Here is a 93,849-nt window from a genome sequence, read left to right on the forward strand (position 1 = left end):
AGAGGATGACCCGACGATCAAAGCTGATTATGACAAACGATTACAAGACGGTCTTGCGACCGTCGAAAAAAATCTAACGGCTTATGAAAAAACGATTTATGGCGAATCAGACCGCCGACTGTTTGATGATCTTCAGAAAAAATGGACGACCTTTGAACAGACGACGGATCGGCTAGTTGAACTCAGCACACCGGAGACGAAACAAGAAGCTGTCACCTATTATGAAGGTGCGAGCCGGGATTCCTACTTTGCCGTATCCGACAGCTTAAAAAAAATCGTTTCTTATAATAACAAACAGGCACAAGAGGCCGGAAACAGTATTACCGATGCGACGAACCGCGCACATATCCTGTTGTTTTCCATCATTGGTCTGATCAGTGTGCTCGGAGTTGTCTTTACATTTTTCATTTTGCGCTCGATTTTCATCCCCTTGCAACAGTTACAGGATAAGACACATGAACTGGCGACACAGGGCGGCGATTTAACGGCACAGCTTCAAGTGACGCGTCATGATGAAATCGGACACATCGCAGACTCGATGAATCAGTTTATCCGAAATCTGCGGCAAATCATCCAGCAAGTGAATGGAACAGCGACCCATGTCGTTTCTACCTCTCAGCATGTCGCAGCACGTATCGGGGAGTTGGATCAAGATATGCATTCGACCTCACATACGATTGAAAATCTGTCTGCCGGAATGGAGGAAACGGCCGCTTCAGCAGAAGAAATGAACTCATCCGCGGTCGACATGGAGTCAACCATCCACGGAATCGTCGCAAGTGCCGGTGAAAACGGGCGGCTGGCAAAAGACGTCGACCGACGCGCACAGTCACTTCAGGTCGTCGCGACAGAAGCCAAATCTAACGCGACGCTCATCTTGTCCGAGACAAAAACGAAACTGGAGGATGCGATGGTCCGGGCAAAAGCCGTCAAAGAAATCTCCGTCCTCTCCGACGCGATCCTCTCGATTGCCGCACAAACGAACTTATTATCACTGAACGCTTCGATTGAAGCGGCACGCGCCGGGGAAGTCGGACGGGGATTTGCGGTCGTCGCGGAAGAAATCCGGAAGCTCGCCGAAAGCAGTCGTGCCACCGTCGAACAGATTCAAGACGTGTCGTTATCCGTCATCGAATCTGTCGAGCACCTCAATACAGCATCCGGCGAAATGCTCCATTTCATCGATACGAAAGTTGTTCATGACTATGACTTATTTGAACAAGCATCCGAACAATACCGGACCGATGCGCATGTGTTCGGGAACGCGGCAGATCATTTTGCCGAACAAGCCGGACAGTTACAGGAGCTGACGACGAACATGCTCGGTGTCATTCATGATGTCGCAGTCACCGTCAACGATGGGGCCCAAGGCACGCAGTCGATGTCCGAACAGATGAATCATTCGGTTCAAGCCTTCCGGGATGTCCGGGAACAGACGACGGCAAGTCAACAGCAGGCCGAATCTCTCCAGACTGTGTTACGTCAATTTAAAATTTAACAGACACTAAACAAGCAAACCGGTTCCCGGACCAATCACCGGAAATCGGTTTGCTTTTATGATGTTTCAGCTGCATCTTATTGAGTGGCGCTTGGTAATTCTTGCGCGTCTTTCGCTTCTTCCGGCAGCTCGATTGACTTGATCTCATTGAATTTCGAGAAGGTTGATGCATTTTCCATCGTGAATTCTGTTCCTTCCTCGATCTCAAATGCCATTTCCATATCGAGTGTCTGCGGATAATAGGTCTTGGCGTCATAGGTCATCGAGTACTCCATCTTTTTATAATCGACCTGGTCCATGACATCTTTCATCTGGGCAAGTTGTCCGGTTTGTTCAAGCGAATCTTTCATGAATGCTTTCAGTTGGTCTCCCTCAAGGTCGACATCGATGCGGTACACATCGCCCTCTTTTTTCATCGTCCAGTTGTCTTTATATTTTTTTAATAACGTTAAACTTTGTTCTGTCGATGCAGAGGATTCCATTGTTTTCATTAAATCCCCTAGTTCGGATGCATCTTGTACTAACCATTGTCCTGCTTGTGACATATACATTTTGTCATTTACGAGATAAAGTTCTGTCTCCATATCCGTACCATCTTCTGCATTTTTCATCGTCATTTTTTGATACATCGACATCGGGTTTTGAATGATGTCTGCCGAAATCTTTTGACTGATCGGCATACCGCCAATTTCTGACATCATATCACTGTCCATATGAAACGATTTGATATTCTCCTGTGCAGCGGTTGCTTTTTTTAACAGTTCTGCATTGGAAAGCTGACCTGAATCCGTGGAACTTCCACCGTTCTCACCTGTTTGGCTACATCCTGCCAATCCGATTGCCACCGTCATGAATCCGACTGTCATAAACCTCGTTTTCTTCATTCCCGTTCCTCCTTTAAAACATATTATCTGTATTTACGTGTCCTTAATGGAAAATGTTTCAATTGCCTATAGTATGCTATTACCTTTCTCTCCAGTTCTTACACCTTTCCCGTCAGGTCTTGTCTTTCACCTTGTAGGATTACTGCCATTCTTTATGAAAATTTACACTAGCAAAATGTTCGTTTTACATTCGAGCGCTACAGTTAGATCTGTAGGTTTTACCCAGCAGCGACTGACATTCATTTTCCTTGAGGAGGAACATCCATGAAGTTGAAACGAATCATCCCGATTATGGCATTATCGACATTATCCCTTAGCACGATGATCTCGACCGACAACGCCGAGGCCAAGACAAAATCATCTAAATCTCCGGAAATCCGTAACGTCATCTTTTTGATTGGTGACGGAATGGGTGTTTCTTATACGTCTGCCCACCGTTATCTGAAAAACGATCCTTCTACACCTGTCGCTGAGAAAACAGCATTCGATCAATATCTTGTCGGTCAACAGATGACCTATCCGGAAGATCCGGAACAAAACGTCACCGACTCTGCTTCTGCCGCAACGGCGATGTCATCCGGTGTCAAAACATATAACGCGGCAATCGCTGTCGACAACGATAAGTCGGAAGTCAAGACCGTCCTTGAAGCGGCAAAGCAACGCGGCAAATCGACGGGACTTGTCGCGACGTCCGAAATCACACACGCGACGCCGGCCTCATTCGGGGCGCATGATGAGAACCGCAAGAATATGAACGCCATCGCCGACGACTATTTCAAAGAACGTGTCAACGGAAAACACAAGATTGACGTCATGCTCGGCGGCGGGAAATCGAACTTCGTCCGTCCGGATGTCGATTTGACAAAATCATTTAAGAAAGACGGTTACAGCTACGTCACGGATCTTGATCAAATGCAGGCAGATAAGAACAAGCAGGTTCTTGGTCTGTTTGCGGACGGCGGACTGCCAAAACGAATCGACCGCGAGAATACCGTCCCGTCTCTCGAGCAGATGACAAACTCGGCCATCAAACGTCTTGATTCGAACAAAAAAGGATTCTTCCTGATGGTCGAAGGAAGCCAAATCGACTGGGCGGGTCACGATAACGACATCGTCGGAGCAATGAGCGAGATGGAAGACTTCGAACGTGCCTTCAAAGCAGCGATCGCTTTCGCCAAAAAAGATAAACACACGCTCGTCGTCGCAACAGCCGACCATTCGACCGGTGGTTACTCGATCGGAGCAGACGGCATCTACAACTGGTTCGCCGAGCCGATTAAAGCAGCGAAAAAGACGCCGGACTTCATGGCGGCAAAAATCATTGAAGGCGCAGATGTCCGGAAGACCTTGACGACGTACATCGATCAAAACCGACTTGCCTTGACGGAGGAAGAAATCCAGTCTGTTTCACGTGCCGCAGAGTCGAAAAAAGTGCTCGACGTTGATAATGCGATCGAAGACATCTTCAACAAACGTTCGCATACAGGCTGGACGACAGGTGGACACACCGGGGAAGATGTTCCGGTCTATGCCTTTGGTCCTGCAAAGGAACGATTCGCCGGACAAGTCGATAATACGGATCATGCCAAAATCATCTTCGATCTGTTGAAATCGAAGAAATAAGGAGACTTTCCATGAAACAGATACTTGCTGCCTTGATGCTCGGGACAATTCTTTCGGGTTGCGGCACTACGCCAGACACCGTCCAAGAGAAGTCGTCAGAAAAATCGGTCCCGAAACAGGAGACACCGGTATCGATCGAGAAGTCTGCCGCGTATGTCCCGAACCCGCAATTACCGGATGACCGCAAGCTGACGACCGTCAACCAATCGGTCTCCGACGATAAAGGTGAACTGACATTAAAACAAATTGTCCGTCCCGATGTGACACGCACCATCGGACCAATCACGATGAAGATTGAAGAGATGAAGGTGTTCCATTCCCGTCCCAGTTACGGGATGATCGACTTTTTCCATGGCTTCACCCATGACGAATCCTTCGACCTCGTCAAGACGCGTGTGACGATCACAAATACAAGTGACGAACCGGTCACCTTTAACCCTGTTGCCCATTTTAAACTCGACGCTAAGACTGAGAAGACGATCGAGGACGATGTCTACCTCGAGTCACTCGCGACGACATACGCACCGTCCGAGACACGGACCGGTAACTTCGGCTTCATCATCGAACAACCGCTCGAGTCCGTTGAATTATTGACGAGTGACGTCCTGAACAAGAAACGTGACGTCATCGAAAAAGGCATTTCGGTCTCAACAACACTCAAGTGAGAACAAAAAAACAGGCAATCCTTTCCGCATGATACGGAAGGGATTGCCTATTTTTGATACAACGCCGGAATCTGTTCGTGCGGCATCGGACGACCGAAGTAATACCCCTGCATCCGTGAACACTCCAAACGATTGAGGACATTGACCTGTTCCAGCGTCTCGACTCCTTCGGCGATGACTTCGAGCTCCAGCGATTTCGCCAAGTGGATGATCGAAGAAATCATCGAGTAGCCGGTTGTTGCCGGTTGGATTTTTTCGACGAACTCGCGTGGAATCTTCAAAGTATCAATCGGAAAATCGGCCAGTCGGGATAAGGACGAGTAGCCGGTGCCGAAGTCGTCAATTGAAATCGTAAACCCGAGTTCCTTCAGGCGATTCATCGTCTCGACCGTCTCCTCAATATCTTCCACGGCCGAGACTTCCGTGATTTCAAGATCAATTCGTGCCGGATTGACTTGTGTCTCTTCGACAAGTCGAACAAGTGTCAGGACAAACGTCGGATGGTGGAACTGTTGCATCGAGACGTTCAGCCCGACCTTCAAGGTCAAGCCGTCATCTTCCCACTGCTTCGCCTGTAAAAATCCTTCGCGTAACACCCATTCGCCGAGACGAATGATCATCCCCGCCTCTTCTGCCATCGGAATAAAGTCGTTCGGAGCAATCATGCCGAGTTCCGGATGATTCCAGCGAATCAATCCTTCGACACCGACCATCCGGTACGTCACCGTGTCGACTTGCGGTTGATAATACAAAATCAATTGATTGGTGTCGATCGCAACCGGTAATTCGGACTCAAGCCGCAATCGGTACGACGCTTTCTCCGCAATGTCTTCAAAGAAGATAATCGATTTCCCGCCGCTTGATTTGGCCTGGTACATCGCTAAATCAGCTTGTTTCAACAACGTCACGATCGGCTTGTCGGTTGTCCGCTGATAACCGACGGCTCCGATACTTGGATTCGAAATCAGTTCAATCTCATCAATCGTATAGGTCATGCGTAACCGTTCGAGCAGTCGGGCCGTCCGAATCCGTCCGTCCGTTTCCGATGCGACATGACGCAAGATGACCGTAAATTCATCCCCGCCTTGACGCGCAACAAGATCGTCCGGCTCCGTCACCTCCTGTAAGCGGCTTGCGACTTGAATCAACAACTGATCTCCGACGTGGTGGCCAAACGAGTCATTAACGAGTTTGAAGTCATCCAAATCGATGAAGCACAAGATGATCGTTTCATCGTCCTGTTCCACTTCCACCAAATGATGAAGCACTTCTTCAAAGTACGTTCGGTTGATCGCTCCGGTCAAATGATCGTAATAAGCAAGACGGCGGATTTTCAATTCATTTTCCCGCACCCGTGTGATATCCTGACCGATTCCATAGATACCGACAAACCGGTCCCGGACACGAATCGGAATGTTTGTCACGTTCAGTAACACATCCGTCCCGCCCGATTTGCGAAATGTCGTTTCAAATTGATGCGCCGTCATCTCCTCATCAGCCGCTGCTTGTTGTTCCATCAGCTGTTGATAGGATTTGCCGACCAGTTGGTCCGCACTTTGCTCCGTCAGTTTTTCAAAGGACGGATTGGCACTTTTGATGCGCCCTTTCAGATCCAGCGAGTAGACGGCATCCGGATGATACGTAAACAATGACTTATACCGCTCTTCACTCTCTTCAAGTTCGTCTGCCTTATGATGAATTTCTTCTATTAATTCGTGATTACTCAAAATCATCAAGATCTGTCGGATTAAAATCAACAGAATCGTAATCGCGCAGCCAATCATCAACCCGTTTAAGGCCTCGTCGCGCCGTGCATACAGGGCCATCGTTGAAAACAGGACGATAACGAGCAGATACGGCAAAAACAGTTTCCCCAGTTGCACCGTACTCCGTTGCTGGCTGTCATTCAGCTCGTTCGCATTAACCGACTTGTTGACATGCCCCGCTACACCAACCATCAATAATCCGAGGATGAATAACGGATCAATCAAACGAACCGCTTCATTCCCGCTGACAGTCGTCATATAGACAAACATCGTGTCGGCAACAACCTGCAGTAAAAGTCCTAAAAACAAGAATTGGAACAAACGAATCCGTTCGCGCCACTCTTTTTTCTCAAACAGGTAATAAATGCTGATCATACAAAACAGAAGCACGATGTCACACATCGGATAGGCAAACGCCAAAATCACCTCGCCACGTGACGCAAACGGTGTATCGAACAAGGGACGAATCAAGAAAAACCAGCTGTAGGTGACGGCGACCGTCATGACGATGGCAATATCGAAGATAAAACTGATCAGCCGGTTTTTCGTGACGTGCCGGCGAATCAAATGTAAAAAAGCGACTAAAAAGCAAACCGATTGCAGGATGTAAAAAACATCCGACGCACCTGGAAAGGGGACATCCACACGCAGGATATTTTCATAAGACATCCAAATCAATTCGGCAATCAGATAACTCCCTGTCCCGAACGCCAAATATAGAAAAAACCGTCCTTCTTGTTGACGGAATGTCCGGTGCGCCTGGAGCAGGAGAACTGTTGCCGCTAGGCAACCGATGATGGAGAATAGATTGTTTCCCCAAGCCGAAAGCGCCGGCCGGTCCTCCAACAGAATAATCCACAGGTAGTACATCGCAATGAAAAGTAAGATCCCCGGCAGATAATACGATTTTTTAAGACTGATCATGTACCTTTCCTCCTTCATGAAAAAGTCCTTCTCCTTCCATTAGGGATAGAGCATTCAAAGTCCTGCGCGGGCGACAAAAAAAGAGACCTGCTTCCATCAGAAACAGGTCTCTAGCCTTACGTTCCGATCCTTAGATCGTCCGCAACAGATTTGCCATTTCGATTGCCGAAACAGCTGCTTCGTATCCTTTATTGCCCGCTTTCGTCCCCGCACGTTCGACGGCTTGTTCAATCGAATCGGTCGTCAGGACACCAAAAATGATGGGAACGCCTGTCTCACGTGACGCACTCGCAACCCCTTTTGCCACTTCATTGCAGACATAATCGTAATGCGACGTCGCCCCGCGGATGACGGCTCCAAGCGTGATGACCGCATCGTAGTTGCCGCTTTTCGCGAGCTTTTCTGCGACGAGCGGAATTTCAAACGCTCCCGGTACCCACGCCGTATCGACGGCGTCCGCTGCCACACCGTGTCGACGGAATGCGTCGTTTGCGCCTCCGACTAATTTTGATGTGATCAATTCATTAAAACGTGCCGCGACGATTGCGACGCGCAGTCCCTCACCTGTTAAAAAGCCTTCGAATACCATGTTATTGTCCTCCTTGGATGTCGAGCAGATGCCCGAGTTTCGTTTGTTTGGTGTGCAGATAATTTTTATTTTCCGGAACCGGTACGATTTCAAGCGGCACCCGTTCGAGCACCGTTATACCCTGTTCTTCCAGTGCCTGTTGCTTTTCCGGATTATTGGTCATCAGACGAATTTTCGTTACGCCGAGATCACGCAACATCGCGGCAGCTACCGTGTAATCACGTAAGTCCGTCGCATAACCGAGTGCGTGATTCGCTTCGACCGTATCGAGTCCCTGCTCCTGCAACTCATAGGCTTTCAACTTCGCCATCAAGCCGATTCCCCGTCCCTCTTGGCGCAGGTAGAGAACAGCTCCGCCTTCCTGTCCGATTCGTTCCAGTGCGGCATCAAGTTGCGGACCACAATCACAGCGTTTCGAGCCAAAGACGTCTCCCGTCAGACATTCGGAATGAAGCCGGACGAGCATGCCGTCTTCCGGTTCTCCCGATAAGACGGTGACGTGTTCCTTCGCATCCGGCGTCGTGTAACCAAGCATCCGAAATGCTCCGTGATCCGCCGGCAGCAAGACGTCGGCTTCGCGTCGAACGGGACGTTCCAGATAAGAAACGAGCGCATCGATCGTGATCATCTTCAGTCCATGGACTTCTTTATACGTCAACAAGTCGTCAACCCGCGCCATCGTCCCGTCTTCTAAGATGATTTCACAAATGACGGCCGCTTCTGCGCTTCCCGCGAGTCGTGCCAAGTCAACACCGGCTTCTGTATGACCCCGCCGTTCCCGGACACCGCCTTCTTTCGCGATCAAGGGGAAGATATGTCCCGGACGTTTGAATTGACCGGCTCGGTCCGTCAACATCCGTTGAATCGTCAAGGCCCGTTCGCCTGCGCTGATACCGGTCTTCGCCTCTTCGTGGTCGATACTGATGGTAAAGGCTGTTCCGTGCGGATCGGTGTTGACGTCCGTCATCGGATTCAATTCCAATCGGTTTGCCAGTTGCGGACTGACCGGCACACAGACAAGTCCTTTGCCGTGAGTGATCATGAAATTGATTTGTTCCGGTGTCGCATGTTCCGCAAGCAGGATCAAATCGCCTTCGTTTTCCCGATTTTCGTCGTCACAGACGATGATCGGACGCCCTTGTTTTAACTCTTCAATCGCTTCTTCTATGAGATCAAATCCGTTCATCCTGCTCCGCCTCCTAAAAATGCCGACCAATCGGTTTTCTGCTCCTGTTGCGTAAAGTGATACAAGTGTTTTGCCATCAGATCACACTCAATATTGACGAGCGCTCCACTCTGTAAACGGTCGAACGTCGTCACTTGGCGTGAATGCGGAATCAGCGAAATCGTCAGACTGTCCGCTTGGACATGTTGAATCGTCAAGCTGGTTCCGTTGATCGCAATCGAACCTTTCGGAATACAGTATTTGCGCCAGTCAGCGGTCTCAAACCGGTATTCCATCGCTTCACCGTCCGGTCGACGGCTTAACAGCCGGGCTGTCCCGTCAATGTGGCCACTGACGAAGTGACCGCCGAATCGTCCGTTCGCCGGCATCGCCCGTTCCAGTTGAACCGGTGTGCCGACACGCAATGTCTGCAGTGCTGTCGCCCGAATCGTTTCATGGACCGCATCCGCCGTAAATCCGGTTGCTGTCATCGCCGTGACGGTCAAACAGATGCCGTCGACCGCGATACTGTCACCGATTTTTGTTCCTTCGAGCACGTGCCGGGCTTCGATTTCCAGCGCCAGACCGTTCGGCCGCGGGACTTTTCGTTTGATCGTTCCGACTTCTTCAATCAATCCTGTGAACATGTCCATTCTCCTTTCCGCTCATACCGCAGATGGATATCCTGACCGATCGGCTCGGCGTCTGTCAGTGCAAATCGGTCTTCGACCTCTACGGTACCCGTCAAACCACTGGTTCCCTTCAAGACGGAAGGCGCCTGATAGACATCGATTCGATCCACAAGGTCGGCTGCCAAAAATGCCGACTGGATGGTCGGCCCGCCTTCAATCAAGAGGCTCCGGATGCCTTGTTCGTATAAGGTCTCGAGAATCTGGTCCGGTGTCGAGTACGTGCCGACAAGGACGGTAACATTCGGCTTGGAACTGATTCGCGGCTGTTCCGTCAGCCAGTACGTCGGATTCAAGCCGTCATGCAAAACCTGAAACGTCTCCGACAACCGCCCCCGTCGATCAACGAGGACCCGAATCGGTTCGATTCCCTCTTCACTGCGTAACGTCAGGGCCGGATCATCAATTAAAACCGTCTCACTTCCGACCAAGATGGCGTCATGTGTTGCCCGCAACCGGCGTCCCGCCGTTCGCGCGGCTTCTGACGTAATCCAGCGTTTTTCACCTGTCGTGATGATTCCGTTTAGCGTCTGAGCAATCTTCACCGTGACAGCCGGCCGTTTTCGCTCGATACTTTGCCAAAACGGTGTATAAAAACGAACCGCTTCGTCTTGCAGCAATCCGACTTCGACCGTCAGTCCGGCGTCGCGCAGACGTGCAATGCCCTGCCCCGCGACGATCGAATGACGATCTTCCGTCGCGACGAACACGCGCTTGATTCCGGCGGCAATGATTGCTTCCGTGCAAGGAGGTGTTTTGCCGTGATGGTTACACGGTTCCAGCGTGACATACAGATCGGCGCCGCGTGCCGCCTCTCCCGCCATCCGTAACGCTTCGACTTCGGCATGGGGACCGCCGGCAAACCGGTGCGCTCCAAAACCGATGATCCGTCCGTGCTTCGTGATCACACAGCCGACACTTGGATTTGGACTTGTTTGTCCGTCTAACATCTCTGCCAATTGCATCGCATGATGCATTCTATTTTTCATGATTTCGCTCCTTTCAAAAGAAAAAGACGCCGCTGCATTTGCAGGGCGTCATGATTGAAGGGTCACGAAAGAAACGTCTTGTTTTTCTGTTTAAAAGCATACAGAAATAGACCTTTCTCTGAATGTATTTTTTCAGAAAATGGTTTCAAGCACATTTTTTCGTTCTTCTCCCATCCGGACTTTACCGTCGGCCTTGGAATCACACCAAGTCAGCCATAGTGCGTACACTATGGGTCGCGGGCTCGTCGATTCAAAAATCGCATCACCGCCGGTTGGGATTTTCACCCTACCCCGAAGAACTGGTTATTCAGTTGTACAGCTCAAGACTAGCACAGGTTATTTTAAAATACAAAAAAGAATTTGTTTTTACTTCCATTTCCGACAAAAAGTATGCGCTATCTGACGGACTTTAAAAGACATCATCCGTCGGACAGAAACATACTTTTCGTTTTATCTATTAAGCCAAGTAGCCGTTTTTTCGGTCATGGAACTCCTGTTTGACCGTCCCGAGCAACTGTCCGTCCGTCAACAGGCGTAACGCCGTCCGAGCCAGGATTTTTGCGCCGGCGATTAGGGCTTCATCGCCTTGTTCCGAACGCGCTGCTTCCCGGAAACTTTCCGTGTGGGCGACCAAATCATCCGCTCCGATCTTGATGTACGGATGGATCGTCGGCAGGACCTGGCTGATGTTACCGGCGTCAGTCGAACCAAGACCCGGGCGTTCATCCGTCTTGACGTCTTCCCCGAGCGCAGTCGCCTCTTCTCGGAAAATCTCGTCAAACGTCCGGTTGAACAGGAGATTGTCGACCTCATTTTGGAATGCGATGACCTCAAGCGTCGCCCCGGTCGCAAGCGCCGCCCCTTCGGCAACGGCTTTGACCTTCTTCGTCACGTCATTCAACCGTTCGCGCGTCGTCGCCCGGATGAAGAAGCGGGCTTTGGCGTATTCCGGAATGATATTCGGCGCGTCGCCGCCATCCGTGATGATGCCGTGAATCCGGACATCGCTCGGTAATTGCTGGCGCAAGGCATTGATGGCGTTAAAGAGTTGGATGACGGCGTCGAGTGCATTGATGCCCTCTTCCGGTGACGCTGCCGCGTGAGCCGGCTTGCCGGTAAAGGCAAAATCGAGTGGATCGACGGCAAGCGAGGAACCGGTAATCCGCGTTTGTCCGGACGGATGAATCATCAGTGCCGCATCGATCCCTGTCAGGAGGTCATGTTTGACGAAGCTGCCTTTCGCACTGCCGTTTGGTCCACCTTCCTCTGCCGGTGTTCCGAGCACGACGACACTGCCCCCGACCTCATCGATGATTTTACTGAGTGCGATCGCCGCTGCGACACTCGTCGTGCCGATGATATTGTGACCGCAGGCGTGACCAATCCCCGGCAACGCATCGTATTCGGCAAGGAAGGCAACCGTCGCCCCCGGTTTATCCGAAGTCTTCCGGGCCAAAAACGCCGTGTCGTGTCCCGCGACCCCGAGCTCAACTGTGAACCCTTCTGCCGTCAGGCGTTCCGCATGATGGCGCGAGGCAAAATATTCCTCGTTCCCAATCTCGGGTGTCGCATGAATCCGGTGACTCGTCTCGAGATACGACTCGCGTTTTTGTTCGATATCCTGCTCAATCGTTTGAATCAAGTTTTCCCGTTTTGTCTGAACCGTCATTTGGGTCACGCTCCTTTGGATTTTTAGTTATTCGCCGATGTCACTGAGTGGGACGAACGTCGGAATCGTGCTTCCTTTGTACTCTTTTTTGATGAATTCCGCGACATCATCCTGTTGGTACAGTGAAGCGATTTTCTTCAACGTCTTTTTGTCTTTGTCTTCCGTCCGTGTCGCGATGATGTTGATGTAGGGTTTCGCTGTTTCATTTTCATGGAGAATCGAGTCCTTGATCGGATTAAAGCCGGCATCCACGGCGATTCCATTATTGATGATTGATGCCGATACATCCGGCAGGACACGCGGCGTCTGTCCGGCGACGACCGGGACGATCTTCAGCTTTTTCGGATTCTCGACGATTTTGTCGACGGCTCCGTTCCCGTCAAAGTCGTCCGGCAACTTGATTAAGCCGGCTTCCTGCAACAACAGGAGAGCTCGTCCCATGTTCGTCGCCTCGTTCGGGACGGCAATCTCTCCACCGACCGGGATATCTTTGACATCCTTGACTTTATCCGAATAGATCCCCATCGGTGCGATGACGGTCGTCGCAATCGGCGACAGCTTTAAGTCATGTTCTTTTTTAAAGGCATTGAAGTACGAAATCGTCTGGAACGAGTTTGCATCGATTTCGCCTTCCGCGAGTGCCAGGTTCGGTTGCACATAATCGGAGAACTTGACGAGTTCAATCGTGATCCCCTCTTTTTTCGCTTTCTTCGCGACGTATTCCCAAACTTGCGTATCCGAGCCGCTGACGCCAAGCTTGACTGTATTTTGATCCTCTTCCCCGGACGCTGCACACCCTGCAAATAATACCGTCGTCAATGCTGCACCAATCGCTAATCCTTTTTTCATCGTTCATCTCTCCCTTATCTTCTCTATGTTTTGTTAGTGTCTCCGAATTTTTCGTGCCAACAGGTTACCTGTTGTCTGTAAGCCTTGTACCAGGATGACGAGGATCCCGACCGTGATGATCATGACGGTCGTATCAAATCGTTGGTAGCCGTAGGTGATGGCCAAATCCCCGAGGCCGCCGCCGCCGATCGCCCCGGCCATTGCCGATGCCCCGATCAAGCCAATCGTCGCGATCGTCAAGTTCAGGACAAGCGAGCTGAGTGCTTCCGGCAACAGGAAACGGAAAATCGTCTGTAACGGTGTCGCACCCATCGCTTCCGCCGCTTCCAAGACGCCCGTACTGACTTCGAGCAGTGAACTTTCAATCAATCGGGCAATGTACGGTGCCGCATAAAAGACCAGCGGGACGATTGCTGCCTTCGTGCCGATCGACGACCCGACGAGCAGCCGTGTCAGCGGAATGATCGCGACGAGCAGGATGATGAACGGAACCGACCGGAACACATTAACGACGCTGCTTAAGACGTTGAAGAGCGGTACTTGTTCGAGCAACGCCCCCTTACGCGTGACGACCAACAGAATTCCGAGCGGCAGCCCAATCAGCGTCGAAAAGAGCAGCGACAATCCGACCATCGTCAAGGTTTGCAGAAAAGCGGTCCAAATATCCGTGTAGTTAACTAGCATCTGCCAGCACCTCCTCGACGTTGACATCCGACTGATCAATGTATTGCAGGGCTCGCGCGATTTCCGCCGTCTCGCCGATCAATTCAACGAGCAAACTGCCGAACGGGATATTTTGCAGTTCCGTGATGCTGCCGTGCAGGATGTTGACATCGACATCAAACCGTTTGGCGACTTGCGACAAGAGCGGTTGCCCGGTGTGTGCCCCAAGGAAATTGATTTTGTAGACGTGATGTCCGGCATCCCGTTGTTCGATCAACCGTTGCACCGACGCCGGAATTTCATCTTGCATGACGGAACGGACAAAGTTTTTCGCCGTCGCCGTCTGCGGATTCGAGAAGACGTCGAACACGGTACCCGATTCAATCAACTTGCCGGCCTCGATGACCGCGACCCGGTCACAAATCTCACGGATGACGCCCATCTCGTGTGTAATCAGTAAAATCGTGATGCCATATTCCGCGTTGATCTGTTTCAGTAACCGCAGGATGTGTTGTGTCGTCTGCGGATCAAGCGCCGATGTCGCTTCGTCACACAACAGAACCGACGGCTGGGTTGCCAGTGCCCGCGCTATTCCGACACGTTGTTTCTGCCCTCCCGATAACTGATCCGGATAATGATCGGCTTTGTCCGCTAAGTCGACGAACGCCAGCAGCTCGGTGACACGCCGGTGGACTTCCTCCTTTTTAATTCCTTTTAGGACGAGTGGTTTTGCGACATTCGCGAAGACCGTATTCGAATCAAGCAAGTTGAAATGTTGGAAGATCATCCCGATGTTTTGTTTCGCTTCCCGCAGTTGTTTTGCCGAAAGTGTCGTCAGTTCTTGCCCGTCGACCGTCACGCTGCCGGATGTCGGACGTTCAAGAAGATTGACACACCGTAATAAAGAACTTTTTCCAGCCCCGCTGAACCCGATCACGCCAAAGATTTCACCTTTTCGGATTTCGAGATCGACACCGTCCAATGCAGCAATCGATTGTTCGTTGGTCTGGTAGATTTTTTTTACATTTTTGAATGTAATCACCACTTTTTCCCCCTTTTAAAAAAAACAAAAAGGTCTCTTCTTTAGAAACAAGAAGAGACCTGGATCCGCACAGAGGCAGAATCCACTCGACTCATCTCTCAGACAATCGTCTGATGGAATTGGCACAGTGCTCATAATGAGTCTGTTGCCGAGGTTTCGTAGGGCCAGTCCCTCCACCTCTCTGGATAAGTGTTGCGGTATGAAATTCATATGTGTGTTGTTGCTGTTCGAACTTATGTCGTAAAACTAATTTTTACATTACAGAAAGATCTTTTAAAGGTCAACCATATTTTCAAAAATAAACCATATGACCCATATCGATTGATTTCCCAGGTTGGGCTTCATCATAGAAGAGTTCCGGTCGCCGGTCAAGGAGCATTTGACAATCCTTTTCTGTCAGTGCTATCATCTTCTCAATGATTAATCCGACAATTCCTATATGTTATATCAAGAGTGGACGAGAGACCTGGCTCTAGGACTCCACGGCAACCTGCGATTGGCAAGGTGCTCCGACCAGCAAAGCAACCGCTTTGGATGATACACACGAGAAACTCGTTTGCCGTCCAAAGCCAAACGGGTTTTTATTTTGAAATGGAGGATGAGATGATGAGTATGAGTTATCCTGTTTTACCGGGCGCCGAAGCCTTTTTCTTGGAACGTGGATCAGTCGGTATTTTGCTGTGTCACGGCTTTAATGCGACGCCACAAAGTGTTCGGGCTGTAGGAGAACGCTTCGCAGAACACGGTTTTTCCGTCTACGCCCCCCGTCTGCATGGTCACGGGACAGATGTACGTGACTTCGAAACGGCGACGGCCGAAGATTGGAAACAGAGTGTCCGCGAGGGCTTTACTCAACTGTCCCGCCAGTGTGAATCGATCTTCATCGTCGGTCAATCGATGGGTGCGACGCTTGCGCTGGCACTCGCTGCCGAAGGTCTGCCGGTCGCAGGGATCATCACAATCAATGCTGCTTTATCCGTCCCCGCTTACGAAGCGTTATCGTTTACGGATTGTCCGGTTTATCTGCCGGAAAGCCCACCCGATATCAAGCAAACCGCTTTTGAAATCATCTATGATGTCGTGCCAGCGGTCGCTGCGTCCGAACTTTTACGCTTGATTCGCGACACCATCCCAACCCTTCCCGCCATTCAAATTCCGACGCTTATTTTATATTCTGCCGAGGATCATGTCGTTCCGCCAACCTGTTCGGATTACCTGCACCGGATGATTGGTTCGACGGATAAACGCAGTTATTGTCTGCTCGATTCCTATCATGTCGCGACACTCGATCATGACCAAGAGACGATTGTCCGCGAAACGGCTTATTTCGTCAAGCAGTACAGTCAGTTGACACGGACCGGTTGATAAAAAAAGCGAACGATTTCAAGCCTTGAGGCCGGAGAATCGTTCGCTTTTTCATATTGTACTCTTAATTCTGCTGTTGTTTTTTCCATTCCTGCAACGGTTGCGGTTTGCCCGGTACTTGATGGCAGTGACGGCAACGTGGTTCATAAGATTCAGAAGCCCCCACCAAAATGATCGGATCATTGTAGTTGGCCGGTTGGCCGTTAATCAAGCGTTGTGTCCGGGAAGCCGGATCGCCACACGATAAACAAATCGCCTGTAATTTCGTCACGAACTCGGCACGTGCCAATAATTCAGGCATCTTTCCAAATGGTTCTGCCCGGAAATCCTGATCGAGCCCCGCACAAATCACGCGTTTGCCATCTTGCGCCAGTGCCTCGATGACCGCGACGATTTCATCGTCAAAAAATTGAACTTCATCAATTGCCACGACCTGTGTCTCTTCTGCTACTGCCGCATAGACGTCCCGGCTCGTTGCCATCGGAATCGCAATGACGGAATTTCCGACGTGCGACACGACATGTTCTTCATGGTAACGGTCGTCAATCGCCGGCTTGAACACTTGCACCGGTAATTTTCCGTACTGTGCCCGTCGAACACGACGGATCAGCTCTTCGGATTTGCCGGAAAACATGCTTCCGCAAATCACTTCGATCCAACCATACTGATTGATCACATGCATCATTGTAAAACACCGTCCTCTAAAATTAGTCACTTTAACGAGTATAGCCCGAATCTAAATTGAGAAAAAGAGTTGACTTCTCAAAATCGAAAACTCCTCAGTATTCCCCTAAATCTTCATCTCCTCATTTCAACTGGTATCTATTTCCTGTACACTAAGGAAGAAGTTTCTTTGAAGGAAGGTGACTCCGATTCATCACATACTACATGAAGTTCTCCATCAATATGGAGCATTCGGTCTCGCCATTCTGTTAGCCGGCGGAATCGTCGGTTTACCGATTCCTGACGAAACGTTACTCGTCATGTCAGGATTTTGGATGCATCACGGTGATTTACCACTGATCGGAACGATTCTGGCGGCGTATGCCGGCAGTTGCATCGGGATGACGATCAGCTATGTGCTGGGTCTGAAACTCGGGATGCCCCTGCTGCATCGAGTGGCTCCGAAGTTACGGATTTCCGAAAAACATATCTTTCAAGCGGAGGCCGGATTTTTACGTTACGGGAAAACGGTTTTGATCATCGGTTACTACATACCCGGACTCCGTCAGCTCTCTGCGTTTTTTGCCGGTGTCTCGAAGATGCCGTTTCGGATCTTCGTCACGTATGCCTATACCGGTGCCTTGATCTGGATCAGTATCTTTTTAGGAGCGGGTTATTTTCTCGGACGTCATTTTTCCTTCAGTCTGCTGTTTCAACACTTTGCGGACAATCCGGATATGCTGCCGTACCTCGTCGGAGCGGCTGGAGCGATCGGTCTGTCGTTTGTGCTTAAAACCTATCTCACCTATCGTGCCCAGTTCAGTTTATACAAAAACAGCCTGCTCCAGTGATGGAGACAGGCTGTTTTTTAATACAGAAGTCGCAATTACTTGCGGCCGTATTTTTTGTTGAAGCGATCGACACGACCGTCTGCAGCGTTGAACTTTTGACGACCAGTGTAGAATGGGTGCGAGTCCGAAGACACATCCACGCGGATGAGTGGGTACTCGTTTCCATCTTCCCAAGTGATTGTCTCGTTCGAAGAACGTGTAGAACCAGTCAAGAATTTGTACTCAGTAGTTGAATCCATAAATACAACTTTGTTGTAGTTTGGGTGAATTCCTTGTTTCATGGTTGTTTTCTCTCCTTCCGCCCTGGTTCATTTGCTGAGCCAGAGTAAGTTACCTTCCTATACTAAACGATTTTTTGATGACCCGCAATACCTATTTTCAAGTCGTTGTGTCTGTTTTCGTCACGCGGGGTTTGACAGGTGCGCGTCGGACGGGCTTCTTCTTTTCTTTGTTCAGTTCCACAAAAAATTCTTCATTGTTTTTTGTGTCACGAATCTTGCGTAAGAAGCTGTCGACAAACTCATTGGACTCGTTCATCGTCCGGCGGATCGTCCACAAGGCATCCAGCTGATCTTGCGGTAACAACAACTCTTCTTTCCGTGTTCCGGATTTCCGGATGTCGATGGCCGGGAAGATCCGGCGTTCGGATAACTTCCGGTCGAGATGGAGCTCCATGTTGCCGGTCCCTTTAAACTCTTCATAGATGACGTCGTCCATCCGTGAGCCGGTCTCGACGAGGGCAGTCGCAAGAATCGTCAGGCTGCCACCGTGTTCGATGTTCCGGGCAGCACCGAAAAAGCGTTTGGGTTTATGGAAGGCGGCCGGATCAATCCCCCCGGACAACGTCCGTCCGCTTTGCGGAACCGTTAAGTTGTAAGCACGTGTCAGACGTGTAATCGAATCCATCAAGATGACCACATCTTTTTTATGCTCGACGAGACGCATCGCCCGTTCCAAAACGAGTTCTGAAATCCGTACGTGGTTATCCGGTGTTTCGTCAAACGTTGAACTGACGACATCGGCTCCCGGGACAGACCGTTCGATATCCGTCACCTCTTCCGGGCGCTCATCGATCAATAGAACGATCAATTCGACATCCGGGTGATTCACTTGAATCGAATTCGCGATTTCTTTTAATAGAGATGTCTTACCCGCTTTAGGCGGTGCGACGATCAGTCCCCGTTGTCCGAAGCCAACCGGTGCAATCATATCCATCACACGAACCGACAGATGGCGTGGTTCTGTTTCGAGTCGCATCAAACGATCCGGATAAATCGGCGTCAATGCCGGGAAAAACAGACGATTCCGGGCCGTATCCGGCGCTTCCCCGTTGACTGCTTCCACACTTAATAAACCTTGGAACCGTTCATTCTCTTTTGGCGGTCGGACCTTTCCGGTCACGACGTCTCCATTACGAAGGTTGAATCGGCGGATTTGCGAAGCAGCGATGTAGATATCTTCAGAGGATTGCGAATAGTTGATAGGACGAAGGAAGCCGAAGCCACCATCATTTTGCATCTGTGGGTTGCCGGGGATAACTTCTAATACCCCCTCGAGGAAATATAGACCGGTTGACTCAGCCTGCGCTTTTAAAATCTTGAACATCAGTTCACGCTTGCGGGCCTCTCGGTATTGCGGGACGTTTTTTGATTTGGCGATCTCATATAAGTCTTTTAATGTCAGGTTGCTCAGTTGAGCCAGTGTATAGGAACGTTCTGGTTTGTCAGTTTTCTCAGTTGGCATATGCATTCACCTATTCTTCGTATAAATTCAGTAGCAAAGGACGCGATGTTCGTTTTAACAGTTTTGCTTAATATTTTGTTGTGCATTAAAGGTATCACATTTCCACCTCTTTCGTCGTGATTTAACGAATGGGAATTTCTTCTTTGTAATATTCGAGTATATTATTGCAGTTATGTTACAAAAACGTCATGTTTTGTAGCGGAACTGAAAAAACGTTTTCATGTATCGGCGTGCTAAGATAATCGTGCAGAGAAAAACTTACACAGTTGTAAGACACACTGCCTAAACAAACACTTAATGAGATTGATCATATAACCCGGTTTTCAAACTACTTTAAAATGACATGGAGGATTTCACATATGAAACGTTTTCTAGCATCGGTCGCGACAGCAGCATTAGTGGTTTCAGGATTTGCATCAGTGGGAACAGATAAGGTTGAAGCAGCAGCTACAGTCACGAAAGTTAAGATCACAGATAACGGATTACGTGTTCGTACGGCTCCTTCTACAAAAGCAGGCATCGTCGGTAAAGTAAACGCAGGCCAAACATTTACATACAAAGGTAAATCAGGCAGCTGGACTAAAATTTCGTACGGCGGAAAAACACGTTATGTCTTCTCGCAGTATACGAAAACATACAAGTCTTCTACTTCAACGGCTAAAAAATCAACAACTTCATCTTCAACACGTACACGTCTTCTAAGCGAAGCCGCTAAACACAAAGGAACTCCTTACGTATGGGGCGGAACGACAACTCGTGGATTTGACTGCTCTGGTTTCACAAGCTATGTTTACAAAAAGGCAGCAGGCAAAACATTGCCACGTACGTCTTCTTCACAATACGCATCTTCTAAAAAAGTCAGCGTATCTAGCGTTCAACCGGGAGATCTTGTTTTCTTCTCACACGGTAGCGGCATTCAACACGTCGGTATGGCGACAAGCAAAACAAGCATGGTCAACTCGGAAACGGGTGGCGTTAAGTACTCAAGCTTTAAATCAGGATACTGGGGTTCACGCCTTGTCGGCGCGGGTTCATATCTATAATTCAAATGACCAAGCGGTTGAGCATCGGCTCGATCGCTTTTTTTCTATCCTAGTATAAAAGGAGGACCTATCATGAACGTATTGATTACAGGTGCTTCCGCCGGAATCGGGCGGGAACTTGCTTATCTGCACGGCGAACAAGGACATCATCTGTTACTGGTCGGACGAAACGTCGAACAGCTTTTCGAAACGAAACACTTCGTCGAACAACGTGGCGGCTCCGCCGTTGTTCTCCCGTATGATATCGGTCAAACGGTTCAAATCAAAGCCTTATTACGTGCGACAGAACACACTCCCGTTGATGTTTTGATCAACAACGCCGGTTTTGGTCTGTATGGTGAATTTATCGAAACGGATTTATCACGCGAATTGAACATGATTGACGTCAACATTCGGGCGCTGACACATTTGACGAAAGCCTTCGCCCGTCGGATGCAACTACAAGGTGGCGGACGGATCGTTCAGATTGCATCGACCTCCTCTTTTCATGGCGGTCCTTTCATGAGCGTGTATTATGCGACAAAAGCTTACGTCCTCAGTTTTTCGGAAGCACTGGCGGACGAGCTCGCCCCGTACAATATTCAAGTGACGGCCGTTTGTCCGGGAGCTACCCACACTGATTTCGCTAAAACAGCGGATCTTGCAACCTCCGGTTTATTTAAACGTCCGGGAATCATGGATGCCAAAACAACTGCTCAACTTTCTTTCACCGGATACATGAAGGGAAAAACGCTTGTCATTCCCGGTCGCAGCAATGCCGTGTACGTTTTCATGACCCGTTTCCTCTCACGCCGAAAACTCGTTCGGATGACACACCAGTTGCAAGCTCCGACACATGACGCTCTCGAATAAATCTTGTTCCTGTACTTGCTTTCCTCAGGCGAAACACGAGCCGCGGATTCTTTGTCCTAAAACGGACAAGTATCCGGGTCTCGTTTGTTTCTGACGCGCGGTGAACCTGCGCTTTTCTTGTAGGAGTCGCGTACAGTCTACAAGATTTCATCCTACAATAAAGATGAATCCGGTGTGAACCGAATTTATTGTGCCATCTTCTATCTCGTGCTCTTCAATATTCCTCTTCTTTGGGAATGAAGGGCTTTTTTTCATGAAGAATTCAATCGTAATCGACTTCTAAATCCAGTTCTTCTTTTTATTAATGCGTAATTCATCGGACGAACTTCTTACCAAGCGTCGAGAAGTACGATTTTTTTTATGTAGGCCCTGCTATGAGAAGAAGTGTTTTGTTCGCTCGAAATCGCTTCCTAGGGAAAAACAAGCAGGAGCGACCCTGCAGTGAAACGAAGCGGCGCGATGCTTGTCCCAGGAAAACGATTCGAAGTGAACAAAAAAAGCGATCTTTCTCACTTAAGAGAAAAACCGCATTTTGTCTTACATCTGAGACTGATCCGATTTGAGTCGGATTCGTCTTTATTTGCATTATGAAAATAAACTTATTTAATAACGAGCTTTGGTTTTTTCTTGAACGAGTGAATTCCTTCGACAAAACGAACCGTTCCCGATTTCGCCCGCATGACGACAGAGTGCGTTTGACCGCCTTGCGCCGTAAACTGAACACCCTTCATCAACTCGCTGTCCGTGACACCTGTCGCGGCAAAGATGCAGTCGTCTCCCGTGACAAGATCATCCATCATGAGGATTTTCGACGGATCTTCAATCCCCATCTTTTTGCAACGCGCGACTTCCGCGTCATCTGCCGGCAAGAGTCGTCCTTGGAGTTCTCCGCCGAGACATTTTAAAGCAACCGCCGCCAGAACACCTTCCGGCGCACCACCTGAACCAAGCAACATGTCGATTCCGGTATGCGGGAAAGCGGTATTGATCGCTGCTGCGACATCACCGTCTCCAATCAGACGAATCCGTGCCCCTGTTGCGCGAATCCGTTGAATGATTTCTTCATGACGTTCCCGGTCGAGAATCGAGACGACGACGTCTTCGATCTCTTTGTTTTTCGCTTTGGCAACGGCCGCGATGTTTTCTTCAATCGTCGCATCCAAACTGACGTGTCCCGCTGCTTCCGGTCCGACGGCAATCTTATCCATGTACATATCCGGTGCATGTAACAAATCTCCGGCATCGGCTACAGCGAGAACGGCGAGTGCTCCCCATGTTCCTTTAGCAACGATGTTTGTTCCTTCGAGCGGATCAACGGCGACGTCAAGACGTGGTCCGTATCCGTTCCCCAGTTTTTCACCGATGTAGAGCATCGGAGCTTCATCCATCTCGCCTTCGCCGATGACGACAGTTCCTTTCATCGGGATCGTATCAAATACATCACGCATGGCGCTTGTTGCCGCGTCATCTGCCTCGTTTTTCAAGCCCTTCCCCATCCAACGTGCCGAAGCAAGTGCTGCCGCTTCCGTCACCCGTACGAGTTCCATTGATAAACTTCTTTCCATGTGTATAATCCCCTCTCCCTAGCTGAAAATCTTAGACTGTTTCACGCCACACGAGGGCGCCAAGCCCTTTTAACTTCTCAACGAACTGTTCATAACTCTGATCGAGCACTTCCGCGTGATGCAACAGCGTTTCCCCCGAAGCGAGCATACCGCTTAAGACAAGAGCTGCCGCGCCGCGCGGATCGTGTGCTTCGATTTCGGTTCCACGCAAGTCTTCCCCGCCGCGAATGATGATCGAGGCATCTTCGTGTGTAATCCGTGCGTTCAGTCGCCGCATTTCCTGGACATGCCGGAAACGTTGCGGATACAATTTGTCGACGACGACACTCGCGCCTTTCGGTTTGAGCAAAACAGCAGAGATGATCGGTTGAAGATCACTCGGAAAACCGCCGTAATGGAACACACGAATATCAATCGGTTTTGCCATGTCGACAGAGGCTGTGACCGCATCATCTGCGATTTCGATGTTCGCCCCGAATCGTTCGAGCTTTTGAATGATGCTCTCCAGATGAAGGGGAATGACATTATCAACCGTCACCCGACCGAGGACGGCTCCCATGGCGAGGAACGTCCCCGCTTCCATCCGGTCGGGAATCAACGTATGCCGGCAACCTTGCAGCGTCTTGATCCCTTTGATGCGAATCTCATCGGTCCCTGCACCTTTGACACTCGCCCCCATGTTCGTCAACATCGTGCTGACGTCAATGACTTCCGGATCACATGCTGCGTTTTCAATGACAGTTGTCCCTTCCGCCATGACGGCGACGAGCAATGCACTGATGGTTGCACCGAAGGAAGGAAGGTCCAAATAAATTCGGTTCCCTTTCAACTCTTCGACATGCATATAGTAAACCCCTTGTTCATTTCGCATCGAAACACCGAGTCGCTCCAGTGCCTTGATGTGTAAATCAATCGGTCGAGGACCGATGGCATAACCACCGGGCAGACCGACGACTCCCTGTTTGAATCGTGCCGCGAGGACACTCATCAGATAAATCGATCCACGTAATTTCCGTGTATCCGTACCTGTGAGCGGCATCGGCTCAACATGACTTGGGTCAATCGTCACCATATCGCCTTGACGTGTCACGACAGCTCCAAGCATCTCAATGATTTGGATCATCGTCGCGACATCGCCAATGTCCGGTACCCCCTCTAAGATGACCTGTTGGTCGGTCAGCAGTGCTGCCGCGAGACACGGAATCGCACTCTGCTTCGATCCACTGATCATGACGGTCCCTTCAAGACGTTGTTGTCCTACGATATGCAAAATGTCCACATTCCATCAACCTTTCTGTACAATCTGTTATTGCTGCGCTTTTTCCCAGTCAGCCAGGAACCGCTCGATTCCTTGTGTCGTGAGTGGGTGTTGCGTCAGTGACTCAATGACATTCAGCGGAATCGTCGCGATATCGGCTCCCGCAAGTGCTGCGTTCGTGACATGAACCGGATTCCGGACAGATGCCGCAATGATTTGTGTCGGAATGTCATGAATGACGAAGATTTGAGCGATCGTCTCAACAAGCCCCATGCCGTCTTGACCGATATCATCTAATCGACCAAGGAAAGGTGAGACATATGTCGCACCCGCACGTGCTGCGAGCAAGGCTTGGTTCGGATTGAAGATCAATGTGACGTTCGTCGTGATCTTTTCTTTCGAAAGTGCTGCGACGGCCTCAAGACCGGCCGGTGTCATCGGAACCTTTACCGTAATGTTCGGTGCAATCTGGGCAAGTTCCTTCCCTTCCCGAATCATTCCCTCCGCGTCGAGTGCAATGACTTCTGCACTGACTGAGACGTCTCCGACGATCTCACAAATTTCACGCAAGCGTGTATGGAAATCGACGCCCTCTTTTGCGACGAGTGACGGGTTGGTCGTAACCCCATCTAAAATCCCCATTTTATGTGCTTTTTTAATATCCTCTACGTTTGCTGTGTCGATAAAAAATCTCATCTCTCTCTTTCCCCTTTCATCCCTTAAAATATCCCTTGAAATCGCTTACTCTTCTATTATAAATTTTTTCCCCGAGAAGTCCTAACGTTTTCCAAAACAATCTGCTGAAACAGATGAAAAAAAAACACGATAGACGAATGTCTACCGTGTTTTGGGCACGAAAAATTAAGCTTTGTTGCTTGAACCAAACTCACGCATCTTACCGATGACTGTTTGTTTGATTGCTTCGCGACCTGGTGCGATGAATACGCGTGGGTCATATGCTTCTGGTTTCTCAGCCAAGACTTCACGAACCACTTTCGCGAACGAAATTTGGTTTTCCGTGTTGACGTTGATTTTCGAAGTACCAAGCGAAATTGCTTTTTCGATATCGTGTGTCGGGATTCCTGTTCCACCGTGAAGAACGAGTGGGAGGTCCGTTGCGTTACGGATTTCTTCCATTTCAGTGAAACCAAGGTTTGGTTCACCTTTGTATGGTCCGTGAACAGAACCGAGTGCAGGAGCAAGCGTATCGATACCAGTTTCTTTAACGATACGAACGCAGTCGTCAAGTTTCGCGTACATGACATCGCCGATGACGTCGTCTTCTTGTCCGCCAACTGTTCCGACTTCTGCTTCGACTGAAACACCTTTCGAGTGTGCATACTCAACAACAGCTTTTGTTGTTTCGATGTTTGTGTCGATCGGGCTATGTGAATCGTCGATCATTACAGATGTAAATCCAGCGTCGATCGCTTCTTTACATTTTTCAATGCTCGAACCGTGGTCGAGGTGGATTGCAACAGGAACTGTTACTTTCATGTCGTGAACGAGACCTTCTACCATTTTAACAACTGTGTAGAATCCGCCCATGTGACGTGCTGCACCTTCAGATACTCCAAGAATGACTGGTGACTGCTCTTCTTGAGCCGCACCGAGTACTGCTTGAGTCCACTCGAGGTTGTTGATGTTGAATTGACCTACTGCGTACTTACCTTCGAGAGCTTTGTTTAACATGTCTGTCATAGATACTAATGGCATAATGACATCCTCCTCTGTTTTGATCGCTACTTACACGTAAACGTGCATTTTCAGACTGATTATAACACACTGATTCGCTTGAACGTACAGCATTTCGCTCCGAATTTAGGATTGTGACGACGACGTGAAGGATTAACCGCTTACATCGCTCGAAATTTGCACAGTCACTTCTTTTTTTAATTCAAAGATGTCAAACGGCTTTCCGAAGAAGGCGACGACACCCAGTCGCTTCGCTTCTTCCATTGCTTCTTTTTCCCCAAGTGCCGTCATCAAAATCGTCCGAACCCGTCGTCCGACCTCGTCTTGATGACGCAATACTTCAAGACCGGTCCGTCCCGGCATGTTGACATCCATCAACAATAAATCATAATCCGCCTCTTTCAGGCGTTCAATCGTCTCCAAGCCGTCCACAGCGACGTCCGTCGTGTAGCCCTGTGCCCGAAACAATTGGGCCAATAAATTCCGAATCCCCGGTTCATCTTCCGCGATCAGCAATCTCCCTTTCATGTCCCACACTCCTCCTCTAGTTATTTCCATTCTACATGAAAGCAAAACTTGCTATATACTATCCTTGACAGAAAGTTAGAGAGGATGTTCAAAATGATGAAAATTTTAGCGACTCAGTTCAACGGAAAATTACAAACGCTTACAAAACAAGAAGATGAATTATTCGATGTCGTCCGTCTGCTGGCCCAGGCACTCGTCGGTCAAGGGAAAGTCTATCTCGATGCGTACGGTGAATTCGAAGGTCTCTATCCGATGCTGTCCGACGGTCCGGATCAGATGAAGCGGGTCACGAAAATCAAAGATCATAAAACATTGCATGCTGTCGACCGCATTCTGATTTTCACACCGGATACGGAACGTTCCGACCTCCTGGCATCTCTCGCCCGTTATGATGCGTGGCATACACCGTACGCAATCATCACGCTCGGCGACGTGACCGAGACACTCGAACGGTCGATCGCACCGCTCGCCCTGAAATTCAACAAAGGCCTGCTTCCGGCTGAAGACGGTTCCCGTCACGGCTTGCCGAGTCTTGCACTGGGTGCGTTCCTGTTGACGCATATCCTGACACAGTTACAAGAGATGACGGAAGAGTGGGAATGACGCTTTTCTTCTATAGTATTAGAACGTGATGCTGAACTGTTTTATCTGTAACGACAAACCGAGTGGGTTTCCTCTAGCTTTAGAGAAAACCCACTCGGTTTTATTGCGTCTGAATTGATGTATGCTCTCAAGCCGAAGCTTGATCTTCCTGCGCTTTTACTTCTTCGCCGTATGACAGCTGATCCTGCATCCGAACGAACGGCAGATAAATCGCGACTGACATGGCGATCGTTGCGATTTGCAACAAGGCAGCACGCCATCCGCCGATCAAGAAACCGGAGATGATCGGTGGTGTCGTCCATGGTACCTGCAAGGCATTAAACGGTTCGACCCAGCCCCACAGAATCGTGAAGTAGACCATGAATGATGCGATGGCAGGGACGATGACGAACGGGATGAACATGATCGGGTTAAAGACGATCGGCATCCCAAAAATGACGGGTTCGTTGATGTTGAACAAACTCGGAGCAAGTGACAACTTACCAAGTTGCTTCAAGTGCGCCGACCGGGCAACCATCAACGTTGCGATGATGAAACCGATTGTGATTCCGGTTCCGCCGAGCTTCGTAAAGACATCCAGGAATTGAATCGTAACGATGTTCGCGTTTCCGCCAACAACCAGTTCTTTCCCCGAATCGAGGATCGCTTGGTTTTGGAGCGCGTTGGCTGTCAACAGCGGTCCCATGATTCCCATGATGATGGCGGCACCATGAATTCCGCACCACCACATGACGGACATGAGGACCATGATGAGAACGGCTCCAGCCAGCGTATCCGTCAAGTTTTGAATCGGCGCTTGGAGAACGTCATAGATGACTTCCGTGAACGTCCGGTCTGCAAATGCCTGGAACACGGCAAACGTGACGACAGACAACGTAATGACGGCTAATCCCGGTACGAGTGCCGAGAACGAGTTCGCAACACCCGGTGGAACACCCGCCGGCATCTTGATGCTGATGCCGCGTTTGATGAACTGCGAATAGATGAAACCGACGACCAATCCAACGACGATTGCCGCCATGACGCCTTGTCCACCTGTCCAGACTTTCGGGACGACGCCTTTGACGACTTCGCCTGATTCCGACAGGACGGATGCTTGGGTGATGATCAAAAACGAGATGATTGCGAGGATCCCGGCCGGCACCCCTTCGATTTTTTCGTTTTTGACGTAGGAATAGGCAATCCCGAATACACCAATCAAGGCCAGGATATCAAACGTCGCTCCGACGACTTGCGTCAACGGCAACGTCCAATCGGCTCCAAAGAGACCGGACATGAACTTTTCCCAACCCGGAATCGGGAGGGCTAAGATTAACAGGAACAGCGACCCGATGATTGTCATCGGCATCGTCAGGATGAATCCATCCTTGATGGCGAGAACGGGTTTGGCATTCGCGAAACGGGCAAACGCCGGCGTCACTTTTTCGAATACGGTTTCTAGACGACTCATTCGGAAACCTCCTTACAGGTCTTCAGCGCGCGTGGCGATGATCTCTTTGTACCAATGGAACGACTGTTTCTTTTTGCGGGCCAGACCATTTTCATGGTCGACATAGATGAAACCGTATTGCTTTTTATAACCGTTCAGCCAGCTGAGAAGATCGATGACCGACCACGCATAATATCCGGAGACATTGATCCCTTCCTGAACCGCGTGTTTGACGGCGCGGAGGTGGCTCTCGATGTACTCGATTCGTGGTGTATCCATGATTTCTTCGCCGACGATCGGATCGACATCACCGAGACCGTTCTCTGTAATGTAGATTTTGACATCGCCATAACGGGCTTGTAACATCCGAAGTCCATCGAGGAAGGCATCCGGTGCAATTTCCCAGCCCCACTTCGTATAGACTTTATCGTCCATCAAGACCGTCTTATAGACGCCGTCAAACGACGGATTACCCGGACGACCGGTCGAATTTTCACGACCACCGGCCATGACGAGTGCTGTATCGTTTTTCATGACACGTTGCGGACAATAGTAGTTGAGACCGATGAAATCGTTCATCGGAGCCGTCCGTTTGAGGACGTCGAGTTCGTCTTGTGTCCAGTCCGGCAGGAGACCTTGTTGCTCCAGTTGCTTGACGACGTATTCCGGATACGTTCCTTTTAAGATCGGATCGTAGAACCAATGTGTCGCAAATTCGTTCGCATGCATCTCGGCGAATTTATTGTCCGCCTCGTTGTCGATGCTGAAGGCCGGGTTAAAGACGTGCGTGATGCCGATTTCCCCTTCGTATCCGGCTTGCTTAAAGCGTTCGACGGAACGGGCGTGAGCGACGAAAACATTGTGCGTCGTCTGGAAATAGGCTTTCGCATCACCTTCGATGCCTGGCGGGTGCGCGCCTGACAAGTAGCCGAGCGAACAGAAGATGACGGTCTCATTAAATGTAATCCAGTTGCGGACACGGTCACCAAACGCTTCGAAACAAGTATCCGCGAAGCGGACGAAGGCATCGACCGTCGCTTGATTCCGCCAGCCGCCCTGTTCTTCAAGGACTTGCGGCAAATCCCAATGATAGAGCGTCACGAACGGGACGATGTTGTGTTTTAAACACTCATCGATGACGTTGTTGTAAAACTCGAGGCCCTTTTCGTTTACTTCGCCTGTGCCGTTTGGGAAGATCCGTGGCCATGAAATCGAGAACCGGTATGATTCCAGCCCCATCTCTGCCATCAGTCCGATATCTTCTTTATAGCGGTGATAATGGTCAATCGCGACATCACCGTTTGTATTTTCAAAAGTCTTTCCAGGAATTTTCGAGAAGACGTCCCAGTTCGAGACGCCTTTCCCGTCCTCGTTCCATGCACCTTCGACTTGATAAGAAGCCGATGCTGCACCAAACAGGAAATGTTTAGGCATTTTCAAAGTCGTCACCCCGTTTTATTTATTTGCGAGCTTCAATGCGTGGTCGAGTACTTTTGTTCCGTTCATCATGCCGTAATCAATCGTGTTGATGACATCAATCGGCACACCTTTTGGTTCACAGATCTGTTTGCCTTTTGCGAGCAAGTATTTAACTTGCGGACCGAGCAGCGCAACATCCAAGTTGTCGACATACGTTTCCATTTCTGATTCCGGGTAGGCTGCGATTTCTGTTTCGAGTCCACGCTCAGCGGCAACCGCTTTCATTTTTTCCACTAACATACTTGTCGACATACCTGCCGCACAGAATAATCCGATTTTCATCATTTTTGATCCATTCCCTTCAGTTGGTTGATTTCGTTTTGCATATGCATCATGTATCCGAGCATTTCTTTAACAAGAATCGTATTCATCAAGTGATCTTGCGCATGTACCATCAGGACACCGACCGTAGCTGTTTTCCCTTGTGCTTCAAGTGTGACGAACTTCGTTTGAATGCTGTGCGCTTCTTTTAAAGTCGCATCTCCCGTTTTGACCGCTTCATTCGCTTCGTCTACTTTTCCTTCTTGCATCAAAAGCATCGCGTGGTGATAACTTGCTTTTGCGTCTCCCGAGAGGGCAATCAGACCGAAGATATCTTCCGGTGTAATTTCAATCGTTTCAGAAACCATGGTATCTCTCCTTTTGTATGGATAACTAAAATTCATAGGTACAAATTCTACAAATTGATAATAGCACGTGTAAAAATTTATGTAAACCCTTTCTTCTTGAATAAAATGTGAACAAAAAAAAACGCAGGTGAGAGACTCCTCCGCCTGCGTTCAAGATTTAATATTCGAGACTTTCAACATTTTGACGTGCCGGAAATGATGGGTCGCCCGCGAGACGTCAAAGATTTGACCGTTCGTTAAGTAGACCGTATTATCGACGAGCAGCGCCGGATCGTTTTCTTTTAACTCAAGCAACACGGCGTCTTCCGCATTCAAAAAGTCCGCGTAGATGACTCGGTCGGCAAAGCCGATCGCAAGCTTTTGGTCATTGCGTAAATAGTTGTAAATCGACTTTTGAATGATGTTTTCATCCAAATAGACGACAAGATTTTTACGGAAGTACGAATCCTCGACCGAAAACGGATGATCGTCGACCAACCGCAGACGCTTGACGTAGTAGACCGGCGTGCCGACGGGACACTTCATCCGTTCCGCCACCTCTTCGTTCGCCGTCGTCTGTTCAAACGCCAAGGCACGTGTCTCGACTTTGCGCCCGCTGAAGTCACTCGTCAATCCCTGGAGTTTCTCGAGGTTGACGTAATCACTGTTGTAATGATCGCGGACGAACACGCCGCTGCCCTGCACTTGGTAGACGTATCCTTTATTGACGAGAATCTCGATCGCCTTTCGGACGGTGTTGCGGCTGATGCCGTACTTCGTCGCATATTCATCTTCCGTCAATAACTTATTCGTATGTTGATAGACGTGATTTACGATATCCGTCTCGATTTGTTCTGCTACTTGTTTGTACTTTGGAGCCATCAATATCTACACCTTCCACGTAAATTTGTAGGAATGAATTCGCTATCATTATAGCAGATAAGTTTTACACGCGTCTTTGAATCCTCAAATTCCAACAAAACATAAAAAACCTGCCTCCACACGGGAGACAGGTTTTCGATTCCAATCCTTGACGCTTATTCACCAAGTGATGCTTGAATGAAGTCATGGAAAAGAGCTTGCGGACGTTCCGGACGTGAAATCAATTCCGGATGGAACTGACACGCAACGAACCATTTGTGTTCTGGAATCTCGATGATTTCGACCAGACGTCCATCCGGGCTTGTACCGGAGAAGATCATACCGTTCGCTTCGAACTGCTCGCGGAATTCGTTGCCGAACTCATAACGGTGACGGTGACGTTCATACACGAGTTCACTTGAGTATGCGGCACGTGCTTTCGAACCTTCCTCGAGCTTACATGGATAAAGACCAAGACGAAGCGTTCCGCCTAAATCTTCGATGTCTTTTTGCTCCGGAAGCAAATCGATGATCGGGTATGGTGTCGCCGGATCGATTTCCGCCGAGTGCGCACCTTGTAAGTTCAGGACGTTACGGGCGAATTCAACTGTCGCCAGTTGCATCCCGAGGCAGATACCGAAGAACGGAACGTTATTTTCGCGCGCGAAACGGGTTGCTTCGATTTTTCCTTCGATGCCGCGTTCGCCGAATCCGCCGGGAACGAGAATTCCGTTTGCTGATCCAAGGAGTTCTTGGACGTTCTCACGCGTGACGTCTTCCGCATTGATCCAGTCGATTTCGATGTCGCTGTTGAACGCAAAACCGGCATGCTTCAAAGCTTCTGCGACCGAGATGTACGCATCACGCAATTCGACGTATTTCCCGACGAGTGCGATTTTCGTTTTCTTCTCGAGGTGTGTCACGGTATGGACAAGTTGTTTCCAAGCTGTCATGTCAGCAGACGGTGTATCGAACTTGAAGTAGTCACAGACGAGTTGATCCATGCCTTGACGTTGCAAGTTAAGCGGCACCTCATAAAGCGTCGACGCATCCTTTGCTTCGATGACGGCTTCCGGACGTGTGTCACAGAAGAGGGCAATTTTATCTTTCATTTCTTGTGGTACATCATGCTCCGCACGAAGAACGATGATGTCCGGCTGGATTCCGTAGCTCCGGAGTTCCTTGACACTGTGTTGCGTCGGTTTCGTCTTCAGCTCACCTGCAGCTGCCAGATACGGAACGAGTGTACAGTGAACATACATGACGTTTTCCTTACCGATGTCATTTTTCACCTGGCGAATGGCTTCGATGAACGGAAGCGATTCGATATCCCCTACTGTTCCACCAATCTCTGTGATGACGACGTCAGCCCCGGTCTCTTTTCCGGCACGGAAAACACGGTCTTTGATCTCGTTCGTGATGTGCGGAATGACCTGAACCGTTCCACCGTTGTAGTCGCCACGGCGTTCTTTTTTGAGGACCGTCGAGTAGATGCGGCCTGACGTGACGTTCGCATTCTGGCTGAGGTTGATGTCGATGAAACGTTCGTAGTGACCGAGGTCAAGGTCAGTTTCAGCGCCGTCATCCGTTACGAATACCTCACCGTGTTGGTACGGGCTCATCGTACCCGGGTCGATGTTGATGTACGGATCGAATTTTTGGATCGTGACGTTGAGGCCACGGTTTTTCAAGAGACGTGCGAGCGATGCTGCCGTGATCCCTTTACCGAGTGAAGATACTACCCCACCGGTTACGAAAATATACTTTGTCATGATTAAATTGCTCCCTTCTCAAGTCCAGAAATCTGTCAGAGGTCGTAAAAAAATAAAAAAGCAAAAGTGCCCCCATTCACAGGAGACACTTTTGCTGAAATTAAGCACGTTGCTTAAAGAAGCCCATGACTAACTTACGTCATTCCGAAAACTTCGTCAAGCAGATTTTTTAAAGTCAAAAATCAAGCGTGCTGTCGTCAGCCGTCAACGAAAAAACTGCTATTTTCATGTTCAAAAATAGCAGGTTGCGGTTGTTAAACTTCTTCTTCATCTTCCTCGAAATCTTCGAGGTCTTCTTCATCCAAATCGTCGTCGAGATCATCAATGACCGCGACTTTTTTGAATGTATCATCTTCGCTGTCGTCAGCTGCATCGTAATCGGCTGTTTTCGCGAACGTATCGAGATCATCTTCGATCGTCTCGAATTCATCTTCTTCTGCATCGTAGTTGAACTCTTCTTCGAACTCATCCAGTTCTCCACGTTGACGTGCTTCGATGACCAAATCTTCATCCGATTTGTCAAACGGATACCACGCACGAAGGGACCAACGGTTGGCTCCGACGTTAACGAAGTTCCCATCGATGTTCATGTCTGTATAGAGTTGGGCAAGTTTCTCGAACTTGTCCTCTTCATTTGTAAACGTATGATATTTTTCGATTTCTTTTGTGATGTCATCGAAAGTGATAGGCTGTTCGCCCGCTTCTTGCAGCATTTCATTGACGAAGTTAATCAGTGAAAGATCAGTAATTTCTTCTTTACTTAAACGGCTGAGGCTCATTGTGACGGCCACTTCCTTTCATTTGCGTTCAATCCATTACTTCTCATTATACGCAAAATGGCTTTTAAAAATCCAGTCTCTCGTAAAAAAAAGATTGTTTGTGAAACAAATCGTGTTTTTGACACGCTCAAAAAAGGAATAATGCAGGGAGAAGAAGGAGGAATGACCGATGGAAATGACAATCGAACGGGTGAATGATTTTGACGGCTACAACTGGCTTCCGTTGCTCGCCAAAAGCTCCCAGGAAGGATTTCAACTCGTCGAGCGGATGTTACGAAACCGGCGGCAGGAAACCTTTCAAGAAAACGGGGAAGCGATGTTCGTCGCCCTGTCGACGACCAATCAGGTCCTCGCTTGCGGTGGATATATGAAACAATCCGGTCAGACCAAAACAGGTCGGATCCGCCATGTCTATGTGTTGCCGGAAGCACGGTCGCACGGCATCGGAACAGCACTGCTTGAGAAAATCGTGTCCGAAGCTTTTTTGACGTATGATCGTTTGGTCCTCTACAGCGAGCAGGCGGATCCGTTTTACCAAGGACTCGGTTTTCAGCCGGCAACGGGTGACAAGATTACACATGCACTCGACAAATCTGCTTTTGCCAACTCAAACCAATGAATTGACATATCGGAAACTATCGATTAGATTGATGGCATGACACATCAAGTTGATCTTTTTAAAGCTCTGTCGAACGAAGTACGGCTCGATATCTTACGCTGGCTCAAAGATCCTCAAACTCATTTCGGTAAACCGACTGCTCACTTGTCAACGAATTCCGCTGAAAAAGGAGGCGTTTGTGTCGGTGATATCCAGGAGAAGGCAAACTTGTCCCAATCCACGGTATCCCAGTACTTGGCGATGTTACAAAAAGTCGGACTGCTCGAATCAGAGCGTCACGGCAAGTGGACCTATTATCGGCGAAATGAACAAAAGATCAGCGAATTGGCGGAGTACCTCAAGGGAGAACTCTAACGGGTTTTCCTTTGCTCATATATCGACATTTCTCGATATATAGATTTGTTAAAGAAAGAAGTGACGGATTGTGAAATTCATTTATTACCTGTTCGCCTTGCTTGCCGGCATCTCGCTCAGCATCGAAGGCGCGATTTATGGAGAACTCGGCAACAGTATCGGCAAACTCGAAAGCAGTTTCTATAATTTCTTTGCCGGGACGATCATCATCGGCATCATCATGCTCTTTTTCGGAAAAGGCTCGCTCGGCTACACGTTTAAGGCACCAAAGTGGACGTTGCTCGGCGGACTGCTCGGAAGTATTTACTTAACGATTCTCATCATCAGCATTCCGCTCGTCGGTGTCGGACTGGCGATGATCAGCGTCATCATCGGTCAGATGATCGCCAGCATGATCATCGAACACAAAGGCTGGCTCGGGAGTCCGCGGGTCGCCATCAACAAAGATAAGTTGATCGCATCCGGTCTGATGGTCATCGCCCTATTTTTGATTTTTTAAGGAGGAATCTTAATGAATATCGCATTACTTGGTATGACGCTGCTTGGAGGTGTACTCCTCAGCGCCCAGTCTTCAATCAACGGCGCGTTTGGTCAAAAAGCCGGCGCCCTGGAAAGTACGTTTTTGACGTTCTTCACCGGCATGTTGTTGCTCGCACTCGCCGTCCTTTTCTTTGGACAAGGGGATGTCCTGATGTTGCTTGACGCCCCACGCTGGCAACTCAGTGCCGTCTGGTTCGGCGTCAGTTATCTGTTCCTCACCATTCTCGCCGTTCCCAAGATTGGTGTGACGGCAGCCAGCATCGCAACCGTCATCGGACAATTGTCTGCCGGAATGGTGCTCGATCACTTCGGGACATTTGGTGGCGTCGAAGTGGCGTTTGATCTCAAACGGTTTGCTGGACTCTTGTTTATGCTCGCTGCTTTGTTCTTCATTTATCGCGGCAACAAACGGCGCGCTGCTGCTCCTGCTTCCGACTCGATCGCTTCTTGATTATGATATCCAAAACATGACTGACCTAAAAGGAATCACTCGTTTCACGCGACTCCTACAGGAAAAAGCGCAAGTCAACTTGCGCTGTCAGAGACGAACAAGACCCACTTCCCTGCCTCATTGAGGCAGGGAAGTTGGCTTGTGTCTCGCCTGAGGAAAGCGCGTGAAAGAAAGGGTGATTCCTTTTGAACATGACTAGGGGGTGACAGACTTGAAATCTGTTACCCCCTGATCTGTATAAAAACCAACTTTTTAGTCAGTCCTGCTTTAGTTGTCTTGCCCGTTCAAATACGTCAAGGCATCCACCGCCAGCTGATGATCCGCTTCTTGCGATAAACCGGACACGGTGATCGTCCCGATGACACCGACTCCCGTGACGCGGATCGGAAAGGAACCGCCGGCATCGGCATAGTCGGCCGGATCGACGGCGTACATCGTATGGTAGGACCGTTGCTTGCTCTCATTGTAGAGACGCATGTAGAGCGAACTGTGACCGTGCCGGAGCACGACGTTCGATTTCCGGCGGATCCACTCTTCCTGATCCGGTGCCGTTCCATCGAGTGCTGCGTAAAACAAGCGTTGTCCGTTTCGCTTCAGTTCGACGGCGACAGACAACTGTTCCTGCAATGCCCGCTCGATGACATATTGTCCGGTCCGCAGTGCCTCCTTATTCGTAAAACTCTGTAACGTCAAGGTGTGCTCTTGTGCCAACAACTCCGTCAGTTTCATCGCTCCCACTCCTTCCGCAGGATTTTCCGTCCGGTCTCACTGCTCAACCGGACCGTTTCAATCAGTTGCATCGTCTTCAAAGCATCGGTCAGGTCGACTGGTAAATCTCCGGTCGCAAGCCCTTTCGCCAACGCTTCATAAAACCCGAGATAGTTTCCCGGAAGTGTCGCCAACCGTTCCGGCGGCTGATCGGCAATCTGCAGATAACCGTAGTTCGTTTCCTCGTCCCGTCCGAATGCGTGATCGATCGGTTGACCGGACGCCAGTCGGGCTTCTTGCGGATCCATTCCGTATTTGACGTAACTGCCGCGTGTCGCATGTAACTCAAACCGCGGGGTTGGTCCTTGGATAAAGGAGTTTGACCGTAAGACGACACGGCGCTTTCCGTAAAACAACGTCATCTGGAAGCCGTCATCCGTCTCTGCTCCGTCACGCTGGAACAAGACATCACCGACAACCGCATCCGGTTCGCCGAATAAAGCGAGCGCTTGATCAATCAAATGGGAACCAAGGTCGAATAAAATCCCGGAGCCCGGTCCCTTCTGTTCGCGCCACCGGTCCCGCACGACCGGACGATAACGGTCAAACCGTGATTCAAGCCATTGCCAGTCGCCGATCTCATTCATTTCAATCAACTGCTCGATCGTCAAGAAATCGCCGTCATACCGGCGATTTTGATAAACTGCGACCCGCACACCATGCTGATCCGCAAGGCGCATCAGCTCTTCCGCTTCTTCAATCGTCACGACCGCCGGTTTTTCAAGCAAGACGTGTTTTTTCGCCTCGATTGCCTGTTTTGCCATGTCAAAATGTAAGGCGGTTGGCGTCGTAATGATGACCAGTTCCGTCTGCTCATCTTGAAGTGCTTCCTCTAACGTCGCGATGACTGTCGCATCCGGAAAGACGGTCGCGACTTTCTCCGCTTGGCTCGATACGACTTGCCGGACCGTAAACTCCGGTAACGCTTGAATCAATGGGGCATGAAATGTCACGGCTGAAAATCCGAATCCGACAAGCGTCGTTTGAATCGTCGTCATGCTTGTTCCTCCTCTGCTATTTCGAGCAAGACTGTTGCTTCACGTAACCAGTCCTGCCATCTGTCTGTTGGTTGTTCATCGGTGATCAAGACGTCAATCTGGTCCAGGTCACAGACCTTATGCAGAAAACGTTTCTCGAACTTTGTCCGGTCCGCAAGCACGATGACCTCACCGGCACTGCGGATCATCGCTTTTTTGACGATCGCCTCTTCGAGATTTTCGGCAAACACCCCTTGTTCCGTCAGACCACACGCTCCGAGAAACACACGATCGACCTGATAGTTTAAAATATCATCGGCCGTCTTGATGCCGACCAAGCTGCGCGCATGCCGATCAAACTTTCCGCCGGTCACATACAAATCGATTTCCGGACGTGCCTCGACCTGCTCGACGATCGCGAGCGAGTTCGTGACGATGTGGAGGGGTTGCACCGGGAGATGGACCGTCATCCGGGCGACCGTCGTCGCGGCATCCAAGATGATGGTTTGATTCCGTTCGACATAGCGGACCGCCCGTTTGGCAATGCGGTTTTTTTCCGGTTGCTCCGTTCGTCGATCGTATTGTACGGTCGTGTTTGTCCCGACACGAATCAAGCCATTTTTGACCCGGATGATCTGGCCTTCCTGCTCAAGTGCAATCAAATCACGACGCGCCGTATCCCGTGAAATCCGGTATTCTTCCATCACCTGATCGAGTGAAATCTCAGGGGTCGTCTTGATCCATTCGCGCATTTGTTGAAGTCGTTCCTGTTGCGCCATTTAGATTTCCTCCCAGTTCTTTTCTTTATTTTAAGTTTTTAAATTAAAATGTGCAATTTTTACGCAAAATATATTCGTTGAATTCGGGTAAAGAAAACTAGGACTCGGATTTTAAAAGGAGGAATCACGTATGCGTACGATTTTCATTACCGGTGCCTCGTCCGGCATAGGTCTTGCGACCGCCACACGTTTCGCTGAGGAGGGATGGACGGTCTACGCCGGCATCCGCGAATGGACGCCGGCACTCGAGCAACAAGCTGTGCCAAATCTGCATTTTCTTGAAGTCGACGTCACCGATCTTACGAGCCTGAAACAAGCCGTCGCCGTCATCGAGCAGGAAGTCGGGCATCTGAATGCCTTATTTTGTAATGCCGGGCAAGGATTGTTGCGGGCGCTCGGACAAGCAACGAGTTATGAAATCAATCAACTGTTTGATATCAACGTCTTTGGCGTCATGCGGACGGTTGAATGTTGTCTGCCGCTGCTCAAAGCCGCTCCGCACGGCAGTCATCTGCTCGCGACTTCAAGCATCAGCGGCCTTGTCGGTCAGCCGATGAATGAAATTTATTGCGCCAGTAAATTTGCTCTCGAAGGATTGTTCGAGAGTCTCGCCACCTATTACAAACCGTTTTTCTCGATTGATGTCACATTGATTGAACCCGCTGCCGTCGAGACGAACTTTACCGCAAGCGTCCTCGACCGTCTCGAGCAGACGGGCGGACTTCACGAGGATGACTTCAAGCCGATTGTCGAGAGCTATTTACGCACCTATCGCATCCGTCATCAAGACCGGCAGTCAGCGGATGACATCGCCGAGCTAGTATTTGACCTCGTCCACGCAGACGAAAAGCCGTTACGTGTCCGAACCGCACCGGAAGATGAAGCATTCGTCGCTCATAAAACGGCGAACGATCCATCCGGTCTGATCGGAACCGTCAAAACCCGGCAACTGACGTTAAATTTAGACTGATTTCCCTTTTGTTGAAAAGAAAATCGCTGCACCCTTTTCTTCCTCCTATAATGAAACTATCCAATTCATTTTATTCAAAAGGACGGTTTTTTCATGACGAATTTGTTTTTGTACGCAGCCGTCTATTTGATTCCGACGTTTATCATGTTTTATATGGCGGTCGATATCTTTTTGCGGAATCCGAAGCGCTCGCAACACCGGTTGTTGAGCTTGTTTACCTTTGCCTACGGGATGTTATTCCTCGGTGAGTTTTTCCGAAATACCGCACCGGTCGCAATGAGTCCGGCTTTTGTGACGTATTGGTTCGGGAATGCCGGCTTACTCGTCTTCAGTACATCGCTTCATTTCATCTTCCGGGTGTCGAACTTGTGGAAAAAGATGCCGCGCCTCCTGTATCCGGGCATCTTTTACCTGCCGATGGTCATCGTCCTGTTTACCTATGTCTTTCAGACGAACGTCATCAACAGCCAACAGTTCGATCGGATCGGACTGTTCATCTATCCGGAGTTCAATCCGTCCTATTTGATCACGATGACGGTCGGGAACGTCTTCCACGTCCTCGTGATCGGTCTCCTCATCTACGCCCGGACGCAATTGCGTGACGCACGACGCGGGATCATCAACGTCTTGCTGGGTGTCGCGCTGATCGTCCTTGTCTGGGATGTCGTCTTCGGTTACAACTCGTTTTACGGCGTTATGCCCCCATACGCCTATATGTACGGCGGACTGTTTTGGGCAGCTGCCTTGACGATTGCGATGCGTCGGTTTGATTATCTTGCGTCCTACCAAAAACGGTTTGCGACGCTCTATAACTTGAATCCTTCCGCGATTCTGTTGGTCGACCGGCACGGCCGGATCGAGAGTGCGAATCCTGCCGCCTATACGTTACTGAAAGAGCAGGACTTGTTGGGTCATCCGTTCGCCGATTATCTGCCGGAGAAAAAACAGCAGGACTGGACGGTCCATTACGAGGTCCATTTCCAGTCGCAGCGCAAATTCAATGAGTACGAAACGAAAGTCGTCACCCGGGAACAGCAGGAACGGTATGTCGTGATGGATGCCGATTTCGTCTTCATCGAACAGGAACTCCACGGAATGTTGTTGATTCGGGATATCCAGTCCTTCAAAGAGGCCGAGCAAACGATTCGCTTTTTTGCGTATCACGATCCGCTGACGAAGATTGCCAACCGGCGCAGTTTTTATGAAACAGCCGGACAAGAACTGTTGAAACGGATGAGCATTACGATTGTCGTCGTCGATCTGGATGGATTCAAAGGCATCAACGATACGTACGGGCATCAGATTGGGGATGCCTTCTTGATCCACATGGCCCGCTTGCTCGAACAAGAAGTCGCATCCCTCGGCTTTGCGGCGCGTGTCGGGGGCGATGAATTCTTTTTACTGTTGTATGATCAGACACCGGATCAGCTCCATCAGTTCATGTCTTCACTCTTAAAGACATTCCAAGACAATCCGTTTATTTTGGCGGAAGAGTTGATTGAGATTCGGACGAGCATCGGTCTCAGTTATTCCCCTGACCACGGCATCAGTCTCGATACGTTGATTCATCATGCCGATCAAGCGATGTATCATATCAAACATAACGGAAAAAACGGATACCGGATTCATGATACGCTGGATCCGATACAACGACCGTATGAAGGAGGAGCCAGATGATTTCCGCGTTCGCTATTTTTTCACGCCTGTTCAAAGGAATACGTCGCGCGTTCCACTTGTCGTACTTCCAAGGGTTATTGGTTCTCTGTCTGTTGACATTGATTTCCGGAACGATTTTTTACAGCACCCAAGAAAATTTATCGGTCGTCGATGCGCTCTACTTTTGCATCACGACACTGAGTACGGTCGGGCATCCGACATTTGCCCCCGTCACGACGCTTGGGAAAATCTTTACGATGGCGTACATCACGATCGGATGCGGATTGTTTTTGACACTGATTGCGACGCTGTCCTATGTCTTGATCAAACAGCCGGAAGAGTGAGAGGAGAAGTTATCGATGCGACAAGCTGCCATTCAAAACAATTTCGACTGGTGTCGTTTAATCTGTGAGTTGCATGGATGTACCGTGACGGAAACAGCGGATAGCTGGGTCGCCAAAGGGGATGTTCCGCTTCTCTATCCGGAAATGATGGTCCGTGCTCACCAACAACAACTTGATTTGTCCGGTGTCAGGAGCATCAAGGATTGTACGGCCGGTTACGATTTTTCACGTGCCGGTTTGACGCATCTCTTTACAGCGGAATGGATCACCCGCCGTCCGATCCTCGATCGTCGGGCTTTACCTGCCGATTGGACCGTCGTGCGTGACGTGCAGGAAGCAGCACGTTTTTTCGCCATCCTCGAAACGGAGGATGTCCCGCAGAGATTGTTTGAACGTTCCGATGTCCGGCTGTTTTTTTCCGAGCAGCAACAAGCAGGATTCATCGCCTATTCGAACGGACAGACGACCGGTCTTTCCCACCTGAACTCAAACTATCTCGACGAACGGCTGTGGGATGATGTGATCCGGCTCAGTTCCGCCCATTTTCCCGGACAGCCGCTCGTCGGCTATGAGTATGGGGATCAGCTCATCACGGCCCTCGAGGCCGGTTTTGATGACATCGGACCGCTTGCGGTCTGGATTCGGTGAACGGATGAACGTTCCCCTCTCCTTTTCAGACGAAGTAAGGTAGAGTGGAACAAGACAGTGGATAAGAAGAGAGGAGGTGCAGGTTGTCTTCACCTGAACAGGTGAAACAGCCAACACCATGAAGCGAACAACTTTTTTCACCTTAAATACGTTAGGCACGAAACGCGGTGGTCTCGTCAAAGCCGTCATCAAGCGGGCGAACACGATCGCAGCCGCTGAGCCGGATCGTCACGTCCATCTGTTGACCCTCGGGTTGCAGACACAAATCAACAGTATCCGGGAAGAGATGGTCCACCTCCATCTGTTGGATCAGCGTGTGCAGGTTACGAACCTGATCCATACGTTAGGTAAGCAAAAACCGAATGATAAACAGACGAAAGCCCGTTTGCTGAAACGATTGCAACGGCAATTCGTCATCTTCGAGGATGCGAGCCGGTCGGAAAATGATTCCTATCGTCTGTTCGAGAACGGTGTCTACTGCCAGTACATACGGTTTGACGCCGATGACCGGCTCGTCTTCATCGATTACTTTTCAGAGTCGCGTCACCGCTTAAAACGGGAAGAATACCTTGAGCACGGCCAATTGTTCCAAGTCATTCATTTTTCGGCGACGACGAACAAACCGGTCTCCCGTCAATTTCTCCACGGTGACGGCACGTGTTACTTAACACTGTGGCATAAGATCAATTCGGTGGATTGGAGTCATCTGTTTTACTTCGGAAAAAACGAACAGTTCCAATTCAACGATCCGGCCGCCTTCTACACGTTTGCGCTGAATCAGTTGCTGGCCCAATATCCGGCAGTCCTGCTGTCCTCGGAATTCCGGGATCGTCTGCCAAACTTACCGAAACGGAATCTAGATGCCGTCGTATTGGATGTCACCCATCCAAACATTCGGAAAATCGCCTTCGGCCACAGTAATCATTTTGTCGCGCCGTTTGACGAGACCGCGACGATAAGCGGTGTGTGGAATGCGCTGTTTAAGCGGATCGGCGAATGGAGTGCCGTCGTCACGGCAACATCCCGTCAAGCCACACACATGAAACAGCAGTTTGGACACGATTCGCTTTTCAAATCGATTCCGCATGCCTTTACGAATAAAGCGGCAGGCAGCCTTGTTGCTGACGCCGTCAATCCGAACCGGTTCGTCGTCGTGTCACGAATTCAAATCAAAAAAGATGTCGCGGAGAGTGTTCGCGCGATGCGACTGATCGTCGATCATAATCCAAACGCCTTCCTTGATTTTTATGGATTCGGGTACAACGATCAACTCGAAAAGGATCTCTTGGCGTTGATCAAGGAACTCGCCTTAACGGATCATATTCATTTCAAAGGGTTCGTCACCGATATGCGGGAAGCCTATGCCGGTGCCGTCGCAACACTCTTCACCTCCCAATCGGAAGGATTCGGAATGGCGATCCTCGAGAGCATGAGCTACGGGATCCCGGTCATCGCTTACGATATTTGTTATGGTCCGGCGGAAATCATCGAAGACCGCGTGACGGGACGTCTCATTCCAAAAGGCGATACGGCTCAGTTTGCCGAGGCCGCAATCGAATTGATGACACAGCCCGAAGCACGGCAGGCGATGGGCTTACGTGCTGCCGGAGCGCTCGAACCGTTTTCTGATCAGCAATATGAAACGAGTTGGGTGAACCTGTTACACGAACTGGACGTTTCGACACATTGAGTGTTATCCGTGAGAACAAGAAAAAGTATCGTTTCGCCGCATCTCAACAGATCCGGCAGAACGATACTTTTTTGGTGTTACATCAAACGGCTGATGAATGCGGTCGCGATCCCAAAATAGACGAGCAACGACAGGATGTCGTTTAACGTCGTGATGAGCGGACCGGATGCGATGGCCGGATCGATGTTCAGGCGATGCAAAATCAACGGAATGATCGTTCCCGCCAGTGTGCCGAAAATCAAGGTGATGATCAACGAACTGCCGACGACGAGACCCAAAATCGGATCCCCCTGCCAGACATAGGCGATGATCGCAATCAAAATACCGCACGTCACGCCGATGATCAATCCCACCCGCAACTCTCGAAGAATCAGCCGGGTGACGACTTTTTTATCGACTTCGCGTGTGATCAATCCGCGGACGACGACAGCGAGGGACTGGGTTCCGGTGTTTCCGGTCATGCCGGCAATCATGGGCATGAAGAAGGCTAAGGCGACGACCTTCGACAACGTCTCCTCGAACTGACTGATGATCGATCCCGAGACGAGTCCGATGAAGAGTAACAGAATCAGCCACGGCAACCGGCGTGACGCCGCCACCCAAGGTTTTGTATCAAAATCAATCGATTTACCGGAAGCGGATAGTTTCTCAATGTCTTCATTGGCTTCTTCCCGTAAGACGTCGAGCGCATCATCGACGGTAATCAGTCCGACGAGGACCTCCCCTTCGACGACCGGCAACGATACCAGATCGTATCGTTCGAACATCTTCGCGACATCCTCCTGATCGGTCTCCGACGAGACACTGATGACTTTTCGATCCATCACGTCCGCAATCTGTTCGTCGTTATTCGCCAAAATCAAATCGCGGTACGAGATGACGCCGACGAGTTGACTCAGCTGATTGACGACATAGACGTAGTTGATCGTTTCCGAGTATTCGATATAATCCCGCATCTTCTCGACCGTCTCGCCGATTGTCGACTCCTCCGTCACCCAGATGAAACGGTTTGTCATCAAACGTCCGGCCGTCTCTGCCGGATACGTCAGCAAATTCCGGACGACCAGTGCTTCGTCCTGTCGCATCCCCGACAGTAAGCGGTCCACTTCCTCGTCCGGCAGTTCTTCCAGGATTTCTGCCAAATCATCGTTTTCCATTAAATCCATGACGTGTCCGGCATGTTCGACGTCGAGACGCCGCAGCACATCCAACTGTTGCTCCAGTTCCAGTTCCTCGATGACATCCGCCAAACGTTCATGATCGAGATAGCGTAACAGACGTTCCTGCTCGGTTGGTGCCAACTCGACATACCACTTCGCCAAATCGTACGGATAGACTTCCTCAATCACCTGCTGTGCTTCTTCACGTCGTTCCTTCATCAACGCATCCAGCAACAGCAACTTCCATTGTTGTTCCTTTGACTGACTCATACTACCACCCCCACGTTTTCTCCTTCTCCATCTTAGCACGATGCTTTCAAAAAGAACGCCCGTCAAAGCAGTTGACTTTTCTTTCGTCACGCCTTAAAATTTGCCTAAAGGAAACATTATTAGTTCGGAGAACAATCCATGCGATAAGGCAATCTCTTTTTTTAGACTTTTTCTTGCCCTAAGGAAACATTTGTTTCCACACTAAAATCCAAGCAGTTGAAAGGAGTGTCTTCATATGTACGCAATCGAAGTAGAACAATTAAACGTATCGTATTTCGAAACGACCGCCTTGGAAAAATTATCCGTTCGCTTCACGGCAGGACAGCTTGTCGGCATCATCGGTCCAAACGGTGCCGGCAAATCGACCTTCATCAAAGCCATCATGGGATTGATTCCGGCCGGTGCGAAAACGATCACCTTGTTGGGTCAATCGACAAAAGAAGCACGGACGCGGGTCGCTTACGTCCCACAACGCAGTGCCATCGATTGGGATTTTCCGATTCGGGTGCTCGACGCGGTTTTGATCGGCTGTTATCCAAAACTCGGTCTGTTCAAGCGTCCGACGAAACAACACCGGGCCTTGGCGATTGCTTGTCTCGAACGGGTCGGCATGCAGGACTATGCCAACCGACAGATCGGTGAACTGTCGGGCGGTCAACAACAACGGGTCTTTTTAGCCCGCGCCCTGGCACAAGAAGCAGAACTGCTGTTACTGGACGAACCGTTCGTCGGAGTCGATGCCGGCAGTGAACGGGTCATCATCGACTTATTGCGGACACTACGCAATGAAGGGAAAACGATTGTCGTCGTCCACCATGATTTAAGTAAAGCCGCCGATTACTTCGATACTCTCATGTTGTTGAACCGGCAATTGATTGCCGTCGGTCCGCCGAAAGATGTTTTACATGCCAAAACGATTGAAGGCGCATACGGCAATCCGCTCGCCTTCTTACAGAAAGTCGAGGTCACCTCATGAACTTTTTAACTTTCATCGAAGCGACGTTTCAGTATGATTTCCTGCAAAAAGCGCTCATCACCTCCGTCATGGTCGGGATCATCTGTGGTGTCATCGGCTGTTTCATCATCCTGCGCGGCATGTCCTTGATGGGGGATGCGATTTCCCACGCTGTCTTACCGGGCGTTGCGATTTCTTATCTGCTCGGTATCAATTTCTTCATCGGTGCGGTCGTGACCGGTCTGCTGACAGCGCTCGGAATCGGGTTTGTCAGCCAAAACAGCCGGATCAAAAACGATACCGCGATCGGGATTTTGTTCACTTCTGCCTTTGCGCTCGGCATCATCCTGATTTCCTTCTTACGCAGCAGCAGTGACCTGTACCACATCCTGTTCGGAAACGTCCTCGCCGTCCGCCCGAGTGATATGTGGATGACACTGATCATCGGCATCATCGTTCTCGGGGCGATCTACCTGTTCTACAAGGAATTATTGGTCACATCCTTTGATCCGACGATGGCTGCAGCTTACGGATTGTCGACACGATTGGTCCATTACCTGCTGATGACGATGTTGACACTCGTCACGGTCGCCTCACTGCAGACAGTCGGCATCATCCTCGTCGTCGCGATGTTGATCACACCGGCAGCGACCGCTTATCTGTTGACGAACCGGTTGTCGCGGATGATCTTCCTGTCTGCCGGGTTCGGCACAATCTCTTCCATCGTTGGTCTGTATTTTAGTTTTACCTATAACCTTTCTTCCGGAGCGTCAATCGTGCTGGTCGCGACTGCCCTGTTTGCACTGGTCTTCGTGTTCTCACCACGTCACGGTCTGCTCCGGAAATGGAAATCATCTAAAAAGGAGCTCACGACATGACATTCAAACGATTCATCCCCTTGGCTGGTCTCGCCGTCTTGCTGGCAGGCTGTTCAACGGATTCCGCGGACGAAGGAAAACTGCAGGTCGTCACGACCTATTCGATTTTAGAAGATATGGCACGTGTCGTCGGCGGCGAACACGTCGAAGTGCACAGCATGGTCAAGATTGGTGCCAATCCCCATGAGTATGATCCGTTGCCGACGGACGTCCAGAAGATGGCCGATGCCGATGTCGTTTTTTATAACGGGTTAAACCTTGAGGCCGGCGGTTCCTGGTTCAACAAACTCCGTTCGAGTACAAACAAAGACGGCAAAGATGCACCGGTCTATCAACTGAGTAAAGGCGTCGAACCGAAGTACTTGACGGCAGCCGGAAAAGAACAGGAAACCGATCCTCATGCCTGGCTTGATCTGAGCAACGGGATCCAGTACGTCGAAAACGTCAAGGATGGCTTGATTAAGGAAGATCCGGACAATCAGGCGGATTACGAAAAAAATGCTTCTGCGTATATCAAGGAACTCAAGACGCTCGATACAAAAGCCAAAGAACGGTTTGCGGCGATTCCTGAGGAACAACGGCATCTGATCACGAGTGAAGGCGCCTTTAAGTACTTCAGTTCCGCCTATGACTTCAAAGCCGACTACATCTGGGAGATCAATTCCGATAATCAGGGAACACCCGATCAAGTCCGCCGCATCGTCGATTTAATCAAGCAGCAGGACATTCCCGTCTTGTTCGTCGAGACAAGCGTCGACCGCCGGAGCATGGAGACGGTCTCCCGTGAGACCGGTGTCCCGATTGGCGGAACCCTCTATACCGATTCGCTGGGTGCCAAAGGAAAAGACGGCTCGACGTACTTGTCGATGATGGAAGCGAACTTCGATACGATCGAACAGCAACTGACCCGCTAAGAACTGTCATCGGATTGCCACCCGCTTTTTCTGCACGGCTGTCTGATCCAACGTATACTAAGGACGGAAACGATATACGATGGAGGGATATGGATGGTACGAAAAAACGGATGGATGATCGCGACATTATCAGCGACCCTTGTGCTCGGTGCCTGTGATCAGGCGGAACAAAAGACCGCCCCGCATGAAAAACAGGAAGCGCATGCTGAACATGAAGGACATGCTTCACATACAGGTGCTGATCAGTTGGAGCGGACGACTTCTCCGACGGTTGCTCCGTCATTTTTAAAAGAGACCGATTCGTCGATTCAGACGATTTACCTGTCTGTCGCGAAACATCAGGACTTGCTCGAAAAAATGCCGTGTTACTGTGGTTGCGGGGAATCTGCCGGTCATACGAGTAACTATGACTGCTTCATTGCGGATCAGACACAGAGCGGTGAAACGACGTGGACGACACACGGCATTACGTGTGGGACGTGTCTCGACATTGCGGCTCAATCGATCGTCGCCTATCAACAAGGCACACCCATCAAACAAATCCGCGATGATATTGATGCGATCTATTCCAAAATGGACGTGGCACCGACACCAACTCCTGCCCTCTAAATCAAAAAGCTGTTTCGACCTCAAGCGTCGAAACAGCTTTTTTTGTGTAGGACTTAGTGTCGCGAACGAGCAGTCGCATGGAGGACAAACGGTCTGCCGGAAAGCAGTTCTTCGAGTTGATAATACGTATGGGCGCGAAGTGGTTGACTCGTGCGAGGGAGATGCCGCAATTCGTACGCCACTTCCAGCAGGTAGAATTTATAGGTTGCCGACTCATCGAAACCAAAACTGGTGCGTCGTGCTTCCATGTAACCGAGTAAACGCCGTTGTTGCTCCATCGATAACCGTTGTACTTGTGGGGCAATCGCTTCAGCCGGACGAAGGATCAGTTCCCGTTCCGTTCGATACAGACGGTTCATGACGCCTTGTTCCCGTCGTAAAGCGATCAATTTTGCAGGCTGGTAAGAGCGCGGGTGCGGGTGGGCATGGACTAAATACTGTTCAATGAGGGCTTGCGTCGGGGCTGCTGGAAAGGAAATGACATCATGCATACGATTCGACTCCTTTTTCAGTAGTAGATACGCCATCCATTTTACTACAAATTTCCAAATGAAATGGACCGTTTCGCAAGAAGGAAATCAGTTTTTTAGTTTTAGAGGGGGTTTCATTTCTTCAGGCAAGTGGAACAGTTCCAAAGATAGTTACTTACGAAAGGATGATCGATATGACTCAAATGAAAGCCATTGGATTCCATCAGCATTTACCGATTACTGAAGCCAACAGTTTGATTGATCTTGAAATCGAGCGCCCTGTCGCGCAAGGACACGATCTGTTAGTTGAAATTAAGGCAGTCTCCGTCAATCCGGTCGATACGAAAGTCCGGGCCCACGGTGCGGACGAGACTGAACCAAAAGTCATCGGTTACGATGCGGCAGGTATCGTCGTTGAAGTCGGCGACCATGCTTCCCTCTTCTCGGTTGGTGACGAAGTCTATTATGCCGGTGCCATCAACCGGCCCGGTTCCAACAGCGACTTCCAACTCGTTGATGAACGGATTGTCGCCAAAAAACCGCAACGGCTGACGTTCAGCGAAGCGGCCGCCCTGCCACTGACGACGTTGACGGCTTACGAAGCATTGACCGACCGTCTCCAGTTGACGTTTGATGCCAAATCAAACCTCGATAAGACGATGTTAATCATCGGTGCAGCCGGCGGTGTCGGCTCGATTGCGACGCAACTCGCGAACAAGGCCGGACTGACCGTCATTGGAACGGCTTCACGACCGGAGACGATTGAATGGGCCAAAACACATGGCGCCCATCATACGATCAATCACCATGAAGACTTCCGAGCTCAACTCGAGCAACTGGGGTATCACTACGTCGACTATATCTTCTGCTTGAATGCAACCGATCAGCATTTTGACGCGATGGTCGACGTCATCGCTCCGCAAGGAAAGATTTGCAGCATCGTCGAGACGGATCAAAACCTTAACCTCAGTGCGTTGCAACAGAAAAGTGCGACGTTCGTCTGGGAGTTCATGTTCACCCGTTCGCTGTTCGAGACAGCAGACATGATCCGCCAACACGAAATCTTGACGCAAGTCGCCACGTGGTTCGAAGAAGAGACGCTTGAGACGACTGTCACACAGACACTGATCGGTCTAAATGCCGCCAACTTGAAAGAAGCCCATCGCCTCGTCGAAAGTGGCAAAACGATTGGGAAAGTCGTCGTCGAACAACAATAATACAGCAACAGGACGTCCTTCTGATTTAAAGAAGGACGTCCTGTTTTTTGTATCATCTGCTCTTTTGCCGCTTCACGGAAAAGACGATCGCCGCAAACAACGACAACAGCCCTCCTGCCCAACCGATGATCGGTGCGTATGAAAACGTATCGCGCAACAGCATCCCGCCAACGATTAAAATCGCCGCATCGGCCGCGAACAACACAGCTAAAAAGCGATAGTTCATCTGAAGCCCCCCTTTCTTCTCAGAGACATCCACCGTATTTTCATCTTTCCCTTCTTTTAAAGCACGCATGCATCGGCTCGATTGTGAATGTCCCAAAACGTCTCGAGCACTTTTTGGTATGAATTTCTTGTATTTAAGATAAATTTCTAATAACACTATATTTTTGAGTCTAAAAAATGTACGATTACGGTAAGAAATAGGTATAGTAGTTACATCTATTATTGAATCGGAAAGCTGACGCAAAGGGGCATCCATATACTTTATGAAAAAATGGTTCAATCAAAAAATCAGCCGACAAATCATGTCCGCTTTTTACCTCATACTAATTACGCTTTCTGTTTCTTCGATTGCTGCTTACTTTTATACGAACCATCAAGTCATGAGTGCGAAAACCAGTCTCGATGCCATCAGCGAGCGTCAGGAACGGGCGACATCCTTATGGGACGACTGGCAGTCACTCCAGTATGAGATGCGGGGATATATCGTGTTTGGAGACGACGCTGTATTAGAGACCGTCGACGAAAAAACACAGTCGCTGGAGGAACAAACCCAGTGGTTCGAGAAAAACGGAACTTATGAGGCTGATCAAATCTATGCCTCCGATGTCCGTTCGCTTTACACGTCCTACACGACGTTCGTGATGCCGAGCTTGATCAAGTACGTTCAAGCCAAACAAGACGGGACTGTCGATGAAAGTTTCCTGCAGATGCCGAGTCTGAAATCGATGATGCCGGAAGTCAAACGGGATCCGAACCGAAAGTTCAAGATGAATGCGTCCGACAGTGAAACGATGCGTAAAAGTGTCAACACGATGGAGAGTGTTTTCACCAATTACCGGACAAGTCTGCAGGCCAAAGAGACGATGGCAAAGGACAAACTGATTACACAAACAAAATACGCCGAATGGATTTGGCTTGTGAATCTGCTTGTGCTGTTCCTGGTCATCTTACTGATTATCCGTCCCTTCATCGAACGGACGACACGTCAGATTCAACTGCTCAGTAAAGAAAGCAAGCTGCTTGCGCAAGGACTTCACACGGCACCGTTGATTCCGATGAATCGGACCGATGAGATCGGTGAGCTTAGCAAGTCGTTTCATCAAATGGCGACAGCACTGACCGACAACAAACATCGGTTGATGTCGTCCAACGATAATCTGGAACAAGCACTGCAATTGACGTTGCGCAATGAAGCCCATCTCAAAATCCGGAACCAGTTGACCGAAACGCTTGCCGACCGCGATACCGTGACGGCCTATCCAGCTGTCATCGAAAAGATGGTCGAGATTACCGACTCAACGAATGGTTCGTTGATCTTCAAAGAAGGGACGACGGTGACGAATATCGTGTCTCACGCCATGTCGGAACACGAGCAGGATCAGTTGATTGCGACGATTGAACCGGTCATTCGAAAAGCACGGACAGACAAAGTCCCGCATACGGCTCAATTCGAAGAACGCGCTTTTGCGGTGACACCGGTCCTTGACGCCAGTACCGATGAAATCATCGCCTACATCTATCTGATGCGCCTGTATCGCCCGTTTGACCGGCAAGAGCAGGAAGAACTGGCGTCATTCGCCCGTCAACTCGCGTTGTCGCTCCTCCGGATGCGCTCTTTCGACGAGATTGATCGAGAACGGGAAAAAACAGCCCGCTTGTTGAACTCGATCCGCGAATCGATCGTCTATATCGAACCGGACGGACCGATTCAATTAATCAACCGACCGTTGCTCGATTTATTTGATCATCCATCTGCAACCGATTCAAAAGCAGAATGGTTGATTGAAATTGACGACTCGATCACCCACTTGAAATATCAGGTCGATCAACTGCCTGAATTCGAACGATACTTGCGTCAAACTTTCGTCAACCGAGAAACGGGAGAAGGCATCACGTTTTCGATCAACCACGAACAACGGTTCATCAAGACGTACTCGGAAGAAATCCATTACGGCGGGAAGTTCCGAGGCATCCTGCTTGTTCTCCGTGATGTGACGAACGAAGTCGAAATTGATCGGATTAAAAATGAACTCGTCTCGACGATTTCCCATGAGTTACGGACACCGCTCTCCTCGATTTACGGTTTTACCGAGCTGATGATTCAACGGGATCTTCCGTCACATCGTCAAAAAAAATATTTGCTCGCCGTCCATTCGGAAACCGAGCGATTGTCCTTGTTAATCAATGACTTCCTTGATTTACAACGGATGGAGGCCAATAAACAAGAGTATACGTTCGAACCGTTTGATTTACTCGCGATGATGAAGGACTTAAAACAACTGCACAGTCTGTCTTCGTCCAGTCATCAAATTCGTGTCTCATCTGACGTGTCGCCCCTCTTGATTGAGGCCGATGCGAAGAAAATCCGGCAGTTGTTCGGAAACTTGATCAACAATGCCATCAAGTATTCACCAGCCGGCGGTGCCATCGACATCCGTGTGACCGAGCATAATGAACGGCTGCAGGTGGCGATTACCGATCATGGTATCGGCATACCCGCTTCCGCCATGAGCGAACTGTTCCAGAAGTTTTACCGGGTCGATAATTCGGATACCCGAAAAATCGGTGGAACGGGACTTGGCTTATCCATCTGTCGCGAGATTGCTCGTGCCCATGATGGTGAAATCCACGTCGAATCGATCGAAGGACAAGGCTCGACGTTCACCGTCGACTTGCCATTGACGCAACCCGATGCATAAGCAAACCGCGCTGTTCCGAAAAGGAACTGGCGCGGTTTTTTTTTGATTAGACTTTTTAATCAACCTTTAATGCGGCTTGCAATGTCCACCGTACGCTTCGCTTGGTGACGGACAGCCGGTTCAACGGACTCAACCATGTTGCCGTCCTGATCGACGGTCACCGTCGTCCCGTATGGATTACCGCCTGCTGCGAACAGAACCGGATCCGAGTAGCCTGGTGCTGCGACGATCGCACCCCAGTGGAACATCGATGTATAGACAGCAAGGACCGTCGCTTCTTGTCCGCCGTGCGGATTTTGCGCCGACGACATGGCACTGACGACTTTATTGACAAGTTTCCCCTGACCCCAGAGACCACCTGTCGTATCGAGGAACTGTTGGAATTGTCCCGGGACATGTCCGTAACGGGTCGGGACACTGAAGATGATCGCGTCCGCCCAGTCGAGCAGGTCGGGTGTCGCTTCTTCGATGTCACGTGTGGCATCGGTATGTTTTTGCCAGAGTGGGTTGGAGGCAATCGCTTCTGCCGGTGCCGTCTCCTTGATTTTCGCAAGACGCACTTCGGCTCCAGCCGCTTCCCCTGCTTCTTTCGCCCACGTGGCGAGTTGATGATTTGTTCCGGTCGAACTGTAATAGATGACAGCCAGTTTCACATTAGACATGACTTCGCTCCTTTTTTCAAAAACAGTGACGGACGATGGATGTACACGTCCTCTTTTCCCGTTTTTTGGATAAAGTAACGTCTTTACTTTGAATTCAAGGGATTTTAATTTACGCGTTTCTGAACTTTTTTAAGGCGCGTACATTGATCGTATACAAGACGAGGATATATACAAGTAACCCTGAGAGATATCCCCAAATGGCATCGAAGCCGTTTCCGTAGACCATGATTTCCTTGATCGCACTCGCCCCGTAAAAAATCGGCATGATGTAACTCAGATTCCCCAGATGGTAAGGAATCAAATCCAGTGAAATCAAACCGGAAAAGAAGACTTGTGGAATGATCGTGAACGGAATCAATTGTACGACTTGGAGCGCAGAGCTGGCAAAAACAGAAATCGTCGCCCCAAACAAGACAGCGGTCGTCGCAAGAAGCAACAAGACGAGTAATAACAAGAAGATGTTACCGTTTGAACTCATCTGTAAGATATATACCGTATAAAGCACAATCAAAATCGCTTGGGTAATCGCAAAAACACTATAGCCCATCGTATATCCAAGAATGACCTCACTCCGCTTGATTGGTGTCATCAATAATCGCTCCAGCGTTCCCTCGCTGCGTTCTTTGACAAAAGCCATCGCTGAGATGACGAAGACCATAAAAAATGAGAATAACGACAGGAAAACATAACCAAGTGAATCAAACGTCGACTGATCCGTCGAACCATGGACATAGCTGGTCTCCATCTTTGACGCAGGATTAATTGACGATAAGGCTGCTTGAATTTCTTTGGCGGCTGTTGAGGATTTTGTGGAAGGTTCGCGCAGTGTCATGTCAAATCCATTGTCTGAATAAAGAAATACCGCATCGATGTGTTCGTTATCCGTCAGATATGTTTTAGGGGATGTGATCGTTTGTTTTTCCTGAATCAATTCGATGTCCTGCTTATTCAAGGCAGTCACAAGATTTTGTGGTGTCGCTTCTTCGATCGCAATGACCGGCACATAGTCTGTATCCCCCAACAACAGATAGATTAACGTCAAGAGCAGTAAGGGAGCAATCAAGATCATCATGACACTTCGTTTATCATTCAGTGTTTGACGGATGACACGTTTAGCTAAGTGGTTCACGAGTTGTCCCCTCCTTCAGTTGATCTGAAGCTAAAATGAACAATTCTTCGACGCGTCCTGTTTGTGTCTTCGCGAGCAAGTTGTCGACCGTATCATATTCAATCAACGTTCCTTCATAAATAAGGGCTGCACGATCGCATTCGATGACTTCATCCATGACATGAGTCGAGACGACAATCGTCGTACCTGCTTGTTTGATGCGATGAAACTGGCGCCAGATCTCACGTCGTAAAACAGGATCAATCCCGACGGTCGGTTCATCTAAAAACAAGACTTTCGGTTGGTGCAATATCGCGATTGCGAGCGACAGTCGTTTTTTCATGCCTCCTGAAAAAACATGCACTCGTTTTTGACGGTGCGCCGTTAAGTCGACGATCTTAAGAACTTCCTCGATTCGTTGTTTTAATACGGACTTCTCCAGCTTATAAACAGATCCAAAAAACGAGAGGTTATCTTCTGCCGTCAAATCCTCATATAACGCATTATTTTGCGGCATGAACCCAATCTCATTCAAGAGCGTCATGTTCGGCATCAAGGTGTCCCCGATGTGAATCGTCCCTGTACTTGGGGCAATCGCTCCAATCATCAATCGAATCAACGTCGTTTTTCCTGAACCGGAAGGACCTAACAAACAGCAGATTTCTCCGGACATGACAGTGAAATCAATATGTCGAATGACTTCTGTCTGACCAAAGGACTTTGTCGTTCCTGCTACACGAATCTTCATTAGATGATCTCCTTTCTTGAATTAAAAACAAAGATAATCAACACCATGTTGTTTATAATGTAAGTATAGATAGACAAAATACCGCTTACAATAATCAACTTGAGCGAGTCTGTCGCTTTACCGACACATCTCATCCAAGTGTTGAAAAGGAGACGCTTTTATGACGAAACAAGACAACGATTTACGTGTCATTCGGACGAAACAGCTGATTAAAGAAGCTTTAATTGGGCTCATTGAGGAAAAGGGATTCGAAAACATCACCGTGAAAGATATCGCCAAACAAGCCGGAATCAATCGTGGAACATTTTACAGCCATTATGAAGACAAATACGATTTGATGAATCTCTACATCGAAGAAATTTTCACTGGAGCCGAAGAAAAGCTCATTAAAAACCTACAGGTCCTCTTTAAAAAAGAATCCCAGTTTCCACCGGCTGACGCTTCTTTACTATTGGTCCCATTTCTTGAGTTTCTTTATCAGAATCGTGTGCTGATGAAAACCTTGCTTGGTCCAAACGGAGATCTTCAATTTCAAGATCGTTTGAAAAAATTCATGCATGACGCTTTATTCCACCGTTCTTCCGAATCCTTGTTTGATAAAAACAAACTTCTTGTTCCTAGTGAATATCTGGTTTCATATATCTCATCCGCACACATCGGTGTTGTCCAAGAATGGTTGCTGCACGAGAAAGGCGAAACACCAGAGGAGATCGCAAAAATCATCTTTACCATTACGACGCGTGGTCCACTCCATGCAGGCGGCTTGCTCTAATACTTTATGCGCTGTCTAGAGACGTACAATAAGACCCGTTCTCTTGCTTAATCGATGCAAGGAATCGGGTCTTATTGATCTTTCACAGCTTCTGTAAACTACTATCTCCACCAGGACTCACGTAAAGAAGTGACTTCTTTGGATAGATTAAGAAGACGTCGTTACTGAATCTTCGACCAACCACTTGAACCAGCGACCATGACCGTCTGTCTCGGCAATCGTCTGTTCCGTCAAGACTCCATCGATGTACGCATCGAGATGCAAGTACCGGTCCTGGACGTTGTTGTACAGGTGGTAGAGGTTCCGCGTCTGTCCGATTTCCTCGACGACTTGGAGCAATTCCTTTTTCACAGCCAGCGGCATCTGGTTTGCGACATGTGTGTGGAAAATACAGAGGATACTGTCGTCCGGTGTCTGCGTTGCGTATTGCTTCAATAATTGAATTCCGTCCCCTTCGACGAGTTCCAGTGCGGACTCGTCGACGTAACGCGCTGCCGCCTCGAACATCTCAAGCCGTTCCCGGTGCTCCGTCCAAATCAGTGCTTTCAGCCATAACTGTTCATCGGCATCGGTCAGATCGACGATATTTAAATCGAGTCCGGTCCGCATCGTGACGGGTGGTGGTGTTTTGGGAAGCGTCGGCGTTCCCGTTCCCTCGATGACGGAGGTTAGATGCAGACGGGATGCCGGATTACCGACCGTCTCCCCTGTCCCGTAATCATAGGCGTATTGATCAAACAACAATTGTAATCCGGCACTCGTTCCGATTTCGAGCAGAGCAAGCGGTCGGTTCGTCTGTTGATGAATCTGACCAAACACCGGATACAGATACGTACAGCGTCGGACCTCGTTCGTTTGGACAAGACGTTGCGCCAGCAGCGGAATCAGATCCGCTTCGTAAGTCTGACAAAAGGATTCAAAGTCGGCGAAGGATTCCGCAAAGGGTTTCGGCTGTTCCGTCACGCTCGGATAGTACGCGGCGAGCGGATGATCAATCCCTTTCAGCAACAGATAGTGGACGGCACCAAACAGGAGATTCGGAATCGGTTGCCCGTCGCGCGCGTGTCGGCACAGTTCAAGAATTGCCGGATTTTGTGCGATTTTCTGCGATAGATATTCATAAAACGGACTCGAGTCCCGGCACTCCCGTTCCGCGAAAGTCTGGAAGCGTTGTGCGATTTCTGCTTGTGTCATGAATCGTTCCCCCTTTTTTCGGTACCCGTCTTATATTCCCTAAATTATTCCAAAACCCTGTTTCCGACATCAAAAAACTCTTCCGCCTGGAACAGGGGAAGAGTTCGTCTGACGATTAATCAGCTTGTTTTTTCTTAAGAATATCCGTCACGACTTCATTCAGTTTCTGTTTGAAGACCGGTCCGAAACTTTCCGCGTACGTATTCGTCATATGACTGACGTCGCGGTAGATGACGACATTTCCGATGACCGGACGGAACTCTCCGTCGACACGGAAGTAATCCGTCAAATCGAGTTTGTAGAGCGACTTGTTCGTCTGCTCGAAGTTTTTCCAATACGCTTCATCGCGCTGGTTGACTTCCGCATTCATTTTCTTCGTCGTCTCTTCGATGCTCGTCGTCTCGAGCGACTCAAGAACGTTAAAGCTGTAACGCGGATTATCCCGCAGTGCCAGACCGTCGATGCCGTACTCGTCCTTGACGTACTGCATCTGATCGACCATCTGTTGATGAATCTTATCCTTCGTCGCATTTGCTGCCGTGACGTGCGAAATGATGAGATCGACGTCGGCATCCTTCAAGTAATCGAGGACATTTTGGTTCCAGATACCTTTTAAGACGTTATCGTCATAGCCGGTCGAGAAGCGTGTCCCGGAACGGGTGATGTTCAATACCCGGTACTTTTCACCTTTTGCGGCTTCGTGAATCGCTCCGAACCATTGCTCCGAGTGCGAGCTGCCGACGAGTGCAATCGTTGCGATGTAGTCTTTCGTTTCGCCATACTCGCCGACTTTGACGTCACTTTTGCTCAATACTTGGTTACTGCCGTCGGTGTGAACGAGCGGCAGGTCATCAAAGACGTTGGCGTACGACGGGAATGGCTCACGGTCCGGTGTCTGGTCCGGATTCTTGACTGCCATCGCCCCCGGATAATCGCCGGTGCTGACGCCGTCCGTCAATTCTTTTTCTTCAAAATACTTCAGACCGAGCAACGAACCAATCAACAAGACGTTGATGCTCGCCATGATGCCGAGCTTCTTGAAGGACGAGCGGTCGACTTTTGAGCTACGGATCGGTTTTTCGATGTATTCCGTCATCAGGTAAGACAACAGAATTGACGACAGGATGATCAACGTCCCCATCCAGAAACCTGGTGTTTGCTGGACGTTGTAGCGGTAAAACTCAAGCAGGACCCAGTGCCAGAGATAAATCCCGAACGCGATTCCACCGAGTTTGACCATCGGTTTTGAACCTAAGAAACGTTTGATCCCGAACGTCGTCTCACGTGTTCCCGACAAGACGATGAACAAGGCACACGTCATCGGCCATAAGGCGATGTAGCCCGGGAACATTTCCGAGACGTTGAAGATGATCCCGGTTAGGATCAACCCGATCAATCCGAGCCAACCGATCACGGTTGCAATCCATTTCGGAACACGGATCGACGACAGGTTGATACACAGCAGACTTCCTAAGGCGAATTCCCAGACGCGTGTCATCGTGATGAAGTACGCCCACGGCTGATTGACTGACGTCAGATAAATCGAATAGGCGAGAGAAGACACGAACAAGACACCTAAAATCGTATTGATCATCGGTTTGACGTTCTTGATCGCATACTTTTTGACCATCCAGAGGATGAAGGCAAACAAGACAAACCAAATCATGTAGAACTGCCCTTGAATCGACAAGGCCCAGAAATGTTCAACCGGCGACTTCATTTGGCTCGCATCCAAGTAATCGGTACTCGAAATCGCCAGTTGCCAGTTTTGATAGAAGAACATCGAGGCGACGACTTCACGAATCGTCTTCTCTAAAATCGATTGCGGTAATAAAAATGAACTTAAAACAAGCACGACGGCCAAAATGAACAAGACCGACGGCAACAACCGTTTGATCAACTTCGTGACATACGGTAAGAAACGAAACTCACCAGTCCGGTTGATCGTCGAGATGATCGATGTCGTAATCAGGAAACCGGAGATGACGAAGAATACATCGACGCCGCCTGAGACACGATTGAACCAGATATGATAAACCGCGACGAGTAACGCCGCAACGACACGTAACCCTTCGATTTCCGGTCGAAACTGACTTTTGGTATTGATGAGTTTTTGAGGCTGGACTTCTTTGTGATTCAGTTGATTCATTTTACGTTAGCTCCTATACTATTTTTCTCACGACGAGACGAATGGAATTGAAAAAAATTCCTTCAACATTAAACACGCACCAATTCATCCTAAAGTAAAATACTAATAAAATCCATAACAATAGTAATTCGTTTTACGTTTCTTTGATTGTTTCCGCTGATTTCCCCCATCTTTGTGATTCTCACTAGTTAGTCAAAGAAATCCTTTCGTTACAGTCAACCCAATGTACATCCCAACCGATTCAAACGTTCGTTCTCATTTAGTTTAGGGTATAGACTACTTCACAACAATGACGAACGTTAGGAGAATATTATGATCGTATTTGGTTACGCCTTCTACTTATTGTTAGGCACGTTAAAATTCGTGCTGTTCAGCTTTTATACCAACACCGCTTTTCCGGTTGACCTCTTTTTAATGAACCTCGGCGGGATGTTCGTGCTGTCGAGTTGGACGCTGTTGATCCAGTGGAACAAACGCCGCTGGATTTGGCTCGGTCTTTTAATTGCCCACAGCTTCCTCTTGATTTCCGATCTGTGGTACTACCGTTACTTCGAAGATTTCCTGTCAGTCTCGTTGATGTCGCAGATGTTGCAAATGGGTGATGTCAGCAGCGGTTTCGCCGCCTTGATTCTGCCGTCTGACTTCCTATTGTTTGCGGACAGCCTGATTTTCTTAGCGATTCTCTTCTTTACGCGTAAAAAGACGTTTGCTGTCACGAAAAGCAAACGCCAAAAGGCAGCAGGTCTCGTTTTCCTCGCAGGTGTGATCCTGTTTGCTGCGCCAGTCACCTACAGCGTCGTCAAAGAAGACCAACGGCTCAGCCAGTCGGTCTCCGACATGCGGGACTATTATCAGCTCGGTTTCTGGGGCTACCATGGACTCGATTTGTTCCGCGGCATCCAAGGAGCAATCGGCTCAGAAGAAAGCTTGACCGCGTCTGAGCGCCAACGAATCGAGGACAACTCGACTTCAGCCGCAGACGGCGCCACAAAAAAACCGAACATCATTCTCGTCCAATTGGAATCGTTCCAAGAATCAGTCATCGACCAAAAAGTAAACGGTCAAACGTTGACACCGAACCTGAATAAGTTGAAACAAGAATCGCTGTACTTCCCGTCGTTTTATCATCAGACGCATGAAGGACGGACCTCGGACGCGGAATTCATCACGAACACGTCGCTCTATCCGTTGAAGTCGGGTTCGGTCTACACCCGGTTCCCGGACAATGAATTTGGAGCATTGCCTGAATTATTGCGTAACAACGGTTACGATACCGCTGCCATGCATGCCTATGAAAAAGGGTTTTGGAATCGGGATCAAGTGTATCAAAACCTGGGCTTCGATCACTTCTTCAGCCAAAAGGATTATCCCGATCAACAAGAAATCGGGATGGCGTTAAACGATAAACAGTTTTTAACGACATCGATTGAGCACATGGAAACACTCAAGGAACCGTACTTCTCATTCCTCGTCGCCCTGACGAGTCATACCCCGTATGAGATTCCAAAAGACAAACGGGAGCTCGATCTGTCCGGTTACGAGGATCCCATGTTGAAACGTTATTACCAGACCGTCCATTATGTCGACGAAGCCGTCGGGCAGATGGTCAAGGAGTTGAAGGCAAAAGACATGTGGGACGAGACACTCGTCATCTTTTACGGCGATCATGACAGCGGCTTGACGAACGAAGGCAGTGAGATGCAACAAAAAGCGCAGATCGACAATGCGGTCGACGCCTTCGCCCTCGACCGCCAAGTGCCGTTGTTCATCAAAAAACCACATCAAGATACGGGACAAGTTATCCAAGAGAATGGTGGACAAATCGACATCGCTCCGACAATTGTTGATTTACTCAATCTCGAGTCCCCGTATATGATGGGCAACTCCCTGCTTGATGACGAACCGAATCTGACCGCTTTCCGCGACGGTTCGTTCCGTTACAAGGACTACTATTACGAAGCGAACCTGACGGAAAAAGCCGGCAACGGAATCTGTTATGACGTCTCGACGAAAAAACAGATCGACCGTGACATGTGCCAACCGCAAACCAAACAAGTGCGAAAAGATTTGCGTCTGTCGGATGCGATTATTGAGAAGAACGGATTGGAGCAAGACTAGAATACAAAAAAAGCGATCCTGACTTCTGTCGGATCGCTTTTTTGCCTCACTTTTTTACTACATGAAGTTTGATTGGCAATAGTTCGAAAAGGTTAAAAGATTTTGTACCAATACAACGTAAAATCAATATTCGGATTAGCCGACTGTTTGAGCGTATCCACTCCACCAAGTACAAAGCCTTCTTTGGCATAAAAACGGCAGGCAATCAAATTATCATTTTGCGCTTCAAGCGACAGACCAATCAACGATTGTTCCTTCGCCCAGTTTTCGGCTGCTTCAAGCAACAAGTGACCGACGCCGCTTTTTCGAAAACTCTTTTTGACGGCGATGTTCTCAATATAGGCAAAACGATTCCAGTCTTTGACAAGACGGATCTGACCGATGCACGCGTCTTCGTGGAAGGCTAACAAGACGATTTTTTGATTGCTGTCGATATAAGGAGACCAGTCTAATTTATCGTCCGGGAAGCGAATTTCAGATGGAGTATCGTATAACTGTTCTTCATAGGACCAGGTGCCGTTCGAAAAAATCGGGAGAATCTTTCCGATGATTGGAAAAGGTTCGTTTGCGTTGTTCACTACATTAATCAGCTGTTCTTTTAAAGGTCTAATGACGATTTCTTCCGCAAATTTCATAAAGTCTCACCTTCTCTGCGCACTTTAAATTTTCGTCTGCAATGAGATCAATCGATTCGATATGTTTATACTTTATGATTCATCATAACCTTACCGGATTCCTTTCGAACGTAACAGTTAAATTTTTTAGAATTGGTACTAGCTACTTTTCCCTTCAAATTGTTGACTGGATAAACTCGGTGACACTTTGATTCGAAAACATAAAAAAATCCATAACCACCCTATACACTGCAAAGGATTCGTTATGGATCTTTCATACAGCGTATTGAACACACGTACCTATGCCGTAAATCTGAAACAAATCAAATTACTGTTTAGGCTTTGCTTTTTCTGCATGTCTCGCTGCCTTTACATCTTCAGGAGTACGTCTGTTTTCTTCGGCTTCCTTTTTAGTCGCTTCATCACCACAAATCACGTGATCCAATTTATTCATTAGTGCTTCATACCCTTGTTGAGCAACTACTGTTTTATCATTTTTATTTTTTTCATCCCCAAAATAAGTGGAGTCCATACCGGCATTATGATGGAAATCCGTATTCGTCGCACCAGGCAGCATTGCCGTCACGTTTACTCCGGTCTCCTTCAACTCTTCTCTTAAAGCTTCAGCAAACATAAATGCAAACGATTTAGAAGGACCGTATACTGTTTCATAAGGTGTCGGCAGTGTCGCCGATACGGAAGATACGATAAGAATGTTTCCGTCTTTATTCGGTACCATATCTTGAACGACGCGTTTTGCCATATGAACGGTCCCCTTGATATTAATATCTATCAATTTCAGTTCTTCTTCCAAATCATTCTCCAAAAAAGCACCGCCGATGCTGATCCCAACGTTTAAGACGGCTGCATCCAACTTTCGCTTTTTCTTTTTGACAAAGTCCCAAAACTGTTCAACACCATCATATGTTGATGCATCTGCCTGAAAAGGATAGGCTTCCACTCCTAATTTTTCGATTTCTTTAGCTGAAGCATAAATCTTTTCGCTAGAACCAGACATCGCAACATCATAGCCGTCATTCGCAAATAATTTGGCTAATTCAAAACCGAGACCTGACGTTGAACCTGTGATCATTACTAATTTTTTATTTGTCATTGTGTTCACTCCTAAAGGTTTGAGTTTTATCTGAGATGCTAAACAAAGTATGATCAGGACCTCTAATTGATAAAAAATTATTCCCAAATACTTTAATCGATAAACATTGCTTCTCATCCTAAAAATCATCTGATTTTATCCATTGAGCGAGTACTTTTTTCTGTCCATCAAAAAAATGGCTCCGGATAAATACCGGAGCCATTCCCTGTTGTTTAAGCAGTCTATTTCTTTAAAGCAAACCGCAATTTAGGACTATCTTACATCATTCCGCCCATTCCACCCATGCCGCCCATATCAGGCATTGCAGGAGCAGATCCGGCTGGTTCCGGTTTATCGGCGATGACGGCTTCTGTCGTTAAGAACATCGCTGAAACAGACGCTGCGTTTTGAAGTGCTGAACGCGTTACTTTCGCCGGATCGACGATTCCTGTTTCGATCATGTCGACATACTCGTCTGTCGCGGCGTTGTACCCCATGCCTTGTGCTTCATGCTTGAGACGCTCGACGATGACCGAACCTTCTTGACCGGCGTTTTCCGCGATTTGGCGGAGCGGTGCTTCGAGTGCACGAAGAACGATGTTAACACCTGTTGCTTCGTCGCCTGTTGTGACAGCCAAAATCGATTCAACGGCTTTCGTGACGTGGATGAAGGCTGTTCCTCCACCAGCAACGATTCCTTCTTCGACGGCTGCGCGTGTCGCGTTGAGCGCATCTTCGATCCGGAGCTTACGTTCTTTCAGTTCCGTTTCCGTTGCTGCGCCGACTTTGACGACGGCTACGCCGCCTGCGAGTTTCGCGAGACGCTCTTGGAGTTTTTCACGATCGAAGTCGCTTGTCGTTTCTTCGATTTGCGAACGGATCGTACCGACACGGGCTGTGATTGAATCACTGTGTCCGTTTCCTTCGACGATTGTCGTGTTGTCTTTTGAGACGACGACTTTCGACGCACGACCAAGTTGCGTGATTTGTGTTTCTTTCAGATCAAGACCGAGCTCTTCTGTGATCAGTTCTGCGCCAGTGACGATTGAGATGTCTTCGAGCATCGCTTTACGACGATCTCCGAAACCAGGTGCTTTAACGGCAACCGCATTAAACGTTCCACGGAGTTTGTTGACGACGAGTGTCGCGAGTGCTTCGCCTTCGACGTCTTCCGCGATGATCAAGAGTGGTTTGTTTTGTTGAACGACTTGCTCAAGGACCGGCAGGATTTCCTGAATGTTCGAAATCTTTTTGTCCGTGATCAAGATGTATGGGTTCTCAAGGACCGCTTCCATCTTATCGGAATCCGTGATCATGTATGGTGATGCATAGCCACGATCAAATTGCATGCCTTCGACGACATCAAGTTCCGTCGTGAAGCCGCGTGATTCTTCGATTGTGATGACACCATCTTGACCCACACGTTCCATTGCTTCGGCAATCAATTGACCAACTTCTTCGTCAGCAGCTGAAATGGCCGCAACTTGTGCGATCGCTTCTTTGCCTTCGATTGGTTTCGCAATCGCGTGCAGTTCTTCGACGGCACGACGGACTGCTTTTTCGATCCCTTTACGGATGACCATCGGGTTTGCACCTGCAGTGACGTTTTTGAGTCCTTCACGGATCATCGCTTGTGCGAGGACTGTCGCTGTTGTCGTACCATCCCCTGCGATTTCATTCGTTTTCGATGCAACTTCTGCCACAAGCTTCGCGCCCATGTTTTCGAAGTGGTCTTCGAGTTCGATTTCTTTTGCGATCGTCACACCATCATTCGTGATGAGTGGTGAACCGAATTTACGTTCGAGAACGACGTTCCGTCCTTTTGGTCCGATCGTCACCTTGACTGCGTCCGCTAATGCGTCTACTCCACGAAGCATCGCCCGGCGTGCTTCTTCACTGAATAAGATATCTTTTGCCATGACTGAAATCCCCCTTTGATTAGTTTGCTACTGCTAAAATATCGCTTTCGCGTAAGATTAAGTATTCGTTGCCATCGACTTTCACTTCCGACCCTGCGTATTGCGCATAGATGACGTGGTCCCCGACATTCACTTCAAGTGGTACACGGACACCCTGCTCCGTCACACGGCCTGTACCGACAGCGACGACTTTACCCTCTTGCGGCTTTTCTTTCGCTGACCCAGGAAGAACGATTCCTCCGAGTGTTGTTTCTTCTTTTTTAACGACTTCGATCACGATGCGATCACCAAGTGGTTTTAACATGCGAAACATCCTCCTTGAACATGACTGTTTTTTTAGCACTCACTTAATTGGAGTGCTAACATATTTTTATCTTAAACGGTTTCCAGTTGGAATTCAAGCCCGAACCCTTATCCGTTTTCCCGAAATCGACATCTTTGAACCATCACCATTCGTGCGCCCGGTCGGTTTGTTTGTTACAATCGGGACAGTACCTTCATTACAAAGGAGTTGTGTCCCGACCGATGAAAAATTCCGTCAATCTGCCGTTCAACATGGCAGAGAAGTGGCAAATCCGTCACATCATTCCGATTGTGATTTATTTAATCGTTCAACTTGTCCCAGCAACCTTTCCGAGTTTCCTGTCAAAAAGCCAAATTCCGAGCGTTCTCGGCTGGTGGCTCGCGATTGGTTTTACCGTAGCCGTCATCGTTTCCTTCTATTGTCTACGTCCTGACTGGCAGAAGTGGAAAGCAGAGGGCAATCAAACCGATACGATGGATACGTTAAAGTGGATCGGAATCGGGATTGTCTTACTGTATGTCTCTTTAATCAGCGTCAACTTGATTGATGCCTGGTTGTCCGGTGGGATTGAAAACATCGCGAAATCACAAAATACGGATGACATCATGAAAGCGATCCAAGTCATTCCGATTCTCCAACTGATGGTCGTCCTGCTTGGTCCGATCATGGAAGAGTTTTTGTTCCGCCACATCATGTTCGGAAACTTGTCGACGAAACTGAACTTCATCTTCAGCTTCGTTCTTAGTGGAATCATCTTCGGTCTGATCCACGGCGACAACAAATTCTTGATTTACGTCGCGATGAGTTTCGTCTTCTCGCTCGTCTTCGTCAAGACACGCCGCATCATCGCTCCAATCGCGATCCATGTCTTTAACAACGGCATCGTCGTACTCGCACTTTACGCAACGACTTAATTAACGAAAGGTAGTGTTTTCATGCGACAAGGTTCAAACTTCATGGCATTTTTCTATGCCATCTTCGGTATTCTGTTCATGTACCTCGCGTACAGCAACTCAATCGAGGCAGGAACCGTCTTCAACTTCTGGACGATTCTCTTGACGCTGTTCGCAGCCGTCGACTTTTACCGCCTGTACCTCATCTTCCGCTTCCGGATGGCAGCCAAGAAGATGATCAAAAAAGAACAGGAAAAAAAGGACGACAAGAAATAATGCAAAATGAGATCGCCGAGGAATCGGGGATCTCATTTTTGTTTTCCTTCACTTTGTCTGATCTTTTCGGTAGGAGTCGATGATCACTTTTGCGATATCAAGATTCAACCGTTCGTCGAGGACGAGATTCTTGATCATGTTGATGAATTCGACGTCCTCTTGTTGCACGGACTCGATTCGTTCAATCAATTGGTTCAACTTCGTCCGGACGGTCGGATACGATACTTGATAAGAAGTTGCCATGTCTTTTAGCGAACCGGAGTTTAAGACGAACTTCCGGACGAATTCGAGATGTTCTTGTTCTAAAGCCAGTACCCAAGCAGGTACATCTTGTCGTTCCATCGTTTTCCCTCACTTCTCTCTTACAAATCTTGAATATCGAGGCGGTCCTTTTCGCGTTGCAGTTTTTTCTTGCGCGAGTTGTTTCCCTCCACTGATATACTGACTAAGGTTGACGTCAGCATGAGCGTGCCAACCCGAATCAACGATTCACGGTCATCGGAATGCTCTCCTGTATAAAAGTATATGTATGCTCCTGCCACTAAGGCAAGTACAGGCAGAATCACTCCGAGCCAATTACTTTTTCTTGCGAGATAAAACTGTCCTCCAAACAATCCAATCGTGATCATTACCGAAATAAATATATCCACTTGTTTTCCTCCTTTTGTTGTCTATCCACCGTTCTATATTAATAATATTAATTTTTATTTAAACATTATTCAACTTATTTTAAATAATCGTGATAAATTCATTACTTTATTCATAAACGATATGATTTGATATATTTTGACAATCTGATATTCAACCCATTCAACAGAGGTAGCGTGTGTTTCGCCCGACTTCTACGGGAAAAGGAAGCCCCGCTTCCGTCAGGAACAGGCGAGACCCGGTCGTCTCTGACGACCGCGGCTTGCGTTCCGCCCGAGAAAAGCGGGCGTGACAAACACGATACCGCATCCAGCACTAATAGATCATGTCCTCCCATTTCCGAAACAACAAAAAAGACCAGATGACGATTCATCTGGTCTGCTTTCCTCTATTATGCACTCTTGATTTGATCCTTCTTACCTTCCGTCGACATGAACGTATCGAGTTGATCGGAGTCGAGGACCCCTTCCCATTTCGCAATGACGAGTGACGCGAGCGTATTGCCTGTTACGTTGACGACAGAACGCATCATATCCATAATCCGGTCGATTCCGGCGATGAAGGCCAAACCTTCAGGCGGGATACCGACTGTCCCGAGCGTTGCCAGTAAGACGACGAACGAAACCCCAGGGACAGCTGCCATCCCTTTTGACGTCAGCATCAAGACGAAGACGAGCGTCAACTGTGTGCCGATCGATAAATTGATATCGTACATCTGCGCGATGAACAAAGCAGCCATGGCTTGATAAAGTGCAGAACCGTCGAGGTTAAACGAATAACCCGTCGGAACGACGAAACTGACGATCGATTTTGGAACTCCCATCTTTTCCAGCTTCTCCATGACGCGTGGTAAGACCGTTTCCGACGATGCCGTCGAATACGTCAGGAGCAATTCATCTTTGAAGACACGGACGAAATCCGACACGCGGATGCCGACCCATTTCATGATGGAACCAAAGACGATGACCATGAACAGCAGTGCCGTCACGTACAACGTTCCGATCAATTTGAACAATGAACCGAGTGATTCGATCCCGAACGTCGAGACCGTGACACCAATCAGGGCGAAAACACCGATTGGCGCAAACTTCATGACGATGTTGACCAAATTGAACATCGCGGCTGCGACCCCTTCGAAGAAGCGGACGACCGGTAAACCTTTTTCACCGGCAAATCCGACACCGAGTCCAAACAGAACGGAGAAGAAGATAATCGCGAGCATATCCCCGCGTACCATCGCGTCCAAGATGTTTGTCGGGACGATGTTGACGACTTTTTCAACGAGCCCTTGATCTTGCGTCGTCTCTTCCGTCTCCACGTACGTCGAGATGTCTGTCTTGTCGAGTGTCGCCATGTTGATGCCGGCACCCGGCTCGACGAGATTCGCTGCAAACAATCCGGTAAAGATCGCAATCATCGTCACGATCGTAAAGTAACCAAGCGTCTTGACGCCGAGGCGTCCGAGACTTTTGGGACTGCCGACCGATGAAACACCGAGGACGATCGTCGTAAAGACGATCGGGACAACGATCATTTTCATCATTCGGATAAAGATGTCACCGATTGGCTTCAGCCACTCCGCAACGTGTGGATTCCCGTAAAAGACACCGCCGACAGTGATCCCGAGAATCAATCCGATTAAAATCTGCCAAGCCAAACCAATGGGCTTGCGTTTTGTTGTTGCCATAATTATTCCTCCTACTCTCTTGCAAAAAAAAACACAATAAGAGCATTTTGTCCTAAAGACAGAGCGTTGTCAAACCCAACTGTTATAGCACAATACAAAAAAAGAGATGGCTTCCGTCCGAAGAACAGAAGCCATCCATACAATTTTCACATAGTTTAGCGGTTTTGATTGACCATTTCCTGAATCAGTTCACGGTTCCGTTTTTTAAAGACTTCATTATGAGAAGAAACCATCGCGACTTTCGCTGCGTCCGGTTCGATGAATTTTTTCGCCCGGTTGACGGCATTCGCCGCATCCTGGAACGCCCCGGAGATGAGGTGAACTTTCCCGTCGTGCGACAAGATGTCACCTGCGGCATACAAGCCGGGCACACTCGATTCACTCGACGCTGTTCCGGCGATATAAAAATCGTCAACCTGCTGCAAATCGAGATCGCAGTTCGAAAGTAACTCGGCATCCTGTTCGTAGCCGTGGTTGATGATGACCTCGTCAATTTCCAAAGCCACCGTCTCGCTTGTCGCACAATCAATCAGTTCGACCGAGGCAATCCGGTGATGGTCGTCACTGGCGATTAATTTATGGATCGTCGTGTTCAAGAGACAAACGGCAGAGCTGTTCACGAGTTGCTCCACTTGTGCTTCATGTCCCGTGAAACAGTCTTTTCGGTATGTGACGTAGACTTTTTTCGCGACCGGTTCCAGTTCATTCGCCCAGTCGATCGCCGAGTTGCCGCCGCCGGAAATGATGACGGTCTTGTCTTTAAACCGTTCAATCGATTTGACGGTGTAGTTCAAGTTCGAGACCTCGTACCGTTCCGCGCCCTCGATCTTCAATTTCTGCGGATTGAGGATTCCGCCGCCAACCGCAACGATCACCGTTTTCGAATAATGAATCGTCCCCGATTCTGCTTCCAGGACGAAGTTACCGAACACGTCCTTCGTGATGGAGATGATTTTTTCGTTTAAATGAACGCTCGGATTAAACGTCAAGCCTTGTTCGACCAGCTGTTCCATCAGCTTTGCACCGGTAATAGGTGGCTGACCCCCGACGTCCCAAATCATCTTTTCCGGATAGACGTGAATCTTTCCACCCAGTTCTGCCTGATATTCGATCAATTTCGTCTTCATTCCGCGTAGTCCACTATAGAAAGTAGAGTATAACCCGGCCGGGCCTCCACCAATTACCGTTACATCGAACAATTCCTGCTGCTCCATCTTACTCACTCCTCGCTCTCCAACACGACTGATTATCATTCTCATTCCCAATGATAACGTGAACATCTCTTGAAGACAAGAAAAAATGTTGACAGCGTTTTTATGAAACTGTTATGGTTAGGTGGACGATAGTGATAATCATTATCAATGATAACAGCTTTAAACGAGAAGGAGCCTCTGTCTATGGTACGTCTAGCAACAGAAGAAATCAGTATTGGTTACGGAGATCGTACCATCGTCAAGGAATTGACGGTTCAGATTCCTGATCGAAAAATCACGACGATCATCGGTGCGAACGGATGCGGCAAATCGACTTTACTGAAGGCGATGACCCGAATCATTCCCCATCAATCGGGACGCGCGTTACTTGATGGTCTCGATATTGCCAAGGAAAGTACAAAACTGCTTGCCCGGAAAATGGCTATCCTGCCCCAGACACCGGAAAGCGCAAGTGGTCTGACGGTCGCAGAGCTTGTCTCATACGGTCGCTTTCCTTATCAAAAAGGATTTGGTCGTTTAACGAAACACGATTACGAGATCATCGATTGGGCACTGGAAGCGACGGACACGATGGCGTTTAAGCATCGTCCGGTCGACGCTTTATCAGGTGGTCAACGGCAACGGGTCTGGATTGCGATGGCCCTCGCGCAGGAAACGGACATCATCTTCCTCGATGAGCCGACGACCTATCTCGACCTCGCCCACCAACTCGAAGTCCTGGAGTTACTCGAACAACTCAACCGGACAGAAGGTCGGACAATCGTGATGGTGTTACACGATTTAAATCAAGCGGCACGTTTCGCCGATTACATCATCGCCATGAAACACGGCGAAGTCGTCAAGGCCGGAACGTGTGAGGAAGTCATCTCAAAAGACGTCCTCAAAGATGTATTCCATATCGATGCCGAAATCGGTCGTGATCCGCGCACGAATAAACCGATGTGTGTCACCTACAACTTAATTAAGGGAGACTGAATCATGAAAAAGCTTTTATTACCGGTTCTTTTATTGTTAACGCTTGTGATTGCCGCTTGTGGCAACACGGAGAAAAAAGAAGAGACCTCGTCTGCTGATACAAAAAAAGAAACGATTACCTATAAATCCGAAAAAGGTGACGTCGAAGTCCCGGCTGATCCAAAACGTGTCGTCGTCCTGGCTGGTTTCGCCGGCAACGTCATGGCACTCGACGTACCGCTCGTCGGTGTCGACTCGTGGTCAAAATCAAATCCGAAATTTGACCTGAAAGACGTCCAAGAAATCTCAGAAGAAAACGTCGAAAAAGTCATCGAACTCGAGCCGGATCTCATCATCGGATACGATACGACAAAAAACATCGATAAGTTCAAAGAAATCGCACCAACTGTCACGTACACATACGGCAAAGTCGACTACTTGACGCAACACATCGAAATCGGTAAATTGCTCAACAAAGAACAAGAAGCACGCGACTGGGTCAAAGACTTCAAAACACGTGCAGCAGACGCTGGAACAGAAATCAAAGCTAAAATCGGTGAAGATGCGACAGTTTCTGTCATCGAAAGCTTCGACAAACAACTCTACGTCTTCGGCGACAACTGGGGCCGCGGCACAGAAATCCTCTACCAAGAGATGAAATTGAAAATGCCGAAAAAAGTCACAGAGATGGCGTTAAAAGATGGCTACTACGCGTTATCACCGGAAGTCTTACCTGAATATGCAGGCGATTACCTGATCTTCAGCAAGACAGCAGAAGCGGATAACTCGTTCACAGAAACGGACACATACAAAAATATCCCTGCCGTTAAGAACAAGCAAGTCTACGAAGTGGATTCAAAAGAATTTTACTTCAACGATCCACTCACATTGGAACGTCAACTGGAGTTCTTCAAGAAAAGTTTCCTTGGCGCGTAACGTATACTAAAGGAGGGAGCCTCAATGCTCCCTCCTTTTTTGGATTCATACAAACTGGAGGCGATACCTGTGTCATCCGCTCGACTACCCTTTGGATTAAAAATTTCATTCGGACTGGTCCTCTTCGTCGTCATGTTTTGGATTTCGATGACGTTTGGTGCTGCTGATACGTCAATCCGTGAAGTCTGGAACGCCTTGACGTTTGGTCCGCTCAACGATAAAGCCAAAATCATTCAAGAAATTCGTCTCCCCCGGGAACTCGCCACGATTCTCGTCGGTGCGGCACTCGGCGTCTCGGGTGCCATCATGCAGGCGATGACACGTAATCCTCTGGCGGATCCCGGTCTGCTCGGTCTAACAGCCGGTGCCAATGCGGCCCTTGCCTTAGCAATCGTCTTCATTCCCGGCATCAACTATTACGGCATCATGCTCGCATGCTTCATCGGTGCTGCCCTCGGTGCCGCTCTCGTCTTCGGAATCGGTGCTTCCCGCCAAGGCGGCTTCTCCCCGCTCCGGATCGTCCTCGCCGGATCGGCGATTTCCGCCTTCTTGTACGCGATTGCGGAAGGAATCGGCATCTACTTCAAGATTGCCCAGGACGTCTCTCAGTGGACGTCAGGCGGACTCGTCGGCACGACGTGGGGACAACTGCAGGCGATCACGCCGGTCATCGTCATCGGGACGGTGATTGCGATGATTTTCTCGCGTCAGTTGACGATTCTCAGTCTGTCGGAAGAAGTCGCACTTGGTCTTGGTCAAAACATCACCCGGATCAAAGCTGTCTTGTACGTCGTCGTCATCCTGCTTGCCGGTGCTGCCGTCGCCTTAGTCGGCAACATGGCATTCATCGGATTGATGATTCCCCATATCGTCCGGGCAATCGTCGGGACCGATTACCGTTACATTCTGCCGATGACGGCTGTATTCGGAGCGACGTTCATGCTGCTTGCCGATACGATCGGTCGGACGCTGTTTGCGCCGTACGAGACACCTGTCGTCGCAATCGTCTCGATGCTCGGTTTACCGTTCTTCTTATTGATTGTCCGTAAAGGAGGTCACGCATTCTCATGATGGAAACTCGTTTACGCCGCCGTCAACGCTTGATCTTTTTCATTTTAAGTGTGCTACTGCTCGGCACGATCGTCATCAGTATCGGGCTTGGTCCGGCATCAGTCTCGTACGACCGTCTGTTGCCGACGTTGTTCGGTCAAGGGACGTTCAAAGAAGATTTTGTTCTGTTCTCGCTCCGTCTGCCACGAATTATCATTACCTTACTTGCGGGAATGGCGCTCGCCTTGTCCGGTTCGATTTTGCAAGGCATCACCCGGAATGAGCTGGCCGATCCCGGCATTATCGGGATTAACACAGGAGCCGGTGTTGCGGTGGCGATTTTCTTCCTCTATTTTCCGGTTGATGTCGGCTCATTTATCTACGGATTACCGGTTGCTGCCTTCTTAGGTGCTTTAGTGACGGCCGTAGCCATTTACGCGCTTTCTTACGACCGGAATCGCGGCTTGCAACCAATCCGGCTCATTTTGACCGGCGTCGGCTTCTCGATGGCCTTGTCCGGTATCATGGTCATCTTGATCTCATCGACGAAACGTGAAAAAGTCGACTTCATCGCCAAATGGCTCGCCGGTAACATCTGGGGCACGGACTGGACATTCGTCTATGCCTTGCTGCCCTGGTTGATCGTCTTGATTCCGTTTACGCTGTATAAAGCCAATAAACTCAATCTGCTCGCTTTAAACGAACCGGTTGCGATCGGTGTCGGGGTCTCGATTGAGAAGGAACGGATTCAACTGTTGCTGACAGCAGTCGCACTCGCGGCGTCCGCCGTCTCCGTCACCGGTGGGATTTCCTTCATCGGCTTGATGGCACCGCATATCGCCCGTGCCCTCGTCGGTCCACGCCATCAATGGTTCTTGCCGATCGCACTGTTGATCGGCGGTTGGTTGCTCGTCTTGGCGGATACGATCGGACGAAACATCGCTGATCCGGAAGGCGTTCCGGCCGGTATCGTCGTCGCACTGATCGGCGCACCGTACTTTATTTATCTGCTTCTGAAAAAGTAAGAAAACTGATCAACCAACAAGAAATGATTTCTTGTTTCACTCGCTTTCCTCAGGCGAGACACAAGCCAGTTTTCCTGTCCATTTGGACAGGAAAGCGGGTCTTGTTTGTCTCTGACAGCGCAAGTTGCCTTGCGCTTCTTCCTGCAGGAGTCTCGTAAATCAAATCATTTCTAAAAAAACAACAGCGGCGAGAGGAATTTTAACTTCCTCTCGCCGCTGTTGTTTTTTACGTATCGGTTCATTATTATTTAATATTTAACGCGCCGTGCTTCCCGTTCTGCTTCAATCAGCTCGCGTTCTGACAGATGCGTCGGATCCAGTCTTTTGATCCGCGAATCGACGAGACGATCGAGTGACAAGACCGACAGCAAAAAGACAAGAACTGGTCCGATCAATGTTGGTCGCGGCACGTACGGAATCAAAAACTGCGCGCCCACGACGATTAACAGCTCGGTGATCGTGATCAGGACGTACGGTAACCCCAAATGGTCCCAAGACTTCCATCCGGTCAAACCGTTTCGTGAAGTAACGATACTTCAAAAAACGGACAACCCATTGGTAAGCAAGCACCGGGAGCAATAAAAAGTAGTGCATCGACGGTTCAGAGAAATTCAAACCATCTGCCAGAAAAAGAAAGACGACCAAAATGAGCAGAAAAAATACCGTCTGGACATGCCGGGCACGTTTCGTCAGTCGCAGATAATCTTGTTTTCGTTGGCGTTTAATTTCATCCATTCCCTGAACTCCCCCTACCGCCGTTTCACTCCATCATGTCTGTCTAATTCCATCTCAATTCCGTCTCCGGTCCGATACCGATATTCGTTCCCATACGTTTTCAGCCGTATCGGTTCAAGCTTTTGAACAGTGCGGTCGGTCCATCTTTGAAATTGTAGGATGGATGCAATCCACAACATCAATGGAAAAAGGTATCCCATCTGTCCAAGGTATGGTGCAACGAACGCAGAAGCGACAACATAACCCGCTTCTATCAACGTTAAACCGCCAAACATGAAGCTCATCTTTCGGCTTTCCATATGTCGTTGTAAAAAGAGGATTTGAAGCGTTCGCTGAAATCCGTTGTAGACAAACAGAGGGACGAGAATCAAAAATCCGGATGCCATCTCTGTCAGTTGCAGACTTCTTGAGTACAAAATAATAGTTAAAAATAAGCTGGCGATTACGTAAGTACGAATACGTCGACTGATCGTTGTCCACCTCTGATAGGTACTTAACTCTTCTCTCATCTGTTTACCCCTTTTCTTATTTACTTCCGGTACTGTTCAATCTCCCGCATTGTCACGAAGGCGGGATCCAGTTGTTTCGCCGTCGCATTTAGTTTGGAAACAAACAACGTAATCACCAGCACCCAGATCAAAATCATTGCAAACGCGACACCTGAATACTGCGGGAAGAGATCGCCCGCGTAGAACAACAATACAGGCACAAAATAGCCGATCATTGAAGCCCGGCTGACCTTCAAGACCGTCTCTTGATACAATTCAGCCGGCAGACGTCGTTTTAAAATCCGCAAACGCATGATTTCACGGACGACACCGCCTAAACAAAGTACAGTAATCGCAAAAGACGTAAACAGTCCTGTTTCCCAAAAACCCGGAATGAACCAGCAGATTAACGCAAGCATCAATACAGCAACTGGAATCAGATGTTGAAGTTTTTTGAGCGGCGGTCCGAGCAGATTTAATCGTGCATTTTTTTCAAGCAATGTATTCATTTAATTTTCGCTCCTACTTTATACATTTTTGTACACTTCCTGATCACTGACAAAATCTGGATCATCGCGCCGAATCTGAGTTTTTAACCACCATTCAGAAACGAAGTAAATCGGAACTAAGATAATAAGAATCAAACTCCACATCTGCCAAAACGACATATTCATCGTCTGTATTAAAAGGATTGTAAAAGTAACACTTAAGACAACGTTTTGGACAAGCCAAAACCGCCAGTATCTCGTTGCCAGCTCTTTACCAATATACGATTCAAGAATTTTTCGTTTTTTTACTTGATAACGAAGATTGGATCCAAGAAAAGCTGCCGGAAACAAAAGTGTTAGTAGAACCGAATCAAAGACGGTCATTAAAATTCCGATACTCATCAGTAATAAGAACGTCCATAACCATTTCGTTCCTAAGATGTCCTTCTCCATATAGGCAAGCGTCAATTCGTGTAACCGTTCGTCCCGTGCCGTGCGCATGATGTTCTCTCCTTTAAGCCTGTCATTCTTCCAGATACTTCACGTGCTTATACACTTCCTGATCACTGACGAAATCGGGATCGTCTGAACGTGCCATTTTCTTAAACAGCCAGTCGGTCGCAAAATAAAGCGGCGCAAGAATCAGGATGATCCAAAAAGTCATCTTCCATAAGGACAGATCGCTCGTTTCGAGCACGATCATGAGCAACGAGCCGTATAATACAATCTGAATTCCGAGCCACAGCATCGATTGTGTCATGACCTGATCTTTAGAGAGATACCTTTCTAAAATCCTCCGTTTTTCCAGCTGAAACGGAAGATCAAAAATCAGATAAACAAGCGGCAACAAACCGAAGTAAAGTGCGGAATCCATCGTTTCCGAAAAGATGCCGAGCGTCGCCGCCACTGCCGCCATCAGCCAGCCGTTTTTTTGCAGTTGACTCTTGTTGATATAGGCAAGCGTCAGCTCGTGTAACCGTTCGTCTCGTGCCGTTTGCATTCGGCTCTCTCCCTTCACCCTTGCTGAATATCTGTTTCGCTGATATAGGTTGGATCAATCTGTTTTGAGCGATAGGTCAAAACGCGTCGGCAGAGCCAGTAGAACGGTATGACGACGAGGCACAGTCCCAGCAAAAAAGTCGTTGCCGAACGATCAGCCGTAAGAAAAATCAACATAGCCAACGCGCCATATTGAAACAGACCGACGCCGACATGAAGACGGAACAGACGACTTGCCGATCTTTCCGTCGTATAACGGGCAACCACTTGAAAACGCCGGTGTTGCACTGTGGCATCATAGACGAAGTACACAAATGGAATGATCAAAGCCAGCAACGGTTGCTCGATCATGCTGCTGACGAATAAAAAGAGTGCCAGGACACCCCATACTTTAGCAGTCGTTCGTTGATGCATCTCTTGATAAAGCGTTCTTAATTCGGTTTGTTGAACCGGTACAGTTTCCATACGGGCACGTTCCTTTCGTTTGCTCTTTACTGTCATATACTTACAGTTTACCAGTTATGTTTCAAAAAAAAAGAAACTTCTATAAAAGAAGTTTCTAGGCCGATACTTGGATGATCAGGTAAATGACGCTATAGGCAACGATTGCTAACGGAATCATCGCGACACCGATCAACCAACCGTTCTTATCACGAATTCCGAGATACAGAACAAGACAGCCGACGATGAAGGCGATTAACGTTGTGAATGGATTCATAGTAGTTCCCCCTCAAAAATAACCTATTAAGAAATTTCCCATTCCCGGAACTTGATAAACACACAAAGCGTCGTCTCAGCAGTTCAGACGGAAACGTTTTGTGTCCAAACGCAAAAAAAGTGCCGGACAGGACGGAATTCCATCCTGCCAAGCACTGTTTCGTAAAAGGATTACTTCTTCGTAATGACAACTTTCTTCTCGACGACATGGCCGCCTAAGTCAGTCAATTTCAGGTTGTAGACGTTTTGACCTTTTTTCAAGGTGACGGTTTTGTTGATTGTCTTCTTGAATGCACGCATCTCGTATGGTTCTTTGAACGAACGGCGGTATTCGGCATTGCCGTTCAGATCAAAACGTAACTCATCGTAGTTGTCGCGCAGGACGATTGTCATCTTCGCTGTTTTGGTTTTGCTTGAAACCGTTGTTGGTGCCGTCACGCGGATCGTCGGACGTTCCGAATCGATGATGACTTGACGGCTGAAAGCAACACGGTTGCCTTTTCCATCATACGCTTCGACTTTAAACGATTTCACGCCGTCTGTCGTATACGTTATGTTCTGGCTGAACGCATAGTGCTGTTGCGCGGCATCCCAGCGTAATTTCACGGATTTGCCGTTGATTTTAAATGACTTCACGCCTGACTCATCCGCAACGTTACCTGTTACAGTCACTTGTTGTGACGTCGTTAAGGCAAGTGCTTCCGGTGTGTCGATCTGGACACTCGGCACCGCTTTGTCGACGCCTGATGTGTTGACGTTTTTCTTGACGATGTTGCCCGCGTAATCAGAGACGACGAACGTGACTTTCGCGCGGCTCGGAAGATCCGTCAGCGTGTAATTTTTAGCAGATGGAGCAAGCGGCTGTTTCAAGACACTTTTGCCGTCAACGAGGATATCAAATGAAGCGATACCTGTTCCTTGATCACCGGCTGTCCATGAGACGGCTTTCTTGTCAGCATCCCATTTGACTGTCGCAGCCGGTACTTTCGTATCGACATAGATCGGGAATGTCGCGGTCTGCCATTTCGCATTCGGGTAATCGACGACTGATTTCACTTGGTAGTAGTACAGCCCGTCTTTGACTTTTGAACCGTTAATCGTTCCATCCCACGCAGCGTTCGTCACCGGCGTAAAGCCTGGTTCCGCTCCACCATCGTAGTAGTTCTTGACGACATCCGACTGTGTTTCGAGTTTACGGAGTGGTGACTGGTTGCGGTCGAGAATTGAATACTCGACTTTCTTCGCATTCCGCAAGAACGACAGAACCGGGAACGCCTCATCCGCGCTGCCGTCTCCGTTCGGAGAGAACGAAACTTTTTCTTTGACGACTTTACCGAGCGCATTCGTGCCGAGGAAGTTGAAGTCATCCTTCACTTCTGTCGCAAGACCCGTGATGCCGTAGAATGTGTTGCCGTCATAGAGCGGCGCATCCACGATCGGCGCTTTGTCCCATGCCCCTTTAAAGCCGACATACGGAACCGTCAACTCCGGGTTTTTGCTGTTGGCATCGACGAGACGGACGAATCCTTCGACGAAGTAGCCGTTTTCGAAGATCGTGTCGAGTGGTGCACCGTTCGCCCAATCCACCGTGTCTTTTAAATCGACCGTGACGTTCACTTTTGTTGTGCTCTTCGCATTGATTGCGACCGAGCTTGCTTTCTTCGAACCGACCGTGAACGAGATCGGGAACGTGCCTTTGTTGGCATCGACTGCATCAACGGTTCCTTTTTTGAAGATACCGTTTGCCTCGAGGAGGTTCTGACCTTCGACTGCGAGATCCGATTGAACGGTACCGGCCAGTTTATACGTTAACTTCTCATTGCTGTAGTTCTTCAGGTCTAACGTGAAGGTGAACTTGTCACCGACTTGTTTTAAGGCTGCTTTTCCTTCGCCCGATTTCGTTTCCGTCACGACGACCGGTGTTTTCATCGCCGCACGCAAGTCCATCAGACCCGCTCCTTCACGACGCGGCGAGTAATAGTTGCCGGTTTTCGCTTCCGCATTGTACTTCCCTTTATCGAGTTGCGGACGTGACGTGTTCATCAGGATCGTCTTCGCAAGTTTGACGCGTGTCGCACCGCTGACCTTAAAGTCCTTGTCGATTCGTTGCATGACGAGCGCTGTTCCACCGGCGACGTGTGGTGCTGCCATTGATGTACCGCTCATGACGCCGTATTCGTTATCGTTGAGCGTCGAATAGATTTTTCCGCCTGGTGCCGTGATTTCCGGCTTGAAGTCCAGGTTCGGTGTAACGCCCCATGACGTGAAGTCGGACATTTCGCCGGCAACCGGATTCGGACTGGAGACCGCTTTTCCGTCGAACGTCACCGTCAACGCCTTACCGTCTTTAGCTTTTGCTTCGAGTTCGTTTCCGTCGGCAATGCTTAACGAGACGAGCGGAATCGTTGGTTTATTAAGCGCCATGCTGACGTAATCGCCGTGCTCGACCCGACCGCGGACGATGACACCGGCTGCGCCTTGTTTTTCGGCTTCCGCTTGAATCATCGCATAGTTAAAACTGCCGTTCCGGACGACGAAGACGACTTTATCTTTGACGTCTTTATCGGCATAGTTGGCTTCACTGCCATCGCCGACATAGACGACATCCATCTTCTCTTTATCGAAGACCGCAATCGGATTTGGTGAATCTTGTTTTTGATACGCGAGGTAACCGGCGTCCTGCCCGTCAACCGTCAACGCCATTCCTTCGAGTGTCAATTGTGTGTTCTCAACCGACGCAACTTGCAGTGACTCGCTGATCAAGCCCGGTGAACCGACGACACCGACGTCTGGATTCGACGCGTACGGGTTTCCGGCGCCGCTTCCGGCAAATGCCGAGTTTCCGGCTGAAATCGCACACAAAATGCCGTTGTTCATCGCATTGACGATTGCTTTTTGTTCCGGATCATCTTTTTGGACGAAGGATGCCGTTGAACCGAGACTCATGTTGATGACGTCTGCGCCAAGTGCAATCGCATCATCGATCGCTTTGATGTAGATGTCACTGAATGTCGACTGCATTCCCGGATCGTTTCCGAATACTTTCATCGCAAGAAGTTGTGTCTCAGGTGCAACCCCTTTGATTCCACCGTTCGCTTCATCGCCGTTGGCACCGACTGTACCGGCAACGTGCATCCCGTGCATCGAAGCACCCGGACCGAGATCGCGGATTTCGCTGTCATGATCCGCATAGTTATAGCCATACGGGACTTTTTCCGTGAAGTAGTTTCCTTTTAGTCCTTTTGACGATTTAAAGCCTTCGACTTTTGATGACGTCAAATCGACTTTTGTTTCCGGGCTGAGGACCATGTCCTTGTGCGTCGGATCGATTCCCGTATCGATGACGGCAACGATCGTGCCTTCCCCTTTATACCCGTAGTCCTGCCACGTCTGCTTCGCATTGACCATGTCTTTACTATGTAACATGTTTGGCGTTGCGCCCTTTTCGACTTCCGGACGCGCATATTCGTGTGCGATATGTACGTTCTTGACCCCGCTTAATTTCTTCAGTTCCTTGATTTCACCATATTTGACTTCCCCGCTGAACCCGTTCAATACAGTCGTGAAGCTTTCCTTATAGGCAACCGCGATGTCTTTTTGTGCAATCGCAGCTTTGACTTCCTTCTGTTTGTTGACGATTTGATTCTTGAGAATCGTTTTCTCCGTGTTGCTTAACGCGCTGTAACGTTTATTCTGAGCTTGCGCGTGCTCGATTGCGGCTTTTTGATCCAGTTCGACGACAATCCGGACCTTCTCATTTTGACTGTGTGACTTTTCCTGCCCCGTTTTCTTGAGTGAGAGTGCTTGTGGCTTTTGTACGTCTGCTTTCCCTTGAGATGACAGACTTCCCTCAGCATGAACCAGGCTGGAAGATGTCATGATGGCGGCTGCCACCAATGCAATCTTCTTCTTCATTCGTTTTTCCCCTTTTCCGAAAGATGTAATGTGACTCTAAAAAACATATTAAACGAAAATTCTGTATTTTTAGTTTAATTAAGTTTCTCTTAATATACAATTTAAATTTGGTTCTTTTTAAAAATATTTGTTGGTTTATGTCATCAAAAGCATCAATCTCCCTATATTCCCCTTATTTCAATAAGAAGACTTCTGATAGGAAAACACAAAAAAACCCTTGGTTTCCCAAGGGTTTTTGAACAAACGGAATGGAGACTATCGGGCTCGAACCGACGACCTTTTGGCTGCCAGCCAAACGCTCTCCCAGCTGAGCTAAGCCCCCGTGTGTTTCTATTAAGAGTATAACCATTGCTGTTCATTTTTTCAATATAAAATTAGACCGCTTACAAAAAAACTCTCCTTGCCGCCTCGACAAGGAGAGTTTCGGTCGTTATTTATTTAAGTCACGCATCAAATCTGCCTGTCGCTCCAGTTCTGCTTGTTGCTCCAAGATCAGTACTTTTTTATACGTCCGCGCTGAAATCAGGATGCTGATTTCATATAAGACGAACAACGGGACAGAGATCATTAAATGCGAGGTGACGTCCGGCGGTGAGATCAACGCCGCGACGACGAATAACGCAAAGTAGGCATACTTCCGATTCTTCCGCATGAAGAACGGCGTCACGAGTCCAAGCCGTGTCAAAAACATCGTCACGACCGGCAGTTGGAACAGTATTCCAAACGGGATCGTCAAGCGGATCAAAAAGCTGAAATAGTTCTCGACGCCGATGACTTGTTCGATGCCGAGCTCTTGTCCGAGCTCTGTCGATACTTCAAGTAAAAACGGTAACAACCAAAAGTAAGAAAATGAAATACCAGCTAAAAATAAGAAGAACGTTACTGGAATATACGTCAACGTCGCTTTTTGTTCTTGGTCATGCAGACCGGGACGGATGAACGCCCAAAGCTGGTACATCCAAAACGGTGACGCCAAGACGATTGCGATGATGAACGCAAGATTCAGATATAACATCAGTGGATCAGCCACGTTAAAAGCGTTCAGACCAATTCCGAGCTCCTTTAAGTCAGCCTGCAGAAAACGCACAAGCGGACGGACAAGCGGAAAAGCTGCAGCGAACATGACCACCACGATGATGAGCGACCAGATGATCCGTTTCCGGAGTTCATCTAAGTGCGTCGTCATACTCTGCTCTTGATCGATCGCCATGATTCACTCACTTCTCTTTCGTTTCGTCCTTTTTGTCTTTATCATCTTCCATGATGCCGTTTGTCGCACTCTTGAATTCTTTTAACGTTTGACCGGCGGCGCGGCCGAGTTCCGGTAATTTTTTTGGTCCGAAGATGATTAAGGCGACGACACCAATCAAGGCGATGCTCCCCGGGCCGATACCAAGTGTCAACGGGATTAAGTTTTCCATTATGATTTCACTCCTTCAGCTGATTGCGAATAATGCTTCATGAAATAAACAAGCGACTGCAACTCAATCGACAGATCGATGTGATGGACCCGAACATGGGCCGGTACGTTTAATCGTGCCGGTGTAAAGTTCAGAATGCCGGTCACACCATACTCAACTAACTCGTCCGCTACTGACTGTGCGAACTGGGACGGTACCGTCAAGATGGCGACGTCGACATGGTTCGCTTTGATTTGTTCTTTCATATCTGACACGTGGTAAATCGGAACGTCTTGTGTCGTCGTTCCGACCTTCTCCTCATCCGCGTCAAACGCGATGACGATACGAGTACTATTATTCTTTAAAAAGTTATAATTTGCAAACGCTGTCCCGAGGTGTCCGACCCCGATTAAGGCGACATTCGTGACCTCGTCTTGGTTGAGTGTCTTTCGGAAAAATGTTAACAAATGTTGAACATTGTAACCGTACCCCTTTTTCCCTAACGCCCCAAAGTAGGAAAAATCACGACGGATCGTCGCCGAGTCGACTTTGACCGCTTCACTGAGCTCTGCTGACGAGACGCGCAGCTTGCCGGAGTTGTAAAGACTCTGGATGAAACGATAATATAACGGCAGTCGTTTCGCCGTTGCTTGTGGTATTTTTGTGTCTGGCCCATTCATACTGCAGTTCCCCCTTCGGCCACGTTCTGACGTGGCACCCAAATCAATGCAAAGAATTCTACTCTCCTTGATTGTAAACCACTTCACATAGAGTAACAAATATTATATTCGGCAGGATTTTTCGTGATAGACTAAAGGGTGGAAGGATGGATGGATATGATTCTCTTACAAGTAAACCAACTCTCAAAATCATTCGGTGTTGAGCCGATTTTAGACAATATTAAACTCGAAGTACAGGAACGGGACCGGATTGCCCTGGTCGGTCGAAATGGTGCCGGAAAATCGACACTTTTAAAAATCATCGCCGGCGAGCTTTCACATGATTCCGGGGAAATCATGAAGAGCAAGGAAGTCCGGATCGGTTACCTCGCGCAGGACAGCGGACTGGAGTCCAACGAATCGATTTGGAACGAGATGCTGACCGTCTTCGAACACCTGCAGGATCAAGAACGGGCGTTACGCCGGATGGAAATCGAGATGGGCATGGAGCACATCTTGAATGATCCGGTCGCCTATGATCGGTTGCTCAAAACCTACGATCAGGCGCAACACGACTTCTCGGAAGCCGGCGGCTATCAGTTCGAAGCCAACATCCGCTCCGTCTTACACGGGATGCGCTTTTATCCGGACGATTATTCCCGTCGGATTCAAACACTTTCCGGTGGTCAACGGACCCGTCTCGCTCTGGCGAAGATGTTGCTGCAGGCACCGGAACTGTTGATTCTCGATGAGCCGACCAATCACCTCGACATCGATACCCTGTCTTGGCTTGAAAGTTACTTATCCGGTTACCGCGGCGCCGTCTTGATCGTCTCCCATGACCGGTATTTCCTTGATCAAGTCGTCAATGTCGTTTATGAATTGTCCCGCAACGTCTCCCGGAAGTTTACCGGCAACTATACGAAGTATCTCGAACAAAAAGCGGCGCTGTACGAACAGGAAATGAAGCAGTTTGAACAGCAGCAGGAAGACATCGCGAAGATGCAGGACTTCATCCAGCGTAACATCGCCCGCGCGACGACGACGAAACGGGCGCAAAGCGTCCGCAAACGTCTTGAAAAGGTCGACCGGATCGACCGGCCGGACGGCGACGAACGCAGTACGGTCCTGTCGTTCCCGATTGAAAAGCAAAGCGGCAATGACGTGTTGCAGGTAAACCAACTCGCCGTCGGTTATGAAGAAGCCGTCTCGAAAAACATCACGTTCCGGCTGCAACGTGCGGAGTCACTTGCGCTTGTCGGTCCAAACGGAATCGGCAAATCGACGTTACTGAAAGTGCTCGTCGGTCGTCTGAAACCGCTGTTCGGTGACTATCGTTTCGGCACCGGCGTTTCGATCGGTTACTACGATCAGGAGCAGGCGGAACTGAACGACCGCAACCGGGTCATCGACGAGATTTGGAACGAATGGCCGTTGATGCGGGAACAGGAAGTCCGGTCTGTTCTCGGACAATTCCTCTTCAGCGGAGACGACGTCTTCAAGCTCGTCCATGAATTATCCGGCGGCGAACGCGGACGATTGGCACTGGCGAAGCTGAAATTACGGAAAACGAATCTCCTTGTCCTCGATGAGCCGACGAACCACTTGGATCTCGACTCCAAAATGGTGCTCGAGAATGCACTCGTCGATTACGAAGGTACGTTACTGTTCGTCTCACACGACCGTTACTTCATCGATCGGGTCGCGACCCGCGTCATCGAGATGAGTGTGGATGGTGTGACCGATTATCTCGGCGACTACTCATACTACATGGAGAAAAAAGCCGAGAAGGAAGAAATCGCCCGCCTCGAAGCGGAAGAAGCGAAAGCAATCAAAGTCGCGTCGACGAAGACGATTGATAAGGAAGCCCAAAAAGAAGCACGCAAAAAGAAACAGCAACTCGAACAGCTGGAACAAGAGATTGAACGGTTGGAGAACCGGTCGGTCGAAATCGAACAGCTGTTGTGCGAACCGGAAGTCTTTAATGACATTCCGAAAGCGACTGCCCTGTCGGCGGAGCGCGACCAGATTGATGTCGACTTACTCGAGCTCATGGAACAGTGGGAGTCGTTCCACTGATGCGTTCGAAAAGTTACTTGATCAATCTCATTCAAGGTCTATTGTCCGGTGTACTCTATTTTGTCCCGATGTATGCGGATTATGTCTCGGTTTTCATCCGTCCGGATGGATTGAATGCCGTGTATCCGTTGTTTATCTTAATCTCCTGTATGATCGGTCTTGTCATTCAGACATGGAGCGGTCTGTTCATCAGTCTGTTGTCCGGCTTATTCTGTACGCTCCTGACGACGCAATTATTCGTTGAACTCAATGATCCGATGATCATCCTGTATTATGGAGCAGTGTCACCGCTCGTTGCGTTTCTGATCAGTTGTGTCGGGATCTGGGCCCTTGCCGTGTTGTTTTATCTGCTGGACGGTTTCCAGTACAGCAAACGTCATAAAGTGGAATAGGCAACAAAAATAGACGAGGAAAGCGGATATCGAATCTGCTTTTCTCGTCTATTTGTATCGCGTTGTCTTATTTCGTAGGACGCGCAATCGTGAAGATGTCACCAATCTTCGCATAATCATTTCCGGCGAGACGGGCAATTGCGCCTAAACCGTCGGCATCAATTCGGAACGAGTCCACGAGTTCATCTGCGACGTGATACCGTACGACTTCGCCGATCAATAAATCAGCTGCCTCCAGCTCGACGTGTTGTGTCAGTTTCAGTTCAAAGCGAATCTTCGCTTCGGCAACTGCCGGGACGTCAATCAGATCACTGTCAATCAACGTCAGGTTCGTCCGCTCCAGTTCACTTTCACCGTAAGCGAGCGGGGCTGCCGTTTCGTTGACCGCTTCGACAATCTCTTCACTGACGATATGAATGACATACTCCTGATTGAGTAAGATATTTTTGGCTGTATCTTTTTCCCCTTGATCCGTCTTTTGGACTGCGATCAATAATTGCGGCGGATGGCTTGAGGCGACCGTGAAAAACGAAAACGGCGCAGCATTAATCGTTCCGTCCGCACCTTTCGTCGTTACAAAGGCAATCGGTCGCGGGATGATGCTCCCGATCAATAACTTGTAGTTGTCTTTTGGACTGAGTGACTGTGCATCAAACTTCATCTTTCATTACCTGCTTTCTCTGATCACCCGAGCATGGCTGCGAGCGAATAGTCTCCAGCACCAATCAATGCGACGCCGAGGGCGATGACGATCAGGGCCATGTTGTATTCGTACCCGTTCTGTGTCACCCAGTAACCATTTTGACCGTGGACCTTGATGATTGCGATGAGCATCGATCCGATGATCAGGGCGGCAGCAAACCATAAGAACAAACCACCGGCAAACAACAAACCACCGACGAGTTCCGCCAGTCCTGCCGTAATTGCGAGTGTTTTACCCGGCTTCATACCGATCGACTCGAACCAGCCCCCCGTCCCTGCAATGCCATGCCCTCCGAACCAGCCAAACAGTTTTTGTGTCCCGTGTGCGGCAAATGTTAATCCAATCACCAATCGAATAAGAAATAATCCTAAATCCATCATCTTGATTAAAACTCCTTTTACTTAATGTTTTTTAATTACTTTTCGTAACCTAAATATGACTATAAATCATCACTTACTAAAAGTAAACAGATTTGTTTTTGTTCTTTTTGTTACATTAAGTAAAATGATTCGATTTTTTTAGTGGAAGCGGGTATACTACAAATATAGAAAGGATGAGTGCTGATGGAAGAGACATTGATTCCGACTGCCCTTTGTCCGAAAGTCGAACATGCCTTTGAAATTTTGGGCAAGAAGTGGACGGGCTTGATTTTACGTCATCTCATGACGAAGACCTGTCGTTTCAACGAAATTCAAGATGCGATTCCGGAGTTATCTGGTCGTATGTTAACGGAGCGCATGAAGGAACTTGAGGCGGAAGGTATTGTCATCCGGACCGTCATTCCGGAACGTCCGATTAAAATTCAATACAGTTTGACTGACAAAGGTCGTCAGCTTGAACCTGTCATTCGTTCAATCGAAGAATGGGCCGAGCTCCAAGACTGACACAAAAAAAAGACTCTCCCAATCGTGTGGAGAGCCTTTTTTTTATTTCTTCTTTTGCATTGAGAACGATTATCAATTAAACTAAAGAGGTTCACGTCTTGAAGAAAGGATGATTCAGATGAACATCATGATTGGTTTTGTCAGCATGTCCGGCAACACGGAAGACATCGTGCAGATCTTGCAGTCGGAACTCGAGCGCAAGGGCTGTACGGTTCACATACAAGAGCTCGATCAGTTATATCCGTCCGACTTTTCCAAGTATGATGCCGTTTTACTCGGCTCCTACACATGGGGGGACGGTGATTTGCCGTATGAAGCAGAAGACTTCGTCGACGAGTTGGGGGAAAGTACATTAAACGGCTTACCTGCTGCCGCCTTCGGCTCCGGCGACTTGGATTACCCCAAATACTGTGCAGCCGTCGATACGTTGGAACAGACGCTTGCGTCCGCCGGCGCGACGATTGTCGTTCCCGGGCTGAAGATTGAGTTTGATCCGGATACACCCGAGAAACAAGCCGCCTGTCGCACGTTTGCGAATGAATTTTTCGTCCGGGCACAACGGCTTCACGCTTAACCGGAAAGAACCTCGGCTTCAGCCGAGGTTCTTTTTTGCTTTCCAGCGTTTTTGGAGATACCAAGGAACAATCGTCAAGACAAGAAAGACGACAATCGCACCGATGATGATTTGCGGATCCTTCGAGACGATGCTGCTGCCTAAAAAATTATAGGCAAATGTCCCGGGGATGATTCCGATCAACGTCGCTAGGAAAAAGGACAGCAAACGGACTTTCGACAGTCCGGCTGCATAGCTGATCAAATCGAAGTTGAAAATCGGAAGCAGACGGAAGATCAATACATAGATGAATCCATTTTTTTCGAGTTGCTGCTGAATCTGCTCCACTTTTCCGGCATTCGCCTTTTCTTTGATCAGTCCGCTCCCAAGCTTTCGTGCGACTAAAAAGGCAACGACCGCACCGAGCGTCGCTCCGATCACTGTATAGATTGTTCCCATCCAGGCACCAAAGGCCAGTCCGCCGGTAATCGACAGGACGGATGCCGGAAAGAAAATCAACGGACGGATCGTATAGAGGAGAATATAGAGAATCGGCGCCCACATTCCGAACGATAAAATCCACTCCTTGATATCTGTCGGGTTAATATCGAGGTAGGCACGGCTGAACCAAATCAGTCCGCTGATGATCAGGATAAGCAGAAGAATTCGCATAATTTTTTGTTGGCGTGTCATAACATGTCTCATTTCCTTTCCAGTAGACCCTGGTCTTATCTATCAGTTCCCGAATCCGGCTCGCGTCACGCCTCCGGTTACACTTGAAATGAGTGTTTCAGCTGTAACGCTTTATGGGAACTGTCTAAAGAGAACAAACTGGAAAGCAGAAAGGTGATCAGAATGACACAACCGATTAAAGCCTTAGTCTTTGACGTGTACGGGACCTTATTTGATGTCCATTCCGTCAAAGTGAAAGCAGAAGAATTGTACCCGGAACATGGAGAAGCGATCAGCCAAGCCTGGCGCCAAAAGCAGCTCGAATACTCGTTTTTACGCCAGTTGAACGGTCAATACGTTCCGTTCAGTCAAGTAACGCGTGATGCACTCCGGTATGCCTTGCTGCAACTCAAATTGCATGTCACGGAAGAACATATTGCTGACTTGATGGAGGTCTATTTGCAACTCGAGCATTATCCGGAAGTCGATGCCGTCCTCCAACAGATGGGGGATAAACAACTGGCAGTCTTCTCAAACGGATCACACGATATGCTCGATCCGTTGATGGAACAGTCCGGACTGGCCGAACGATTCGACCATATCATCAGCGTTGATGACATCAAACAATACAAACCGACTCCGGCATCCTACATGCATGCCCTCAACACACTGGGGCTGAAACGGGAAGAAGTCCTGTTCATGTCGTCGAACGGCTGGGACATCACCGGGGCCAAAAGTTTTGGTTTTCGGACAGCATGGATCAATCGGGCAGGTCTGCCGGTCGAAGAGTTGAATCTCGATCCGGACAGCATTTACGATGATTTGAACGGTCTCCTGGAATGGAAATAAAAACAAGCGATGTTCCCCCACGAATGTTGGAAGAGCATCGCTTATTTTAATAGTTCGCCAGACGCGAGAATCCTCTTTTAAAGAGATCAAGCTTCAAGCCACCGTCTTTCTCGATGAAAAACAGGTATTCTTTTTGATCCGTATCTTTATAAAAGACTTTATACAGCGTCAGCGTCCGTTTTTTGTTGTTTTCACTGGCCACGACCTGGTGCTTCGAGATGACCTCCGCTTGGATTTGTTCCGCATCCAGTCGGTCGATCATCGGTTGGAAGGATTTCTTTTCCTGATCCGTCGCCGGCTTACCTGGCGCGATCGTAAAGAAGTCATCACTCGCTTTATTCGTTAAACCGTATTTGCGGTCGACCAATACCACGTTCTTTAGTTCACCGTTAACGGTCTGATCAAACGCATACAGCTTCTCGATCCGTGTCTGTTCACCTTCCGCACGACCGATTTCGTACAGGGGCTGCTGTTTCGTGTTCGCTTCAACTGCTTTTTTATCTGGTACGAGCTCTTCTTTATAGGCGATTTGATACGCATCGACGATTTCCCGAATCTGTAAACCGATTGCGACAATGACGAGTACACCTAATAACGCGATGATGACTTTTTTCATTCCCTTATTTCCCCCATGTCTCTCGAATTCCTTACTTTAAATCTAGCCCAGGTTCGGCATTCATGGCAAGTGTCGATTGGCGGCCGGCCCGATATGGATGAATGGCTGCTGCTCCGATCATCGCGGCATTGTCACCGCATAAGTGCATCGGCGGGATGACGAGCTCAATCCCTTCACGTTGACAGGCTTCGGTCAACCCTTTCCGTAGTCCTTGGTTCGCGGCAACACCACCGGCAACGAGCAGCTGTGTCCCGCCCTTTTCCTTGACGGCCCGAATCGCTTTTGTGACGAGGACTTCGACGACGCTCGCTTGAAAACTGGCTGCCAAGTCTTCCGGGATGATGACTTCCCCCCGTTGTTCCGCATTGTGGACGGCATTGATGACAGAGGATTTTAAGCCGCTGAAACTAAAGTCATACGACTCTTTCTCGAGCCAAATCCGTGGGAAATGGAACGTATCCTGTCCCGTTTGAGCCAGTTGATCGATCCGGGGGCCACCTGGATAAGGGAGCTTCAAGGTCCGCGCCACTTTGTCATACGCTTCTCCGGCTGCATCATCACGGGTTTCCCCGATTACTTCGTAGACGCCGTCTTCCGGCATATAAATCAATTCCGTATGTCCTCCTGAAGCAATCAAACAGACGAGCGGGAACTGAAGTTCTTGCACAAAACGATTGGCATAAATATGACCCGCAATGTGGTGAACACCAATCAATGGTTTACTGTGAGCAAAGGCCAATGCTTTGGCCGCGCTGACACCGACAAGGAGGGCACCAACAAGACCCGGTCCTTCCGTGACGGCAATCGCATCGATTTCATCGATCGTGACGCCCGCTTCCGTCAAAGCATCATCAATGACATATGTGATCCGTTCCACGTGATGACGGGAAGCGACTTCCGGCACGACCCCGCCAAAACGTTTATGACTCTCGATTTGAGACGAGACGACATTCGAAAGTACATCTGTCCCCCCGCGCACGACAGCAGCGGCTGTCTCATCACAACTGGATTCAATTGCTAATATCAACGGTTGTGTCATAGCTTGTCTCCTTCTAGTTCCAACCAATAGATGGCTGCATCTTCATTATTGTCCTGATAATAACGTTTCCGTGTCCCGGCGTATAAAAAACCAAGTTTTTCGTACAAGGTACGCGCCGGTGTATTCGAGACACGCACTTCGAGTGTCATCGCCCGTAACCCAAGCAGTTTGGCTTCCGCGATCAACGCAACGAGCAGAGCTTCTCCGACTCCCATGCCACGCGTTGCCCGTTTGACGGCAACGTTCGTGATATGGCCCTCATCCGCAATGTGCCACAGTCCGGCAAATCCGATGATTTCTTCTGCTTCTGCGACCAAATAATAGGCATTCGGATTTTGCGTCATCTCTGCTACAAATGCTTCCAGTGTCCACGGCGTCGCAAAGGACTCCCGTTCCACGGCATGAACACCGGGTGCGTCCACGACCGTCATTTTTCGAATCAAGACGTCACTCATGACGTTGTGCCTCAATCCATTTGGCTTCCGCTTCTGCGAGACGCAGGTAACGCGGCTCAAAAGCATGGGTCTCGACAGGCTGGCGTGTTGCACCAAGCAATGCCAGAACACCGGCACGTGGAGCGCGGAATGCCGGATCAACAACGACGAACGGTTCCAATTCCGATACGAACTTGTCCGTATCCCCCGTCACTTTCGTATCCGTCGGCAAGTTCTTGACGAAATCTGCGACCAATGTATGTTGCTCTTCTCCGATCAATTGACCGTTTTCGTACAGACCAACGAATCCTGTACCACGGCGGGCGTCTTGAATCGCTACGATGCGACCGGTTGAGCCGGCGGATGCTGCCATCAGTTCAAGCGTCGACACAGGAACCAGTTCGATTCCGAGTGTATAGGCTAACGTCTTCGCCGTTGTTGCTCCAATCCGAAGACCGGTATACGAACCGGGTCCATCCGCAATGACGACACGTGTCAAATCGCGCGGCGACCAGCGGACTTCCTGCATCATGCGCTCAAGCAAAGGCATTAATTTTGTTGCATGGTTCAACGAGGTCACATAAGAGGCTTCTGCCAAGATCTGTTTCCCGTCCGATAACGCAACAGACAGTTGTTTCGTCGATGTATCAATCGCTACGATTTTCATGGATATAACCCCTCACATATCTTGATGTACTGTTCACCGATTGGTTCAAGCAAAAAACGACGTGAGTCATCGCCCGTCCGTTCAATCGTGATCGCAAGGCGTTCCGGTGGAAGGACATCAGCAATCAATTCCGACCATTCGACGACAGCGACACCATCTCCATTCAAATATTCTTCAAGACCGATGTCATCTCCGCCTTCGAGACGGTAGACATCCATATGGTAAAGCGGCAATCGTCCAGTATAGACCTTCATGATCGTAAACGTAGGACTGTTGACGTTTCGGGTCACACCCAGCCCCTTGGCGAATCCTTGGGTGAAGGTTGTCTTTCCTGCCCCTAAGTCCCCGTCGAGCGTCACGACCATCCCTTTGAAGGCACGGTGTCCCAGTTCAACGGCAAGCGCCGTCGTCTGTTCGAGGTTCGTCATTTCAAGTTTCATCATCTGTGTCCCTCCTCCTTTTCTCTTACTCCATTGTACCGAACAAAAAAGGCAAAAAAAAATACGAAACGCTGAACGTTTCGTAGTAAAGTTGAAGTTAAGTTTAAAATTGGTTGCGGGGGCCGGATTTGAACCGACGACCTTTGGGTTATGAGCCCAACGAGCTACCAGACTGCTCCACCCCGCGACGATAAACGTTTCGGATTTGAATTATAAAAATTGGTTGCGGGGGCCGGATTTGAACCGACGACCTTTGGGTTATGAGCCCAACGAGCTACCAGACTGCTCCACCCCGCGATGATATAACGTTTCGACAGATATTAATATAACATGTACTTTTTAAAAATACAAGCCTTATTTCACTTTCTTATCTTTTTTCTTAAAAGATCCTATCGTGAAATCGTTTTTTAACGACTTGATCCATCAAAAAACCGACCTGCAAATGCAGATCGGA

The 93,849-nt window shown here is 48.9% G+C and carries 99 protein-coding genes, 3 tRNA genes and 3 riboswitches (1 of these 105 cut by a window edge); of the genes, 36 read left to right on the plus strand and 66 right to left on the minus strand.

Annotated elements, in window-relative coordinates; all coding sequences use genetic code 11:
- Positions 1-1,498 carry the 3' portion of a methyl-accepting chemotaxis protein gene (locus tag D3D03_RS14565; protein WP_158583706.1) on the plus strand. The gene continues 206 nt to the left of window position 1, outside the view, so only the last 1,498 of its 1,704 coding nucleotides appear in the window; its start codon lies off the left edge, out of view; the stop codon is at positions 1,496-1,498.
- 77 nt (positions 1,499-1,575) lie between these two features.
- Here D3D03_RS14565 and D3D03_RS14570 read toward each other — a convergent pair whose 3' ends face one another.
- Positions 1,576-2,382 carry a DUF6612 family protein gene (locus tag D3D03_RS14570; protein WP_026831901.1) on the minus strand — a complete coding sequence of 269 codons (807 nt, stop codon included), beginning with the start codon at positions 2,380-2,382 and terminating at the stop codon, positions 1,576-1,578.
- 264 nt (positions 2,383-2,646) lie between these two features.
- Here D3D03_RS14570 and D3D03_RS14575 point away from each other — a divergent pair, with 264 nt between their 5' ends.
- Both D3D03_RS14575 and D3D03_RS14580 read left to right on the plus strand, forming a co-directional pair.
- Entirely contained in the window at positions 2,647-4,005 is a 1,359-nt protein-coding gene (locus tag D3D03_RS14575) for an alkaline phosphatase (protein WP_026831900.1), read from the plus strand.
- A gap of 11 nt (positions 4,006-4,016) precedes the next feature.
- Positions 4,017-4,670 carry a DUF4352 domain-containing protein gene (locus D3D03_RS14580; RefSeq protein WP_119923989.1) on the plus strand — a complete coding sequence of 218 codons (654 nt, stop codon included), beginning with the start codon at positions 4,017-4,019 and terminating at the stop codon, positions 4,668-4,670.
- A 47-nt stretch (positions 4,671-4,717) separates the two neighbouring features.
- On the opposite strand, the gene D3D03_RS14585 is transcribed toward D3D03_RS14580, so the two are convergent.
- The 9 genes from D3D03_RS14585 to D3D03_RS14625 all read right to left on the minus strand — a co-directional run bounded on the left by D3D03_RS14585 (position 4,718) and on the right by D3D03_RS14625 (position 15,015).
- Positions 4,718-7,360 carry a putative bifunctional diguanylate cyclase/phosphodiesterase gene (locus tag D3D03_RS14585; RefSeq protein ID WP_119923990.1) on the minus strand — a complete coding sequence of 881 codons (2,643 nt, stop codon included), beginning with the start codon at positions 7,358-7,360 and terminating at the stop codon, positions 4,718-4,720.
- 130 nt (positions 7,361-7,490) lie between these two features.
- Complete coding sequence (gene ribH, locus D3D03_RS14590; RefSeq protein WP_026831897.1) at positions 7,491-7,949, minus strand: 6,7-dimethyl-8-ribityllumazine synthase; 459 nt, start codon at positions 7,947-7,949, stop codon at positions 7,491-7,493.
- A 1-nt stretch (position 7,950) separates the two neighbouring features.
- Positions 7,951-9,135: a 3,4-dihydroxy-2-butanone-4-phosphate synthase gene (gene ribB / locus D3D03_RS14595; protein WP_119923991.1), complete on the minus strand. Its 1,185-nt coding sequence runs from the start codon at positions 9,133-9,135 to the stop codon at positions 7,951-7,953.
- Positions 9,132-9,761 carry a riboflavin synthase gene (ribE, locus tag D3D03_RS14600; protein ID WP_028105555.1) on the minus strand — a complete coding sequence of 210 codons (630 nt, stop codon included), beginning with the start codon at positions 9,759-9,761 and terminating at the stop codon, positions 9,132-9,134. Before ribE ends, ribB begins: the two co-directional genes overlap by 4 nt.
- Positions 9,746-10,792 (minus strand): bifunctional diaminohydroxyphosphoribosylaminopyrimidine deaminase/5-amino-6-(5-phosphoribosylamino)uracil reductase RibD, encoded by a 1,047-nt coding sequence (gene ribD, locus D3D03_RS14605; protein WP_119923992.1) that lies wholly within the window; start codon positions 10,790-10,792, stop codon positions 9,746-9,748. The genes ribE and ribD overlap by 16 nt, the downstream gene beginning before the upstream one ends.
- Positions 10,793-10,950: 158 nt before the next feature.
- Positions 10,951-11,095, minus strand: a riboswitch (FMN riboswitch).
- Between the two features lie 154 nt (positions 11,096-11,249).
- Positions 11,250-12,461, minus strand: a complete 1,212-nt coding sequence (locus D3D03_RS14610) for a M20 family metallopeptidase (protein ID WP_119923993.1) — start codon at positions 12,459-12,461, stop codon at positions 11,250-11,252.
- 27 nt (positions 12,462-12,488) lie between these two features.
- Positions 12,489-13,310, minus strand: coding sequence for a MetQ/NlpA family ABC transporter substrate-binding protein (locus tag D3D03_RS14615; protein ID WP_119923994.1), 822 nt, complete (start codon positions 13,308-13,310; stop codon positions 12,489-12,491).
- Between the two features lie 33 nt (positions 13,311-13,343).
- Positions 13,344-13,994, minus strand: coding sequence for a methionine ABC transporter permease (locus tag D3D03_RS14620; protein WP_026831891.1), 651 nt, complete (start codon positions 13,992-13,994; stop codon positions 13,344-13,346).
- Positions 13,984-15,015 carry a methionine ABC transporter ATP-binding protein gene (locus D3D03_RS14625; protein WP_026831890.1) on the minus strand — a complete coding sequence of 344 codons (1,032 nt, stop codon included), beginning with the start codon at positions 15,013-15,015 and terminating at the stop codon, positions 13,984-13,986. The genes D3D03_RS14620 and D3D03_RS14625 overlap by 11 nt, the downstream gene beginning before the upstream one ends.
- Before the next feature lie 88 nt (positions 15,016-15,103).
- Positions 15,104-15,207: riboswitch (SAM riboswitch) on the minus strand.
- A gap of 249 nt (positions 15,208-15,456) precedes the next feature.
- Positions 15,457-15,559: riboswitch (SAM riboswitch) on the plus strand.
- Positions 15,560-15,621: 62 nt separating this feature from the next.
- Between D3D03_RS14625 and D3D03_RS14630 the strand changes: the two genes are divergently transcribed.
- Positions 15,622-16,380, plus strand: coding sequence for an alpha/beta hydrolase (locus D3D03_RS14630; protein WP_233550719.1), 759 nt, complete (start codon positions 15,622-15,624; stop codon positions 16,378-16,380).
- 64 nt (positions 16,381-16,444) lie between these two features.
- Here the strand turns inward: D3D03_RS14630 and D3D03_RS14635 are convergent, their stop codons facing one another.
- Positions 16,445-17,065 (minus strand): thymidine kinase, encoded by a 621-nt coding sequence (locus D3D03_RS14635; RefSeq protein ID WP_026831888.1) that lies wholly within the window; start codon positions 17,063-17,065, stop codon positions 16,445-16,447.
- 178 nt (positions 17,066-17,243) lie between these two features.
- Here D3D03_RS14635 and D3D03_RS14640 point away from each other — a divergent pair, with 178 nt between their 5' ends.
- Positions 17,244-17,894, plus strand: coding sequence for a DedA family protein (locus D3D03_RS14640; RefSeq protein ID WP_119923995.1), 651 nt, complete (start codon positions 17,244-17,246; stop codon positions 17,892-17,894).
- Between the two features lie 35 nt (positions 17,895-17,929).
- Here D3D03_RS14640 and D3D03_RS14645 read toward each other — a convergent pair whose 3' ends face one another.
- A complete protein-coding gene (locus D3D03_RS14645; protein WP_012371588.1) occupies positions 17,930-18,175 on the minus strand; it encodes a type B 50S ribosomal protein L31 in 246 nt (81 codons plus the stop codon).
- Positions 18,176-18,272: 97 nt separating this feature from the next.
- The gene (gene rho, locus D3D03_RS14650; RefSeq protein WP_119923996.1) at positions 18,273-19,637 is read right to left on the minus strand and encodes a transcription termination factor Rho; all 1,365 of its coding nucleotides are present in this window, start codon (positions 19,635-19,637) and stop codon (positions 18,273-18,275) included.
- A gap of 359 nt (positions 19,638-19,996) precedes the next feature.
- On the opposite strand from rho, the gene D3D03_RS14655 reads away from it, so the two are divergent.
- Both D3D03_RS14655 and D3D03_RS14660 read left to right on the plus strand, forming a co-directional pair.
- A complete protein-coding gene (locus D3D03_RS14655; protein WP_026831885.1) occupies positions 19,997-20,680 on the plus strand; it encodes a C40 family peptidase in 684 nt (227 codons plus the stop codon).
- Positions 20,681-20,752: 72 nt separating this feature from the next.
- The gene (locus D3D03_RS14660) at positions 20,753-21,532 is read left to right on the plus strand and encodes an SDR family NAD(P)-dependent oxidoreductase (protein ID WP_119923997.1); all 780 of its coding nucleotides are present in this window, start codon (positions 20,753-20,755) and stop codon (positions 21,530-21,532) included.
- Positions 21,533-22,131: 599 nt separating this feature from the next.
- Here the strand turns inward: D3D03_RS14660 and glpX are convergent.
- The 5 genes from glpX to D3D03_RS14685 all read right to left on the minus strand — a co-directional run bounded on the left by glpX (position 22,132) and on the right by D3D03_RS14685 (position 26,578).
- Positions 22,132-23,097: a class II fructose-bisphosphatase gene (gene glpX, locus D3D03_RS14665; protein ID WP_026831883.1), complete on the minus strand. Its 966-nt coding sequence runs from the start codon at positions 23,095-23,097 to the stop codon at positions 22,132-22,134.
- A 31-nt stretch (positions 23,098-23,128) separates the two neighbouring features.
- Positions 23,129-24,376 (minus strand): UDP-N-acetylglucosamine 1-carboxyvinyltransferase, encoded by a 1,248-nt coding sequence (gene murA / locus D3D03_RS14670; RefSeq protein ID WP_026831882.1) that lies wholly within the window; start codon positions 24,374-24,376, stop codon positions 23,129-23,131.
- A gap of 27 nt (positions 24,377-24,403) precedes the next feature.
- On the minus strand, positions 24,404-25,051 hold the full coding sequence (gene fsa / locus D3D03_RS14675; protein WP_026831881.1) for a fructose-6-phosphate aldolase: 648 nt from the start codon (positions 25,049-25,051) through the stop codon (positions 24,404-24,406).
- 165 nt (positions 25,052-25,216) lie between these two features.
- Complete coding sequence (gene fba / locus D3D03_RS14680; RefSeq protein WP_026831880.1) at positions 25,217-26,071, minus strand: class II fructose-1,6-bisphosphate aldolase; 855 nt, start codon at positions 26,069-26,071, stop codon at positions 25,217-25,219.
- Between the two features lie 132 nt (positions 26,072-26,203).
- Complete coding sequence (locus D3D03_RS14685; RefSeq protein WP_026831879.1) at positions 26,204-26,578, minus strand: response regulator; 375 nt, start codon at positions 26,576-26,578, stop codon at positions 26,204-26,206.
- A 93-nt stretch (positions 26,579-26,671) separates the two neighbouring features.
- Between D3D03_RS14685 and D3D03_RS14690 the strand changes: the two genes are divergently transcribed.
- Positions 26,672-27,181, plus strand: coding sequence for a DUF2529 family protein (locus tag D3D03_RS14690; RefSeq protein ID WP_028105548.1), 510 nt, complete (start codon positions 26,672-26,674; stop codon positions 27,179-27,181).
- A gap of 127 nt (positions 27,182-27,308) precedes the next feature.
- Here D3D03_RS14690 and D3D03_RS14695 read toward each other — a convergent pair whose 3' ends face one another.
- The 7 genes from D3D03_RS14695 to rpoE all read right to left on the minus strand — a co-directional run bounded on the left by D3D03_RS14695 (position 27,309) and on the right by rpoE (position 34,109).
- A complete protein-coding gene (locus D3D03_RS14695) occupies positions 27,309-28,631 on the minus strand; it encodes a PTS sugar transporter subunit IIC (RefSeq protein ID WP_119923998.1) in 1,323 nt (440 codons plus the stop codon).
- A gap of 12 nt (positions 28,632-28,643) precedes the next feature.
- Positions 28,644-30,050 carry a glycoside hydrolase family 1 protein gene (locus tag D3D03_RS14700; protein ID WP_026831876.1) on the minus strand — a complete coding sequence of 469 codons (1,407 nt, stop codon included), beginning with the start codon at positions 30,048-30,050 and terminating at the stop codon, positions 28,644-28,646.
- A 15-nt stretch (positions 30,051-30,065) separates the two neighbouring features.
- A complete protein-coding gene (locus D3D03_RS14705; protein WP_026831875.1) occupies positions 30,066-30,374 on the minus strand; it encodes a PTS sugar transporter subunit IIB in 309 nt (102 codons plus the stop codon).
- Positions 30,371-30,718, minus strand: coding sequence for a PTS lactose/cellobiose transporter subunit IIA (locus D3D03_RS14710; protein WP_026831874.1), 348 nt, complete (start codon positions 30,716-30,718; stop codon positions 30,371-30,373). The genes D3D03_RS14705 and D3D03_RS14710 overlap by 4 nt, the downstream gene beginning before the upstream one ends.
- A 150-nt stretch (positions 30,719-30,868) precedes the next feature.
- Positions 30,869-31,579, minus strand: a complete 711-nt coding sequence (locus D3D03_RS14715; protein WP_026831873.1) for a GntR family transcriptional regulator — start codon at positions 31,577-31,579, stop codon at positions 30,869-30,871.
- Positions 31,580-31,734: 155 nt separating this feature from the next.
- Positions 31,735-33,330 carry a CTP synthase gene (locus D3D03_RS14720; protein ID WP_026831872.1) on the minus strand — a complete coding sequence of 532 codons (1,596 nt, stop codon included), beginning with the start codon at positions 33,328-33,330 and terminating at the stop codon, positions 31,735-31,737.
- Positions 33,331-33,584: 254 nt separating this feature from the next.
- On the minus strand, positions 33,585-34,109 hold the full coding sequence (rpoE, locus tag D3D03_RS14725) for a DNA-directed RNA polymerase subunit delta (RefSeq protein ID WP_026831871.1): 525 nt from the start codon (positions 34,107-34,109) through the stop codon (positions 33,585-33,587).
- 169 nt (positions 34,110-34,278) lie between these two features.
- Here rpoE and D3D03_RS14730 point away from each other — a divergent pair, with 169 nt between their 5' ends.
- The 4 genes from D3D03_RS14730 (at position 34,279) to D3D03_RS14745 (ending at position 36,073) form a co-directional block, all read left to right on the plus strand.
- Positions 34,279-34,728, plus strand: coding sequence for a GNAT family N-acetyltransferase (locus tag D3D03_RS14730; RefSeq protein ID WP_119923999.1), 450 nt, complete (start codon positions 34,279-34,281; stop codon positions 34,726-34,728).
- A gap of 36 nt (positions 34,729-34,764) precedes the next feature.
- On the plus strand, positions 34,765-35,082 hold the full coding sequence (locus D3D03_RS14735; protein WP_026831869.1) for an ArsR/SmtB family transcription factor: 318 nt from the start codon (positions 34,765-34,767) through the stop codon (positions 35,080-35,082).
- Positions 35,083-35,152: 70 nt separating this feature from the next.
- Positions 35,153-35,581: a DMT family transporter gene (locus D3D03_RS14740; protein ID WP_026831868.1), complete on the plus strand. Its 429-nt coding sequence runs from the start codon at positions 35,153-35,155 to the stop codon at positions 35,579-35,581.
- A gap of 12 nt (positions 35,582-35,593) precedes the next feature.
- Entirely contained in the window at positions 35,594-36,073 is a 480-nt protein-coding gene (locus tag D3D03_RS14745) for a DMT family transporter (protein WP_026831867.1), read from the plus strand.
- 267 nt (positions 36,074-36,340) lie between these two features.
- Here D3D03_RS14745 and D3D03_RS14750 read toward each other — a convergent pair whose 3' ends face one another.
- Genes D3D03_RS14750 through D3D03_RS14760 form a run of 3 tightly spaced genes read right to left on the minus strand, consistent with a single transcriptional unit; the run spans position 36,341 to position 38,597 of the window.
- Positions 36,341-36,802, minus strand: a complete 462-nt coding sequence (locus D3D03_RS14750) for a heme-degrading domain-containing protein (RefSeq protein WP_119924000.1) — start codon at positions 36,800-36,802, stop codon at positions 36,341-36,343.
- Complete coding sequence (locus D3D03_RS14755; protein ID WP_119924001.1) at positions 36,799-37,839, minus strand: Gfo/Idh/MocA family oxidoreductase; 1,041 nt, start codon at positions 37,837-37,839, stop codon at positions 36,799-36,801. The genes D3D03_RS14750 and D3D03_RS14755 overlap by 4 nt, the downstream gene beginning before the upstream one ends.
- Entirely contained in the window at positions 37,836-38,597 is a 762-nt protein-coding gene (locus tag D3D03_RS14760; protein WP_119924002.1) for a DeoR/GlpR family DNA-binding transcription regulator, read from the minus strand. The genes D3D03_RS14755 and D3D03_RS14760 overlap by 4 nt, the downstream gene beginning before the upstream one ends.
- A 130-nt stretch (positions 38,598-38,727) precedes the next feature.
- Between D3D03_RS14760 and D3D03_RS14765 the strand changes: the two genes are divergently transcribed.
- The 5 genes from D3D03_RS14765 to D3D03_RS14785 all read left to right on the plus strand — a co-directional run bounded on the left by D3D03_RS14765 (position 38,728) and on the right by D3D03_RS14785 (position 43,905).
- Positions 38,728-39,567 (plus strand): SDR family NAD(P)-dependent oxidoreductase, encoded by an 840-nt coding sequence (locus D3D03_RS14765; protein ID WP_119924003.1) that lies wholly within the window; start codon positions 38,728-38,730, stop codon positions 39,565-39,567.
- Positions 39,568-39,660: 93 nt separating this feature from the next.
- Complete coding sequence (locus tag D3D03_RS14770) at positions 39,661-41,244, plus strand: sensor domain-containing diguanylate cyclase (RefSeq protein ID WP_119924004.1); 1,584 nt, start codon at positions 39,661-39,663, stop codon at positions 41,242-41,244.
- Positions 41,241-41,567, plus strand: a complete 327-nt coding sequence (locus D3D03_RS14775) for a potassium channel family protein (protein WP_119924005.1) — start codon at positions 41,241-41,243, stop codon at positions 41,565-41,567. The genes D3D03_RS14770 and D3D03_RS14775 overlap by 4 nt, the downstream gene beginning before the upstream one ends.
- Positions 41,568-41,582: 15 nt before the next feature.
- Positions 41,583-42,215 carry a hypothetical protein gene (locus D3D03_RS14780; protein WP_119924006.1) on the plus strand — a complete coding sequence of 211 codons (633 nt, stop codon included), beginning with the start codon at positions 41,583-41,585 and terminating at the stop codon, positions 42,213-42,215.
- 118 nt (positions 42,216-42,333) lie between these two features.
- Entirely contained in the window at positions 42,334-43,905 is a 1,572-nt protein-coding gene (locus D3D03_RS14785) for a glycosyltransferase (RefSeq protein WP_119924007.1), read from the plus strand.
- A 77-nt stretch (positions 43,906-43,982) separates the two neighbouring features.
- Here the strand turns inward: D3D03_RS14785 and mgtE are convergent, their stop codons facing one another.
- A complete protein-coding gene (gene mgtE / locus D3D03_RS14790) occupies positions 43,983-45,335 on the minus strand; it encodes a magnesium transporter (RefSeq protein ID WP_119924008.1) in 1,353 nt (450 codons plus the stop codon).
- A 235-nt stretch (positions 45,336-45,570) separates the two neighbouring features.
- On the opposite strand from mgtE, the gene D3D03_RS14795 reads away from it, so the two are divergent.
- From D3D03_RS14795 to D3D03_RS14810, 4 genes are all read left to right on the plus strand, one after another.
- Positions 45,571-46,311 (plus strand): metal ABC transporter ATP-binding protein, encoded by a 741-nt coding sequence (locus D3D03_RS14795; RefSeq protein WP_119924009.1) that lies wholly within the window; start codon positions 45,571-45,573, stop codon positions 46,309-46,311.
- A complete protein-coding gene (locus tag D3D03_RS14800) occupies positions 46,308-47,168 on the plus strand; it encodes a metal ABC transporter permease (RefSeq protein ID WP_026831856.1) in 861 nt (286 codons plus the stop codon). Before D3D03_RS14795 ends, D3D03_RS14800 begins: the two co-directional genes overlap by 4 nt.
- Complete coding sequence (locus D3D03_RS14805) at positions 47,165-48,082, plus strand: metal ABC transporter substrate-binding protein (RefSeq protein WP_119924010.1); 918 nt, start codon at positions 47,165-47,167, stop codon at positions 48,080-48,082. The genes D3D03_RS14800 and D3D03_RS14805 overlap by 4 nt, the downstream gene beginning before the upstream one ends.
- Positions 48,083-48,175: 93 nt before the next feature.
- Positions 48,176-48,691, plus strand: a complete 516-nt coding sequence (locus D3D03_RS14810) for a PCYCGC motif-containing (lipo)protein (RefSeq protein WP_119924011.1) — start codon at positions 48,176-48,178, stop codon at positions 48,689-48,691.
- 53 nt (positions 48,692-48,744) lie between these two features.
- On the opposite strand, the gene D3D03_RS14815 is transcribed toward D3D03_RS14810, so the two are convergent.
- Positions 48,745-49,182 carry a hypothetical protein gene (locus tag D3D03_RS14815; protein WP_026831853.1) on the minus strand — a complete coding sequence of 146 codons (438 nt, stop codon included), beginning with the start codon at positions 49,180-49,182 and terminating at the stop codon, positions 48,745-48,747.
- A gap of 173 nt (positions 49,183-49,355) precedes the next feature.
- Between D3D03_RS14815 and D3D03_RS14820 the strand changes: the two genes are divergently transcribed.
- Positions 49,356-50,378 (plus strand): zinc-binding alcohol dehydrogenase family protein, encoded by a 1,023-nt coding sequence (locus D3D03_RS14820; protein ID WP_119924012.1) that lies wholly within the window; start codon positions 49,356-49,358, stop codon positions 50,376-50,378.
- A 52-nt stretch (positions 50,379-50,430) separates the two neighbouring features.
- Here D3D03_RS14820 and D3D03_RS16835 read toward each other — a convergent pair whose 3' ends face one another.
- On the minus strand, positions 50,431-50,604 hold the full coding sequence (locus D3D03_RS16835; RefSeq protein WP_167331052.1) for a hypothetical protein: 174 nt from the start codon (positions 50,602-50,604) through the stop codon (positions 50,431-50,433).
- Between the two features lie 262 nt (positions 50,605-50,866).
- Here D3D03_RS16835 and D3D03_RS14825 point away from each other — a divergent pair, with 262 nt between their 5' ends.
- Positions 50,867-53,302 carry an ATP-binding protein gene (locus D3D03_RS14825; protein ID WP_119924013.1) on the plus strand — a complete coding sequence of 812 codons (2,436 nt, stop codon included), beginning with the start codon at positions 50,867-50,869 and terminating at the stop codon, positions 53,300-53,302.
- A gap of 59 nt (positions 53,303-53,361) precedes the next feature.
- Here the strand turns inward: D3D03_RS14825 and wrbA are convergent, their stop codons facing one another.
- The 3 genes from wrbA to D3D03_RS14840 all read right to left on the minus strand — a co-directional run bounded on the left by wrbA (position 53,362) and on the right by D3D03_RS14840 (position 55,820).
- Entirely contained in the window at positions 53,362-53,964 is a 603-nt protein-coding gene (gene wrbA / locus D3D03_RS14830) for an NAD(P)H:quinone oxidoreductase (RefSeq protein WP_028105530.1), read from the minus strand.
- Positions 53,965-54,073: 109 nt separating this feature from the next.
- On the minus strand, positions 54,074-55,093 hold the full coding sequence (locus D3D03_RS14835; RefSeq protein WP_119924014.1) for an ABC transporter permease: 1,020 nt from the start codon (positions 55,091-55,093) through the stop codon (positions 54,074-54,076).
- Positions 55,077-55,820, minus strand: coding sequence for an ABC transporter ATP-binding protein (locus tag D3D03_RS14840; RefSeq protein ID WP_119924015.1), 744 nt, complete (start codon positions 55,818-55,820; stop codon positions 55,077-55,079). The genes D3D03_RS14835 and D3D03_RS14840 overlap by 17 nt, the downstream gene beginning before the upstream one ends.
- Before the next feature lie 160 nt (positions 55,821-55,980).
- Here D3D03_RS14840 and D3D03_RS14845 point away from each other — a divergent pair, with 160 nt between their 5' ends.
- Positions 55,981-56,592: a TetR/AcrR family transcriptional regulator gene (locus D3D03_RS14845; RefSeq protein WP_119924016.1), complete on the plus strand. Its 612-nt coding sequence runs from the start codon at positions 55,981-55,983 to the stop codon at positions 56,590-56,592.
- Between the two features lie 147 nt (positions 56,593-56,739).
- Here D3D03_RS14845 and D3D03_RS14850 read toward each other — a convergent pair whose 3' ends face one another.
- Positions 56,740-57,786, minus strand: a complete 1,047-nt coding sequence (locus tag D3D03_RS14850) for a DUF2332 domain-containing protein (protein WP_119924017.1) — start codon at positions 57,784-57,786, stop codon at positions 56,740-56,742.
- Positions 57,787-57,901: 115 nt separating this feature from the next.
- Complete coding sequence (locus D3D03_RS14855) at positions 57,902-59,935, minus strand: acyltransferase family protein (RefSeq protein WP_119924018.1); 2,034 nt, start codon at positions 59,933-59,935, stop codon at positions 57,902-57,904.
- 312 nt (positions 59,936-60,247) lie between these two features.
- Here D3D03_RS14855 and D3D03_RS14860 point away from each other — a divergent pair, with 312 nt between their 5' ends.
- Complete coding sequence (locus tag D3D03_RS14860) at positions 60,248-62,053, plus strand: LTA synthase family protein (protein WP_119924019.1); 1,806 nt, start codon at positions 60,248-60,250, stop codon at positions 62,051-62,053.
- A gap of 92 nt (positions 62,054-62,145) precedes the next feature.
- Here the strand turns inward: D3D03_RS14860 and D3D03_RS14865 are convergent, their stop codons facing one another.
- The 4 genes from D3D03_RS14865 to groES form a co-directional block, all read right to left on the minus strand.
- On the minus strand, positions 62,146-62,688 hold the full coding sequence (locus tag D3D03_RS14865; protein ID WP_119924020.1) for a GNAT family N-acetyltransferase: 543 nt from the start codon (positions 62,686-62,688) through the stop codon (positions 62,146-62,148).
- A 307-nt stretch (positions 62,689-62,995) separates the two neighbouring features.
- Positions 62,996-63,781: an SDR family NAD(P)-dependent oxidoreductase gene (locus tag D3D03_RS14870; RefSeq protein WP_199700025.1), complete on the minus strand. Its 786-nt coding sequence runs from the start codon at positions 63,779-63,781 to the stop codon at positions 62,996-62,998.
- 257 nt (positions 63,782-64,038) lie between these two features.
- On the minus strand, positions 64,039-65,679 hold the full coding sequence (groL, locus tag D3D03_RS14875) for a chaperonin GroEL (RefSeq protein ID WP_026831841.1): 1,641 nt from the start codon (positions 65,677-65,679) through the stop codon (positions 64,039-64,041).
- A gap of 19 nt (positions 65,680-65,698) precedes the next feature.
- Positions 65,699-65,983, minus strand: coding sequence for a co-chaperone GroES (groES, locus tag D3D03_RS14880; protein ID WP_012371631.1), 285 nt, complete (start codon positions 65,981-65,983; stop codon positions 65,699-65,701).
- Between the two features lie 221 nt (positions 65,984-66,204).
- On the opposite strand from groES, the gene D3D03_RS14885 reads away from it, so the two are divergent.
- On the plus strand, positions 66,205-66,897 hold the full coding sequence (locus D3D03_RS14885; protein WP_026831840.1) for a CPBP family intramembrane glutamic endopeptidase: 693 nt from the start codon (positions 66,205-66,207) through the stop codon (positions 66,895-66,897).
- Between the two features lie 21 nt (positions 66,898-66,918).
- Positions 66,919-67,152, plus strand: a complete 234-nt coding sequence (locus D3D03_RS14890; protein WP_026831839.1) for a DUF4305 domain-containing protein — start codon at positions 66,919-66,921, stop codon at positions 67,150-67,152.
- A gap of 48 nt (positions 67,153-67,200) precedes the next feature.
- On the opposite strand, the gene D3D03_RS14895 is transcribed toward D3D03_RS14890, so the two are convergent.
- The 4 genes from D3D03_RS14895 to D3D03_RS14910 all read right to left on the minus strand — a co-directional run bounded on the left by D3D03_RS14895 (position 67,201) and on the right by D3D03_RS14910 (position 70,701).
- A complete protein-coding gene (locus tag D3D03_RS14895) occupies positions 67,201-67,494 on the minus strand; it encodes a DUF2089 family protein (RefSeq protein ID WP_119924021.1) in 294 nt (97 codons plus the stop codon).
- Positions 67,495-67,514: 20 nt separating this feature from the next.
- Positions 67,515-67,802 carry a hypothetical protein gene (locus D3D03_RS14900; RefSeq protein WP_119924022.1) on the minus strand — a complete coding sequence of 96 codons (288 nt, stop codon included), beginning with the start codon at positions 67,800-67,802 and terminating at the stop codon, positions 67,515-67,517.
- Between the two features lie 389 nt (positions 67,803-68,191).
- Positions 68,192-69,487 (minus strand): cation:dicarboxylate symporter family transporter, encoded by a 1,296-nt coding sequence (locus D3D03_RS14905; protein WP_119924023.1) that lies wholly within the window; start codon positions 69,485-69,487, stop codon positions 68,192-68,194.
- A gap of 155 nt (positions 69,488-69,642) precedes the next feature.
- Positions 69,643-70,701: an NAD(P)/FAD-dependent oxidoreductase gene (locus D3D03_RS14910; RefSeq protein WP_119924024.1), complete on the minus strand. Its 1,059-nt coding sequence runs from the start codon at positions 70,699-70,701 to the stop codon at positions 69,643-69,645.
- Positions 70,702-70,884: 183 nt separating this feature from the next.
- Here D3D03_RS14910 and D3D03_RS14915 point away from each other — a divergent pair, with 183 nt between their 5' ends.
- Genes D3D03_RS14915 through D3D03_RS14930 form a run of 4 tightly spaced genes read left to right on the plus strand, consistent with a single transcriptional unit; the run spans position 70,885 to position 74,666 of the window.
- Positions 70,885-71,676, plus strand: a complete 792-nt coding sequence (locus D3D03_RS14915) for an ABC transporter ATP-binding protein (RefSeq protein ID WP_026831834.1) — start codon at positions 70,885-70,887, stop codon at positions 71,674-71,676.
- Between the two features lie 3 nt (positions 71,677-71,679).
- Entirely contained in the window at positions 71,680-72,591 is a 912-nt protein-coding gene (locus tag D3D03_RS14920) for an iron-hydroxamate ABC transporter substrate-binding protein (protein ID WP_026831833.1), read from the plus strand.
- A 24-nt stretch (positions 72,592-72,615) separates the two neighbouring features.
- The gene (locus D3D03_RS14925; protein ID WP_119924025.1) at positions 72,616-73,662 is read left to right on the plus strand and encodes a FecCD family ABC transporter permease; all 1,047 of its coding nucleotides are present in this window, start codon (positions 72,616-72,618) and stop codon (positions 73,660-73,662) included.
- On the plus strand, positions 73,659-74,666 hold the full coding sequence (locus D3D03_RS14930; RefSeq protein WP_119924026.1) for a FecCD family ABC transporter permease: 1,008 nt from the start codon (positions 73,659-73,661) through the stop codon (positions 74,664-74,666). Before D3D03_RS14925 ends, D3D03_RS14930 begins: the two co-directional genes overlap by 4 nt.
- Positions 74,667-74,914: 248 nt before the next feature.
- Here D3D03_RS14930 and D3D03_RS16930 read toward each other — a convergent pair whose 3' ends face one another.
- From D3D03_RS16930 to D3D03_RS14985, 12 genes are all read right to left on the minus strand, one after another.
- Positions 74,915-75,151: a hypothetical protein gene (locus D3D03_RS16930; RefSeq protein ID WP_233550720.1), complete on the minus strand. Its 237-nt coding sequence runs from the start codon at positions 75,149-75,151 to the stop codon at positions 74,915-74,917.
- Positions 75,152-75,415: 264 nt separating this feature from the next.
- Positions 75,416-75,910, minus strand: a complete 495-nt coding sequence (locus D3D03_RS14940; RefSeq protein WP_147367733.1) for a hypothetical protein — start codon at positions 75,908-75,910, stop codon at positions 75,416-75,418.
- A gap of 20 nt (positions 75,911-75,930) precedes the next feature.
- On the minus strand, positions 75,931-76,398 hold the full coding sequence (locus tag D3D03_RS14945; RefSeq protein WP_119924028.1) for a hypothetical protein: 468 nt from the start codon (positions 76,396-76,398) through the stop codon (positions 75,931-75,933).
- Between the two features lie 18 nt (positions 76,399-76,416).
- Positions 76,417-76,878, minus strand: coding sequence for a hypothetical protein (locus D3D03_RS14950; RefSeq protein WP_119924029.1), 462 nt, complete (start codon positions 76,876-76,878; stop codon positions 76,417-76,419).
- 22 nt (positions 76,879-76,900) lie between these two features.
- Positions 76,901-77,377, minus strand: coding sequence for a hypothetical protein (locus tag D3D03_RS14955; RefSeq protein WP_119924030.1), 477 nt, complete (start codon positions 77,375-77,377; stop codon positions 76,901-76,903).
- A gap of 14 nt (positions 77,378-77,391) precedes the next feature.
- Positions 77,392-77,841 (minus strand): hypothetical protein, encoded by a 450-nt coding sequence (locus D3D03_RS14960; RefSeq protein WP_119924031.1) that lies wholly within the window; start codon positions 77,839-77,841, stop codon positions 77,392-77,394.
- Positions 77,842-77,935: 94 nt separating this feature from the next.
- On the minus strand, positions 77,936-78,094 hold the full coding sequence (locus tag D3D03_RS16840; protein WP_014971497.1) for a hypothetical protein: 159 nt from the start codon (positions 78,092-78,094) through the stop codon (positions 77,936-77,938).
- Between the two features lie 170 nt (positions 78,095-78,264).
- A complete protein-coding gene (locus D3D03_RS14965) occupies positions 78,265-82,008 on the minus strand; it encodes a S8 family serine peptidase (RefSeq protein ID WP_119924032.1) in 3,744 nt (1,247 codons plus the stop codon).
- Between the two features lie 249 nt (positions 82,009-82,257).
- Positions 82,258-82,330: transfer RNA gene (locus D3D03_RS14970), tRNA-Ala, on the minus strand.
- A 108-nt stretch (positions 82,331-82,438) separates the two neighbouring features.
- Entirely contained in the window at positions 82,439-83,218 is a 780-nt protein-coding gene (tatC, locus tag D3D03_RS14975; protein WP_119924033.1) for a twin-arginine translocase subunit TatC, read from the minus strand.
- Positions 83,219-83,225: 7 nt separating this feature from the next.
- On the minus strand, positions 83,226-83,429 hold the full coding sequence (locus D3D03_RS14980) for a twin-arginine translocase TatA/TatE family subunit (RefSeq protein ID WP_026831823.1): 204 nt from the start codon (positions 83,427-83,429) through the stop codon (positions 83,226-83,228).
- The gene (locus tag D3D03_RS14985) at positions 83,429-84,088 is read right to left on the minus strand and encodes a redox-sensing transcriptional repressor Rex (RefSeq protein WP_026831822.1); all 660 of its coding nucleotides are present in this window, start codon (positions 84,086-84,088) and stop codon (positions 83,429-83,431) included. Before D3D03_RS14985 ends, D3D03_RS14980 begins: the two co-directional genes overlap by 1 nt.
- Positions 84,089-84,244: 156 nt before the next feature.
- Between D3D03_RS14985 and D3D03_RS14990 the strand changes: the two genes are divergently transcribed.
- Positions 84,245-86,146, plus strand: a complete 1,902-nt coding sequence (locus D3D03_RS14990) for an ABC-F family ATP-binding cassette domain-containing protein (RefSeq protein ID WP_026831821.1) — start codon at positions 84,245-84,247, stop codon at positions 86,144-86,146.
- A complete protein-coding gene (locus D3D03_RS14995) occupies positions 86,146-86,538 on the plus strand; it encodes a hypothetical protein (protein ID WP_026831820.1) in 393 nt (130 codons plus the stop codon). Before D3D03_RS14990 ends, D3D03_RS14995 begins: the two co-directional genes overlap by 1 nt.
- A gap of 67 nt (positions 86,539-86,605) precedes the next feature.
- Here D3D03_RS14995 and D3D03_RS15000 read toward each other — a convergent pair whose 3' ends face one another.
- Both D3D03_RS15000 and D3D03_RS15005 read right to left on the minus strand, forming a co-directional pair.
- Entirely contained in the window at positions 86,606-87,199 is a 594-nt protein-coding gene (locus D3D03_RS15000) for a flavin reductase family protein (RefSeq protein ID WP_119924034.1), read from the minus strand.
- Positions 87,200-87,222: 23 nt separating this feature from the next.
- Positions 87,223-87,621 carry a DoxX family protein gene (locus D3D03_RS15005; RefSeq protein WP_026831818.1) on the minus strand — a complete coding sequence of 133 codons (399 nt, stop codon included), beginning with the start codon at positions 87,619-87,621 and terminating at the stop codon, positions 87,223-87,225.
- Positions 87,622-87,804: 183 nt separating this feature from the next.
- On the opposite strand from D3D03_RS15005, the gene D3D03_RS15010 reads away from it, so the two are divergent.
- Both D3D03_RS15010 and D3D03_RS15015 read left to right on the plus strand, forming a co-directional pair.
- Entirely contained in the window at positions 87,805-88,125 is a 321-nt protein-coding gene (locus tag D3D03_RS15010) for a winged helix-turn-helix transcriptional regulator (protein WP_012371654.1), read from the plus strand.
- A gap of 118 nt (positions 88,126-88,243) precedes the next feature.
- Complete coding sequence (locus tag D3D03_RS15015; RefSeq protein WP_369877672.1) at positions 88,244-88,699, plus strand: flavodoxin; 456 nt, start codon at positions 88,244-88,246, stop codon at positions 88,697-88,699.
- 18 nt (positions 88,700-88,717) lie between these two features.
- On the opposite strand, the gene D3D03_RS15020 is transcribed toward D3D03_RS15015, so the two are convergent.
- Positions 88,718-89,371 carry a TVP38/TMEM64 family protein gene (locus D3D03_RS15020; protein ID WP_026831816.1) on the minus strand — a complete coding sequence of 218 codons (654 nt, stop codon included), beginning with the start codon at positions 89,369-89,371 and terminating at the stop codon, positions 88,718-88,720.
- Positions 89,372-89,533: 162 nt separating this feature from the next.
- Between D3D03_RS15020 and D3D03_RS15025 the strand changes: the two genes are divergently transcribed.
- Positions 89,534-90,199: a haloacid dehalogenase type II gene (locus tag D3D03_RS15025; RefSeq protein WP_119924036.1), complete on the plus strand. Its 666-nt coding sequence runs from the start codon at positions 89,534-89,536 to the stop codon at positions 90,197-90,199.
- Between the two features lie 46 nt (positions 90,200-90,245).
- Here D3D03_RS15025 and D3D03_RS15030 read toward each other — a convergent pair whose 3' ends face one another.
- From D3D03_RS15030 to D3D03_RS15060, 7 genes are all read right to left on the minus strand, one after another.
- A complete protein-coding gene (locus D3D03_RS15030; RefSeq protein WP_026831814.1) occupies positions 90,246-90,815 on the minus strand; it encodes a hypothetical protein in 570 nt (189 codons plus the stop codon).
- 31 nt (positions 90,816-90,846) lie between these two features.
- A complete protein-coding gene (gene tsaD / locus D3D03_RS15035) occupies positions 90,847-91,854 on the minus strand; it encodes a tRNA (adenosine(37)-N6)-threonylcarbamoyltransferase complex transferase subunit TsaD (RefSeq protein WP_119924037.1) in 1,008 nt (335 codons plus the stop codon).
- The gene (gene rimI / locus D3D03_RS15040; protein ID WP_119924038.1) at positions 91,851-92,309 is read right to left on the minus strand and encodes a ribosomal protein S18-alanine N-acetyltransferase; all 459 of its coding nucleotides are present in this window, start codon (positions 92,307-92,309) and stop codon (positions 91,851-91,853) included. Before rimI ends, tsaD begins: the two co-directional genes overlap by 4 nt.
- Positions 92,302-92,955, minus strand: coding sequence for a tRNA (adenosine(37)-N6)-threonylcarbamoyltransferase complex dimerization subunit type 1 TsaB (tsaB, locus tag D3D03_RS15045; RefSeq protein WP_119924039.1), 654 nt, complete (start codon positions 92,953-92,955; stop codon positions 92,302-92,304). Before tsaB ends, rimI begins: the two co-directional genes overlap by 8 nt.
- The gene (gene tsaE, locus D3D03_RS15050) at positions 92,952-93,398 is read right to left on the minus strand and encodes a tRNA (adenosine(37)-N6)-threonylcarbamoyltransferase complex ATPase subunit type 1 TsaE (protein ID WP_026831810.1); all 447 of its coding nucleotides are present in this window, start codon (positions 93,396-93,398) and stop codon (positions 92,952-92,954) included. The genes tsaB and tsaE overlap by 4 nt, the downstream gene beginning before the upstream one ends.
- A 107-nt stretch (positions 93,399-93,505) precedes the next feature.
- Positions 93,506-93,582 (minus strand) — tRNA-Met (locus D3D03_RS15055).
- 33 nt (positions 93,583-93,615) lie between these two features.
- Positions 93,616-93,692: transfer RNA gene (locus tag D3D03_RS15060), tRNA-Met, on the minus strand.
- Positions 93,693-93,849 lie beyond the last annotated feature (157 nt).

The sequence above is a fragment of the Exiguobacterium sp. RIT452 genome, assembly GCF_003598705.1.
In the GTDB taxonomy this organism is placed as follows: Bacteria; Bacillota; Bacilli; order Exiguobacteriales; family Exiguobacteriaceae; genus Exiguobacterium_A; species Exiguobacterium_A undae.

Coding starts and splice junctions, on each gene's coding strand:
- D3D03_RS14570 (WP_026831901.1), bottom strand. CDS start 2,382: ATGAAGAAAACGAGGTTTATGACAGTCGGATTCATGACGGTGGCAATC.
- D3D03_RS14575 (WP_026831900.1), top strand. CDS start 2,647: ATGAAGTTGAAACGAATCATCCCGATTATGGCATTATCGACATTATCC.
- D3D03_RS14580 (WP_119923989.1), top strand. CDS start 4,017: ATGAAACAGATACTTGCTGCCTTGATGCTCGGGACAATTCTTTCGGGT.
- D3D03_RS14585 (WP_119923990.1), bottom strand. CDS start 7,360: ATGATCAGTCTTAAAAAATCGTATTATCTGCCGGGGATCTTACTTTTC.
- ribH (WP_026831897.1), bottom strand. CDS start 7,949: ATGGTATTCGAAGGCTTTTTAACAGGTGAGGGACTGCGCGTCGCAATC.
- ribB (WP_119923991.1), bottom strand. CDS start 9,135: ATGAACGGATTTGATCTCATAGAAGAAGCGATTGAAGAGTTAAAACAA.
- ribE (WP_028105555.1), bottom strand. CDS start 9,761: ATGTTCACAGGATTGATTGAAGAAGTCGGAACGATCAAACGAAAAGTC.
- ribD (WP_119923992.1), bottom strand. CDS start 10,792: ATGAAAAATAGAATGCATCATGCGATGCAATTGGCAGAGATGTTAGAC.
- D3D03_RS14610 (WP_119923993.1), bottom strand. CDS start 12,461: ATGACGGTTCAGACAAAACGGGAAAACTTGATTCAAACGATTGAGCAG.
- D3D03_RS14615 (WP_119923994.1), bottom strand. CDS start 13,310: ATGAAAAAAGGATTAGCGATTGGTGCAGCATTGACGACGGTATTATTT.
- D3D03_RS14620 (WP_026831891.1), bottom strand. CDS start 13,994: ATGCTAGTTAACTACACGGATATTTGGACCGCTTTTCTGCAAACCTTG.
- D3D03_RS14630 (WP_233550719.1), top strand. CDS start 15,622: ATGAGTATGAGTTATCCTGTTTTACCGGGCGCCGAAGCCTTTTTCTTG.
- D3D03_RS14635 (WP_026831888.1), bottom strand. CDS start 17,065: ATGATGCATGTGATCAATCAGTATGGTTGGATCGAAGTGATTTGCGGA.
- D3D03_RS14645 (WP_012371588.1), bottom strand. CDS start 18,175: ATGAAACAAGGAATTCACCCAAACTACAACAAAGTTGTATTTATGGAT.
- rho (WP_119923996.1), bottom strand. CDS start 19,637: ATGCCAACTGAGAAAACTGACAAACCAGAACGTTCCTATACACTGGCT.
- D3D03_RS14655 (WP_026831885.1), top strand. CDS start 19,997: ATGAAACGTTTTCTAGCATCGGTCGCGACAGCAGCATTAGTGGTTTCA.
- D3D03_RS14660 (WP_119923997.1), top strand. CDS start 20,753: ATGAACGTATTGATTACAGGTGCTTCCGCCGGAATCGGGCGGGAACTT.
- glpX (WP_026831883.1), bottom strand. CDS start 23,097: ATGGAAAGAAGTTTATCAATGGAACTCGTACGGGTGACGGAAGCGGCA.
- fsa (WP_026831881.1), bottom strand. CDS start 25,051: ATGAGATTTTTTATCGACACAGCAAACGTAGAGGATATTAAAAAAGCA.
- fba (WP_026831880.1), bottom strand. CDS start 26,071: ATGCCATTAGTATCTATGACAGACATGTTAAACAAAGCTCTCGAAGGT.
- D3D03_RS14685 (WP_026831879.1), bottom strand. CDS start 26,578: ATGAAAGGGAGATTGCTGATCGCGGAAGATGAACCGGGGATTCGGAAT.
- D3D03_RS14690 (WP_028105548.1), top strand. CDS start 26,672: ATGATGAAAATTTTAGCGACTCAGTTCAACGGAAAATTACAAACGCTT.
- D3D03_RS14695 (WP_119923998.1), bottom strand. CDS start 28,631: ATGAGTCGTCTAGAAACCGTATTCGAAAAAGTGACGCCGGCGTTTGCC.
- D3D03_RS14705 (WP_026831875.1), bottom strand. CDS start 30,374: ATGATGAAAATCGGATTATTCTGTGCGGCAGGTATGTCGACAAGTATG.
- D3D03_RS14710 (WP_026831874.1), bottom strand. CDS start 30,718: ATGGTTTCTGAAACGATTGAAATTACACCGGAAGATATCTTCGGTCTG.
- D3D03_RS14715 (WP_026831873.1), bottom strand. CDS start 31,579: ATGGCTCCAAAGTACAAACAAGTAGCAGAACAAATCGAGACGGATATC.
- D3D03_RS14720 (WP_026831872.1), bottom strand. CDS start 33,330: ATGACAAAGTATATTTTCGTAACCGGTGGGGTAGTATCTTCACTCGGT.
- rpoE (WP_026831871.1), bottom strand. CDS start 34,109: ATGAGCCTCAGCCGTTTAAGTAAAGAAGAAATTACTGATCTTTCACTG.
- D3D03_RS14730 (WP_119923999.1), top strand. CDS start 34,279: ATGGAAATGACAATCGAACGGGTGAATGATTTTGACGGCTACAACTGG.
- D3D03_RS14735 (WP_026831869.1), top strand. CDS start 34,765: ATGACACATCAAGTTGATCTTTTTAAAGCTCTGTCGAACGAAGTACGG.
- D3D03_RS14745 (WP_026831867.1), top strand. CDS start 35,594: ATGAATATCGCATTACTTGGTATGACGCTGCTTGGAGGTGTACTCCTC.
- D3D03_RS14750 (WP_119924000.1), bottom strand. CDS start 36,802: ATGAAACTGACGGAGTTGTTGGCACAAGAGCACACCTTGACGTTACAG.
- D3D03_RS14755 (WP_119924001.1), bottom strand. CDS start 37,839: ATGACGACGATTCAAACGACGCTTGTCGGATTCGGATTTTCAGCCGTG.
- D3D03_RS14760 (WP_119924002.1), bottom strand. CDS start 38,597: ATGGCGCAACAGGAACGACTTCAACAAATGCGCGAATGGATCAAGACG.
- D3D03_RS14765 (WP_119924003.1), top strand. CDS start 38,728: ATGCGTACGATTTTCATTACCGGTGCCTCGTCCGGCATAGGTCTTGCG.
- D3D03_RS14770 (WP_119924004.1), top strand. CDS start 39,661: ATGACGAATTTGTTTTTGTACGCAGCCGTCTATTTGATTCCGACGTTT.
- D3D03_RS14775 (WP_119924005.1), top strand. CDS start 41,241: ATGATTTCCGCGTTCGCTATTTTTTCACGCCTGTTCAAAGGAATACGT.
- D3D03_RS14780 (WP_119924006.1), top strand. CDS start 41,583: ATGCGACAAGCTGCCATTCAAAACAATTTCGACTGGTGTCGTTTAATC.
- D3D03_RS14785 (WP_119924007.1), top strand. CDS start 42,334: ATGAAGCGAACAACTTTTTTCACCTTAAATACGTTAGGCACGAAACGC.
- mgtE (WP_119924008.1), bottom strand. CDS start 45,335: ATGAGTCAGTCAAAGGAACAACAATGGAAGTTGCTGTTGCTGGATGCG.
- D3D03_RS14795 (WP_119924009.1), top strand. CDS start 45,571: ATGTACGCAATCGAAGTAGAACAATTAAACGTATCGTATTTCGAAACG.
- D3D03_RS14800 (WP_026831856.1), top strand. CDS start 46,308: ATGAACTTTTTAACTTTCATCGAAGCGACGTTTCAGTATGATTTCCTG.
- D3D03_RS14805 (WP_119924010.1), top strand. CDS start 47,165: ATGACATTCAAACGATTCATCCCCTTGGCTGGTCTCGCCGTCTTGCTG.
- D3D03_RS14810 (WP_119924011.1), top strand. CDS start 48,176: ATGGTACGAAAAAACGGATGGATGATCGCGACATTATCAGCGACCCTT.
- D3D03_RS14815 (WP_026831853.1), bottom strand. CDS start 49,182: ATGCATGATGTCATTTCCTTTCCAGCAGCCCCGACGCAAGCCCTCATT.
- D3D03_RS14820 (WP_119924012.1), top strand. CDS start 49,356: ATGACTCAAATGAAAGCCATTGGATTCCATCAGCATTTACCGATTACT.
- D3D03_RS16835 (WP_167331052.1), bottom strand. CDS start 50,604: ATGAACTATCGCTTTTTAGCTGTGTTGTTCGCGGCCGATGCGGCGATT.
- D3D03_RS14825 (WP_119924013.1), top strand. CDS start 50,867: ATGAAAAAATGGTTCAATCAAAAAATCAGCCGACAAATCATGTCCGCT.
- wrbA (WP_028105530.1), bottom strand. CDS start 53,964: ATGTCTAATGTGAAACTGGCTGTCATCTATTACAGTTCGACCGGAACA.
- D3D03_RS14840 (WP_119924015.1), bottom strand. CDS start 55,820: ATGAAGATTCGTGTAGCAGGAACGACAAAGTCCTTTGGTCAGACAGAA.
- D3D03_RS14845 (WP_119924016.1), top strand. CDS start 55,981: ATGACGAAACAAGACAACGATTTACGTGTCATTCGGACGAAACAGCTG.
- D3D03_RS14850 (WP_119924017.1), bottom strand. CDS start 57,786: ATGACACAAGCAGAAATCGCACAACGCTTCCAGACTTTCGCGGAACGG.
- D3D03_RS14855 (WP_119924018.1), bottom strand. CDS start 59,935: ATGAATCAACTGAATCACAAAGAAGTCCAGCCTCAAAAACTCATCAAT.
- D3D03_RS14860 (WP_119924019.1), top strand. CDS start 60,248: ATGATCGTATTTGGTTACGCCTTCTACTTATTGTTAGGCACGTTAAAA.
- D3D03_RS14865 (WP_119924020.1), bottom strand. CDS start 62,688: ATGAAATTTGCGGAAGAAATCGTCATTAGACCTTTAAAAGAACAGCTG.
- D3D03_RS14870 (WP_199700025.1), bottom strand. CDS start 63,781: ATGACAAATAAAAAATTAGTAATGATCACAGGTTCAACGTCAGGTCTC.
- groL (WP_026831841.1), bottom strand. CDS start 65,679: ATGGCAAAAGATATCTTATTCAGTGAAGAAGCACGCCGGGCGATGCTT.
- groES (WP_012371631.1), bottom strand. CDS start 65,983: ATGTTAAAACCACTTGGTGATCGCATCGTGATCGAAGTCGTTAAAAAA.
- D3D03_RS14885 (WP_026831840.1), top strand. CDS start 66,205: ATGAAAAATTCCGTCAATCTGCCGTTCAACATGGCAGAGAAGTGGCAA.
- D3D03_RS14890 (WP_026831839.1), top strand. CDS start 66,919: ATGCGACAAGGTTCAAACTTCATGGCATTTTTCTATGCCATCTTCGGT.
- D3D03_RS14895 (WP_119924021.1), bottom strand. CDS start 67,494: ATGGAACGACAAGATGTACCTGCTTGGGTACTGGCTTTAGAACAAGAA.
- D3D03_RS14905 (WP_119924023.1), bottom strand. CDS start 69,487: ATGGCAACAACAAAACGCAAGCCCATTGGTTTGGCTTGGCAGATTTTA.
- D3D03_RS14910 (WP_119924024.1), bottom strand. CDS start 70,701: ATGGAGCAGCAGGAATTGTTCGATGTAACGGTAATTGGTGGAGGCCCG.
- D3D03_RS14915 (WP_026831834.1), top strand. CDS start 70,885: ATGGTACGTCTAGCAACAGAAGAAATCAGTATTGGTTACGGAGATCGT.
- D3D03_RS14920 (WP_026831833.1), top strand. CDS start 71,680: ATGAAAAAGCTTTTATTACCGGTTCTTTTATTGTTAACGCTTGTGATT.
- D3D03_RS14925 (WP_119924025.1), top strand. CDS start 72,616: ATGCTCCCTCCTTTTTTGGATTCATACAAACTGGAGGCGATACCTGTG.
- D3D03_RS14930 (WP_119924026.1), top strand. CDS start 73,659: ATGATGGAAACTCGTTTACGCCGCCGTCAACGCTTGATCTTTTTCATT.
- D3D03_RS14940 (WP_147367733.1), bottom strand. CDS start 75,910: ATGAGAGAAGAGTTAAGTACCTATCAGAGGTGGACAACGATCAGTCGA.
- D3D03_RS14945 (WP_119924028.1), bottom strand. CDS start 76,398: ATGAATACATTGCTTGAAAAAAATGCACGATTAAATCTGCTCGGACCG.
- D3D03_RS14950 (WP_119924029.1), bottom strand. CDS start 76,878: ATGCGCACGGCACGGGACGAACGGTTACACGAATTGACGCTTGCCTAT.
- D3D03_RS14955 (WP_119924030.1), bottom strand. CDS start 77,377: ATGCAAACGGCACGAGACGAACGGTTACACGAGCTGACGCTTGCCTAT.
- D3D03_RS14960 (WP_119924031.1), bottom strand. CDS start 77,841: ATGGAAACTGTACCGGTTCAACAAACCGAATTAAGAACGCTTTATCAA.
- D3D03_RS16840 (WP_014971497.1), bottom strand. CDS start 78,094: ATGAATCCATTCACAACGTTAATCGCCTTCATCGTCGGCTGTCTTGTT.
- D3D03_RS14965 (WP_119924032.1), bottom strand. CDS start 82,008: ATGAAGAAGAAGATTGCATTGGTGGCAGCCGCCATCATGACATCTTCC.
- tatC (WP_119924033.1), bottom strand. CDS start 83,218: ATGGCGATCGATCAAGAGCAGAGTATGACGACGCACTTAGATGAACTC.
- D3D03_RS14980 (WP_026831823.1), bottom strand. CDS start 83,429: ATGGAAAACTTAATCCCGTTGACACTTGGTATCGGCCCGGGGAGCATC.
- D3D03_RS14985 (WP_026831822.1), bottom strand. CDS start 84,088: ATGAATGGGCCAGACACAAAAATACCACAAGCAACGGCGAAACGACTG.
- D3D03_RS14990 (WP_026831821.1), top strand. CDS start 84,245: ATGATTCTCTTACAAGTAAACCAACTCTCAAAATCATTCGGTGTTGAG.
- D3D03_RS14995 (WP_026831820.1), top strand. CDS start 86,146: ATGCGTTCGAAAAGTTACTTGATCAATCTCATTCAAGGTCTATTGTCC.
- D3D03_RS15000 (WP_119924034.1), bottom strand. CDS start 87,199: ATGAAGTTTGATGCACAGTCACTCAGTCCAAAAGACAACTACAAGTTA.
- D3D03_RS15005 (WP_026831818.1), bottom strand. CDS start 87,621: ATGATGGATTTAGGATTATTTCTTATTCGATTGGTGATTGGATTAACA.
- D3D03_RS15010 (WP_012371654.1), top strand. CDS start 87,805: ATGGAAGAGACATTGATTCCGACTGCCCTTTGTCCGAAAGTCGAACAT.
- D3D03_RS15015 (WP_369877672.1), top strand. CDS start 88,244: ATGAACATCATGATTGGTTTTGTCAGCATGTCCGGCAACACGGAAGAC.
- D3D03_RS15020 (WP_026831816.1), bottom strand. CDS start 89,371: ATGACACGCCAACAAAAAATTATGCGAATTCTTCTGCTTATCCTGATC.
- D3D03_RS15025 (WP_119924036.1), top strand. CDS start 89,534: ATGACACAACCGATTAAAGCCTTAGTCTTTGACGTGTACGGGACCTTA.
- D3D03_RS15030 (WP_026831814.1), bottom strand. CDS start 90,815: ATGAAAAAAGTCATCATCGCGTTATTAGGTGTACTCGTCATTGTCGCA.
- tsaD (WP_119924037.1), bottom strand. CDS start 91,854: ATGACACAACCGTTGATATTAGCAATTGAATCCAGTTGTGATGAGACA.
- rimI (WP_119924038.1), bottom strand. CDS start 92,309: ATGAGTGACGTCTTGATTCGAAAAATGACGGTCGTGGACGCACCCGGT.
- tsaB (WP_119924039.1), bottom strand. CDS start 92,955: ATGAAAATCGTAGCGATTGATACATCGACGAAACAACTGTCTGTTGCG.
- tsaE (WP_026831810.1), bottom strand. CDS start 93,398: ATGATGAAACTTGAAATGACGAACCTCGAACAGACGACGGCGCTTGCC.